General features: G+C 61.3%; 95 protein-coding genes and 1 pseudogene. 50 read left to right on the top strand and 46 right to left on the bottom strand.

The features are described 5' to 3' along the window. Positions 1 to 15 precede the first annotated feature (15 nt). Positions 16 to 1,092, top strand: a complete 1,077-nt coding sequence (locus AC1RRC_RS30440; protein ID WP_493059504.1) for a patatin-like phospholipase family protein — start codon at positions 16 to 18, stop codon at positions 1,090 to 1,092. A 9-nt stretch (positions 1,093 to 1,101) separates the two neighbouring features. Here the strand turns inward: AC1RRC_RS30440 and hemW are convergent, their stop codons facing one another. Both hemW and rdgB read right to left on the bottom strand, forming a co-directional pair. Next, positions 1,102 to 2,388, bottom strand: a complete 1,287-nt coding sequence (gene hemW / locus AC1RRC_RS30435) for a radical SAM family heme chaperone HemW (protein WP_493059503.1) — start codon at positions 2,386 to 2,388, stop codon at positions 1,102 to 1,104. Continuing rightward, entirely contained in the window at positions 2,385 to 2,969 is a 585-nt protein-coding gene (gene rdgB, locus AC1RRC_RS30430; RefSeq protein ID WP_493059502.1) for an RdgB/HAM1 family non-canonical purine NTP pyrophosphatase, read from the bottom strand. Before rdgB ends, hemW begins: the two co-directional genes overlap by 4 nt. 273 nt (positions 2,970 to 3,242) lie before the next feature. On the opposite strand from rdgB, the gene AC1RRC_RS30425 reads away from it, so the two are divergent. Further along, entirely contained in the window at positions 3,243 to 4,826 is a 1,584-nt protein-coding gene (locus AC1RRC_RS30425) for an alpha-amylase (protein ID WP_493059501.1), read from the top strand. Positions 4,827 to 4,968: 142 nt separating this feature from the next. Here the strand turns inward: AC1RRC_RS30425 and AC1RRC_RS30420 are convergent, their stop codons facing one another. Continuing rightward, entirely contained in the window at positions 4,969 to 5,982 is a 1,014-nt protein-coding gene (locus AC1RRC_RS30420) for an NADP-dependent oxidoreductase (RefSeq protein WP_493059500.1), read from the bottom strand. A 103-nt stretch (positions 5,983 to 6,085) separates the two neighbouring features. Here AC1RRC_RS30420 and AC1RRC_RS30415 point away from each other — a divergent pair, with 103 nt between their 5' ends. Then, positions 6,086 to 6,979, top strand: a complete 894-nt coding sequence (locus AC1RRC_RS30415; RefSeq protein ID WP_493059498.1) for a LysR family transcriptional regulator — start codon at positions 6,086 to 6,088, stop codon at positions 6,977 to 6,979. 154 nt (positions 6,980 to 7,133) lie between these two features. Here the strand turns inward: AC1RRC_RS30415 and rph are convergent, their stop codons facing one another. Genes rph through AC1RRC_RS30400 form a run of 3 tightly spaced genes read right to left on the bottom strand, consistent with a single transcriptional unit; the run spans position 7,134 to position 9,846 of the window. After that, the gene (gene rph / locus AC1RRC_RS30410) at positions 7,134 to 7,865 is read right to left on the bottom strand and encodes a ribonuclease PH (RefSeq protein ID WP_493059496.1); all 732 of its coding nucleotides are present in this window, start codon (positions 7,863 to 7,865) and stop codon (positions 7,134 to 7,136) included. Continuing rightward, positions 7,862 to 8,833, bottom strand: a complete 972-nt coding sequence (locus AC1RRC_RS30405) for a PP2C family protein-serine/threonine phosphatase (protein ID WP_493059495.1) — start codon at positions 8,831 to 8,833, stop codon at positions 7,862 to 7,864. Before AC1RRC_RS30405 ends, rph begins: the two co-directional genes overlap by 4 nt. A gap of 17 nt (positions 8,834 to 8,850) precedes the next feature. Further along, positions 8,851 to 9,846 (bottom strand): serine/threonine protein kinase, encoded by a 996-nt coding sequence (locus AC1RRC_RS30400; RefSeq protein ID WP_493059493.1) that lies wholly within the window; start codon positions 9,844 to 9,846, stop codon positions 8,851 to 8,853. A gap of 96 nt (positions 9,847 to 9,942) precedes the next feature. On the opposite strand from AC1RRC_RS30400, the gene AC1RRC_RS30395 reads away from it, so the two are divergent. The 3 genes from AC1RRC_RS30395 (at position 9,943) to AC1RRC_RS30385 (ending at position 12,835) form a co-directional block, all read left to right on the top strand. Beyond that, complete coding sequence (locus AC1RRC_RS30395) at positions 9,943 to 10,833, top strand: YicC/YloC family endoribonuclease (RefSeq protein WP_493059526.1); 891 nt, start codon at positions 9,943 to 9,945, stop codon at positions 10,831 to 10,833. Positions 10,834 to 10,921: 88 nt separating this feature from the next. Further along, positions 10,922 to 11,884: a tyrosine-type recombinase/integrase gene (locus tag AC1RRC_RS30390; RefSeq protein ID WP_493059492.1), complete on the top strand. Its 963-nt coding sequence runs from the start codon at positions 10,922 to 10,924 to the stop codon at positions 11,882 to 11,884. 9 nt (positions 11,885 to 11,893) lie between these two features. Continuing rightward, complete coding sequence (locus AC1RRC_RS30385; RefSeq protein ID WP_493059491.1) at positions 11,894 to 12,835, top strand: glycosyltransferase family 9 protein; 942 nt, start codon at positions 11,894 to 11,896, stop codon at positions 12,833 to 12,835. Here the strand turns inward: AC1RRC_RS30385 and AC1RRC_RS30380 are convergent. Next, positions 12,815 to 16,111 (bottom strand): ATP-binding protein, encoded by a 3,297-nt coding sequence (locus tag AC1RRC_RS30380; protein ID WP_493059490.1) that lies wholly within the window; start codon positions 16,109 to 16,111, stop codon positions 12,815 to 12,817. The genes AC1RRC_RS30385 and AC1RRC_RS30380 overlap by 21 nt on opposite strands. 361 nt (positions 16,112 to 16,472) lie before the next feature. On the opposite strand from AC1RRC_RS30380, the gene AC1RRC_RS30375 reads away from it, so the two are divergent. From AC1RRC_RS30375 to AC1RRC_RS30365, 3 genes and pseudogenes are all read left to right on the top strand, one after another. Continuing rightward, the gene (locus tag AC1RRC_RS30375) at positions 16,473 to 17,366 is read left to right on the top strand and encodes a hypothetical protein (protein WP_493059489.1); all 894 of its coding nucleotides are present in this window, start codon (positions 16,473 to 16,475) and stop codon (positions 17,364 to 17,366) included. Beyond that, the gene (locus tag AC1RRC_RS30370) at positions 17,360 to 18,157 is read left to right on the top strand and encodes a hypothetical protein (RefSeq protein WP_493059487.1); all 798 of its coding nucleotides are present in this window, start codon (positions 17,360 to 17,362) and stop codon (positions 18,155 to 18,157) included. Before AC1RRC_RS30375 ends, AC1RRC_RS30370 begins: the two co-directional genes overlap by 7 nt. Before the next feature lie 487 nt (positions 18,158 to 18,644). Beyond that, a pseudogene (locus AC1RRC_RS30365) lies at positions 18,645 to 19,958 on the top strand (NCS2 family permease); the annotation flags it as partial. Positions 19,959 to 20,061: 103 nt separating this feature from the next. On the opposite strand, the gene AC1RRC_RS30360 reads toward AC1RRC_RS30365, so the two are convergent. Then, entirely contained in the window at positions 20,062 to 20,958 is an 897-nt protein-coding gene (locus AC1RRC_RS30360) for an alpha/beta hydrolase family protein (protein ID WP_493059486.1), read from the bottom strand. Next, positions 20,955 to 21,557 (bottom strand): TetR/AcrR family transcriptional regulator, encoded by a 603-nt coding sequence (locus AC1RRC_RS30355; RefSeq protein WP_493059485.1) that lies wholly within the window; start codon positions 21,555 to 21,557, stop codon positions 20,955 to 20,957. The genes AC1RRC_RS30360 and AC1RRC_RS30355 overlap by 4 nt, the downstream gene beginning before the upstream one ends. A 159-nt stretch (positions 21,558 to 21,716) precedes the next feature. On the opposite strand from AC1RRC_RS30355, the gene gmk reads away from it, so the two are divergent. From gmk to AC1RRC_RS30340, 3 genes are all read left to right on the top strand, one after another. Continuing rightward, entirely contained in the window at positions 21,717 to 22,364 is a 648-nt protein-coding gene (gmk, locus tag AC1RRC_RS30350) for a guanylate kinase (RefSeq protein ID WP_493059484.1), read from the top strand. Positions 22,365 to 22,442: 78 nt separating this feature from the next. Continuing rightward, positions 22,443 to 22,646: a DNA-directed RNA polymerase subunit omega gene (gene rpoZ, locus AC1RRC_RS30345; protein WP_493059483.1), complete on the top strand. Its 204-nt coding sequence runs from the start codon at positions 22,443 to 22,445 to the stop codon at positions 22,644 to 22,646. 68 nt (positions 22,647 to 22,714) lie between these two features. Beyond that, the gene (locus tag AC1RRC_RS30340; protein ID WP_493059482.1) at positions 22,715 to 25,000 is read left to right on the top strand and encodes a RelA/SpoT family protein; all 2,286 of its coding nucleotides are present in this window, start codon (positions 22,715 to 22,717) and stop codon (positions 24,998 to 25,000) included. Between the two features lie 28 nt (positions 25,001 to 25,028). Here the strand turns inward: AC1RRC_RS30340 and AC1RRC_RS30335 are convergent, their stop codons facing one another. Beyond that, positions 25,029 to 25,829, bottom strand: a complete 801-nt coding sequence (locus AC1RRC_RS30335) for a hypothetical protein (RefSeq protein ID WP_493059481.1) — start codon at positions 25,827 to 25,829, stop codon at positions 25,029 to 25,031. Positions 25,830 to 25,926: 97 nt separating this feature from the next. Next, positions 25,927 to 26,490 (bottom strand): transcription elongation factor GreB, encoded by a 564-nt coding sequence (gene greB / locus AC1RRC_RS30330; RefSeq protein WP_493059480.1) that lies wholly within the window; start codon positions 26,488 to 26,490, stop codon positions 25,927 to 25,929. 37 nt (positions 26,491 to 26,527) lie between these two features. Here greB and AC1RRC_RS30325 point away from each other — a divergent pair, with 37 nt between their 5' ends. From AC1RRC_RS30325 to AC1RRC_RS30270, 12 genes are all read left to right on the top strand, one after another. Continuing rightward, complete coding sequence (locus AC1RRC_RS30325; RefSeq protein WP_493059479.1) at positions 26,528 to 27,124, top strand: hypothetical protein; 597 nt, start codon at positions 26,528 to 26,530, stop codon at positions 27,122 to 27,124. Between the two features lie 37 nt (positions 27,125 to 27,161). Continuing rightward, complete coding sequence (locus AC1RRC_RS30320; RefSeq protein ID WP_493059478.1) at positions 27,162 to 28,337, top strand: PAS domain-containing sensor histidine kinase; 1,176 nt, start codon at positions 27,162 to 27,164, stop codon at positions 28,335 to 28,337. A gap of 59 nt (positions 28,338 to 28,396) precedes the next feature. Beyond that, positions 28,397 to 29,044: a response regulator gene (locus AC1RRC_RS30315; RefSeq protein ID WP_493059477.1), complete on the top strand. Its 648-nt coding sequence runs from the start codon at positions 28,397 to 28,399 to the stop codon at positions 29,042 to 29,044. Between the two features lie 184 nt (positions 29,045 to 29,228). Beyond that, positions 29,229 to 30,821 carry a GGDEF domain-containing protein gene (locus AC1RRC_RS30310; protein WP_493059476.1) on the top strand — a complete coding sequence of 531 codons (1,593 nt, stop codon included), beginning with the start codon at positions 29,229 to 29,231 and terminating at the stop codon, positions 30,819 to 30,821. Positions 30,822 to 31,171: 350 nt separating this feature from the next. Further along, positions 31,172 to 32,683 carry a flagellin N-terminal helical domain-containing protein gene (locus AC1RRC_RS30305; protein WP_493059474.1) on the top strand — a complete coding sequence of 504 codons (1,512 nt, stop codon included), beginning with the start codon at positions 31,172 to 31,174 and terminating at the stop codon, positions 32,681 to 32,683. A gap of 87 nt (positions 32,684 to 32,770) precedes the next feature. Continuing rightward, on the top strand, positions 32,771 to 33,151 hold the full coding sequence (locus AC1RRC_RS30300; protein WP_493059473.1) for a flagellar protein FlaG: 381 nt from the start codon (positions 32,771 to 32,773) through the stop codon (positions 33,149 to 33,151). A 245-nt stretch (positions 33,152 to 33,396) separates the two neighbouring features. Beyond that, entirely contained in the window at positions 33,397 to 36,066 is a 2,670-nt protein-coding gene (gene fliD, locus AC1RRC_RS30295) for a flagellar filament capping protein FliD (protein ID WP_493059472.1), read from the top strand. A gap of 13 nt (positions 36,067 to 36,079) precedes the next feature. Continuing rightward, entirely contained in the window at positions 36,080 to 36,538 is a 459-nt protein-coding gene (gene fliS, locus AC1RRC_RS30290) for a flagellar export chaperone FliS (RefSeq protein ID WP_493059471.1), read from the top strand. 4 nt (positions 36,539 to 36,542) lie between these two features. Beyond that, a complete protein-coding gene (locus tag AC1RRC_RS30285) occupies positions 36,543 to 36,872 on the top strand; it encodes a flagellar protein FliT (protein ID WP_493059470.1) in 330 nt (109 codons plus the stop codon). A 57-nt stretch (positions 36,873 to 36,929) separates the two neighbouring features. Continuing rightward, on the top strand, positions 36,930 to 38,441 hold the full coding sequence (gene fliK / locus AC1RRC_RS30280; protein ID WP_493059469.1) for a flagellar hook-length control protein FliK: 1,512 nt from the start codon (positions 36,930 to 36,932) through the stop codon (positions 38,439 to 38,441). Next, positions 38,425 to 38,769 (top strand): EscU/YscU/HrcU family type III secretion system export apparatus switch protein, encoded by a 345-nt coding sequence (locus AC1RRC_RS30275; RefSeq protein WP_493059467.1) that lies wholly within the window; start codon positions 38,425 to 38,427, stop codon positions 38,767 to 38,769. The genes fliK and AC1RRC_RS30275 overlap by 17 nt, the downstream gene beginning before the upstream one ends. Beyond that, positions 38,766 to 39,521, top strand: a complete 756-nt coding sequence (locus AC1RRC_RS30270; RefSeq protein WP_493059466.1) for a flagellar brake protein — start codon at positions 38,766 to 38,768, stop codon at positions 39,519 to 39,521. Before AC1RRC_RS30275 ends, AC1RRC_RS30270 begins: the two co-directional genes overlap by 4 nt. Before the next feature lie 3 nt (positions 39,522 to 39,524). Here the strand turns inward: AC1RRC_RS30270 and fliE are convergent, their stop codons facing one another. Continuing rightward, the gene (gene fliE / locus AC1RRC_RS30265) at positions 39,525 to 39,872 is read right to left on the bottom strand and encodes a flagellar hook-basal body complex protein FliE (protein WP_154371909.1); all 348 of its coding nucleotides are present in this window, start codon (positions 39,870 to 39,872) and stop codon (positions 39,525 to 39,527) included. Between the two features lie 202 nt (positions 39,873 to 40,074). On the opposite strand from fliE, the gene fliF reads away from it, so the two are divergent. From fliF to fliN, 9 genes are all read left to right on the top strand, one after another. After that, on the top strand, positions 40,075 to 41,820 hold the full coding sequence (fliF, locus tag AC1RRC_RS30260) for a flagellar basal-body MS-ring/collar protein FliF (protein WP_493059465.1): 1,746 nt from the start codon (positions 40,075 to 40,077) through the stop codon (positions 41,818 to 41,820). Beyond that, positions 41,813 to 42,811 carry a flagellar motor switch protein FliG gene (gene fliG / locus AC1RRC_RS30255; RefSeq protein WP_493059464.1) on the top strand — a complete coding sequence of 333 codons (999 nt, stop codon included), beginning with the start codon at positions 41,813 to 41,815 and terminating at the stop codon, positions 42,809 to 42,811. Before fliF ends, fliG begins: the two co-directional genes overlap by 8 nt. 35 nt (positions 42,812 to 42,846) lie before the next feature. Beyond that, positions 42,847 to 43,596 carry a flagellar assembly protein FliH gene (locus tag AC1RRC_RS30250; protein ID WP_493059463.1) on the top strand — a complete coding sequence of 250 codons (750 nt, stop codon included), beginning with the start codon at positions 42,847 to 42,849 and terminating at the stop codon, positions 43,594 to 43,596. Between the two features lie 129 nt (positions 43,597 to 43,725). Further along, on the top strand, positions 43,726 to 45,126 hold the full coding sequence (gene fliI, locus AC1RRC_RS30245) for a flagellar protein export ATPase FliI (RefSeq protein WP_493059462.1): 1,401 nt from the start codon (positions 43,726 to 43,728) through the stop codon (positions 45,124 to 45,126). 32 nt (positions 45,127 to 45,158) lie between these two features. Further along, positions 45,159 to 45,599 carry a flagellar export protein FliJ gene (gene fliJ / locus AC1RRC_RS30240; protein WP_493059461.1) on the top strand — a complete coding sequence of 147 codons (441 nt, stop codon included), beginning with the start codon at positions 45,159 to 45,161 and terminating at the stop codon, positions 45,597 to 45,599. A 14-nt stretch (positions 45,600 to 45,613) separates the two neighbouring features. Continuing rightward, positions 45,614 to 47,347, top strand: coding sequence for a flagellar hook-length control protein FliK (locus AC1RRC_RS30235; RefSeq protein WP_493059459.1), 1,734 nt, complete (start codon positions 45,614 to 45,616; stop codon positions 47,345 to 47,347). A gap of 63 nt (positions 47,348 to 47,410) precedes the next feature. Further along, complete coding sequence (fliL, locus tag AC1RRC_RS30230) at positions 47,411 to 47,926, top strand: flagellar basal body-associated protein FliL (RefSeq protein WP_493059457.1); 516 nt, start codon at positions 47,411 to 47,413, stop codon at positions 47,924 to 47,926. Between the two features lie 33 nt (positions 47,927 to 47,959). Beyond that, a complete protein-coding gene (gene fliM, locus AC1RRC_RS30225) occupies positions 47,960 to 48,946 on the top strand; it encodes a flagellar motor switch protein FliM (protein ID WP_154371894.1) in 987 nt (328 codons plus the stop codon). 13 nt (positions 48,947 to 48,959) lie between these two features. Then, entirely contained in the window at positions 48,960 to 49,382 is a 423-nt protein-coding gene (fliN, locus tag AC1RRC_RS30220; protein ID WP_493059455.1) for a flagellar motor switch protein FliN, read from the top strand. 67 nt (positions 49,383 to 49,449) lie between these two features. Here the strand turns inward: fliN and AC1RRC_RS30215 are convergent, their stop codons facing one another. Continuing rightward, entirely contained in the window at positions 49,450 to 49,602 is a 153-nt protein-coding gene (locus tag AC1RRC_RS30215) for a hypothetical protein (protein ID WP_493059453.1), read from the bottom strand. A gap of 22 nt (positions 49,603 to 49,624) precedes the next feature. Between AC1RRC_RS30215 and fliO the strand changes: the two genes are divergently transcribed. The 5 genes from fliO (at position 49,625) to AC1RRC_RS30190 (ending at position 60,269) form a co-directional block, all read left to right on the top strand. After that, positions 49,625 to 50,068: a flagellar biosynthetic protein FliO gene (gene fliO / locus AC1RRC_RS30210; RefSeq protein WP_493059452.1), complete on the top strand. Its 444-nt coding sequence runs from the start codon at positions 49,625 to 49,627 to the stop codon at positions 50,066 to 50,068. Next, positions 50,068 to 50,835, top strand: coding sequence for a flagellar type III secretion system pore protein FliP (gene fliP / locus AC1RRC_RS30205; RefSeq protein ID WP_493059525.1), 768 nt, complete (start codon positions 50,068 to 50,070; stop codon positions 50,833 to 50,835). Before fliO ends, fliP begins: the two co-directional genes overlap by 1 nt. Positions 50,836 to 50,848: 13 nt before the next feature. Beyond that, a complete protein-coding gene (gene fliQ / locus AC1RRC_RS30200; protein WP_493059451.1) occupies positions 50,849 to 51,118 on the top strand; it encodes a flagellar biosynthesis protein FliQ in 270 nt (89 codons plus the stop codon). A gap of 36 nt (positions 51,119 to 51,154) precedes the next feature. After that, a complete protein-coding gene (gene fliR / locus AC1RRC_RS30195) occupies positions 51,155 to 51,994 on the top strand; it encodes a flagellar biosynthetic protein FliR (protein ID WP_493059449.1) in 840 nt (279 codons plus the stop codon). An 82-nt stretch (positions 51,995 to 52,076) separates the two neighbouring features. Beyond that, the gene (locus tag AC1RRC_RS30190) at positions 52,077 to 60,269 is read left to right on the top strand and encodes an SPM autocatalytic domain-containing protein (protein WP_493059448.1); all 8,193 of its coding nucleotides are present in this window, start codon (positions 52,077 to 52,079) and stop codon (positions 60,267 to 60,269) included. A 221-nt stretch (positions 60,270 to 60,490) separates the two neighbouring features. On the opposite strand, the gene flgL is transcribed toward AC1RRC_RS30190, so the two are convergent. The 11 genes from flgL to flgB form a co-directional block, all read right to left on the bottom strand. Continuing rightward, positions 60,491 to 61,750 (bottom strand): flagellar hook-associated protein FlgL, encoded by a 1,260-nt coding sequence (gene flgL / locus AC1RRC_RS30185; RefSeq protein ID WP_493059447.1) that lies wholly within the window; start codon positions 61,748 to 61,750, stop codon positions 60,491 to 60,493. A 13-nt stretch (positions 61,751 to 61,763) separates the two neighbouring features. Then, a complete protein-coding gene (gene flgK / locus AC1RRC_RS30180) occupies positions 61,764 to 63,731 on the bottom strand; it encodes a flagellar hook-associated protein FlgK (protein ID WP_493059446.1) in 1,968 nt (655 codons plus the stop codon). 115 nt (positions 63,732 to 63,846) lie between these two features. Continuing rightward, positions 63,847 to 64,782, bottom strand: coding sequence for a flagellar assembly peptidoglycan hydrolase FlgJ (gene flgJ / locus AC1RRC_RS30175; RefSeq protein ID WP_493059445.1), 936 nt, complete (start codon positions 64,780 to 64,782; stop codon positions 63,847 to 63,849). A gap of 7 nt (positions 64,783 to 64,789) precedes the next feature. Beyond that, positions 64,790 to 65,893 carry a flagellar basal body P-ring protein FlgI gene (locus AC1RRC_RS30170; RefSeq protein ID WP_493059444.1) on the bottom strand — a complete coding sequence of 368 codons (1,104 nt, stop codon included), beginning with the start codon at positions 65,891 to 65,893 and terminating at the stop codon, positions 64,790 to 64,792. A 2-nt stretch (positions 65,894 to 65,895) separates the two neighbouring features. Further along, positions 65,896 to 66,549, bottom strand: coding sequence for a flagellar basal body L-ring protein FlgH (locus tag AC1RRC_RS30165; protein ID WP_493059443.1), 654 nt, complete (start codon positions 66,547 to 66,549; stop codon positions 65,896 to 65,898). Positions 66,550 to 66,559: 10 nt separating this feature from the next. Continuing rightward, on the bottom strand, positions 66,560 to 67,342 hold the full coding sequence (gene flgG / locus AC1RRC_RS30160) for a flagellar basal-body rod protein FlgG (RefSeq protein ID WP_493059441.1): 783 nt from the start codon (positions 67,340 to 67,342) through the stop codon (positions 66,560 to 66,562). A 52-nt stretch (positions 67,343 to 67,394) separates the two neighbouring features. After that, positions 67,395 to 68,141 (bottom strand): flagellar basal-body rod protein FlgF, encoded by a 747-nt coding sequence (gene flgF, locus AC1RRC_RS30155; RefSeq protein WP_493059440.1) that lies wholly within the window; start codon positions 68,139 to 68,141, stop codon positions 67,395 to 67,397. 14 nt (positions 68,142 to 68,155) lie between these two features. Next, entirely contained in the window at positions 68,156 to 69,715 is a 1,560-nt protein-coding gene (locus tag AC1RRC_RS30150) for a flagellar hook protein FlgE (protein ID WP_493059438.1), read from the bottom strand. A 29-nt stretch (positions 69,716 to 69,744) separates the two neighbouring features. After that, positions 69,745 to 70,428: a flagellar hook assembly protein FlgD gene (locus tag AC1RRC_RS30145; protein ID WP_493059437.1), complete on the bottom strand. Its 684-nt coding sequence runs from the start codon at positions 70,426 to 70,428 to the stop codon at positions 69,745 to 69,747. A gap of 2 nt (positions 70,429 to 70,430) precedes the next feature. Continuing rightward, positions 70,431 to 70,838: a flagellar basal body rod protein FlgC gene (gene flgC / locus AC1RRC_RS30140; protein WP_493059436.1), complete on the bottom strand. Its 408-nt coding sequence runs from the start codon at positions 70,836 to 70,838 to the stop codon at positions 70,431 to 70,433. 2 nt (positions 70,839 to 70,840) lie between these two features. Then, on the bottom strand, positions 70,841 to 71,260 hold the full coding sequence (gene flgB / locus AC1RRC_RS30135; RefSeq protein WP_493059435.1) for a flagellar basal body rod protein FlgB: 420 nt from the start codon (positions 71,258 to 71,260) through the stop codon (positions 70,841 to 70,843). 337 nt (positions 71,261 to 71,597) lie between these two features. On the opposite strand from flgB, the gene flgA reads away from it, so the two are divergent. The 3 genes from flgA to AC1RRC_RS30120 all read left to right on the top strand — a co-directional run bounded on the left by flgA (position 71,598) and on the right by AC1RRC_RS30120 (position 73,114). Beyond that, positions 71,598 to 72,212, top strand: coding sequence for a flagellar basal body P-ring formation chaperone FlgA (flgA, locus tag AC1RRC_RS30130; RefSeq protein WP_493059434.1), 615 nt, complete (start codon positions 71,598 to 71,600; stop codon positions 72,210 to 72,212). Positions 72,213 to 72,328: 116 nt separating this feature from the next. Further along, the gene (flgM, locus tag AC1RRC_RS30125; protein WP_493059432.1) at positions 72,329 to 72,637 is read left to right on the top strand and encodes a flagellar biosynthesis anti-sigma factor FlgM; all 309 of its coding nucleotides are present in this window, start codon (positions 72,329 to 72,331) and stop codon (positions 72,635 to 72,637) included. Between the two features lie 9 nt (positions 72,638 to 72,646). After that, positions 72,647 to 73,114 (top strand): flagella synthesis protein FlgN, encoded by a 468-nt coding sequence (locus AC1RRC_RS30120; protein WP_493059431.1) that lies wholly within the window; start codon positions 72,647 to 72,649, stop codon positions 73,112 to 73,114. Positions 73,115 to 73,130: 16 nt separating this feature from the next. Here AC1RRC_RS30120 and AC1RRC_RS30115 read toward each other — a convergent pair whose 3' ends face one another. The 8 genes from AC1RRC_RS30115 to flhB form a co-directional block, all read right to left on the bottom strand. Next, positions 73,131 to 73,334, bottom strand: a complete 204-nt coding sequence (locus AC1RRC_RS30115; protein ID WP_493059430.1) for a hypothetical protein — start codon at positions 73,332 to 73,334, stop codon at positions 73,131 to 73,133. Positions 73,335 to 73,571: 237 nt separating this feature from the next. Beyond that, positions 73,572 to 74,354, bottom strand: a complete 783-nt coding sequence (motD, locus tag AC1RRC_RS30110) for a flagellar motor protein MotD (protein WP_493059429.1) — start codon at positions 74,352 to 74,354, stop codon at positions 73,572 to 73,574. A 1-nt stretch (position 74,355) separates the two neighbouring features. After that, positions 74,356 to 75,102: a flagellar motor protein gene (locus AC1RRC_RS30105; protein ID WP_493059427.1), complete on the bottom strand. Its 747-nt coding sequence runs from the start codon at positions 75,100 to 75,102 to the stop codon at positions 74,356 to 74,358. Then, entirely contained in the window at positions 75,084 to 75,815 is a 732-nt protein-coding gene (locus AC1RRC_RS30100; protein ID WP_493059426.1) for an RNA polymerase sigma factor FliA, read from the bottom strand. Before AC1RRC_RS30100 ends, AC1RRC_RS30105 begins: the two co-directional genes overlap by 19 nt. A gap of 18 nt (positions 75,816 to 75,833) precedes the next feature. Continuing rightward, the gene (locus AC1RRC_RS30095) at positions 75,834 to 76,655 is read right to left on the bottom strand and encodes a MinD/ParA family ATP-binding protein (RefSeq protein WP_493059424.1); all 822 of its coding nucleotides are present in this window, start codon (positions 76,653 to 76,655) and stop codon (positions 75,834 to 75,836) included. Between the two features lie 35 nt (positions 76,656 to 76,690). Continuing rightward, a complete protein-coding gene (gene flhF, locus AC1RRC_RS30090) occupies positions 76,691 to 78,154 on the bottom strand; it encodes a flagellar biosynthesis GTPase FlhF (protein ID WP_493059423.1) in 1,464 nt (487 codons plus the stop codon). A 132-nt stretch (positions 78,155 to 78,286) separates the two neighbouring features. Beyond that, the gene (flhA, locus tag AC1RRC_RS30085) at positions 78,287 to 80,434 is read right to left on the bottom strand and encodes a flagellar biosynthesis protein FlhA (RefSeq protein WP_493059422.1); all 2,148 of its coding nucleotides are present in this window, start codon (positions 80,432 to 80,434) and stop codon (positions 78,287 to 78,289) included. Between the two features lie 15 nt (positions 80,435 to 80,449). Further along, on the bottom strand, positions 80,450 to 81,601 hold the full coding sequence (gene flhB, locus AC1RRC_RS30080) for a flagellar biosynthesis protein FlhB (RefSeq protein ID WP_493059421.1): 1,152 nt from the start codon (positions 81,599 to 81,601) through the stop codon (positions 80,450 to 80,452). 547 nt (positions 81,602 to 82,148) lie between these two features. On the opposite strand from flhB, the gene AC1RRC_RS30075 reads away from it, so the two are divergent. From AC1RRC_RS30075 to AC1RRC_RS30050, 6 genes are all read left to right on the top strand, one after another. Beyond that, entirely contained in the window at positions 82,149 to 82,967 is an 819-nt protein-coding gene (locus tag AC1RRC_RS30075) for a hypothetical protein (RefSeq protein WP_493059419.1), read from the top strand. Positions 82,968 to 83,093: 126 nt separating this feature from the next. Beyond that, positions 83,094 to 84,215: a DUF4214 domain-containing protein gene (locus AC1RRC_RS30070; protein ID WP_493059418.1), complete on the top strand. Its 1,122-nt coding sequence runs from the start codon at positions 83,094 to 83,096 to the stop codon at positions 84,213 to 84,215. 185 nt (positions 84,216 to 84,400) lie between these two features. Continuing rightward, entirely contained in the window at positions 84,401 to 86,272 is a 1,872-nt protein-coding gene (locus tag AC1RRC_RS30065) for a glycosyltransferase family 2 protein (protein ID WP_493059417.1), read from the top strand. A gap of 2 nt (positions 86,273 to 86,274) precedes the next feature. Next, on the top strand, positions 86,275 to 88,707 hold the full coding sequence (locus AC1RRC_RS30060) for a glycosyltransferase family 2 protein (RefSeq protein WP_493059416.1): 2,433 nt from the start codon (positions 86,275 to 86,277) through the stop codon (positions 88,705 to 88,707). 9 nt (positions 88,708 to 88,716) lie between these two features. After that, complete coding sequence (locus tag AC1RRC_RS30055) at positions 88,717 to 89,346, top strand: class I SAM-dependent methyltransferase (protein ID WP_493059415.1); 630 nt, start codon at positions 88,717 to 88,719, stop codon at positions 89,344 to 89,346. Further along, a complete protein-coding gene (locus tag AC1RRC_RS30050; protein ID WP_493059414.1) occupies positions 89,343 to 90,542 on the top strand; it encodes a glycosyltransferase in 1,200 nt (399 codons plus the stop codon). Before AC1RRC_RS30055 ends, AC1RRC_RS30050 begins: the two co-directional genes overlap by 4 nt. A 66-nt stretch (positions 90,543 to 90,608) precedes the next feature. Here AC1RRC_RS30050 and AC1RRC_RS30045 read toward each other — a convergent pair whose 3' ends face one another. Together AC1RRC_RS30045 and AC1RRC_RS30040 are read right to left on the bottom strand one after the other, a co-directional pair. Beyond that, on the bottom strand, positions 90,609 to 91,289 hold the full coding sequence (locus AC1RRC_RS30045) for an acyltransferase (protein ID WP_493059413.1): 681 nt from the start codon (positions 91,287 to 91,289) through the stop codon (positions 90,609 to 90,611). Between the two features lie 38 nt (positions 91,290 to 91,327). Next, entirely contained in the window at positions 91,328 to 91,930 is a 603-nt protein-coding gene (locus tag AC1RRC_RS30040; protein WP_493059412.1) for a sulfotransferase, read from the bottom strand. Positions 91,931 to 92,303: 373 nt separating this feature from the next. On the opposite strand from AC1RRC_RS30040, the gene AC1RRC_RS30035 reads away from it, so the two are divergent. Genes AC1RRC_RS30035 through AC1RRC_RS30025 form a run of 3 tightly spaced genes read left to right on the top strand, consistent with a single transcriptional unit; the run spans position 92,304 to position 98,267 of the window. After that, positions 92,304 to 92,984, top strand: a complete 681-nt coding sequence (locus AC1RRC_RS30035; protein ID WP_493059411.1) for a glycosyltransferase — start codon at positions 92,304 to 92,306, stop codon at positions 92,982 to 92,984. 17 nt (positions 92,985 to 93,001) lie between these two features. After that, complete coding sequence (locus tag AC1RRC_RS30030) at positions 93,002 to 96,313, top strand: hypothetical protein (protein WP_493059410.1); 3,312 nt, start codon at positions 93,002 to 93,004, stop codon at positions 96,311 to 96,313. A gap of 1 nt (position 96,314) precedes the next feature. Then, positions 96,315 to 98,267 (top strand): hypothetical protein, encoded by a 1,953-nt coding sequence (locus tag AC1RRC_RS30025; RefSeq protein WP_493059409.1) that lies wholly within the window; start codon positions 96,315 to 96,317, stop codon positions 98,265 to 98,267. Between the two features lie 71 nt (positions 98,268 to 98,338). Here the strand turns inward: AC1RRC_RS30025 and AC1RRC_RS30020 are convergent, their stop codons facing one another. From AC1RRC_RS30020 to AC1RRC_RS29965, 12 genes are all read right to left on the bottom strand, one after another. After that, complete coding sequence (locus AC1RRC_RS30020) at positions 98,339 to 99,865, bottom strand: GSCFA domain-containing protein (protein WP_493059408.1); 1,527 nt, start codon at positions 99,863 to 99,865, stop codon at positions 98,339 to 98,341. A 247-nt stretch (positions 99,866 to 100,112) separates the two neighbouring features. Beyond that, entirely contained in the window at positions 100,113 to 101,702 is a 1,590-nt protein-coding gene (locus AC1RRC_RS30015) for a sulfotransferase family protein (RefSeq protein WP_493059407.1), read from the bottom strand. A 6-nt stretch (positions 101,703 to 101,708) separates the two neighbouring features. Continuing rightward, on the bottom strand, positions 101,709 to 102,671 hold the full coding sequence (locus tag AC1RRC_RS30010) for a KpsF/GutQ family sugar-phosphate isomerase (protein WP_493059406.1): 963 nt from the start codon (positions 102,669 to 102,671) through the stop codon (positions 101,709 to 101,711). Between the two features lie 181 nt (positions 102,672 to 102,852). Then, positions 102,853 to 103,695 carry a 3-deoxy-8-phosphooctulonate synthase gene (gene kdsA / locus AC1RRC_RS30005; RefSeq protein ID WP_493059404.1) on the bottom strand — a complete coding sequence of 281 codons (843 nt, stop codon included), beginning with the start codon at positions 103,693 to 103,695 and terminating at the stop codon, positions 102,853 to 102,855. A 20-nt stretch (positions 103,696 to 103,715) separates the two neighbouring features. Continuing rightward, a complete protein-coding gene (locus AC1RRC_RS30000) occupies positions 103,716 to 104,798 on the bottom strand; it encodes a GSCFA domain-containing protein (RefSeq protein WP_493059402.1) in 1,083 nt (360 codons plus the stop codon). After that, the gene (locus AC1RRC_RS29995; RefSeq protein WP_493059401.1) at positions 104,791 to 105,513 is read right to left on the bottom strand and encodes a hypothetical protein; all 723 of its coding nucleotides are present in this window, start codon (positions 105,511 to 105,513) and stop codon (positions 104,791 to 104,793) included. Before AC1RRC_RS29995 ends, AC1RRC_RS30000 begins: the two co-directional genes overlap by 8 nt. Before the next feature lie 3 nt (positions 105,514 to 105,516). Further along, entirely contained in the window at positions 105,517 to 106,659 is a 1,143-nt protein-coding gene (locus AC1RRC_RS29990; RefSeq protein WP_493059400.1) for an NAD-dependent epimerase/dehydratase family protein, read from the bottom strand. Positions 106,660 to 106,699: 40 nt separating this feature from the next. Continuing rightward, positions 106,700 to 110,041 (bottom strand): glycosyltransferase family protein, encoded by a 3,342-nt coding sequence (locus AC1RRC_RS29985; RefSeq protein ID WP_493059398.1) that lies wholly within the window; start codon positions 110,039 to 110,041, stop codon positions 106,700 to 106,702. Beyond that, positions 110,038 to 111,552, bottom strand: a complete 1,515-nt coding sequence (locus tag AC1RRC_RS29980) for a hypothetical protein (protein ID WP_493059396.1) — start codon at positions 111,550 to 111,552, stop codon at positions 110,038 to 110,040. Before AC1RRC_RS29980 ends, AC1RRC_RS29985 begins: the two co-directional genes overlap by 4 nt. Next, positions 111,549 to 114,377: a hypothetical protein gene (locus tag AC1RRC_RS29975; RefSeq protein WP_493059394.1), complete on the bottom strand. Its 2,829-nt coding sequence runs from the start codon at positions 114,375 to 114,377 to the stop codon at positions 111,549 to 111,551. Before AC1RRC_RS29975 ends, AC1RRC_RS29980 begins: the two co-directional genes overlap by 4 nt. Positions 114,378 to 114,414: 37 nt before the next feature. Then, the gene (locus AC1RRC_RS29970; protein ID WP_493059393.1) at positions 114,415 to 115,041 is read right to left on the bottom strand and encodes a hypothetical protein; all 627 of its coding nucleotides are present in this window, start codon (positions 115,039 to 115,041) and stop codon (positions 114,415 to 114,417) included. Positions 115,042 to 115,079: 38 nt separating this feature from the next. Then, positions 115,080 to 115,343, bottom strand: a 264-nt coding sequence (locus tag AC1RRC_RS29965; protein WP_493059392.1) for a sugar phosphate nucleotidyltransferase, incomplete at its 5' end; no start/stop codon positions are given.

Below are 115,343 nucleotides of genomic sequence, written 5' to 3'. Positions count from 1 at the left end.
GACACCCGACAAACCATGCAATCCCCCATCACCATCCGCGTCGGCGACCGTGCCCGCCAGCGTATCCAGCGCGAAGGATTCCAGGCGGCCGACGTCGCCATCGTGCCTGCCGCCGCGGGCGGCCCGAAAGGCTTGATCTTGAACGGGCTGGACCTGTGGATGGCCGGCGATTTCTTCAAGCAGGCCAGGCGCCCGCGCAAGCTGATCGGCGCCTCGATCGGCGCCTGGCGCATGGCGGCGGCGTCGTTTGCCGATCCGGTGGCCGCGCATAAACGGCTGGCCCACCTGTATGCGCACCAGCGCTATCCGGCCAAGGTCGATGCCGCTTATGTCAGCCGCACCTGCCGCACGCTGCTGGAAGAATTGCTCGATGGCCGTGGCGCGGAAATGCTGACCAATCCCGACTACCACTTATCCGTGATCACCGTGCGAGGCGCCGGTCCGCTGGCCAATGCGGCCGGTAACCGCCGGCGTGAAATGATGGGATTTATCCGCGCGGCTGTGGGCAACGCGATGTCGCGCAGCCGCCTGGCCACAGCCATGGAGCGCGTGATTTTCCATGACCAGCGCGACGATGCGGCCTGGCTGAAACAATCGTTCGATGCATTCGAGGGGCACTTTGTCGGCCTGTCGGAAGCCAACATGCACAGCGCACTGATGGCGTCCGGATCGATCCCGCTGGTGCTCGAAGCGGTGACCGGCATTCCCGGCGCGCCGCCCGGCGCCTACTGGGACGGCGGGCTGATCGACTATCACCTGCACTTGCCCTACCAGCGCGATCCCGGCCTGGTGCTGTATCCGCACTTTTCGGATTACATCGTGCCGGGCTGGCTCGACAAATCCATGCCATGGCGCCGCGCCCGCGATGCCGCGCTGGAAAACGTGGTGCTGGTCTCGCCCTCCCCCGCCTTCTTGTCGCGCCTGCCGAACGGCAAGCTGCCGGACCGTTCCGACTTCAAAGCCTACGGCCAAAACCACGACACCCGCATCCGCGACTGGCTTGCCGCCATCAGCGAAAGCGGGCGCATGGCCGAAGCGTTTGCACGGTGGGTGGAAAAGCCGGACTTGCGGGCAGTGAAAGGGTTTGCCTGACGGCGCCCGTCACTCGCCCAAAAACATTTCCTGCAAATCGTTGAGGAAGCGCTGCCCCATGTCGGTCGGCTTGATCAGCATGTGATCGCGCATCAGCAAGCCTTTGGCTTCGGCGGCGTTGAGCGCCTTGTCGATGGCATTGATTTGCAGGCCGGTGCGTTCCGGGAACAGTTGCGGCGGGAAGCCGTCGCGCAGGCGCAGGGAGTTGAGCATGAATTCAAAGCCCATTTCATCGCGGTCGATTTCCCGTTCCTCATGCACCGGATTGCCGGCCCTGACTTGCTCCATGTACGTCTTCGGCTGCTTGTAGCGCGCCTGGCGCAAGACGCGGTGCGGGAATGAAATCTTGGAGTGCGCGCCCGCGCCGATGCCGAGGTAATCGCCAAAGGTCCAGTAATTGAGGTTGTGGCGCGCCTGGCGGCCCGGCTGGGCATAGGCCGATACTTCGTAGTGACCATAGCCGTGCGAGGCCGTCAGTTCCGCGATCATGTCCTGCATGTCGGCACTGGCGTCGTCGTCCGGCAGCGCGGGCGGATACTTGGCGAAGACCGTGTTCGGCTCCATCGTCAGGTGGTACAGCGACAGGTGCGGCGGCTGGAAACTGAGCGCGGTTTCAATGTCGATGCGGGCTTGCTCCAGCGTTTGCGTTGGCAATGCGTACATCAGGTCGAGATTGAAGTTATCGAACGTGGCTTGCGCGATTTCCACCGCGCGCCTCGCCTCGCCGCCATCGTGGATGCGGCCCAGCGCCGCCAGGTGGGCGGCGTTGAAACTCTGGATGCCGATCGACAGGCGATTGATGCCGCTGGCGCGGTACGACTTGAATTTTTCCGCTTCGAACGTGCCGGGATTGGCTTCCATCGTGATTTCGATGTCCGCGTCCATCGGCAGCAAGGTGCGCACGTCCGACATCAGCCGGTCCAGCCCCGCTGCCGACATCAGGCTCGGCGTGCCGCCGCCGATGAAGATCGTGTGGATCTTGCGGCCCCAGATCAAGGGCAGCGCCATTTCCAGGTCCAGCCGCAATGCGGCCAGGTATTCCTCTTCCGGGAAGGCGCGGTCTTGCGCCTCATGCGAATTGAAATCGCAATACGGGCACTTGCGCACGCACCACGGGAAGTGGATGTACAGCGACAGCGGCGGCAGCGCCGTCAGGTTCAGCGCGCCAGGCTGCAGGTAATTGAGCGCGGCGCCTGCCGCCCCGGCATAGCCGCCTGCCGGCGCATCGACCGGCTTGGCACTGGCTTTTGACGTGGTGTTCGACGTCGCTGCGCCGACAACTTTAATTGGGATCATTGCAGTTTTTCCACCAGCACGCGCAGGGCCTGGCCGCGGTGCGACAGGCGGTTCTTTTCTTCCGGCGCCAGTTCCGCCACGCACTTGCCCAACGACGGGATATAGAAGTGCGGGTCGTAGCCGAAGCCGCCCTCCCCGCGCGCTTCCCCGATGATTTCACCGTGCCAGCGGCCATCGGCGATCACCGGCTGCGGGTCGTCCGCATGGCGCACGAACACCAGCACGCAGTAGTAATACGCGGACTTGTCCGCGTGCGCGGCCAGGTCGGCAATGACTTTGGCATTGTTGGCCGCATCCGATTTCGGCTCGCCCGCATAGCGCGCGGAAACCACGCCCGGCGCGCCCTTCAGCGCATTGACGCAGACGCCGGAATCATCGGCCAGCGCCGGCAAACCGGTCAGGCGCGCGGCGTGGCGCGCCTTGGTCAACGCGTTTTCCACGAAGGTCGCAAACGGTTCATCCGCTTCCGGCACATCGAATTCCCCCTGCGGGCGCACATCGAAGCCGACCGTCGCCAGCAATTCATTGAATTCCTTGAGCTTGCCTTTGTTGTTGGATGCGAGGACGAGGGTTTGGGTCATGACGGGTTCCGGCTGAAATTTCAAAGAGGGTATTGTACCGCGCCGCCACGTCCCGGCGTCCTCGCCATTGCCGCCGGGAATTGGGTATTGCGCGCCACAGTCAGACACAATTCAGTTTACTTTTTCAACAAATGTAATGAAACTACTTATTTATTGAACGAACAAAAGGAGACACAAGAGCTAACTACAGGAATTTTTGTAACCGCCATACAAACGTTGTGATGTAACAAAACTAAATCCATGTACAGCAACGACACAAGAACGGAGACACCGATGCAAAAAATCCAGCAATTCATTTTTGGCGCCGCCCTGGCGCTGGCCGCCGGCAGCGCCACCGCGCAAACCAACGGCACCATGCTGCAATACTTCGACTGGGATTCCAATGGCGACGGCCAGCACTGGAACCGCGTGAAAAACAATTCGGCCGCGTGGGCCAATCGCGGCATCACGGCGTATTGGCTGCCGCCCGCGTATAAAGGCAGCGGCGGCGTCAACGACGTCGGCTATGCCGTCTACGACTTGTTCGACCTGGGTGAATTCAATCAGAAAGGCGCGGTGCGCACGCGTTGGGGCACCAAGGCCGAATATATTGCGGCGATCGACGCGGCGCACGCGAACGGCATCCAGGTCTATGCCGACATCGTGCTGAACCACAAGATGGGCGCGGAAACCACGGAATGGGTCACCGGCGTGCGCGTCGACCAGAACAACCGCAACTCGGAATACGGCGGCGACGTCAGCCTGCAAACCTGGACCAGCTTTAACTTCCCCGGCCGCCTGCAAGGTGATGGCACCCTCAAGTACAACAACTTCCGCTGGACCTCGTACCACTTCGACGGCACCGATTATGCTCAAAACCTGGGCGCCGATGGCTGCACCAATTGCCGCATCTATAAATTCCGCGGCACCGGCAAAGGCTGGGATCCGGAAGTGGGCACCGAGTATGGCAACTACGATTACCTGATGGGCGCCGACGTCGATTTCCAGCACCCGGACGTGCGCCAGCACTTGAAGGACTGGGGCGTGTGGTACACCAATACCGCCAAGCTCGATGGCTTCCGCATCGACGCCGCCAAACACATCATGGCGTCTTACTTCCCCGAGTGGCTGATCCACGTGCGTAATGCGACCAGCAAACCCAACGCGTTTGCGGTGTCGGAATACTGGGACAGCGACATCAACCGCCTGAACAGCTATGTCAACTCGGCCAATACCAACGCCAATGCCAAACTGTCCGCCTTCGACGTGCCGCTGCATTCGAAGTTCCAGTCGGCGGGCAATGCCTGGGGCGGCTTCGACATGGGTTCGCTGCTGACCAATACCTTGGTCTCGTGGCAGCCGACCCGCGCCGCCACCTTCGTCGACAACCATGACACGCTCGACGGCCGTGGCCTGTCGTCAAAAGTACAGGACTGGTTCAAGCCGATGGCCTACGCCACCATCCTGTTGCGCGAAGCGGGCTATCCGACCGTGTTCCTGGGCGACTATGAAGGGGTGCCGGGCAAGGTGGCCAATCACTCGTGGATGCTGGACCAGCTGATGAAAGCCCGCAAATTCCACGCGTACGGCAAGCAAAACGATTACTTCGACCACTCCGATGTCGTCGGCTGGACCCGCGAGGGCAACGCGCAGCACTGGTATGGCGTGGCGGTGCTGATGAACGACAACCAGAACACCACCGGCACCAAGTGGATGTTTGTCGGCACCTCGCATGCGAACCAGTGCTTCACCGATGTCACCAACGCGGTGACGTCGCAAGTCTGCGCCAACGCCAGCGGCTGGGCCAACTTCCAGGCGCCGCCGGCGAAAGTCACGGTGTGGGTGCGCGCCGGGAAATATGGTTTGAACACCAACTAACGCAAGGCATTGCCGCCAGCTCACAATGCGTAGGGCGGTTCGCTTGCGAGCCGCCATGCTTGCGCCACGTTGACGCACGCAGGCGGCTTTGCAAAAGCCGCCCTACGGAGCGGTGCCAACACCAGCACCAGCAGTGAGGCCGTTACGCGACTTTCAGCACCAGCTTGCCGTTGTTATCGCCCGTGAACAGCTTGTTGAAGGTGTCGGGGAACGTTTCAATCCCCGTCACCACGTGTTCACGGGTTTTCAATTTACCGGCGGCGATCCAGCCGCCCATCGCGGTGATGGCTTCCATCGCACGCGGGTAGTAATCGGCCACCATCACGCCGCGCATGGTGGCGCGCTTGACCAGCAATTGCAGGTAATTGGCCGGGCCCTGCATCGCTTCCTTGTTGTTGTACTGGGAAATCGCACCGCACAGTACGATGCGGGCGCCATGGGCCAGGCGCATCAGCACCGCGTCGAGGATCGCGCCGCCGACGTTGTCAAAGAACACATCGACGCCATTGGGCGCCAGGGTTTTCAATGCCTGCGCCACATCGTCGCTCTTGTAATCGATGGCGGCGTCAAAACCCAGTTCTTCGGTCAGGTAGCGCACTTTATCGGCACCGCCGGCAATGCCGATCACCCGCGCACCGTTGATTTTCGCAATTTGCCCCACCAGCGCGCCCACCGCACCGGCCGCGCCGGAGACCACCACCGTGTCACCCGCTTTCGGCTGGCCCACGTCGAGCAGGCCGAAATATGCGGTCAGGCCCGGCATGCCCAGCGCGCTCAGGAACAGCGGCAGCGGCGCCAGCGACGGGTTGACCTTGGTCAGGCCCTGGCCGTTCGAATACGCATATTCCTGCACGCCCAGCAGCCCCGTGACGTAATCGCCCGCCGCAAAACCCGGGTGCTTCGAGGCGACGACCTTGCCGGCCGTGATGGCGCGCATCACGTCGCCCAGCGCCACCGGCGGCATATAGGATTCCTTGCTTTCATTCATCCAGCCGCGCATGGCCGGGTCCAGCGAAATGTATTGCACTTGCACCAGCACTTCACCGTCCTGCACGTCGCGCAGCGCTTCGGTGGCGAACTCGAAATCGGCGGCTTGCACGGCGCCTTGTGGACGGCGGATCAGGCGGAATTGGCGGTTGTTGGTGGCGGTGGTCATTTGGCACTCCTTCAGGAAGTAGTCGATGGAAGGCAGTGTACGCGGCACATCGTTGCCTGATAAGCTGGCAATATCGCACAATATTGTTGACCAAATTCGAACAATGCAAGCATTGAATCCCCAGCGGCTGGCCATCTTCGCCGCCATCATCCAGGCCGGCAGCATCAGCGCCTGCGCGCAGCGGCTCGGCTGCGGCAAATCCGTGGTGTCGCGCCAACTGGCGAAACTCGAAGAAGAGCTGGGGGCGCGCCTGATCCAGCGCTCCACGCGCCGCCTGGCGCTGACGGAAATCGGCGAACTGGTGTTGCGCGAAGCGCAGCGCATCGAACAGGCGCTGGCCAATGTCGAACAATTGAGCGGGCAATACCAGGATGAACCACGCGGTGTGCTGCGGGTGTCGTGTTCGATGGCGGGCCGCAAATTGCTGGTGCCGCAGCTGGCGGAATTCACGGCGCGCTATCCGCACGTGAAAGTGTCGCTGCAACTCGATGACCGCATGACGGATTTGATCGCGGAGCAAATCGATGTGGCGATCCGCACCTCCAGCCTGGTCGATTCCACCCTGGTGGCGCGCAAGCTGAGCGACAACCCGTCCGTCATCGTGGCGTCGCCCGCCTACCTGGCGCGGGCCGGCACGCCGCACACCGTCGAAGACTTGCAGCACCACGCGTGCCTGCTGTACGCGGTCGGCAGCCGCGTGTATGACGACTGGGCGTTCATGGGACCGGACGGGCCATACACTATGCGGGTCGACGGGCCGCTGCAAATGAATGACGGGGGTTCGCTGGTGACGGCGGCGGTGGGCGGCGCGGGCATCATCAAGGTGCCGGCGCCGCTGGTGCGGGACGAAGTGGCGGCGGGTTTGCTGGTGCCGCTGCTGCCGCAGGTGGCGCTGCCGCCGGGACCATCGAATTACGCCGTATATCCGGCGCGGGCGTTTTTAGCCCGCAAGACGGCGGCGTTTATTGCGTTTTTACAGGAAAAGATGGCGACGTGATCCCGTAGGGCGGTAAGCCGCAGGCTTGCCGCCATGCGCGTGGCGCGGCGCCGGTGAGCGCCGGCGGGGCGCATGCATGGCGGCTCGCCAGCGAACCGCCCTACGCACGCCAAGGCCCGGGCTCCGGCGTGCGCAGAGCCCCTATCCAGGCAGCTTATACAAGCTCCAGTGCTTGCTTCTGCAATTTGATCAGATCCGCAATCCCCGCCTGCGCCAGGTCCAGCAAGCGGTTCATGCGCTCACGGTCGAACGCCGCGCCTTCCGCCGTGCCCTGCACTTCAATGAAGCCGCCGGCATCGGTCATCACCACGTTCATGTCGGTATCGCAGCCGGAATCTTCGATGTAATCAAGGTCCAGCACCGGCATGTCCTGGTACACGCCGACGGAAATCGCCGCCACGAAATGCTTCACCGGCACGGCCGGCAGCGCGCCCTTCGCCACCAGTTTGGACAGCGCGTCATACGCCGCCACCATGGCGCCGGTGATCGATGCGGTGCGGGTGCCGCCATCGGCCTGAATCACGTCGCAGTCGAGTTTCAGGGTGCGCTCGCCCAGCGCATCGAGGTCAAACGCGGCACGCAGCGAGCGGCCGATCAGCCGCTGGATTTCCTGGGTACGGCCGCTTTGCTTGCCTTTCGCGGCTTCGCGGTCCATGCGGGTGTGCGTGGAACGCGGCAACATGCCGTATTCGGCGGTCATCCAGCCGCGTCCTTCGCCTTTCATAAAGCCGGGTACTTTTTCTTCAACGCTGGCAGTGCAAATCACTTTGGTGTCGCCGCATTCGATCAGCACGGAGCCTTCCGCATGTTTAGTGTAATTGCGGGTCAGGCGTACGGTGCGCAGCGCATCGACTGCGCGGCCGCTCGGGCGGGATTCAAATGTCATTGGGTCGGATCTCTCTTGGTTAATAATTGCGTGGATTTTTCGATGGCGCCGCGGATTTCCGCGATGGCCCGTTCGATTTCATCGTCGTCGAACACGTCGGCTTCGGCGCTCTCTTGCAGCGCAGCCTGCGCTTCGGCGCCCAGGATGGTGGAATTGACCTGGTCTTCGGCCAGCATCTCGGTGGAAATCATGGAAGCGCCGGGCATCGAGGGAATCCCGTCGGCCGCGGTGCTGCCCTGCCACATGATGGCCAGCGCGGTGGCATTATCGCTGGCCGGGCCGGCCGCCGCCACTGCCTGGCGCAGCATGTCCGGCACCGCGCGCACCACGGTTTGCGATTGCAGCCGCTGCGCCATGTCGTCATCGGCCAGCTCGTTCCACAGGCCATCGGAGCATAATAGCATCACGTCGCCCGGCAACAGGCTGGCGCGGCGCGAGATCTCGACCCTGGGCAGCGACGACGCTCCCAGGCAGTTATACAGCTTGTTGCGGTCCGGGTGGGTGGTGCGTTCGGACGGCAGCACCAGCCCTTTGGCAATCAGGTTTTCCACGTGCGAATGGTCACGCGTGCAGGCCAGCACCTGGCCGCCGCGCATCCAGTACAGGCGCGAATCGCCGCAGTGGGCCCAGGTCGCGATGTTATGCTGGATCAGGCACGCCACCACGGTGGTGCGCGGCGTATCCGGCAAGTTGTGCATGGCCTTGTAGCGGTGGATTTCCTGGTGCGCCGCCATGAACGACTCTTCCAGGAAGCGCTCGGGGATTTTTACGTACGGCGTGGCCTGCTGCTGGAACATGGCCGAGATGGTTTGCAAGGTAATGGTGGCGGCGACTTCGCCCCGCAGGTGGCCGCCCATGCCGTCGGCCAGCACCAGGAGCAGCGCGTCGCGGGTGAAACTGTAGCCCATGCGGTCCTGATTCACCTTGCGGCCGCCGATCTGGCTTTCCTGGTATACGGAAAATTGCATGGTTGCTCCTTCTTGCTTTACGGATGCAGCGTGGTTTGGGCTGCATCCTTCTTGCGGCTGAATCGATCGAACAAGCCCCGCACATGGCCCCCCAGCTTTTCCAGCGCGCCGGGTTCGGCCGGCGGCTGCGGCAACGGCATTTGCAGCACTTTCTGAATTTCCAGCAAGCTTTGCGGCCGCACCAGCGGATCAACCGCCAGCGCGCGCCGCACCAGTTCCACCAGTTCCGGGGTGTAATGGCCATCGAGCTTGGCAAAATGTTCCGCCATCTTGTCTTCCTTGCGGCGCTGGTCGGCGGGTTGCGGCGGCGAGCCCACCATGCAGGCAAACATGGCCGCGCCGATACTGTAAATATCGGTCCACGGTCCCAGTGATTCAGTCTTGCTGTACAGCTCTGGCGGCGCAAACCCCGGGGTGTACATCGGCGTCAGCATCGGCAAGTCATTGTTGACGGTTTGCCGCGCCGCGCCAAAGTCCAGCAGCATCGGCGTGCCATCGGTGCGCAGGTAGATATTGGCAGGTTTTAAATCCAGATGCAGCAATTTGCTGGCGTGCACTTCGCGCAAGCCCTTCACCACTTGCAGGAAGATCTGGCGGATGAACGGTTCACCGAGGCGGCTGCCTTTGGCGCGCTGGCGCTGGATCTGCTCTTGCAGCGAATGGCCCGATTCATAGGCCATCACCATGTAAACTGTCTCATTTGCGCGAAAGAAATTTAGCACCCTGACAACATTAGGGTGCGAAATCCGGGCCAGCGCGCGGCCCTCTTCAAAGAAGCATTTCAAGCCGATACGGAACACCGGCAGGTTGGTCTTCGCTATAACAGGCGTCAGTTCGCCCGGTTGGCGCAGCGCCAGCGCGCTGGGCAGGTACTCTTTGATGGCAACCGCGTTGCCTTCCCCGTCGTAGGCGAGGTAAACAATACTGAACCCGCCGGACGCAATTTTCTTTACAATGCGATATCCAGCAATTTCCAGCCCTTCCGGCAACGGGGCGTTGTTCTGTGCAGCCATAGGATTTCCTCGCCTCAACAACTGGATTGTGTGGAGAAATCGCAGTTTTTGTAAAGATTAAAAAAAGATCGGGGAGATCCATTGAGCATTTCCAGCATGACGGGCTACGCTGTCGCCACGAGCGAAAGTGCGGCCGGGACACTGACCATCGAAATCAAAAGCGTCAATTCGCGTTTTCTTGACCTGCAGTTTCGTATCAACGACGATTTGCGCGCCCTCGAACCCGATTTACGCTCTGCGATCATGGCCGCCATCACGCGCGGCAAAGTGGAACTGCGCCTGAGCTTTGGCCGCAAGGCTGCCGCGGCCGGCACCCAGGCACTGAACACCCAGTTGCTGCAAGAGTTATCCCGTTTGCAAGGCGAAGTGGCGGCGCACTTCCCACAAGCGCCGCAAATGACTGTGGCGGAATTGCTGCGCTGGCCCGGTGTGGTGGAAGAAGCGCAAATCGGCCAGGAAACCCTGCAAGCCGACGTGGCCGCGCTGACCCAGCGCACCCTGGCCGCTTTCGTCACCAGCCGCCAGCGCGAAGGCGCGGCGCTGGAAGCCATGCTGGTGTCGCGCATCGAGTCGATGGAAGCCATCGTCAAGCGCATCACGCCCCTGATCCCCCAGGTGGTGGCGCAATTCCAGCAAAAAGCCGTGGAACGCATGCAGGAAGCGCTGGGCATCGCGTGCCAGAGCTCCAACACCAGCCTGTCGCGCCAGGATGCGCTGGAACGCATCCGCCAGGAAGTGATCCTGTACGGTATCCGGATCGATGTGGCCGAAGAACTGGGCCGCCTGTCCGCGCACCTGTCGGAAACCCGCCACATCCTGAAAAAAGGCGGCCAGGTCGGCAAGCGCCTGGACTTCATGATGCAGGAACTCAATCGCGAAGCGAATACCCTGGGCGCCAAGGCGTCGGTCAAGGAATTGGCGGACGCGTCGATGGAATTGAAGCTGCTGATCGAGCAGATGCGCGAGCAAGTACAGAATTTGGAGTAAAGAGCCAATAATTGCCACGGATTGGGGGGGGCAGCCACATGGCCCCGACCGTCGTACCATTAGCGTCCATTACAACGCTGAGGGGACGATGATGAATCTGCTGGAAGCATGCGAAAGCTTTTTAACATTCTGTGAAAAAGAGAAAAAACTAAGCCCGCACACCATTCGTGCCTACCGCAGCGATCTTCATGGTTTCGCAAAGGTCACCGGCGCCGAGCACCATATACATGACTTTTCCGAAACCTGGATTGAAATAGCAGCCCAGCGCTGGCTGGGCGATCCAGATTTGAAGGCGGCAACCGTCAAGCGTCGCGTCGCCTGTATCAAATCCCTCACACGCTGGCTATTCCGGCGCAGACTGATTTCATTCAATCCGCTCGAACGGCTGGATCTCGCTATTAAATTACCCAAACGCCTGCCCAGAAACTTGCAAACCGGCGAGATACAGCAATTGTTGGTGACTAAGCCCGAAAGCATCGTGGCCAAGCTCCAAAAGACTACCCCGCTCATCCTTAATCGACAACAATGGGATGCCCTTACCGCACGTCTTGCAATCGAAGTCATGACCCTGACAGGCGTACGCGTTGGGGAACTGATTAAAATCCAACCACAGCACATCGACCACGCATTGCAACAAATTCGCATACTGGGCAAAGGCAATCGGGAACGCCAGGTGTCGTTTCCTGATCAGGTCACGACAAAGCGTCTCCTGGACTACCGCAATCACGTATGCGCACGCTTCGGCCAGGACAGTTACAAGACCTTGTTCATCAACAGCATGGGACGTACGGCCAACGAACAGTACATCCGCCGCATCATCAGACGATTTGCCTGTATGGCTCAACTGGAGCGCCGGATTACCCCGCACATGTTACGTCATACCGCCGCGACCCAGCTTTTGGAAGCCGGGGTTGACATCCGTTTCGTCCAGAAAATTCTCGGCCATGGCAGCATCACAACCACTGAAATCTACACTCATGTGGCAGACCATGCATTAAGGACGGAAGTTGCCCGCGCGAACATAAGAAAGAGGCTTGAGATGCATCGATAACTGGGAATTATGCGTACTCAACAGCTACAGGACCACCCTGCAGGAACAACTTTTGGCACCAAAAATCCATTTCAATTAATCTGTCATAAGTTCAGGGCCGACTTGGCTGTCCCCAACGTCACGGGTATTGGCGACGTCTTGATGTACACGCGATTGGTCGAAGAAGTGGCGATGCGCCATGGTCGTCCGATCAAGCTGCTGACTGGCCCGATCCAACCGGTTGATGGGGTCGGGACGGTCGATGATGAGGAACCGTTCCCCATCTGGCGGGGCAACCCCTTCGTCGAGAAGATATTTGATCTGGCAGAGCTGTCGCCCGAGAGCATGGCGTTGGTCAATGCCTCGCACGAACGTCATTGTCACTTCGGGCACATCATTTCCAACATCTGCGCTGAATATGGTGTCGTTCCCCGCGCGATCCGTCCCGCTCTCTTCCTGACGGAAGACGAATGCCGCAAGGCCTTGATGAAGCTCTCGGGCTTGCCACGCCCAGTGCTTTGCTTGCATCCTTATGGCACCAGCTCACCCAAGCCTGGCCATCCGTGGTATCGGGATGAATGGCATAACCTGCTGTCGGAGCTATCCACGGACGTTAGCGTAGTCGAAGTCGGCATGCATGGTCGGGAAGACAAAGGTTTGCCCACCAAACGTTTTCGAACTACATTGCGCGAGATGATGGCGCTGGTATGGGCTTCGGATATGTTTCTGGGATTCGATAGCAGCGTTGCCCATGTTGCTACTGCGTTTGGCAAGCCGGCCATGGTGCTGTGGGATCCGATCCGGAAATCCGAGATCGACACGGAGCCGGGAATGGGCCCGGCAGCGTTCGCCCGCTGGAGTTACCCGCAGAACAGAAACCTGATGCTGCTGGGTGAATCTCAAGGAGAAATCCGTCGCGTCGCATTCAATTGGGTTCGTAACGTGACCCAATCAATAGGCGCCCAATACTAGCTTGGTGCCTCGAACTTCCACAAGACGGTGCTCGCTCACCTCAGGACATGGGCGTACCAGCAGTTCTGCGGCATACCTTTGTGCGACGTCATCCACCCCAAGTAGGAAGGCAAACGCTGCAATGTTCCGCCGGATTTCTGCCGCCGGATCGCAAAATGCCGGCGGCGCACTTGGGCGCTCGATCGCCGACGGTTCAGGATGCAAAGTAGATGCCGCCTTTGCCGCAGTGTCAAACGTCTCTTCGATTAAGAAGACCGCACGAACGGTTTGCGCTTCGACCCTTTCAAACTCCTGTAAAAATTTAGCGAAGATATTGGCAGCGATTGCATCCTGATTCGATATCAAAGCGTGCAAGACCTGGTCATTCAGGATCGCCAGTTCGAATTGCTTCATATGATAGAGCTGCACCATGGTCGCCGTGCGTTCGATCCAGTGGGCCGCACTCCTCAGGTTACCGTCTCTTAGCAACAGGCTTCCTCGGAGGAGGCTTGCCCTTGCCAAAGGCTCTGCGAGGTGGTGTTCCTGGCATTTTCGCCAAAGGGCATCGAAACTTCCCAGTTCCAGAGCCTTTCCGAGATACATGCACTCGATCACATGGACAGCTAGTGCTGTTCCGAATTTCTCGGGCTCGCCATCCGCCATCGTGTACGCCAAGTGGCATAGATCCAGTGCTGTTCGGGGGGCCGATGCCGCGTAAAGCATGCCCAGTTCCGAACAAAGGACACTACCTTCATTCTCGCGCTGGCCGTCGCCGATATAGTTGGCTGTTAAGGCAGCGAGTCGATAGCCATACTCGGGAAGCCCGAAGCGCGCGCAAAACAATACCAGCCGATTCAAGATGGAGTTAAACGTTACGTGGTCCTGGCGTCGCTTAAGAACTGAGATGGTGTTCTCGATGAACGCATACGGTTCCATGAGCTCCAGATCCAGACCGATGGCACGGCGATAGGCGTCCGTGGCAATCGCTTCGCTCAGGGAAAAGTCGCCGTCAGGATTACGTTCAGCTTCCGTGGCTAACTGGATGTACCGGTCGCGCGCCACCAAAAGCGAGTCAGACACCCAGTTAGCCCAGGCCAACTCCTTCATCAATTGCAAGCGCTCATGGACATTAGGGCGACCCTGCAGCAGCGGCAGGAGAAGGTTGAGGAACGAAACGATATGTCGGTAGTCGTGTGCCTTGTGCGCCGCCACCAGGCCATTGCGCAGCTCCAGTTCGCACGACACGTCGTCTTTTAGCAAGGCAAAAATCTTTACCCGGATGGCTCGCACCTTGACTTCACCCGATGGCGCGCTATGCGCCAGGAGAACTTCGGCTACTTGGCGAGCACTACGCGCGAAGGATTTAGAAGCAGTGGCGACTGCTGCCACTGCTTCGCGCAGCAAGTCATGGCGGAACACGATCTGGCTGTCGGGCAGTACGGCGCCAATCCCGGCATCCTTCAATACCCTGTGGAGGCCTAGCAATTCAGTATCCGGCATTCCTAGCGCATCGCGGATCAGGGTCTGCCCGATTGCATTGTCTGCCGTTGCAACCAAGCCTAAGCTGATTGACCTGTGCTCCCAGTCTTCAGGAAATGCCTGCGCCAAACCAGCTCTGACACGCTCTTCGAGAATTAATTGCCGCCCCTCTGGGAGGGTGTCGGTGAGAATGCGCGCGGGCTCACTGATTTCGAAGCTCAGCGAGTTGGCGTCTCGCCTGATCAAGTCCAGGTTCTGTAAGCGATGCAAATAGCCATCGAGGAACAGTGGAAAACCACCCGTCCGGTTTAAGAGACAAGCAATCAACTCATCTGTGATGTGCACGAATGCCCGCTTGCACAAGCGGTAGAACTCATCACGTCCAAGCGGTGCAACGGACCTCTCTAGGAGCACCTTCCGGATATTCAGACGGATCTTCCGCAGCAATCCCTGCAATGCTGTATTGGCGCTGGCATCAGGCTGGCGAAATTCGAGTGCCAATCGGATGCCGCCCCAGCTCGAGTCATCCAAGGCTGAAATTAGCATCCAGATCTCGTCGGCAAGCTTTGGCGTTACTAACTGGCAATCACGCAACACGATCATGCGCGGTCCCATTCGGCTTGCGGCACGAACCAGCAATCGGAAATCGGTTTTCAGATTTCCGCCGCTTTCCTTTTGTAGCAACACAGCTTCGATCTTCTCGATCAGATCTTTGAACGCGCCTTTCTCGATCGATGGTGTGAGGCAGTTTCGGATGATGGAAGTCATCAGTTCATCGTCTGGATCCTCCGGGACGGTAACGCGCAAAATATCAAACCCCGCTTTTGCACGCAGTCCCTCGGCGACTTTTTCGATCAGATGTGTCTTGCCAACGCCGGCCTCTCCATCCACCAACACTAGGCGAACGTCGCCGGAAGGCCCCATCTTGGCGCTTAGATCGTCGATCTCATCGGTGCGCAGTTCCGGCAAAAAATCTGCAGTGCCGCTAACGTGCAAATGGACGATCGGGACGATGCGCTCGATTCGTTGCTCCACTACGCGTAGCGAAACTCGATAGTCCTCACTGGACGCAAGTTGCGACGTATCGATGAAATAATGGCCTTTGCCACCGCCCTCAGGCGCCGCGTGGCTCCAGCTCTTGTCCGGCAATCCCGAAAGGGATATTTGTGCTGAGTCGGCATCTATCGACTCCAACATGAGCGTTAGCAGCGTTCCGCAGCGGACATGCAACGACTGCTGGTGCGATTCAGACGACGCTATCTCAACTTCGGAGAACGCCGCACATTCGGACAGCCACCAATGAACTTCGTGCAACTCCGGGGTCACGAAGCCGGGGCCGGTGACGTTGCTCACCCCGTGCTCGGTGTCTTGTTCCTCATCGCCAAGAACCGTATTGGTTTGCCAATGGTGAAATTCAACTCCACAAAACAATCCAGTGGTGCTGCCATCAAAACTGAAGAGCCGAGTGGCGTATTTTCTGATTTGTGGCTGTAGCGGTGTACGGGAAACAACGTGAACGCTCATTGGCTGGTCCGACACCGCCACGACCATGATCTTCGCCACACTATCCAATTCCAGCGAGCGCTTGTAGTTCTTGCATTCGAAATAGTGGACTCGCTTGGATGCCGTCAGCCCCTTACCGGGGCGCTCGAGCACCACATAATCGACCTCGCCTCTCTCGTGGTTGCGAATCTCAAGCACTCGGGGATCGTCAAATACCCGGTCTACCAGACACGCAAAAACGCGCTCCTGATACTTCAATCCATCGCGATGGGTGAGGTCAATTGTTTGCTTTGGCGACTCGCTAGGTGCACGCATAATTCCCAGTTATCAATCAAAATTACCAAGATAGTGCATCACAAACACCTCAATTGCCAACCAACAGGAATTGATTGAAATTCTACTTCCCGTGGCACCGTGGCAGGCCACCTGATGATGGTGCACTCCGACAGCAGGCCTTCGATGCGTACTGAGAAGCTATTTTTAGTTGCTCATCAAGTTGCAATCACCCCTAACGATAACAAAACATTGCACGATAACATAACCAATGTTATCGTTCTTAAATTGCGTTACCAACACCGCTACCGTGTCCACTCTCGCCACCCCCGTTCAATGCTATCTACATGAAACTCTGGGTATCTCCATACCCGGATATCAGCCATGGGAACGTAGGAAAGAGTTGCCGTACTTCCTGCAAGATGCCTTCGATTTTTGGGAAGTGCCCCTACTTGGAGAAAGCATTGTGCTGGCAATGGATCGAAGCCCTGGCAAATCGTCTGTTGGGGAAATCAGGCTGCGATTGGACAAAGTGAATTCCATGGTCGGGCAACGTACAGTCTACGTGTCAGATGTCATTACATCTTACGAGCGCAAGCGATTAATTGAGCAAAAGGTCCCATTCATCGTTCCTGGCAACCAGCTCTATCTCCCCGATCTTGGCATCGACTTGCGTGAGTACTTCCGGCGGCGTCCCAGTACGACGCAATCCCAGCTCAGCCCATCGGCACAGGCCATGCTAATTAGCACCTTGTTGCGTCGCAATTGGGAAGCGGAGTGGCATCCATCCGAAACCGCCTCCGCGCTGGATTACACAACGATGACACTCTCGCGCGCCGTGCGGGAGTTAACGACAGCCGGGATTGCCACCATGCACAAGGCTGGGCGATCTCAATATTTGAAAATGGCATTTCCCCCCCAGGAGACCTGGGAGCGAATCAAACCCATGCTCCGCAGTCCGGTCCAACGCACAATCTGGCTACCTGACAGCGCAATCGACAAGCACCATATGCGGCTCGCAGGCCTGAGCGCGCTGGCACACCATTCAATGCTCGCGGCCCCCAAACAGCAGGTCTACGCGGTCAACCGCACAAAATGGCACTCGACCAACGCAAGTATGGAAAATCCCGGACCGATGACGGGCTACATCGAGTGCCAATTGTGGAATTACAGTCCCGCATTGCAGCCGGACAGCGGCATGGTAGACCCGTTGTCCCTCACCCTCAGCCTGCAGGACAGTGCCGATGAACGGGTTCAAAACGCGCTGGACGAACTAAGAGGAGAACTGCCATGGTGAAGGGCCTTGATATCTTTCGAGAGTGGTTCGCCGACTACGGCAATCAATATATTCTGATCGGCGGCACGGCCGCCAGCCTGGCGATGGAGGAAGCCGGACTGGATTTTCGCGCTACCAAGGATTTGGACATCGTCTTGCATGTGGAGGCGCTAACGCCGGCATTTGGCGAAACCTTCTGGAAGTTCATCCAGGCAGGAGGCTACGAAATTCGACAGGCCAGCGATACGCAAAAACCTGCCTTCTATCGCTTCCAGAAACCGGTAGATCCGAATTTTCCGGCCATGGTTGAACTATTCTCGCGCGCGCCGGATAGCCTTCGCCCCATAGGTGATGGGAATCTTACGCCAATCCCCTTCGACGAGGCAGTCTCCAGTCTCTCGGCCATTCTGCTGAACGACGCGTACTACGCTTTTATCATGACCGGCCGGCGTGATCTTGATGGTCTGCCTTGGGTCGGCGAAGATCGGCTGATTCCATTGAAAGCCGTCGCATGGCTGGAATTGAGTGAACGGAAAGAACAAGGCGAGCATGTGGACTCCAAGACCGTGCGCAAGCACGTCAATGATGTACTTCGACTCTCGCAATTGCTTGCAGCCACAACCCGCATACCACTAGCCGCCAGGATCGCAGATGACATGCGACGGTTCGTGGAGGTTGCATCAGCAGATACCACTCTCGATCCCAAGACTCTGGGACTCGGGAGCATAACCCTTGCGGAGCTGCTGAAGCGTCTTGTCCAGGCATATGAGCTTGACATGCCCAAAGATCCTGACCAAGGCGAACGTAACTAAGAAATTCGGGTAATATTTGCAACGCTCCGCCCGAGTCAGCCGCGTTTTTTTTCACCAACGCCGCCGGCCTTTAATGTTCCAGGCAGGCGCTAGTTTGACTACAGGCCGCCTTGCCCCCCCGCCGCCCTCCCCCTGTGGAAGCCTCCTTTCCTGCCTCTTGTCAGCGATACATACCCTGGTAGTAAATTGCTATCCATAAGATTTGACATATGGCAGCTATTTCCCGGGCGTAGTGCGTCGCCCCCTGTCTAAACCCTACTCTACCTATACCGACTGGGCACTCGCCCAAGAAGTCAGCAAGCCAAGGCAGGGTGCTGCGCAGTAATAAAACACCCCAAAATATATAACTCAGACACGTTTGGGGCGGCCGGGGTAAATGGCCGCATCAGCGGAGAATAGATAGGAGCAGCACAACATGAGCCAACCACAACTCCGGCCAGTCGTCAGCCAGGAGGCGCCGCCAGCGGCGCCAAAAGAAGTCAGCAAGATCGACGCCTACTTCCAGATTTCCGAGCGTGGCAGTACGCAACGCCGTGAAATCGTCGCCGGTATCACCACCTTCCTGGCCATGGTGTATTCCGTGTTCGTTGTACCAGGGATGCTGGGTAAAGCCGGTTTCGATGTCAGCGCCGTGTTTGTCGCGGTCTGCCTGACCGCCGCATTTGGTTCGCTGATCATGGGTTTCTGGGCCCGCCTGCCGATCGCGGTCGGTTGCGCCATCTCGCTGACCGCCTTCATGGCATTCGGCCTGGTGCTGGGTAAAGGCCTGTCGCCGAACGTGGCGCTGGGCGCGGTGGCCCTGATGGGTATCGTGTTCACGCTGATTTCCGTGACCGGCGTACGCTCGTGGATCCTGCAAAACTTGCCGCAAGGCGTGGCGCATGGCACCGGCGTGGGTATCGGCCTGTTCCTGCTGCTGATCGCCGCCAACAGCGTCGGCCTGGTGGTGAAAAACCCGCACGACGGCTTGCCTGTCGCACTGGGCGCCATCACGTCCTTCCCAGTCCTGATGAGCCTGGTTGGTCTGGCTGCCATCTTCGGCTTCGAAGCCCGCAAAGTTCCTGGCGGCATCCTGCTGGTCGTGGTGGCCCTGTCCGCCGCCGGCCTGGCATTTGACCCGTCCGTGAAATTCACCGGCGTGTTCGCCCTGCCTAGCCTGGGCGCCGACGGCAAATCGCTGATCGGTTCGATGGATATCCAGGGTGCGCTGTCGATGGCGGTGATCCCTTCGGTGCTGGCACTCGTGATGACCGCCGTGTTCGACGCCACCGGCACCATCCGCGCCGTGGCTGGCGAAGCTGGCCAGATCAATGAAAACGGCTACATCCACAATGGCGGCCGCGCACTGACCACCGACTCCGTGTCGTCGATCTTCTCGGCACTGGTGGGCGGCGCTCCTGCGGCAGCGTACATTGAATCGACCGTCGGCACCGCTGCCGGCGCCCGTACCGGCCTGGCGGCCGTGGTGGTTGGCGCCGCGTTCCTGGGCTTGATCTTCTTCTCGCCACTGGCCGGCCTGGTGCCAGCCTACGCCACCGCACCAGCACTGATGTACGTCGGCCTGCTGATGCTGGGCAGCGTGGCGCGCATGCACATGGATGACAAGATCGACGCCCTGTCGGGCCTGGTCTGCGCCGTGTTCATCCTGCTGACCTGTAACATTGTTACCGGCATCATGCTGGGCTTCTGCACCCTGGTGGTGGGCCGCGTGATTTCCGGCGAGTTCCGCAAACTGAACACCGGCACCGTGGCGATTGCTGCCGCGCTGGCGATCTTCTACGGCGGCGGCTGGGCGATCTAAGTCCCTGCTCATGAGGTGCCCGGCCTGAAGGCCCGGCACCCGTGACTGACATTAAAACCGGCAGCCGCAAGGCTTGCCGGTTTTTTTACGTTGACAGGTTTATTTACAATGCGGGGCGGCTCGACGGACGCTGCCCGCCCAATCCCTCGAACCACGCCAGCGCCGGCTCCCACAATGCCTGGGCATGGGGCCGGAAATAACCCATGTGGCCGATGGCGCCGATCCCCGAACGCTTGGGATCGATATCGATGCCGCTCCACGGCGCATTGCGGTAGCCGGTCATGAAGGCATTGCGCGAATCGGGCGGCGCCCACAGGTCATCGGCGGCGTTGACCGCCATGATCGGCGCCCGCACCTGGGCGAAGTCGCGCGCCACCTGCCCCATTTCCGGATCGTCAAAGAAGTAATGGGGGTAATGGCACCAGCGTTTCCATTGCGTATACACGCCCAGCGGCAAATCTTCTCCCATGCCAAGCTTTTTCCAGGCCAGGAATCCTTTCCAGCGCACCAGCAGCGGGCCTGCCACGTGCCACATGAATTTCACGCGGAGCCGCTCCAATGGCGGCATCCAGCCATGCCAGCCGGCGCCGGTGCCGAACACATACAGGCCGTCGACTTTCGCGTGGTTCGGCAACAGGCCGAACGCGTGGCCGCCAAACGAGTGGCCCACCATATAAATCGGCGCGGTCGACGGCAGCGCGCAAGCCGCCTCCACCACGGCCGCCAGGTCGAGCCGCGCCCAGTCCAGGAAACTCGCGCGGAAACCGCGCAGCTTGCCGGATTTCGATTGCGCGATGCCACGGTAATCAAAGGTCAGCACCGTGTAGCCACGGCTGGCGGCAAATTCCGCAAAACGGCGATAGAAACCTTGCGGCACGCCGGTGGCGCCCGCAACGATCAGGCGCGCCCGCTCCGGGCCGTGCGCCGGGTAGCGCAGCGCGGCCAGCGGATAGCCGTCGGCGGCGTGGATGGTCAGCGCCTGGGCTGCTGTGGTGTTCATGGTTGCTCCTTCGGTTTTAATAACAACAGCAAGGTTTCCGTGGCCTGCAGCATCGGCGCCACGTCATTGGCGACGCGCGCCTGCAGCAAGCCTCCTTCATAGGCGGCCACCATCAGCGCGGCCATGCCCTGGGCACGCACATCGTCGTGGCCGGCGCGTATCAGCGCCTGCGTGATCCGGCTGCGGATCGCATCGAAACCATGGGCCAGCGCGGTGCGCAACTCGACATCGGCGGCCGTGGATTCCAGCGCCACCGCCGCCAATGGACAGCCGATTTCAAAGCCACTGTCACCGAGGCCACCCACGGCGCGGTCTATCCAGGTGCGCAGCGCGTCGGCCGGATGGTCGTGGGTGGCGATCAATTTATCGAGCCAGTCGCACGACCAGGCCACGGTCGCTTCAATCGCAGCCACCGCCAGCGCGTTTTTACCGCCGGGGAAATGGTGGTAGAGCACGCCTTTCGGCGCCTGCGCCAGCGCGAGGATCTCGCTCAGCCCGGCGCCGTGCAGGCCACGGGTTTGCAGGGTGCGGATCATGGCGCCCACCAGGCGTTCGCGGGTGCCGGGCGGCGGGGATTTTTTATCGGTCACGGTGTTCATGACATCCATTCTATAGACCAGTCGGTCCAGTATCAAGAAAAACGTCGGAGGAAACACCACGGAACTTGCGCGAAAGTGGTGATCCAGAGCAAGCCTTGATAAAATACGCCTTTGGGCGATGGTACTTGTGCCCTGCCCACCAGTTACAGAAAGAGCAACATGAGCCTACCCCACGCATTTTCTGGCAGCCTGTTCATGGTGGCCGCGCCGTCCGGCGCCGGCAAATCCACGCTGGTCAACGCCTTGCTGGCGCAGGAACCGGCCATCAAGCTGTCGATCTCGACCACGACGCGCCAGCCCCGTCCGGGCGAAGAGCATGGCCGTGAATACTTCTTCACGACGCCGGAAGACTTCGTCGCGCGCGCACAGGCCGGCGAATTCCTCGAATGGGCCGAAGTGCACGGCAATTACTACGGCACTTCGCGCATCTTCGTCGAAGAGCAAATGAAGGCCGGCACCGACATCCTGCTGGAAATCGACTGGCAGGGCGCGCGCCAGGTCAAGAAGCAATTCCCGCTGGCGGCCGGCATCTTCATTTTGCCGCCGTCGATCCAGGCGCTGGAAGAGCGCCTGCACAAACGCGGCCAGGATGAACCGCACGTGATCACGCGGCGCCTGCTGGCGGCGGGCGGCGAAATCGCCCACGCGCCCGAGTTTGAGTATGTTATTATCAACCAAGACTTTCCCGTCGCCCTGGCCGAGTTGAATGCGATTGTCCGGGCAGCCCGCTGCAGGTTCTCGCAGCAAGCAGCACGCAACGTCTCGCTCTTCGCCCAGCTGGGCATCCACGCGGAACACGCGGAATAAACCGTACTGATATGTGGATACCTGGCCTGAAGGCCCGGCACCCATGTTTAAATAAGCACACCCGAATTGGAGTAACAGATGGCCCGTATCACCATTGAAGATTGCCTGAAAACCATCCCTAACCGTTTCCAGCTGACCCTGGCCGCGACCTATCGCGCCCGCCAACTGCTGCAAGGCCACACCCCGAAAGTAGACGCCAAGGATAAACCTACCGTTGTTGCACTGCGCGAGATCGCGGCCGGCAAAGTCGGCCTGGAAATGCTGAAAAAGGTTCCTATGTAAGCTGGGCGCCCTGCGCCCTTCACTTGCAGACGCGGTTCGAACGTTTACAACGTTGATTCTGGACCCGTATGAACCTGATTCCTGACGATGTAACAGGCAAGCCCGCCAGCCGGGCCAAGCGCCCGGCCAGCAACGAGCCGGGCGTTCCCGCTTCACCACCTTCCATATCGTCTCCCGTGCCTTCTTCGCCTCTGGCTACCCCCACCCTGACCGCGGGCGTTGCGTCCGTCACCCACCTGACTGAAAGACTGTCCGAATACCTGTCGGCAGCCGACCTGAAAAAGGTCAAGGAAGCGTACCGCTTCTCGGACGAGATGCATCTCGGCCAGGTCCGCAAGTCCGGTGAACCGTATATTTCCCATCCGATCGCCGTCGCGGAAATCTGCGCCGACTGGAAGCTCGATGCGCAAGCCATCATGGCGGCCCTGCTGCACGATGTGATGGAAGACCAGGACGTCAAGAAGGAAGAATTAATCGAACGCTTTGGCGCGCCGGTGGCGCACCTGGTCGATGGCTTGTCGAAGCTGGAGAAAATCGAATTCCAGAGCCAGATCGAAGCGCAGGCGGAAAATTTCCGCAAGATGCTGCTGGCGATGGCGTCCGATGTGCGCGTGATCCTGATCAAGCTGGCCGACCGCTTGCACAACATGCGTACCCTGGATGTGATGGCGCCCGCCAAGAAGCGCCGCATCGCGGGCGAAACCATGGAAGTGTATGTGCCAATCGCACACCGCCTGGGCCTGAACAATATCTACCGCGAATTGCAGGACTTGTCGTTTGCGCACCTGCACCCGCTACGCTACCACGTGCTGGCCAAGGCTGTGAAAGCGGCCCGGGGCAACCGCCGCGAAGTGGTCAAGAAAATCCTCGAAGCGGTGAAAAACACCTTGTCGGCCGCCAGCATCGAAGCCGAAGTGTATGGCCGCGAAAAGACCCTGTATGGCATCTATAAAAAGATGCGCAGCAAGCAGCTGAGTTTTTCACAGGTGCTGGACGTGTATGGCTTCCGTGTCGTGGTCGACAATTTCCAGAACTGTTACGTGGCGCTGGGCACCCTGCACTCGCTGTACAAGCCGATGCCGGGCAAGTTCAAGGATTACATCGCGATCCGCAAACTGAACGGCTACCAGTCGCTGCACACCACCCTGATCGGCCCGTATGGCACGCCGGTCGAATTCCAGATCCGCACCCAGGAAATGCACCGCACGGCGGAATCCGGCGTGGCCGCGCACTGGCTGTACAAAACCGGCGACACCAGCATGACGGATTTGCAGCAGCGCACCCACGCGTGGCTGCAATCGCTGCTCGACATCCAGCAGCAAACCGGCGATTCCGCGGAATTCCTGGAACACGTGAAGGTCGACCTGTTCCCGGATTCGGTCTATGTGTTCACGCCGAAGTCGAAAATCATTGCCCTGCCACGGGGCGCCACGCCGATCGATTTCGCCTACGCGATCCACACCGGCATCGGCGACCACACGGTGGGCGTCAATATCAATGGCGATGCCGTGCCGCTGCGCACCGAACTGCGCAACGGCGACATCATTGAAATCATCACGGACCCGCTATCACGCCCTAGCCCCGGCTGGCTCAGCTTTGTGCGCACCGGCAAAGCCCGTTCCGCGATCCGCCACCACCTGCGCACCATCAACCTGCCGGAATCGATCGCGCTGGGCAAGCAATTGCTGGCGCAGGCGCTGGCCGTGGCCAACATCGATCCGGAATTGCCGGAACCGCTGGCCGAACGCCTGCTCAATGAATCGTCGGCCAAGTCGCTCGATGAACTGTATGCCGACATCGGTATCGGCAAACGCATGGCGGCGCTGGTGGCGCGCCATATCTTCGGCCTGATCGGCGGCGAATCCGCCGCCATGCCGGTCGACCATAACAGCGCGGCGGAACTGGAACCGGTCACGATTTGCGGCAGCGAAGGCGTGTCGGTCCAGCTGGCGCAATGCTGCCTGCCGATCCCCGGCGACGGCATCATCGGCCAGCTGCGGCGCGACCAGGGGCTCTTGGTGCACACCACCGACTGTTCCATCGGCAAGCGCCAGCGCCAGAAAGAGCCGGACCGCTGGATTCCCGTGAAATGGGGCCATGACATCAACCGCCGTTTCGATTGCCGCATCAAGCTGCTGATTGAAAACGAAAAAGGCATCCTGGCGCGGGTGGCGGCGGAAATCGGCGAGTCCGACGCCAACATCACGTTTGTCGGCATGGATGAAGATGCCGAACACGTGCTGCACCAGTTGCGCTTCACGGTGCAGGTCAAGGACCGCGTGCACCTGGCGGGCTTGCTGCGCAACGTGCGCAAGGTGGTGGGCGTGAACCGGGTGCTGCGCGAACGCAGTTGAAGCGCCACCCGGGGCGATCCGGGTGCGGCTATTTGAGCGGGTCGTACCAGTAGGTTTTATTGTCCAGCGGCGTATGCGGCGGCAAGGTTGGATTGTCCATCCGGAACACACGGCGCTTACGCAAGCGGATCTGCTCGATCATGTTGTCATAAAAATCATGGAATATCCGGTCAAACCGGCCGTCCGCCAGTAGCGCGTGCAAACCATATTCCAGCCGCTCGGCCAGGCGCGCCTGGCCCGGCGCCACGAAAAAGTAGCGTGGCAGCGGCAGATGGATCACGAAGCTCTCCTCCAGCGCCAGGTGCGGGAACCCATGCATGTATTGCTCGCGCTCGTATAAAGCTTCTTCTATCCCGCGCGGGAAATGCGTGAAGCGGTCCGCCGCCAGCATACTGTGCAGGCCGGCGGTCGTATTACCCACGACGACATTGAAGCCGGCGCGCTGGAAGGCCGCCGCCGAACTCCACTGGCGCCCCGCACCCAGCGTCACGCTTTTCAGCTGTTCAATGGTGTGAATGGCGCTGAACTGCGCCTGGCGGCGGCCGTCGATCAGGGAAATACGGTAGCCCGCCAGTCCCTTGTCCACCGGGATGCGGACCGGCAGCAATTCGCGCTCCCATTCCTGCGACGTGATTTGCGCACTCAAATTCACCAGTTGGCCGCTGATCATTTCCCGCAACAGGCGGTCGCGCTCCATGCCCAGGGCCGCGGTGCGCAGCAAATACGGGCCGAAGCGCGCGCTGGAGGCATCCAGCGCCGCGGTCAGCAAGTGCAGGGTATAGCGGTCGCGCGTATCGATACGGCTGAAGTTATAGTCAAGCGTATACATATCCGGCGCCCGATAGTGGGGAACCGGTTCTTGCGCATGCGCTGGCCAGGGCGGCAGCGCCAATGCACACAGGCCGATGGCGAACCTGCGCCTGGCCTTACTCACCGGGTGCGGGATAGTTCACCTCCACGATATCCAGTTCTTCCACGCCAGTCGGCGTATGCAGCACGACCGTGTCGCCTTCGCGCGCCTTGGTCAGGGTGCGGGCAATCGGCGAAATCCAGCTGACCTTGCCCCTCAGGGGATCAAACTCATCGATCCCGACGATGGTGATCGTATATTCTTCGCCATCCTGTTTAGCATAGGTCACAGTGGCGCCAAAGAAAACCTGGTCGCTGCCATGATGGACGCTGGGGTCCACCACTTCCGCCAAGTCCAGGCGCTTGGTGAGGAACCGGATGCGGCGGTCGATTTCCCGCAACCGCTTCTTGCCATAGATATAGTCGCCGTTTTCCGAACGGTCGCCATTCGACGCGGCCCAGTGCACGACTTTCACCACTTCCGGCCGCTCATCATCGATCAGGTGCAGCAATTCCTGCCTGATGCGCTGGTAGCCGGCAGGCGTGATGTAGTTTTTTGAGCCCTTGGGAATCGGCGGAGCCCCTTGCAGGTCCTCGTCGTCCTCGTCGCTCTCGCTTTCTTTGACAAATGCCTTGTTCATAATCAATCTTTAAGGGTGTTTCCCGTATCATCAAACCATGAAGCGATTGTACACACTCAGGCGCCGCCTGCTGGCGCCCCTGGTCTACCTGGCAGCCCTGGTCTTGCTTCTGGAAGAGTGGTTGTGGGATCTGGGTGGACGCCTGATGGCGGCGCTGGGGCGGCTGGTGCCGCTGCCGCGCGTACGGGCGTGGATCTGTTCGCTGGGGCCGGCACCGGCGCTGTGCCTGTTTGTGTTGCCGGGGCTGGCGCTGTTTCCCGTAAAAATCCTGGCACTGTTCGCGATTGCCAAAGGGCACGCGCTGACCGGCATCACCACCATCGTGATCGCTAAAATCGCGGGCGCCGCACTGGTCGCCCGCATTTATGCCTTGACCCGGCCGGCCCTGATGCGCCTGGCCTGGTTTGCCTGGGGCCATGGCCGCTTCATCACCTTGCGCGACCACTGGATCGGCCGTTTGCGCGCCACCCGGGCCTGGCGGCAAGTGCAACACCTGGCCGCACATGCCCGCCAGTGGGGCCATGCCATGCGAAGGCGCTGGCATCCGGTGCGCCATGCGCGCCACGGCATGCGCTTGCTGCGCGTCTTGCGGCGCTATATTGCCCAATGGCGGGCGCGGCGCAAACAACCGTGAGTGGCGCGGATCCCGGCCCGGGCGCTACACTGCGCATATGAGCCAACCGCAGCCTCCCGCCCCGCAATCCGAGCCGCAGTCCGAGCCGCGTGCCGGGTCACAGCCCGAGTCACATGCCGCCCCCCATCGCGAGCCGCATCCCCACACCGCCGCCCTGCGCCAGGCGCAAGCCCGCTTCGACGCGATCGTGCGCAATACCCCGGGCCTGGTGTACCAGTTCATCCGCTACCACGATGGCCGGGTGGCTTTCCCCTACCTGTCCGATGGCTGCCAGGCGCTGTTGGGCATGACCGCGGCGGAATTACATGCGCAGCCGGAACACTTCGAAGCGCTGATCCTCGACGAAGACCGCAAGTCGTATGCCGACGCCATGCAAGCGTCCGCCGCCGCGCTGTCGGCCTGGAACTGGGAAGGCCGTATCTGGGTCGATGCCTGGCGCGACGTGAAATGGATCAACCTGCGCTGCACGCCGCACCCGTTGTCGGACGGCAATGGCGTGCAGTGGGAAGGCATCATGACCAACATCACGGAAAGCCGCCTGGAACAGCTGGAAGTGCGCAAAAGCCGCGCCCGGCTGGCGGAATTGACGGCCCACATTGAAACCGTCAAGGAACAGGAGCGCACCCGGATCGCCCGTGAAATCCACGACGACCTGGGCGGCAACCTGACCGCCATCAAAATGGCGCTGGCCATGCTGGCCAAGCGCTTGCCGCAAGACCCGGGATTGCTGGAAAAAGCGTCCTATGTCGATGCGCTGGTGGACCGCACCATCGACGCCGTGCACCGCATTTCACTGGACTTGCGCCCGTCCATCCTCGATTTCGGGCTGGTGGCGGCGCTCGAGTGGCAAGTGCGCGAGTTTGCCGACCAGACCGGGATCGAATGTGCGTTCGACTGCGCCGACAAGGAGATTGACGTGGCGCCGGACCGCGCCAGCGCGCTGTTCCGCATCTTGCAGGAAGCCCTGACCAATATCGCCAAACACGCCGGCGCGTCCCGCGTGGAGATCCACCTGTCTCGCACGCGCAGCTACCTGCACCTGAAAATCACCGACAACGGCCACGGCATCCGCCAGGCCGACCGCAGCAAGCCGCAATCGTTCGGCTTGCGCGGCATGGCGGAACGGGCCGCCGCGCTGGGCGGCACCCTGTCGCTGAGCCACGCGCATGGCGGCGGCACGGTCGTGGCCATCAAAATACGGCGTGCGACATAGTTCGCTGGCGGCCAGCCAGGACGGTACAATGAGCAAATTATTGATATTGCTGTAATGAAATGACTGACAAAGCCCTCATCAAGGTCTTCATCGCTGATGACCATGCCATCGTGCGCGAAGGCTTGAAACAAATCCTGGCCGATACCCGCGACATCGTGGTGGCCGGCGAAGCGGAAAACGGGCTTGACGCCATCCGGCTGTTCCGCCGCTCCGGTTGCCACGTGGTGTTGCTCGATATTTCCCTGCCGGACAAGAGCGGCATCGATGTCCTCAAACAAATCAAGAAAGAAAAACCCGACCTGGCGGTGCTGATGCTGTCGATGCACCGCGAAGACCAGTACGCGATCCGGTCGCTGAAAGCCGGCGCGGCCGGCTACCTGACCAAGCAAAGCGCGCCAAAAGAACTAGTGACTGCTATCCGGCAAGTCGCCGGAGGATTAAAATATGTCAGTCCTGCATTGGCGCAGGAATTGGCCAACCACCTGGGTGAAGACCACGAAGCGCCGGCCCACGAAACACTGTCCGACCGCGAATACCAGACCTTGACCATGATCGCTTCCGGCAAGACCGTGGGCGCGATCGCCAAGGAATTATCGCTGTCCGTGAAAACCGTCAGCGAATACCGGGCCCGCCTGCTGGCCAAGATGAAGTTGAAAAACAGTGCGGAACTGACGCATTACGCCATTAAAAACGGCTTGATCGAGTAAGCGGCATTGACATTGCTTAATTTCAACGGCTGCGCTGTCGCTTTGCCAAAACAGTGGGGCGGCAGACCGCCAGATGCCACAAAGTAACACTAGTTCCACCCGTTAATCGTGAATTTGATGGACTGGCCAGTGAACTATCATGCAAGCAGTCTGTTAACACTGATAACCAGAGGCCGTGCGTCACATGTCCAGCAAACCTACCCAACCTGCCGCAATGGAACAGAATCCGGCCGACATCGCCCGTGAAGCATTCCGCCGCCTGGCCTTACGCCGCATCTCGCCCACGCCGGAAGCTTACCGCGACATTTACTATGAAATCGCCGGCATCGCGCCACCGCCGCTGCAGGCGCCCACCGCCGCCCCGGAGCCGCGTCCCGACCCGGGTCCGGAGTTGATGCTGTACCAGTTTGCCAACCGCTTATCCGACCAGCCCGGCGACCTCGCTGAATTCGGCCGCCGCCTGAACCGCGCCGTCAAAGGCCGCGACTGGGACGGCTATGCGCGCACCTTGTCGCAACTGGCGGAGCGCCCGGCTCCCAAGAAGGGCATCGACCTGGCCGAGTTGCCGGACGGGGAACAGACCCGGCAATTGCGGGAAATGCTGGCCCGGACCCTGACGTTCGCCGTGGCTTCGCTGTTGAACAACAATCCGGAATTGGCGACGGAAGCCGAAGCGCTCGGCGCCGCCACCAAAGAAGCCCATTCGGATGCCGCACTGGCGGAGATCGGCACGCGCCTGAAGCAACTGTGCTACCAGATTGAATTGCGCAGCGGCGACAATGGCGAACAGCAGGAATTGTTGCTGCGCCTGTTCCGCCTGCTGCTGGAAAACGTCAGCGGCTTGCTGGACGACGATTCGTGGCTGCGCGGCCAGATCGACATGGTGCAGGAATTGATTTCCGGCCCGCTCGATGCGCGCAAGCTGGAAGACGCCACGCGCAGTCTCAAGGATGTGATTTACAAGCAGAGCCAGCTGAAACATGGCTTGTCGGACGTGAAACTCACCGTCAAGAACATGATGATGACGTTCATCGACCGCCTCGGCCAAGTGGCGACCTCGACCGGCGATTTCCATGAAAAAATCGGTGGCTATTCCGAGAAGATCCGCAATGCCGACAAGATCAGCGAGCTCAACGAGATCCTCGACGAAGTCTTGAAAGAAACCCGCATTGTCCAGACCGAAGCCCTGAAGGCGCGCGACAACATGGTGATGGCGCGCCAGGAAGTGCAGGATGCGGAAGCGCGCATCCATGCGCTGGAAGCTAAATTGCAGCATATGAGCGAGCTGGTGCGCGAAGACCAGTTGACGGGCAGCCTCAACCGGCGTGGCCTGGACGACGTCTTCGAGCGGGAAATGGCGCGCGCCGACCGGCGCGGCACGCCGCTGTGCATTGCCGTGCTGGACCTGGACGATTTCAAGCGCCTCAACGATACCTATGGCCACATTGCCGGCGACGGCGCGCTGAAGCACCTGGTCAAGATCGTCAAGGAAACCATCCGCTCGATGGACGTGGTGGCGCGCTTTGGCGGCGAGGAATTCCTGATTTTACTGCCGGAAACGTCGATCGAGGCGGCTTCGCAAACCATGACCCGCCTGCAACGGGAACTGACGCGCCACTTCTTCATGCATGACAATGAAAAAGTGTTGATCACGTTCTCGGCGGGCGTGGCGCTGCGCCGGCCGGACGAAGACCAGACCGAACTGGTCAAGCGGGCCGACAAGGCCATGTACCAGGCCAAGCAGACCGGCAAGAACCGCGTGGTGATTGCCGACTAGGCCGTCCCGCCCCCTCCGAAGGCCCGCCTCCGTGCGGGCCTTTTGCATTTTAAATAACAAAACAGGGCACTCCATAGGGCGGCGCCATGGCTTTAGACGGTTTTCTGAAGTTTTTTAGGGTGAAAAAATATTTATTTTGACCCTAAAGTTCACATTTTTTACGCCGCTTAAGCGTGCATCAGGGAGCGAGATTTAGGGCGGACAGCAAAAATTTAGCCTGTTTTTTCCCCTTAATTTTCCCATGGGGCAACCGTTACCCATTACAACAGCGGCTTGATCGTCTCGGAACAGCGAGGCGGGCCAAAGTGAAATGAGCACGCAGCCCAACAAGTAGTAAATGGAGAATCATCATGGCCCAGACCATCAACACCAACATTGCCTCCCTGAACTCGCAGCGCAACCTGAATTCGTCGCAATCCGCGTTGTCCACTTCCCTGCAACGCCTGTCGTCCGGTCTGCGTATTAACAGCGCAAAAGACGATGCCGCGGGTCTGGCAATTTCGGAACGTTTCACTTCGCAAGTTCGCGGCAATAACCAGGCAGCACGTAACGCCAACGACGGCATCTCCCTGGCGCAAACGGCTGAGGGTGGCCTGAGCACCGCCGGCGACCTGCTGCAGCGTATTCGTGAGCTGGCAGTTCAGTCCGCCAACGGCTCGAACTCGGCTTCCGACCGCAAATCGATCCAGAACGAGGTATCGGCACTGTCCTCCGAACTGAACCGCGTTGCCACGTCGACCCAGTTCAACGGCCAAAACGTGCTGGACGGCACCCTGACCAACACCCAGTTCCAGGTCGGCGCCAACTCGAACCAGACCATCAACATCGGCGTGCAATCGGCCAAAGCCACCGACATCGGCAACAACACCATCAAGCCGGTTGACGTTGCTACCTCGCAATCGCAAGCCGTGGCCACCGCCGCCAACAACGTGACCGCCGACGAAGAACTGACCATCAGTTCCGGCGCCGGCGTGACGTCGAAAGTGTTCGTGACCACCGGCGACAGCGCCAAGAAAGTTGCTGAAGCCGTCAACGCCAACACCGGTACCAGCGGTGTCAGCGCCCAGGCCAAGAGCGTGGCAACGATTTCCGGCATCAGCGACGGTACCGTGCAATTCGAACTGCGCGGCGCCAACTCGGTGGCCAACGACGCCAACTCGAGCGCCGTGACGATTTCCGCTTCGGTATCCGGCGGCGACCTGTCGGCCCTGGCCCAGGCAGTCAATGCCCAGACCGCGACCACCAATGTGACGGCGACCATCAAGATCGACCAGACCACGGGCGCCAAGGAACTGGAACTGGCTGACAACACCGGTAACGACATCAACTTCCATGAACTGGATGCCACCGCCAACACCGCACTGCAAGGCGCATCGATCCGCGGCGCCGACCTGGGCGCCGGTGCCGGCTCCGGTACCGCAGTGACCTGGGCGGCTGATGTCACCGTCGGTGGCCGCGTTGAGTTCTCGTCCGATTCGGGCTTCTCGATCACCAGCAGCGGTGCAGGCGCCGTGACCGGTGCCGTGACCGTGGGTTCGTCGCTGAGCTCGGTGTCCAACATCGACGTCAGCACCGTGGAAGGCGCCAACGACGCACTGCTGACCATCGATGCCGCCCTGAACTCGGTCAACAGCAACCGTGCATCGCTGGGTGCGATCCAGAACCGTTTCGCTTCGACGATCTCGAACCTGCAAACGACCACGGAAAACCTGTCGGCATCCCGCAGCCGTATCCAGGATACCGACTTCGCGGCGGAAACCGCGCTGCTGACCCGTGGCCAGATCCTGCAACAAGCTGGTACCGCGATCTTGGCGCAAGCGAACTCGCTGCCGAACGGCGTGCTGTCCCTGCTGCGTGGCTAATCCCACATGAGATGATGGCCCGCCATCATTGATAACAGGTTCCCCGGCTGATTTATTCCGCCGGGGATTTTTCGCAAAGGAAGCATCATGACTATCGACTCCATCAGTTCTTCTGGCGGCGCCCGCAGCGTCGACCGGACTGTGGCAGCGGCAGACACAGTCGCACTGGCCGGCACCGGCCGTGCGCCCGCGGCGACCACGCTGGAAACAGCGAACGCAGTCAAAGGTGCGGCGCCTGTGCCTACGCTGGACGAAGTCAACCAGGCAGTGTCGGAATTGAACAAGGCATCCCAGGCCAAGGCACAAGGCCTGGAATTTTCCGTCGACAACGATAGCAAGCGTACCGTTGTCAAAGTGGTCGACCAGACCACCAAGGAAGTGTTGCGCCAGATTCCGTCGCCGGAAGCGCTGGCGATCGCCAAATCGCTGGACAGTTCCAAAGGCATGCTGATCAAGCAAACCGCCTGATTCCCCACGGGGCGGCCGCTACGGCGCGCCGCCCCGCTCTTCCCCATGGCAGCATGGCGGCATGCGGTGTTGCGCCTGGCGCGCGCCGCCCCGTTCTTTTCCCGCACTTTTTCCGTACATTCAACGGACATTCCAATCTGCCGCTTTTTTAAGCGTATGATGAACTGAGCCGTAATTCCCCCTCTCAAGTCCTGTTTGAATGTGCCGATAATGACTTAACCTAATGCTTTCAACAGGAGTACAACGTGGGCATTTCCTCACCGGGTATCGGTTCCAATCTGGACGTCAATGCGATCATCAGCAAGCTGATGGCCGTTGAGGCTGCACCAGTCGCGACCCTGGACAAGAAATCAGCCAGCTACCTTGCCAAAGTCACGGCTTTCGGCACGGTATCGGGCGCGTTGAGCACGTTCCAGGGCTCCCTGTCCAGCCTGACATCGCTGTCGGGCTTCCAAACCCTGAGCAGCAACTCCAGCGACCCCAACATCCTGACCGGCTCGGCCACCAGCAAGGCCCAGCCTGGTACGTATAAAGTTGACATCACGCAAGTGGCCCAGGCGCAAACCCTGGCGTCCGGCGGCTACAAGTCCACCACGGCCGCGGTCGGCCTGGGTGCGAAGACCACCATCAATATCCAGCTCGGCACGGTGGCCGGCGGCAGTTTCGGCATGACCAGCACGGCGCTGGGCGCCGGGGTCGTCAATGGCGGCATCACGCCGGGCGCGCTGAGCCTGAACGGCACCGCGATCGCCACCGATGGCAGCACGCGCAGCGCCAAGCTGCTGGCGGACGCCATCAATGCCAAGAGCGGCACCACCAACGTCACCGCCAAAGCCGACACCACGCAAACCGCGGAAACCCTGTTTGGCAGCGGCGGCGCGACCACCTTTGGCGCCATCGACACCAGCGGCGGCGGCACCTATAAACTGTCGGTGGGCGGCGTCGACATCATCAGCCAGGCCACCGGCATCGCGTCCGGCGGCGTGGATGCGGCCGCGATTGACGCGGTACTGGCAGGCAACAACAGCGTGACGCAGGCGCTGACCAATGCCAACATCACGGTCTCGGGCACGGCGGCGGCGGGCACCCTGCGCTTCTCGAATACGGATGGCAACAATATCACGGTGACGGAAAGCGTCACCGGGGCAGTGGCCGGCGGCATCGGCAACAGCGGCACCGCCAACAGCGGCTACAGCGCCACCACCACCAGCACGGTGTCGCTGGTTTCGACCAACGGCACGCAAATCACGGTCGGCGGCAGCAATCCTTCCGTGGCGGGCCTGACGGCCGGCGTGGGCGGTGCTTACCAGGGCGCCACGTTTGCCCAGGATGGCACCCGTTCCAGCGGCAATATCGTCATCGACAGCACCAACAACACCTTGCAGGGCATCCGCGACGCCATCAACAAGGCCAATTTCGGCGTCACCGCCAGCATCGTCTCCGATGGCAGCACCGGCACGCCGCACCACCTGGTGTTGTCGTCGTCGGCCACCGGCGCCAATTCGAACATGAAAATCACCGTCAGCGGCAGCAACGGCGATCCCGCCGACTCGGCGGTCGAAAGCTTGCTGGCGTATGACCCTTCCGGCACGCAAAACCTGAGCCAGAAAACCGCCGCGCTCGACACGCTGGCCAATGTCAACGGCATTCCCGTCACCAGCCACAGCACCGGCATCAGCGGCGCGATCGAAGGCGTGACCATCAGCGCCGTGAAAACCGGCAGCGCCAACCTGGTGGTGGCCAAGGACACCGGTTCGCTGAACAGCGCGATCAATGGCTTCGTCAAAGCCTTTAACGAACTCAACGGGCAAATCAAGTCGGTCGCCAGCTACGATCCGGAAACCAAGCGCGGCGGCGACCTGCTGGGCGATTCCACGATCCAGACCTTGCAAGCGTCGCTGCGCCGCCAGATGACGCAATCCATCAGTGGCTTGCAGGGCAGCAAGCTGACCTCGCTGTCGCAGATTGGTATCGCGTTCCAGAAAGATGGCACGCTGACCCTGGATAATTCCAAGCTGCAAAAAGCCATCAGCACCAATTTCAACGATATCGCGGGCCTGTTTGCCGCGGTCGGCCGCAGCAGCGATGCGGACATCAGCTTTGTCTCGTCCAAGACCGCCACCAAGGCCGGCGATTACCGCATCGACATTACCCGCCTGGCGACCCAGGGCACCCTGACCAGCGCGGCCGCCATCCCGGCCTCGACCACGATTGCCGACGATACCGTGTGGAGCGTCAAGCTGAACAGTTCGACGTCGTCCGCCTCGGTCACCACGGCGTCCGTGAAAATCCCGGCTGGCACCTATACAGCCCAGGAACTGTCCACCGTGTTGCAGGCCGCCATCAATGGCGCCAGCAACTTCACGCAGGCAGGTTCGACCGTGTCAGCCACCATCAATGATGACGGCACGCTGAAGATCAATTCCACCAAATACGGTTCGGCCTCCAACCTGACCCTGACCAGCGATACCGGCACCTCGGTGGCCGCCATCTTCGGCGGTGCGGCCTCGACCGACGGCGTGGACGTGGCCGGCACCATCGGCGGCTTTTCCGCGTCCGGCGATGGCCAGATGCTGACCGGCGCCGCCGGCGCCCCGACCGAAGGCTTGAAACTCGAAGTCAAGGGCGACACCATCGGCAGCCGGGGCACCCTGGGCTTTTCGCAGGGGTATGCGTACCAGCTCGACATCCTGGCCAAGAGTTACCTGGGCGGGAGCGGCATCCTGACCGGCCGCACCAAGGGGCTGAACGACAACGTCAAGGATCTCGGCAAGCAAAAAGATGCGTTCAACGCCAAGCTGGTCGATATCGAAGCCCGTTACCGCAAGCAGTACACCGCGCTGGACACCGCGTTGTCCAGCATGAGCAAGACCGCCGCGTTCCTGACGCAGCAATTTGCATCACTGAATAAATAACAGGAGAAATAGTATGTTCGGATCAAGGCAAACTGGCGTCAATGCCTACGCAAAGGTGGGCATCGAGACCGGCGTTATCGCAGCCAGTCCACACAAGCTGATCGTCATGCTGTTTGACGGCGCGCTGGTTTCCATCAGCAATGCGCTGGTGAATATGCGCGCTGGCAATATTGGTGAAAAAGGCAAAGCCATCTCCAAAGCCATCATGATCATTGACAGCGGCTTGCGCGCGGCGCTCGACAAGAAGGTCGGCGGCGACATTGCCGAAGGCCTCGATGCGCTGTATGAATACATGAGCGGCCGCCTGTTGACCGCCAACTTGAAAAACGATCCCACCATCCTCGAAGAAGTCCAGCGCCTGCTGACGGAATTGCGCGATGCGTGGAACCAGATCGGCGATGCCCCGGCCGTGACGCCGCCACAGCCTTCCGTGGCCCCTTCGTCCCTGGCCAACAAATATGCGAGCGCCTGAATTCATGATGACCAACCACGACGTTTTGACGGTATACGCTGAAATGGCTGACTTGACGGAGCAGATGCTCGATGCCGCCACGCGCAGCGAATGGGACCAGCTGGTGGAACTGGAGCAGCGCTGCGCCGCACACGTGCGCACCTTGCAGTCGGAAGAAGGACAGCAGCCGCTGGTCGGTGAACAGCGCGAACGCAAAGTCGAACTGATCCGTAAAATGTTGACGGCGGACCGCAAGATCCGCGACATCACGATGCCGTGGATGGCCCAGCTGTCCGCCCTGATCAACAATACCGGCACGGAACGCCGCCTGGCCAACGCCTATGGCGGCGTCTGATAGCTTAGCCATGGGTGCCGGGCCTTCAGGCCGGGAACCCACATTATAGGAAGACCTATGCTGCCGCGCCTCGACGCCACCGGCGTCAAGCCGGCCGCTGCAGTCACCCCGCCGGCCGCCAGCCTGCCCGTCAGCGATGCGCGGCAAGCCATGCTGGCCCGTACGCTGGGCTCGATGGTGGGGCAATCGATGCAGGGCCAGGTGCTATCCAATTACCAGGATGGCAGTTCGCTGGTGCGGGTGGCGGGCGCTTCCGTCCGCATGATGCTGCCGCCCGGCATGCAAGTCGGCGCCGAGGTGCCGATGACCTTGTTGTCCGTCACCCCCCGCCCCACTTTCCAGATCGGCAATAACGCACAGCCGGTGCCGCTGTATTCGGACGCGGGTTTGCCGCAAGACGCGGGCGAGGCGGCACCATTGCCATCGCAAAGCACGGCCACGGCGGCGGGCCGCCAGCCGAATGCCGGCGCGGCGGGACTGCCATTGTCAGCCGGCGCCGATACCGCCGCCGATGCCGATGCGGCGCCGAACACGGCGCCCGGCGGCCAGGCCGCCAACGCCAATGCGGCCAATGCCGCCCATACCGGCGCCCATGCGGCCAACGCGGCGAATGTGGCCAATGCCGCAGCCAATGCCCAGGCGCAAGCCGCTGCCGGCAAAGCGGCGCAAGCGGCCGCCCAGTTCACCCAGACCCAGGCCACCGCGCAAGCGGGCGCCCAAGCCGGCGCACAGCCGGGCAATGCCGCGCCGGCCCAGCAAGCCCGGCCGCAAACGCTGGGCGCGATGTTGCTGAGCAAGGCGCCGCTGACCCCGTCCGACCAGTTGCCCAACCTGGGGCGCGACACACCGGCCCCGCGCCTGAGCGAAGGCGCGCGCAGCATCGCCAGCGCGCTGGCCAATGCCTATCACGCGCCCGGTACACCAGCCACCATTGCTGGCAAGACGCCACTGGTACAGGCCGGCGCGCCGGAGCCGCAGCAACTGGCGAAAAGCTTGCAGGATGCGCTGGGCGCCAGCGGCTTGTTTTATGAATCGCACGTGGCGGAATGGGCGGAAGGAAAGCGTCCACTGGCCGATTTACAGCGCGAACCGCAAATGCAGCGGCAGGAAGGCCAAACGGGCCGCCAGAGCGCCGAATCGCTGGCGCGCGCCGCCCAGCTGGCCCCGGACTTGTCAGCCGCGCAAATGATCAACCAGCAATTGCACGCGCATGAACAGCAGCGTGTGCAATGGAATGGCGAAGCGTGGCCCGGCCAGCCCATGCAATGGGAAGTGGAACGCGACGAACGCGATGAACGCGACGGACGCCAGGGCAAGGAAGAACGCGAAGCCGATACCGTCTGGCGCAGCGGGGTACGGTTCAGCCTGCCGATGCTGGGCAAGGTGGCGGCCTCCGTGACCCTGGTGGGGGAACAAGTGCATATCCAGTTGCAGGCCGGCAGCGATGGCAGCGCCGACACCATGCGCGCGTGGGCCGGCGAATTGCAGCGCGCGCTGGACGCGGCGGGTTCGCCGCTGGCGTCGCTGTCGATCGGCACGGAAGGAGCGTCGGATGGCAAAGCCGCCTGACTTGCGCCCCCTGCAAAGCGCGGTGGCGCTGGCCTACCGCAGTGGCGAACCGGCGCCCAAAGTCGTGGCCAAGGGGCGCGGCCTGGTGGCCGAACAAATCATCGCCGTGGCCAATGAACACGGCGTGCATATCCATGAATCGAAGGAATTGGTGTCGCTGCTGATGGATGTCGACCTCGACCGGCAGATTCCGCCGGTCCTGTATCGCATAATTGCGGAACTACTAGCGTGGCTTTATCATATTGAAACAGCGCAAAAGTCGGGCATGCCGCTTCCGCCGCCGCCTGACACCAGCTCTCCATTAACCGAAGAAGATAAGAACAGATGAACCGAATAGAAGCGGAACTGGAAAACTGGCACGACTTTGAAGTCGAATCGCGCAAGGAAATCATCGCCCTGCTGCGCAGCATCGGCGAAAAAAACCAGCTGATCCGCATGCTGGTCCATGGCGAGGCCGACGTGTGCGTCACATCCATCCTCGAGGTGGATGCGGACAATAACGCCGTGATCCTCGATTGTTCGATCAATCCGGACCAGAACCACCGCATCCTGGGCGCGCGCACCCTGTCGTATGAAACCACGCTCGATAAGATCCGCATCCTGTTTGCCAGCGAGCGGGTCGAGCAGTGCCGCTACCAGGGCAGCCCGGCGTTCAAGATCGCCCTGCCCTCCTCGCTGATCCGTTTGCAGCGCCGCGAGTATTACCGCATGAACACGCCGGTGACGAACCCGGTGCGCGCCGTGATTCCCCTGCCGGAAGACCTCGGTGGCGGCACCAGCAGTTTCCCGCTGGCCGACATCAGTTGCGGCGGCATTGCGATTTTGGATAACAAATTGCTGCTGGGCGACAGCATGGGCAGGAAATACGACGATTGCCGCATTGAATTGCCGGAAATCGGTACCGTGGTCACGAGTTTACAAATTCGCAACATGATTGATTTGACGTTGCTGAACAACAAATCCAATCGCCGCCTGGGCTGCCAGTTCCTCGACATGCAGCGCGGCGCGCTCAATTCCGTGCAGCGTTACATCACCAAGCTGGAGCGCGAGCGCAATGCGCGCATCGCGGGCCTCGGCTAAGCATCACACCTGCATGTTCATGATGTCGTGATATGCGGAAACGAGTTTGTTCCGCACCTGCACTGTGGCCTGGAAGTTCAGGCTGGCCTTTTGCATGGAAATCATGACATCGGACAGGCTGACCGAATCGTCCCCCATCTGAAAACGCTTGCCCAGGTCCGACGCCTGGTTCTGGCTCACCGCCACCGCATCCAGTGATTTCTTCAGCGCATCGGAAAACTCGACTTTCGCTGCCGGCGCTTCGGTCTTGATGGCAGGCGGCGTCGCCTGCGGGCGGGCCGCATGCGCTTTCAATTGCTCCATCATTGCCTGGATACGGCTGCTATCGATCCCGAGACCGCTGGTTTTCATTTTGACCTCATTTTGTTGCTGGTATGGAACAGCGCCACGTTAAAATAGCCGGCGGTTCCGTCAGTGCTGGCAGAATATCAGTCGCTGCGCCAGCTTCCTGCGCGGAGCAGCGCGGTAAACCTGCCCTTATTTCCAGGTTCAATCACGGCCCGGCTGCACCATAATGCGCAACAGCATCCATCCATCTCACTTTTGAATCGCCATGGCAGCAGCAGCCGAACAACTCGACCTTGATGACGCAGCGGACCCGGGCACGCCGCCGGAGAGCAAACCGCCGTTCCTGCAAACCCAGATGGGCAAATGGGTGGTGCGCGGCGCCGGTGCGGCCGCGCTGCTGGCCCTGATCGTCGCCCTGTGGCTGTGGAACCAGCCGCCGGCCTACGGTGTCCTGTTTTCCAATTTCACCGACCGCGACGGCGGCGCCATCACGGCCGCGCTGGACCAGATGCAGGTCAAGCACAAGTTTTCTGAAAACGGCCAGGCGATCCTGATCCCGACCGAGCAAGTGCATGACGTGCGCCTGAAGCTGGCGGCGCAAGGCTTGCCCAAGGGGGGCAACGTCGGCTTCGAGCTGATGGAAAACCAGAAACTGGGCGTGTCGCAATTCCACGAACAAGTCAATTACCAGCGCGCCCTCGAGGGCGAACTGGCGCGCTCGATCGAATCGCTGGCCACCGTGCAGGCGGCCCGTGTGCACCTGGCCATGCCCAAACCGTCGGTGTTCGTGCGCGAACAGCAAAAACCCACCGCGTCGGTGATCCTGACCCTGCATCCCAACCGCCAGCTCGATCCGGCCCAGGCATCGTCCATCGTGCACCTGGTGGCGTCGTCGGTGCCGGAATTGCTGCCGTCGAACGTCACCATCGTGGACGGCGCCGGCAACTTGCTGTCGAACCAGAACAAGGGTAATGAAGCGGGGCTGAATAAAAACCTGGACGCCAGCCAGCTGAAATACGTGCAGGAAGTCCAGAAACAAGTCATCAAGCAGGTGGAATCGATCATCTTGCCGATCGTCGGCGAGGGCAACGTGCGCGCCGAAGCCGTGGCGGATGTCGACTTTGCCGCTGTCGAACAGGCGGCGGAATCGTATAAACCCAACTCGCCGCCGGCCGCGTCGGCCATCCGCAGCCAGCAAAGCAGCGAAACCAATGGCAGCGGCAATGCCAATCCCAACGGTGTCCCCGGCGCCCTGTCGAACCAGCCGCCGGGCGCCGCCACCGCGCCGCTCACCACCACCCCGCCCGGTACGGCCGCCGCCCCCGGCACGCCGGCCGGCGCCCAGACTGGCGCGGCGAACAACCCGAACCACAAGGAATCGACCACCAATTACGAAGTCGACAAGACCGTGCGCTATGAACAAAAGGCCATGGCCGGCCTGAAGCGCATGACGGTGGGCGTGGTCATCAATTACCGCCGCTTTGTCGATACCAAGACCGGCAAGGTCACAATCAAGCCGTACACGGCGGCGGAAATGGAAAACATCCGCAACCTGGTGCGCGAAGCGATGGGCTTCAACCAGGAACGGGGCGACTCCCTCAGCGTGGCGAATGCGCCGTTTGACGGCGTCGACAAGCCGTTTGAACCGCCGGTGGTGCTCGACTGGTGGCGCGATCCGGCCAACCTGCCGCTGGCGAAAGAACTGGCGAAGTTCCTGATTACCGCGCTGATCCTGCTGTATATCCTGCTGCGGATCGTGCGTCCGATGATGCGTCCGGTCTTCAAGAAAATCGATGAAATCAACGAACCCGAGCCGGAACCGGTCGAGGAAGTCGTTGAAGAACCGGAAGGCCCGACAGAAGAAGAGCTCATGGAGCTGGAACTGGCTAAAATGGAAGAAAGTACGGCCCGTACTTACCGCGACAACCTGGCGCTGGCCAAGAAACTCGCCATGGAAGACCCCCGCATTGTTGCCAACGTGATCAAAGAATGGATAGGCGCAAATGACTGAGAATACCGGACTGCAAAAAGCCGCCATCCTGATGCTGGCGATGGGCGAATCGGAAGCGGCCGAAGTGATGAAATTCCTCGGCCCACGCGAAGTGCTGAAACTGGGCGCGGGCATGGCCACGATGAAAAACGTGCCGCACGAGCAAGTCATTTCCACTTTGGACGACTTCCGCGACCGCTGCGCCGCCGCCTCCACCGTCGGCCTGGATTCCGACGAATACATCCGCCAGGTGCTGACCAAGGCGCTGGGCGACGACAAGGCGTCGGTGCTGCTGTCGCGCATCCTGGGCGGCAAGGATGCGTCCGGCATTGAATCGCTGAAATGGATGGATTCCAACTCCGTGGCCGAACTGATCCGCAACGAACACCCGCAGATCATTGCCACCATCCTGGTCCACCTGGAGCGCGACCAGGCCTGCGAAATCCTCGGCCACTTCACCGACCGTCTGCGCAATGACGTGGTGCTGCGGATCGCCACCTTGGACGGCGTGCAGCCGGCCGCGTTGCGTGAATTGAACGACGTGCTGACCAAACTGTTGTCCGGTAATGAAAACATCAAGAAATCCACCCTGGGCGGTGTGCGTGCCGCGGCGGAGATTTTGAACTTCATGTCTGGCGAGCAAGAGCAGAACGTGATGGACAACATCAAGAACTACGACAACGACATGGCGCAAAAGATCATGGACGAGATGTTCGTGTTCGACAACCTGATCGATATCGACGACCGCGGCATCCAGCTGCTGTTGCGCGAAGTCCAGTCGGAAATGCTGATCATTGCCCTGAAAGGCGCGTCGCAAGAGTTGCGCGACAAGATCTTCAAGAACATGTCGGCCCGCGCATCGGAAATGATGCGCGAAGACCTGGATTCGAAAGGTCCGGTGCGCCTGTCGGAAGTGGAAACCCAGCAAAAACAAATCCTGCAAATCGTGCGCCGCCTGGCCGACGAAGGGCAGATCGTCCTCGGCGGCAAAGGCGAGGATTCCTTCATTTGATCCCGTTGACGCAGTCGAAAAGGCAGTTGTAGTAGATGGCTCACATACCGAAAGAACAGCAAACCGCGTACCAGCGCTGGGAAATGAAGTCGTTTGGCGACTTCCGTCCCAGCACGCTGGCGCGCATTGCCGCCGAAGAAGCCGCCGCCGCGCCGCCGCCACCACCGCAAGAACTCGAACCGCAATACGCGGAACACGGCGAATACGCCGAGCACGAACCGGTTCCGCAAGTGCATTACCCGAGCGAAGAAGAACTGGCCGCGATCCGCGAGGAAGCGCGCATCGAAGGGTATGGCGCCGGCTATGCGGCGGGCCATGCGGAAGGCCATGCCGATGCGATTGCATTGGGCAAGGAAGAAACCGACCAGAAATTATTGCCGCTGCGCGACCTGGCCGACAACTTCAGCGCTGCGCTGCAGGGCGCCGACACCATGATTGCCGCCGACGTGCTGGAACTGGCGCTGCAATTATCCAAAGCCATGCTCAAGCAGGCGCTGCAGGTGAAGCCCTCGCTGATCTTGCCGATCGTGCGCGAAGCCATTGAATACTTGCCATCACTACAACAGCCGGCGCTGCTGATGCTCAATCCCGACGACGCCGAAGTGGTGCGAGAAGGCATTGGTGAAGAACTGGAAAAAGGCGGCTGGCGCGTGATTGACGATCCGTCCGTCGAACGCGGCGGCTGCAAGGTCGATACCGCCAGTAACCAGATCGATGCGCAAACCTCGGCGCGCTGGGCGCGGCTGACCCATGCCCTGGGAAAAAACGTGGATTGGCTTGATTAATTACTGACATCAACTCCGTAGGGCGGTTTCCGCGTAGCGGAAGCCGCCATGCCCGCTCCGCCACAACGCATGCATGGCGGCTTCGCCTCCGGCGAAACCGCCCTACGGATACAAGGTCCCGGAAAACCTATGGCATTCGATCCTAGCAAGCACATCCAGCGCTGGAGCAGTTACCTCAACGATTGTTCCACCCTGGTGGATTTCGTCGAACCGATGCAAGTGTCGGGCCGGGTCACGCGGGTGGCCGGGCTCGTCATGGAAGCGGTCGGCTTGCGGCTGGCGGTGGGCGCGGCGTGCACGGTGCCGCTGCCGTCCGGCGGCAAAGTCGAAGCGGAAGTCGTGGGATTTGAAGGTGAGAAACTGTTTTTGATGCCGCAAAGCGATGTGGAAGGCATCGTGCCCGGTACCCGCGTGTTCCCGATCGAACAATCGATCCCCAAACCCGGCAGTGTCGCCCACCCGCGCCGCCGTCCCAGCGACCGCGCCCGCCATTTGCCGGTCGGCTATGAATTGCTGGGCCGCGTGCTCGATGGCGCCGGCCGCCCGCTCGATGGCGGCGGGCCGATCCACACCAGCGACAGCGCGCCCATCAATGTGCGCCCCGCCAACCCGCTGGGCCGGGCGCCGATCGTGGAAACCCTGGACGTGGGCGTGCGCTCGATCAACGCCATGCTGACCGTGGGCCGGGGTCAGCGCATGGGCCTGTTCGCAGGCTCCGGCGTCGGCAAATCCGTGTTGCTGGGCATGATGGCGCGCTATACCGAAGCCGACGTCATCGTGGTCGGACTGATTGGCGAACGGGGACGCGAAGTCAAGGAATTCATCGAACACATCCTGGGTCCGGAAGGCCTGGCGCGCTCGGTGGTGGTGGCGGCGCCGGCCGACACCCCGCCGCTGATGCGCATGCAGGGCGCCGCCTACTCCACCGCGATAGCCGAATATTTCCGCGACCAGGGCAAAAACGTGCTGCTGATCATGGATTCCCTGACCCGCTATGCCATGGCGCAACGGGAAATCGCGCTGGCCATCGGCGAACCGCCCGCCACCAAAGGATATCCGCCATCGGTGTTTGCCAAATTGCCGATCCTGGTGGAGCGGGCCGGCAATGGCGAAATGGGCGGCGGCTCGATCACCGCGTTTTATACCGTGCTGACCGAAGGCGACGACCAGCAAGATCCGATTGCCGACTCGGCCCGCGCGATCCTGGACGGCCACATCGTGCTGAACCGCCGCCTGGCCGAAGCCGGCCACTATCCGGCCATCGATATCGAACAGTCGATCAGCCGCGCCATGCATTCAATTACCTCGGCCGACCACCAGAACCGGGCCCGGCACTTGAAACAGTTGTACTCCCGCTATGAACGCAGCCGCGACTTGATTGCCGTGGGCGCCTACAGCCCCGGCAGCGACCCGGTGCTGGACCAGGCCATCAAATTGCATGACAAAATTGAAAACTTCCTGCAGCAGCAAATCACGGAACGGGTCAGCATGAGCGAGAGTTTAGGGCAATTATCGGTTCTGTTCGACTGATTGCACTGTCGGGCCCGCGCCTATAATGAACCATGGCTTCCCAATCCCAACTGCAAACCCTGATCGAACTGGCGCGCCGCGAAACCGATGATGCGGCCAAGCGCCTGGGCCAGGCATTGAAAGCCGTACAGGATGCCGAAGACAAACTGAACATGCTGATTGGCTACCGCGACGAATACAGCAAGCGCTTTGCCGCCACCCAGCAAACCGGCATCACCCCGATGGCTTACCGCAACTTCCAGGCATTCATGGGCAAGCTCGACGATGCGATCCGTGGCCAGGAAGAAGTGCTGAAACACACCCAGGCGCGCGGCGAAAAGGAAAAAAGCGTGTGGCAGGATGCCGAACGCAAGCGCATGTCGTATTCGACCCTGAACGACCGCGCATTGGCCGCCGCCCTGAAAGCTGAAAACAAGCGCGACCAGAAAGCCATGGATGAACACGCGGCCCGCCAGGCCTTCCATAAACGTTAATTGACGGCGCAACCATGCAGACTCCGCTGATCCCGAACATCACCGCCACCGGCGCCGGAACCACCGCGCCGGCCAGCCGCACTTCCACGGCCGGCGCGGATGGCTTGTTCTCGCAAACCCTGACGCGCCAGATCGATCAGCGCCAGGCCTATGGCAACCAGGCGGCGCAGTCAACCCAAATGGGGGCCCGGCCGCAGCAGGCACGCGCACCGCAGGCGCAAGCCGCCGCGGCGCGTCCGGCGCAGCCGCAAGCGAAGGCGCCGGCCCCGGCGCCGCATGCCCCGCAACAGGCACAACCGGCACAGCAGCCGGCCCACCAGCCGCCGGCAACCCAGCAGGCTGCCACGCAGGCGCAAGCCGGCCAGTCGGCGCAGGCAACCGACCACCCGCAAGCGCCAGCTGCCCCGGCCACCTCGCAGAACACCGGCGCCGGCGACACCAGCCAAACCACCGCACCGGCAGGCGACGGCGCCAGCGCGGAAGCGGCGCAAGCTGCCCAGGCGGCCGACAGCGCGGCAGCGGCAGCGATGGCGCAGGCAGCCGCGCCAGCCGACGCCATGGCCGCCATGCTGGCCATGCTGGCGGGCTACAACCAGCCGCAGCAAGCTGCCCCGGCCGCCGCTGCAGCCGATAGCCTGGCCGATACCGCAACCCTCGCCGCGCAATCCGGCAACGCGGCGGCACAAGGTGACTTGGCGGGTCTCGCGGATGCGGACGTGGCGGCGGCACAGGCCGTGGCAGTAGCTGCCGTTGCCGATGATGCCGCCACCGCTGTGGCAACCGGCACGGCATCCGATGCCGCCGCATTCGATGCCGCGCTGGGCACAGCGATGGCCATGGCGGGTTCCGCCAGCGGCGAGGCCACCCCGGCCGAGCCTGCCACGACGGCGTCCACGGCGGCACCAGGCGCCCTTCCCGTGTCGACCGTCAGCACCGGCCTGCCGCAGTCGGCCGTGGCGCTGCAGGACGCCACGGCGTCCGGCGCCGCTGCCGCGACGGCGGCCACCGAAGCAGTCCAGCCGCAGGAGGGCAAGGCGGACACCGCCACCGCACAAGATTTCAGCGCCACGCTGGCCGCCCACAAAGCGGCCGATACCACCGCCGATGCCGCCAGCGGCGCCGCGGCGAAAGTCCAGGCCGACCTGCGCCAGCCGGCCGGCGCCGAACGCGTGCAGGAAAGCCGCGCCCAAGCCGTCCGCGCGGTGGAAGCCAACACCGCCGCCAGCGCCCCCGCCCCGGTGGCACAGGCACAACTGGCCGCCAGCAAAGCTGCGGAAGCCGTCGCATCCAACCAGTTGCCGGCACGGGTCGGCACCACGGCCTGGGACCAGCAACTGGGCCAGAAAGTCGTCTGGATGGTGGCCGGCGGTGAGCAGAGCGCATCGCTGACCCTGAATCCACCGGACCTGGGTCCCATGCAAGTGGTGCTGAATATCTCGAACGACCAGGCCAGCGCCAGCTTCACCGCCGCCCAGCCGGAAGTCCGCCAGGCGCTGGAAGCCGCGCTGCCAAGGTTGCGTGAAATGATGAGCGAGGCCGGCATCCAGTTGGGCAGCGCCACCGTGTCGGCCGATACGGCCGGCCAGCAGCAAGCCTTCGAACAAGCGCGTGCGGCGCAGCAGGGTCCAGGCGGGCGCGGACGTGGACAAGGTGGCAATGGCGACGGCCAGGGTGAGGCAAATGGCGGCAACGACGCCACACCGGCGCCGCGCCGCCGGGTGCTGGGCGCAGTCGATACCTTCGCCTGATGCCTGCGCGTGCCATAATACCGACATTGATGGTTTGATTGATTTCAGCGGGCAAGGGTTATTTTGAAAGCGAATCCCAAAGCAAAGGCGGAGCCGAAAGTCGAGGCGGCCGCACCGGTCAACTCCAAGAAGAAGTTGATCATGATAGGCGGACTGGTTGCGGTGCTGGCAGCCGGCGGCGGCGGCGCCTGGGTCATGCTGAAAGGCGGCGGCGATCATGACGAAGCGCCCACCAAATCCAAGCAAAAGAGCGCCAAGCTGGGACCACCCACTTACGTGACCCTGGAACCGTTCACCGTCAACCTGCAACAGGAAAACGGCGAGCAATACCTGCAAGTGGCCTTTACCGTGCAGGTGGGCGGCCTGGAAGACTCGGACAATATCAAGAACAACATGGCCAAGGTGCGCAGCCGGGTCTTGTTGCTGTTGTCGAGCAAGCGCGCCTCGGAAATCAATACGCCGGAAGGCAAGCAGCAGCTGAGCCAGGAAATCCTGGAACAAATCAAGGAACCGTTCGACCGCCGGGGACCGGAACAAGACGTGGTGGAAGTGCTGTTTACTTCCTTCATCATCCAGTAATCACCTCAGTCATCAGATTCAGTACTCAACATCATGGCGGATAATTTTCTTTCCCAGGAAGAAGTTGACGCCCTTCTTAAGGGTGTCAACGGCGATCAGGACGACATCGCCACACCCGAAGAAGTCACCGGTGTCCGGACTTACAACCTTGCCACGCAAGAACGTATCGTCCGTGGCCGGATGCCGACGCTGGAAATCATCAATGAACGTTTTGCGCGTTTGTTGCGGGTGGGCCTGTTCAACTTCCTGCGCCGCAGCGCGGAAGTGTCGGTCGGTTCCGTGCGGGTCTCGAAATACAGCGAATTCATCCGTAACCTGGTGGTGCCGACCAACCTGAACCTGGTCCACATGAAGCCGCTGCGCGGCACCGCGCTGATGGTGTTTGACCCGGGACTGGTGTTCCTGCTGGTCGATAACCTGTTTGGCGGCGACGGCCGCTTCCACACCCGCGTCGAAGGCCGCGATTTCACCCAGACCGAGCAGCGCATTATCTTGCGCATCCTCGATATCGTGTTCGAGGCGTACACCAAGTCGTGGGAACCGGTGTACCCGGTCGAGTTCGAGTACATCCGTTCTGAAATGAATACGCAGTTTGCCAACATCGCCACGCCGAATGAAGTGGTGGTGGCGTCGACGTTCACGGTGGAACTGGGTTCGGTCTCCGGCCAGATCCACTTCTGCATGCCGTATTCGATGATCGAGCCGATCCGCGATGCGCTGACTTCGTCGCTGCAAGGCGAAGCGCTGGAAGTCGACAAGCGCTGGATCCGCCTGATGACGCAGCAAATCCAGATCGCCGAAGTCGAACTGGTGGCGCGCCTCGGCACCGCCAAGGTGTCCTTCGATGAAATCCTCAACATGCGGGTAGGCGACATCATCCCGCTGACCATTCCGGAAACCATCGAAGCCACGGTGGACGGTGTACCGGTGCTCGATTGCACTTACGGCGTGCTGAACGGACAATACGCGCTCAAGGTGGAGAAGCTGCTGGCGAATTCCGACAGCATGAATGCAAAATAAGGAGTTACTAAAAATGTCGGACAATCAAGACGATCAAGAAGGCCTCGACGACGATTGGGGCGCGGCGATCGCTGAACAGGCCAAGGCCGAAGCGGAAGCGCTGGCCAGCCAGCAGGCCGCGCAGGCTGCGGTGTTCAAGGATTTTTCCAAGCAGCCGTCGAAAACCGAAACCCACAACGATATCGACTTCATCCTCGATATCCCGGTGCAATTGACGGTGGAACTGGGCCGCACCAAGATCGCCATTAAAAACCTGCTGCAACTGGCGCAGGGCTCCGTGGTGGAACTCGACGGCCTGGCCGGCGAACCGATGGACGTGCTGGTCAATGGCTGCCTGATCGCCCAGGGTGAGGTGGTGGTGGTGAACGACAAGTTCGGTATCCGACTGACCGACATCATTACGCCATCCGAACGCATCCGAAAATTGAATAAATGACGCAAGTATCTGATTGCAGGCTTTCACGCAATGCTGGCTTGGCGGCTTCGCCTTGGACGAAACCGCCCTACGGAATCGCGACGCTGGTGTTGGCTGGTGTGCTGGCCTTGCCGGCAGTGCCGGTATTGGCCGCCCAGACCGCGTCTGGTGCGATTTCAGGCGCCAGCGCCGCCGCGCCGTCCGCCACCGACAACGCGGCGCCAGGCCCGGCGGTAGCCACTACGGCTGCGGCAGAGGCTCCTGTGGCCGCCGCGCCGGCCGCCACGCCGGAACAGCAGGCCGCCCTGGCCGGCGCGCGTCCCGCCGCGCCGATGCCGATGCCGGCGCCGCCCTCCGCCGGCGGCAGCCTGCTGCAAACCACGTTTTCGCTGCTGCTGGTGTTGGCCATCCTGGTTGGCCTGGCGTGGTTGTTGAAACGCTATGGCCCGAAGAGCATCACGGGCAGCGCCAATGTGAAACTGGTGGGCGCGTTAAGCGTCGGCGCCCGGGAACGTATCCTGGTGGTGGAAGTGGGCGAACAGTGGATCGTCGTGGGCGCGTCGCCGGGCCGCATGAATGCGCTGGCCACCATGCCGCGCCAGGAAGCGGAAATCGACCTGCCGTCCACGGCGCCCGGGCAAGCCCTGCCCAGCGCGAACTTCGCCGAATGGTTCAAGCAGACGATCGAAAAGCGTAATGGCAAATGATGGTAAATAAGAAGCACGGCCTCACGGCAACCACCGCGAAGTGCCTGCTGGCCGCCGCCCTGGCGGCGCTGCCGTTGCTGGCGGCCGCCGAGCCGACCATCCCGGCCTTCACCAGTTCCCCGGCCGGCGGCGGCGCGACCAATTATTCGCTGTCGCTGCAAACGCTGATCCTGATGACGGCGCTGACCTTCATCCCGGCCGTGTTGCTGATGATGACGGGTTTTACGCGCATCATTATTGTCCTCTCGCTGTTGCGCCAGGCCATGGGCACGCAGTCGGCGCCGCCCAACCAGGTGATGATCGGCATGGCGCTGTTCCTGACCTTGTTTGTCATGAGCCCGGTGCTCGACAAGATTTATGTGGACGCGTACCTGCCATTGCAAGATAACAAGATCACCATGCAGGAAGCGCTGGAACGGGGCGGCGCCCCGCTCAAAGCATTCATGCTGAAGCAGACGCGCCAGGCCGACCTGGCCCTGTTCGTCAAGCTGTCGCGCACGCCGGCGCTGCAGGGACCGGAAGACGTGCCGCTGAAAGTCCTGGTGCCGGCGTTTGTCACCAGTGAATTGAAAACCGCGTTCCAGATCGGCTTCGCCATCTTCATCCCCTTCCTGATCATCGACATGGTGGTGGCGTCGGTACTGATGTCGATGGGTATGATGATGATGTCGCCCGCCGTGATTTCCCTGCCCTTCAAGCTGATGCTGTTCGTGCTGGTCGATGGCTGGCAATTGCTGCTGGGATCCCTGGCGCAGAGTTTTTACTAGAGGGGGCCGCCGCATGACGCCGGAAAGCGTATTGACCATGGGCCGCCAGGCCATGGAAGTCACCCTGATGGTGGCCGCGCCCATGCTGCTGGTCGCGCTGGTGATCGGCCTGGTGATTTCGATATTCCAGGCCGCCACGCAAATCAATGAAGCCACCCTGTCCTTCATCCCGAAACTGGTCGGCATCTTCGTCGCGCTGGTGGTGGCGGGCCCGTGGATGTTGTCCGTCATGCTCGATTACATGCGGCAAGTGTTTACCGGCATCCCCGGCCTGGTCGGCTAACCTGTCCATGGCAGAAAAAAGTTTCCTGACAGCCTCATGATTACGCTGTCCAGTGCCGATATCAATACATGGATCGCATCGCTGCTGTGGCCGCTTGCGCGCATCCTGGGGCTGATTACCGCCGCTCCCGTGCTGGGCAACCGCAGTGTTCCTACTACGGTAAAAGTCTCGCTGGGCGTGTTGCTGGCCCTGGTGATCGCGCCCAATGTGCCCAAGCTGCCGGCCGCCGACCCGATGTCGTATGCCGGCTTGCTGATCCTGGTGCAGGAAATGCTGATTGGCGTGGCCATGGGATTTACGATGCGTATCGTGTTTTCCGCGATTGAAATGGCCGGTGAAATCAGCAGCCTGACCATGGGCCTGGGGTTCGCGTCGTTTTTTGACCCGAATACCCAGGGACGATCGTCGGCTATCAGCCAATTCCTTGCGCTAGTTGCTACAATGGCATTTATTTCTGTCAACGCACACCTGGTTTTGCTGTCGGCGCTCGCGGAAAGTTTCCAGACGCTGCCGGTGTCCGGCATTCCCATCAATGGCGGTGGCTTCAAGCGCGTTGCCGACTGGGGCGCCCGTATCTTTAGTGCAGGCCTGCAAATATCGCTGCCGATGGTGGCCGCCCTGCTGCTGGCCAACGTGGCGCTGGGCGTGTTGACGCGCGCGGCGCCGCAATTGAATTTGTTCGGGATCGGGTTCCCGATTACGCTGGGGATTGGTTTTATTGTGATTGCAACAACACTGCCTTACCTGGCCACGCCGCTGGAAAACCTGTTCATGCAAGGTGTGGAAAAAGTCCGGGAACTGCCGCGCACATGGGTTGCGCGGGAGCCACAGCCGGTGCCGGCGCTTAATCAAGCACGGCCGCCGGTCGCCCAGTAAATAAGCAGCACGTGCAATCAATTGATTTCCATGGAGAAAGTCCTGGTGTATCATGATTGAGCCGCCCAGGAGAAAATCACTCATGAGTTCCATCGTCCCAACTTTCTCAACTGATCAGATCGTCGCATTCACGACCGATCAGCTGATTTCCTTTACGACTGAGGAAATCAGTGACCTGACGACGGAACAAATGGTGGTCCTGACCACGGATCAGCTGCCGGCGTTTACCACGCAGCAAATCGCCGCCATGGAATCGGACGACCTGGCCGTGCTGACCACCGACCAGATGCCGGCGCTCACCACCCTGCAAGTGGGCGCCCTGAAAACCGCCCAGTTGCGCGCCCTCGGCACGGCCCAGCTGGCGGCCATGGAAACGGAAGACATCGCGGCGCTGCGCACGGCGCAATTCGCATCGCTGCAATCGCAGCAACTGGCCGGCCTGAGCACCGATGCCGTTTCGGCCCTGACGGTGACGCTGGTGGGCGCCATCACGTCGCTGCAAGTGATGGGCCTGACCAGCGACCAGCTGGCGGTCCTGAACAGTGCGCAAATCGGCGCCATCAGCCGCACCACGCTGGCCGCGCTCGACACCTTGCAGATCAGCACCCTGTCCACCGACGCCCTCGCTTCGCTCAGCAGCAGCCAGTTGGCCGCGCTGACTTCGCTGCAAGTGCCGGCGCTGACCACCGATCACATCGTCGCGCTGACCAGCAAGCAATTGAACAGTCTTTCGCCAACGTCGTTGGCGTTATTGTCGACCGAACAAATTGCCGCCATCGAGACCGATGACATTCCCGGCCTGACCACCGCGCAACTGTCCGGCCTGTCGGATGAACAGCTGGCGTCGATCAATACCGACCAGATCATTGCCCTGTCCACCGCGCAAGTGGCGGCGCTGCGCTCCAGTACCATTGCGAGCTTGACGACGGCCCAGATCGCTGCGATTGAAACGCGCGACATCGCCGCGCTGACGTCGCGCCAGGTGGTGGCGCTGACCAACGAACAACTGGCGGCGCTGACCACCGACCAGATGCTGGCGTTCGAATCGGTCGACTTGCGGTCGCTGACCAGCGTCCAGGTCGCAGCCCTGAGCACCGAGCAGCTGAATGCCCTGAACACGGTGGCCGTGCTGACGTCGGCGCAATTGCGCGGCTTGACCAGCGACCAGATCATTGCACTGGAAACCCAGGACGTGGCCGGCTTCAGCAGCAGCCAGCTCAATGCCCTGTCGGAAGAACAAGTCGCCAGCCTGACCAGCGACCAGATCATTGGTTTCTCGGCCAGCCAGTTCGCGTCCATGCCGACCGCCTTCCTGTCGCGCCTGAACACCACGCAAATCGGCCAGATTGAAACCATCGACATTGCCGCGCTGCGCACCAACCAGATCGCCAAGCTGGGTTCCGACCAGATTGCCGCGCTGACCACCGACCAGTTCTCCGCACTGAACAGCACGGCGATTTCCGCGTTTGCCACCAGCCAGGTGGCGGCACTGACCACCGAGCAGCTGGAAGCGCTGTCCACCCTGGCCGCCATGACCAGCCGCCAGGTCGGCGTACTGACCACCGACCAGATTGCCGGCCTGTCGACCCGCAACCTGGTGACCCTGACCAGCAGCCAGATTGGCGCGCTGTCGGATGAACAAGTACAGGCGCTCACCAGCGACCAGTTGATCGCGCTGACCACGCGCCAGTTCCAGGGCTTGAAATCGTCGGCCCTGGCGGCGCTGACCACCGACCAGATTCCGCTGATTGAAACCCAGGATATCGCCGCCCTGCTGACGACCCAGCTGGTCAAGCTGAGCGCGGAACAAATCGCGGCGCTGACCACCGACCAGGTGGCCGCCCTGTCCACCGCGGCCGAAGCCGCGCTGACCACCCTGCAGATCGGCGCCCTGTCCACGGCGCAGTTGGCGGCGCTGCCATCGCTGGCCGCGCTGACGTCGCGCCAGTTTGGCGCCATGACCAGCGACCAGATCGCCGCGCTCAGCACCGACAGTATCGCCACCCTGAAAACCAGCCAGGTGGCGGCGCTCAATGGCGAGCAATTGTCGGCCTTCACGTCCGACCAGTTGATCGCGCTGTCCGGCGCGCAAATGCGGGCCCTGTCCACCGCCGCGCTGGCAGGCCTGTCGTCCACCATGATGGCGGCCATCGAATCGACCGACCTGGCCGTGATGTCGTCGCGCCAGCTGGCCTCGCTAACCACCGACAAGATTGCCGCGCTGACCACCGACCAGTTGCCAGCCCTGGGCACATCGCTGATTGCCGGCCTGACGACCGACCAGGTGGCGGCGCTGACCACCGACCAGTTGAATGCGCTGTCCAGCCTGTCCGCGCTGACCACGCGCCAGATGGCGGTCCTGACCTCCGATGCGATTGCCGGGATCGATGTCGCCGACCTGGCCACGCTGAAAACGTCGCAAATCGCCGCGCTGCAATCGCAGCAGGCCGCCGCCCTGACCACCGACCAGGTCATTGCACTGACCAACGGACAAGCCCAGGCGCTTAATTCCGCCGCGCTGCAGGCGCTCAATTCCGACCAGTTGCAGGCGATAGAAATCAGCGACCTGATCGTCATGCGCTCGAGCCAGCTGAACAAGCTGTTGACCAGCCAGATCGCCGCCCTGACCACGCTGCAAGTGGCCAACCTGACCACGTCGCAGCTGGCCGGCTTGACCGCCGAACAAAAAGCCGCGATGACGACCGACCAGCTGGCCGCGCTGCAGTCGATTTCGTCATTCACCACGGCCGCCATTGCCGCGCTGACCACCGACCAGATCGCGTCGCTGTCCGACGCCACCCTGGCGACCCTGCGCACCAACCAGGTTGCCGCGCTGACCAGCCTGCAGTTGCAAGTGTTGAACAGCAACCAGATCATTGCGCTGACCACGCAGCAATACGCCGCGCTGACCACCCGGCAAATCACCGCGCTGACCACCGACCAGTTGCCGTTCGTCGAAGTGGCGGACCTGGTGGCGCTGCGCACGGCGCAACTGGCGGCCATGTCGACCGAACAGATCGAGTCGCTGACCGCCACCCAGTTCGGCAACCTGACCACGCAGGAAATCGCCGGCCTGACGACCCTGCAAATCGCGTCGCTGACGCAAGCCAAGCTCGATGCACTGTCATCGCTGGCGCCGCTGTCGAGCCGCCAGTTGGCGGCGCTGACCACCGACCAGATCGGTATCCTGGCGGTGGACAAGATCACTACGCTGAAGAGCAACCAGATTGCCGGCCTGACCAGCCTGCAAGTGGGCGCCCTGACCACCGAACATATCGCGACCTTCAATACCGCGCAAATCCGCAGCCTGTCGACCTCGACCCTGGCAGCCCTGAGCGCGGCGCAAGTGGCGGCGATCGAAGACGGCGATATCGCCATCATGCTGACGCGCCAGATCGCCTCGTTCACCACCGACCAGGTGGCGGCGCTGACCGTGACCCAGTTGGGCAACTTCACCACGCAGCAAATTGCCGCGCTGAGCTCGGACCAGTTGAATGTCATGACGGCGGACCAGATCGCCGCCCTGTCCACCCTGGGTTCGATCACCACCACGCAAATTGTCGGCATGACGGCCACGCAAATCCAGGCCATCACCCTGACCCAGATGGCGGCGCTGCGCTCGACCCAGCTGAACGCCTTCACCACGGACCAGATCGCGCTGCTGTCGGTTGACCAGGTTGCCGCGCTGACCACCTTGCAAGTCGCGGCGCTGCCGACCAGGCTGTTGAACGCGCTGACCGCCACCCAGGTGGCCGCGATTGAAAACGAAGACATTGCCGTCCTGACTTCGGGACAGATGGCGGGCCTGTCGAGCGCCTTTGCCCAAGCGCTGACCCAGACCCAGTTGGGCGACCTGACCACGCGTGAAATAGCCGCGATGGGTTCGGCCGCGCTGACCGTGCTGACGGCGGACCAGCTGGCGGCGCTCAGCACCTTGACCAGCCTGACCTCGTCGCAGGTCGCCATGCTGAGCAGCGACCAGATCCCGACGTTGCAAGACACCGACCTGGAATCGCTGTCGACACGCCAGGTCGCCGGCATCGGCTCGATGCAGATGATCGGCCTGACCACGGCGCAAATTGCGCTGCTGAGCAGCGCCCAGATCCGTGCGCTTGGCATCAAGGCGATTGAAACCATGACGGTGGACCAGGTCGCCGCGATCGATGTGGACGATATCCCGGCCCTCAGTTCGCGCCAGATTTCCAGCTTCGACACGGCGCAAATCACCGCCATGACCACCTTGCAGTTGCGCGCGATGACCAGCACCAGTATTGCCGCGCTGACACCGGAGCAACTGGCCGCGTTTTCCGATACGCAAATGGCGTCGCTGGGCCGCATTGCCGATTACACGACGAAAATGATCAGCGGTATGTCCACCTCGCGCATTGCCGCGATGACGGTGGAAGACCTGGTGCTGTTGAACACGCAACAAATTGCCGCGATTAACTCGCTGCAATCGGCCGCCATGACCACGGCCCAGGTTGCCGGACTGACCACCAAACAGTTTGCCGCGCTCAGCACCCGCGCCTTGGGCAATTTGACGGCCGCGCAAGTGGCGCAAATCGAAGTGGAAGACCTGGCGGCGCTGACCTCGGTGCAGATTCGCGTCTTGAATAGCATGCAACTGGCGGCGCTGACCCTGGACCAGGTCGCCAGCCTGTCCAGTGTCGCGGTACGCGCCATGTCGTCGGCACAGATTGCCGCCCTGAACACGGCGCAGCTGGGCTCGCTCAGCACCTTGGCCGGCCTGGCCAGCACGCAAATTGCCGCCCTGACGTCCAGCCAGCTGGCATCGATGAGCGGCGACCGCCTGGCCACGCTGACCTCGGTACAGCTGGCTGCATTGTCCACCGCGCAAATACAAATGCTGAACACGGCGCAAGTGGCGTCGCTGGAAAGCAAGCAATTCCAGGCGCTGTCGACGCGCGCGCTGGCGGCGCTGACCAGCACCCAGTTCGCCGCCATGGAAGAAGCCGACCTGGCCGCGCTGCGCTCCAACCAGGTTGGCGCGCTGACCACCGTGCAACTGTCGGTCCTGGCGGCCAACCAGCTGGCGTCGCTGTCGTCGGTCGGTATCGGACAACTGACCTCGGTCCAGGTGAGCGTGCTGAACACCGCGCAAATCGCCGGGCTGACTACGGCGCAAGCCCGCTCGCTGGCCAGCCGCGCCATTGCCGCGCTGACCACGGCGCAAATCGCCGCACTGGAAGCGGAAGACCTCGGCGCCTTCCGCACCACGCAAATCCGGGCGCTGACCACCGCGCAACTGGCTGTATTGAGCCAGGCCCAGCTGGAAGCGCTGGATTCGGCCCAACTGGGTGCGCTGTCCACCGCGCAAATGGCGGCGCTGTCGTCGGCCCAGTTCAATTTGCTGGACTCGCTGGTCTTCATGACGCCGGCGCAAGTGGCGGCCTTGCCGACCGAGCGGATTGCCACGCTCGACAACACCAAGCTGGAACAATTGCGCAGTGCGCAACTGGCCGCCATGACGACGCGCCAGGTGGCCGCCATGACCACCGCCCAACTGTCAGCGCTGAGCACGTCGCAATGGCGCGCCATCGATGAAGATGCCATCGCCGCGCTCAGCACCTTGCAGATTTCCCGTCTCGACGTGGACGACCTGGCGGCGTTGCTGACGAGCCAGATCGCCAAACTGCGCACCGACCAGATTTCCGCGCTGACCGTCGATGAGCTGGGCGCGCTGACTTCGCTCCAGCTGAGCGCGCTGACCACCGGGCAAATGTCGGCGCTGGGCACGGCCCACCTGGCTGCGCTGACCAGCCTGCAAGGCTTCACCACCAAGCAATTGTCCGGCCTGTCCAGCACGCAGCTGACATCGCTCGATGAAGCGCACCTGGGCACCTTGCGCACCGTGCAAATCGCCGGCTTGAACAGCCTGCAACTGTCGTGGCTGACCACGGCGCAAATCGGCATGCTGGGTACACAGCAAGTGCGCGCGCTGTCGTCGAAAGCCATCGATGGCCTGTCGACCCTGCAATTGCGCGCCATGACGGCCGACAACTTGCAAGCGCTGGCGACAGGCCAGTTCATCAGCCTGTCCACCGACCAGGTGCAGTCGCTGTCGACCGACCAGATGGGCTTACTGACCTCGGCGCAGTTGAGCGTGTTGACCACGGCGCAAATGCGCGCCCTGTCGAGCAGCCAGCTGAGCGCCTTGTCGAGCCTGTCCGGCTTTGGCCTGACGCAGCTGGGCGCGCTGTCCAGCGACCAGTTGAGCTCGATCGGCGAAAGCCAGCTGTCAACCATCCGCACGGCGCAATTTGCCGCCCTGTCGAGCCGCCAGCTGTCGTGGCTCAGCTCGGCGCAGATCACGATGCTGAACTCGGGCCAGATCCGCTCGCTGACGCCGGCGGCGCTCAATGGCTTGAGCACCGTGCAAATCGCGGCCATGGATGCGGAAGATTTGGCCGCCATGGCCACCGTGCAGGTGGCGGCGCTGCGCACGGACTTGATCAGCGGATTGACGAATGCCCAGGTTGCCGCATTGACGTCGGTGCAATTGGCCGCCATGAAAACATCGCAAGTCAGCGCGCTGGGTACCAGCCAGCTGGCCGCGCTGGAAACGCTGAGCAGCCTCACGACCACCCAGCTCAATGCGCTGACCACCTTGCAATTGACGTCGCTGGACCAGACCCACATGGACACGCTGCGCTCGGTGCAAATCGCCGGCCTGTCGTCGCGCCAGGTGGCCGCGCTGACGTCCACGCAAATCGCCAGCCTGACCACCCTGCAAGTGCGGGCGCTGTCCGCCTCGGCACTGGCCAATCTGTCGACCGCGCAAGTGGCGGCCATCGAGCTCGACGACGTTGCCGCGCTGTCGTCCACCCAGGTCGCGGCGCTCAAGTCGCAGCACATCGCGGCCATGAGCAACGACCAGTTGTCGGCGCTGGGCACGCGCACCATGTCCGGCATGAGCACGGCGCAAATTGCCGCCCTGTCCACGGTGCAATTGGGCGCGTTCAGCAGCCTGGCCGGCCTGACCGCGGTCCAGATTGCCGCGCTCAGCACCTTGCAGGCGTCGGTGCTCAATGCCGACCAGATCGATTCGCTGCGCACGCACCAGGCGGCGGCCCTCAGCACGCAATTCATTGCCGCGCTCAGCACGGCCCAGATTGCCATGCTGACCAGCGCCCAGCTCAATGCGCTGTCGGCGCGGGCGCTGGCCGCCCTGAACACGCTGCAACTCAACGCCATGGAAGTGGCCGACTTCCAGGTCTTGAAATCGACCCAGGTGGCGCTGCTGACCACCACCCAGATCGCTGCGATCGGCACCGACCGTATCGGCCTGCTGTCGACCTCGCAAATCCGGGCGCTGAAGGCGACGCAAGTCGCGGCGCTGACGACCGACCAGCTGGTCAACATGACGGTGGCGGAATTCGCCGGCTTCACGTCCACGCAAGTCAAAGCGTTTACCGCGGCGCAGCTAGAAGTGCTGACCACGGAACAAAAAGATGCGTCGCCGCTGGGCAGCCCGTTGCAGTTCGACCTCGATGGCGACGGCATCGAAACCCTGTCGATCGAGGACGGCGTACAGTTCGACCTGTTTGCCACCGGCCAGCCGGTCCAAACGGGTTGGGCCGGCAAAGGCGACGGTTTACTGGCACTGGACCGCAACCATGACGGCGTCATCAATGATGGCGGCGAATTGTTCGGCACCTCGACCACCCTGGCCAATGGCCAGCGCGCCCGCGACGGCTTTGCCGCCCTGGCCGAGCTGGACAGCAATGCCGATGGCGTGATCGACAGCAAGGATGCGGTCTATGGCGACTTGCGCATGTGGGTCGATGGCAATGCCGATGGCGTCAGCCAGGCCGGCGAACTGCGCGCGCTGGCCGATGCGGGTGTCGCCAGCATCGCCACCAGCGGCATCAAGGTCAGCGAGAAGGATGCCGGCAACTGGATCGGCCTGCGCAGCAGCTACGTCACCACCGAAGGCGTGCGGCAAGGCGTGGCCGACGTCTGGTATGCCACCAGCCGCAATGACGGCGCGGCGTCCCTGCGCGAGCAGGTCACCTCGCTGACGCAGGCGATGTCCGGCTTTGCCGCCGGCGCCTCCGGCGTGGCAGGCGGCCTGGCGTGGCACGATACGGCGCCTTCCGGTGCCGCCACCCTGGCGGCCGGCGCCGACCAGCTGGCGCGCGAATTGCGCAGCTATGCCGATCGCCACGCCGGCGCCGGCAACAGTGCCGCAGCCGAGCTGACCGACGAGCAGAAACGCAGAGAGCCGCCGCCAGGCATCCTGGCAGCGAAGTAACACACCAACGGGGCTGCGGCCCCGTTTTCCATGGCGATGTCCCCCCCTGGGGTCTGACCCCTAATGTGACAAAAGCGGACATATCTCTTCAAAAAATGTCCACTTTTGTCATAAATTGGGTCTGACCCCAGGGTGTGACATGGTGCGGTGGAAACGCCATGCAAAAACGCCCGGGCACCTTGTCGGTGCACCGGGCGTTGGAGGATCAGGCGGAGCGGAGATTAGCCGATGAAGTTGAACAGCGACAGACTGGTCAGCGTTTTATACGACTTTTGCGCCGCTTCCAGGCTGATTTGCTGTTGCGTGAAATTCGAAATCGCCGTGATGGTGTCGATATCCTGCAAGTCGGACAAGGTGGACGCGTACTGGATATTCAAGTCTTCACCCGCGCTGTCGAGGTAATCCATTTCCTTCAGCCGTGCGCCGACCGAGGCGCGCACCGACAGCACATTGTCGATCGAATTGTCGAGGTTGGAGTTGGCGATATTGAGCAGGTTGTTCAGCTTGGCCTGTCCCACTTCGCCCGTCGCATCCGAGCGCAAGGCATTGATCACGTCCTGCACCGTCTCGAACACGGATTTTTTCGCGCTCGGGTTGACGGTGAACTTGTCCAGGTCGGCGGGATTGCCATGAATCTCGAATTGCAGCCCGTCAAACGCAATGGTTTCACCGCTCTTGTACGGAATCGGATCGGGCGGGACGGGATTGGCCGGCACCGGCTGGTTCAACGTCATGTCCATCACCGTGTATGTGGTGACGGCGGGGATGCCGGGCGAGCCCGGCGTCACGCTGAAATTGATTTCATACTGGTGGTCGGTCACGGCATTGGCGTTGGTGACGGAGCCAGGGGAAATAATGCCGCTGCCGCCCCGCGTGACGTTGGCCGGGTCGGCCCCGGTCTGGAACGTGCCATTGCCGGTGACATTGTTTTCAAAAATCGACGAACCGGAATCGCTGATGGCCAGCGAGCGGGTCGAGCCCACTTGCAGAGCGCGTTCCCCCTGGTCGCCCTGGTAAATCGCGCCGGCCGACGTCTTGGCAAATGGCACGCTGTCCTTGTAGCCGGAAAACAGGTAGCCGCCGGTGCCATCGGCGGTATTGGCCACCCCCAGCAAGTCGGCCAGGCGGGCTTCCAGTTCCACCGCGATCATGGCACGGTCCTGGTTGGTCATCGAACCATTGCCGCCGTTCACGGACAGCGTTTTGATGTCTTGCAGCAGCGATGTGGTGGATGCCAGCGCGACTTCTTCCTGCGACAGCGAAGAACGGGCATTCTGGCGGTTGGTCACCAGCTGCGTATTGACTGATTGCGATTGCGTGATTTCCAGCGCCCGCGCGGTGGCAATCGGGTCGTCGGACGGCGCCAGGTTTTTGCGGCCGGTTGCCAGCTGTTGCTGGATCTTCGACATATTGGTTTGCAGCGACGACAGCTGGCTCTTGCCGTGGTCGAAAATCGTCTTGGTGCTGATGCGCATGATCATGTTTCAATACTCCTTAGCGGCCCAGCGAGACCAGCACGTCAAACAGCTGGCTGGCGATCTGCATCACCTTGCCCGCCGCCTGGTAAGCCTGCTGGTAGCGCAGCAATTCCGCCGCTTCCTCATCCAGGTTCACGCCCACCACGCTCTGGTACGCATTGGTGGCCTGCTCGGCGGCGGCGTCGGCCGCCAGCCCGCCGATCTGCACTTCGCGCGCCTTGTTGCCGATCGCATTGACCATGGCGGCATAGCCGCTCTGGAACGTGGCCTTGCCGTTATTTAAAACATTCTTGGTTTGCAAACCGGCCAGCAGTGCGCCGTTGCGGTTGTCCTTGGTGCCGCCCGCGTTCGGGGCGGTGACGGCAAACGTATCGTTGTTGCCGGGCGTGCCGGAAATCGCGACGCTGATGCCGCCAAAGGTGAACGTGTCGCCATCCGTATAGGGAATCGGCGTGGTGCCGGCCGCATAGGTGGTCGAGGCGCCGTTGACGCCTTTCACCACCACGTCCTGCGTGGCGGGGAAGCCGGTAAAACCGCCCCCCGCCTGGTCATACGCCAGAGTCACCGTGCCGTTCAGCGTATTGGCCGGATCAAGGAAATCCGCATCGACCACGCCGGCGCTGATCTTGCCATTGCCGGTGTTGGTCAACGGCGCATTGGTGGTGACCGGCGCCGCCAGCGCGATCTTGCCGACATCGGTCAGCGCCACGCTGATCGTCGACGCCGCATTCACGGTCGGCTTGATTTCAAAGTGGTCGCCTGTCGCCGGCGTGCCGGTAATCGTATATTCGACACCGTCGATCATTTGCGGTTCCGTTTGCGGGAACGGCGAAATCACGGTCGACTGGCCATCCGACTGGCGCTTCAGGTACAGGTTGGTGCCGTCGTAATTCAAGTCATAGGTGCTGGTGGTCAGCGCGCTGGCATCCTTGACGATACCGGTGACCGTCGCCGTGCTCAGCGGCGAGTTACGCTTGTCGATGCCGACACCGACTTCAATATCTTTAAAGAAATTACCGCCGATGGCGCCATTACGGTCTTGCCCCAACTGGTGCTGGGCATTGAAGGCGGCGGCGATCCCGGCGGCCACCTGCCCCAATTGCGCCTGGGCCTGGTCCAGCGATTCACCGCGGAATTTCAACAGCGCGCCCAAGGTGCCCCCACCCATCAGCGCACTGTCCGGCAAGCTGGATACTTTGTCGCCGGCCACATAACCGATCGACAACTTGTTCACGTCCGACAGCGAGGTCTGCGTGGCCAGCTGGTAACTGCGGTTACCGATCACCAGCGGCTGGCCGGTACCGATCGATACCGTCAACGTGTTGCTGGCGCCCTTTTCCACGTTGACCTTGACCATCTTGTTCAATTCGCGGATCAATTGGTCGCGCTGGTCCAGCAAGTCATTCGGCATGCGCGACGCATCGGCGGACAGGCCGGCGATATCGTTATTGAGCTGGGCAATCTTGCTGCCATACGAATTGATCTGGCCAACCGTCGTCGTGACTTCGGCATTGACGCCCTCGCCGATTTCCGTCAGGCGCTCGCTCATGCTGTGAAAACGGCCCGCCAGCGTATTGGCGGTCGACAGCAGCGCGCTGCGCGACGCATCGGTGGCGGGATTGGACGCGGCATCCTGCACGCCCTTGAAGAAATCCTGCAGCGCCGGTGACAGGCCGGAAGTGGAATCGGCCAGCAAATTATCGATCTGGCTGATCTGTGAAAAGTAACCATTTTGCTCAGCCTGCGTCGACTGGGCATTCATCAACGTTTTGTTGAGGAAATCATCATACTGGCGCACGATGGCCGTCACCGTGGTACCGGTGCCGAGGAAGAAACCACCGGTGGCTTCCGGCTGGGCATTGCCCTGCAACACCGTCTGGCGGCTGTAACCTTCGACGTTGGCGTTGGCGATGTTGTGCCCGGTCGTGGACAGACCGATCTGTGCCGCCATTAAACCCGTTTTACCGACGCTGAGGATACTCATGATGAAGTGTGCTTTTTTGCTGGATCTGTGTAGTCTACGGCAGGCTGCGCCAAAACTTGAAATTCCGGGCGGCTACAGTACCGCGCCCCGGGCAAGATTGCCATCCTGATACCGCTTAAACCAGTGACCGTTTGATAATACTGGTCAGCTTGGCGGCGTAATTCGGGTCGGTCGCATAACCGGCGCGCTGCAAGCCTTGCGCGAACTTGGTGGCATCGCCCGCGCTGGCCATGACTTTTTCATAGCGCGGGTTGTTGCTCAGCAGGCGCGCATAATCCTTGAAGCTGTCCGCATAGCTGTCATAGGCGCGGAATTTTTCAACCCGGCGCTGCGCCACGCCGTTGACATATTCCGTGGTGACCGCCTGCACGGTTTTGCCCTTCCATTCCGGACCGGCCTTGATGCCGAACAGGTTGTGGCTGTTGGTGCCGTCGCGTCCCTTGATTTCACGGCGGCCCCAGCCGCTTTCCAGCGCGGCCTGGCCCAGCATGAACTTGGCCGGAATGCCGGTAGATTTCGAGGCTTCATCGGCATGGCTGCCCAGCTTGTCCTGGAAAGCGCGCACGTGCGGCGACTGGTTGGCGCGGGCGGCTTCCTGCTGCGGCGTCAGGCTGGCGGCCGGCTGCGCGCCGCCCACCGCTTCCAGCGCCTTTTGCAAGCGCTGCGCCGCCAGCGCGGAGGTGCCGTCCAGTCCGGTCAACGCGCTGTCATCGCCCAGCTTCAGCGCCTGCGCATTCTGGGTCTGTGACAGTTGGCGCACCAGCACGTCGGCCAGTCCCATGCCCTTGTTGGCCAGGTTCTGGCTGGTTTGCTGGTCCAGCATGGCGGTAAACGTCTTGGTTTGCTGGTTGTCCATCATGCCGTCTTGCGGCGTGGCGTCGCGCATGCTTTTCATCACCATGTTCAGGAACATGGATTCAAACTGCTTGGCGGCGCCTTTCAGCGCTTCCGGCGAGCCTTCCCTGGCTTGCTGGCGCAATCCGCCCATGCCCTTGACGTCGGACGCCAGCGTCGCGGACAGATCGGTGGAGACGGGACTTTGACGGATCATGGCGGCCTCAGATGATTTCCAGTTCGGCGCGCAAGGCGCCCGCGCTCTTCATCGCCTGCAGGATGGCCAGCAAATCCTGGGGCGTGGCGCCAATCGCGTTCAAGGCCTTGACGACATCGGACAGCGACGCGCCGCCGTTCACCATCATGACCTTGCCGCTGTCTTTTTTGATATCGATCTGGCTGTTTTGCGTGACCACGGTCTGCCCCGCCGACAAGGCATTGGGCTGGCTCACTTGCGGGTCGGTGCTGACCGAGACCGACAGGTTGCCATGTGAAATCGCGCAAGTTTCCAGGGTCACGGCCTGGTTCATCACCACCGAACCAGTGCGCGCATTCATGATGACCTTGGCCGCCTGTTTGGCCGGGTTCACATCCAGCGCTTCCAGCGCCCCGATAAACGACACGCGCAAGTCCGACGACGACGGCGCCTGCACGCGGATCACGCGGCCATCGAGCGCGTAGGCGATACCGGCGCCGTACTTGTCGTTGATGGCTTCCACCACCCGGCTGACCGTCGCAAAATCGGTTTCCTTCAATTCCAGGCGGATCATATTGTTTTCGCCCACATTCGAGGCGACCGCGCGCTCCACCGTGGCACCGCCGGAAATCCGGCCCACCGACAAGTGATTGACCACCACCGAACTGCCGCCCGATTGCGCGCCGACACCGCCCACCAGGATATTGCCCTGCGCCATGCCATACACCTGGCCATCGGCGCCTTTTAACGGCGTCATCAGCAAGGTGCCGCCGCGCAAGCTTTTCGCGTTCCCCATTGACGACACGGTAATGTCCAGCAACTGGCCCGGTTGGGCAAACGGCGGCAGGGACGCGGTCACCATCACGGCCGCCACGTTTTTCAATTGCAGGCTGGCGGCGGACGGTAACGTGATGCCCATTTGCTGCAGCATCGACGCGATGGTTTGCACCGTGAACGGGGTTTGCGTGGTCTGGTCGCCGGTGCCATCGAGGCCGATCACCAGGCCGTAACCCATCAACTGGTTACTGCGCACGCCGGCGATATTGGCCAGGTCCTTAATGCGCTCGGCGTGGCTTGCCGGCGCCAGCGCCAGCAGCGCGGCCAGGAACAGGGTTTTGATAGCGTTCTTCATGGTCAGAATGGCAGCAGGCTGAGGAAGAAGCGCGACACCATGGAATTCATTTCCGCGCGGTCGATCTTGCTGTTGGTGCGGTATTCGACGCGGGCGTCGGCCACGGCGGTCGACACCACCGTGTTGCCGCTGGTGATGGCGTCCGGATTGATCATGCCGGAGAAGCGGATGAACTCGGTGCCCTTGTTCATGGCGATCTGTTTTTCGCCAGCGACAATCAGGTTCCCGTTCGGCAGTACTTCCACCACCGTCACGCCCATGTTGCCGGTGAAGGTGTTGCTGGCGCTCTGGTTGTCCGCGTCGGCAAACTTGCTGGAACCGGAGGTGGCCACGCTGGCGCCCAGGCTGGCCGCCAACGGGCCCGGCGTGGTGAACGCCAGGCTGCCGGATTTGCTGCCGGAGGTGGCGCCGGCTTTGACGGCCGCGGTTTTTTCCGTGATGACGATATTGATGACGTCGCCCACGTGGCGTGCGCGGCGGTCTTCGAAGTGCGGGCGGTACGCTTGCGGCTGGAAAATCGCGCCATTGCTGGCGGGCTGCATTTGCGCCATCGACAGCGGCCGCGCCGTGGTGGGCTGCTGCACGATGGACGTCGGCGTGGTGCCACAGGCGCTCAGCGCCAGCAGGCTCGCTACGGCAAACAAGACCTTGGTCATGGCAATCCCCTTACAGTTGCGACAGCTTGGCCAGCATCTGGTCGGACGTGGTGATGGCCTTGCTGTTGATCTCGTACGCGCGCTGGGTCTGGATCATGTTGACCATCTCTTCCACCACGTTGACGTTCGACGTTTCCACGTACCCTTGCAGGATCACGCCGGTGCCGTTGGTGCCGGGCGTATTGGCTTGCGCCGCGCCCGATGCGCCGGTCTCGACGTACAGGTTTTCGCCTTTGGATTCGAGGCCGGTCGGATTGATGAAGGTCGACAGCTGGATGCTGCCGATCTGCTGCGCGGCAGTCTGGCCCGGCAGGGTCACGGACACGGTGCCGTCGCGGCCGACCGTGATGCTTTGCGCATTGATGGGGACCGTGATGGCGGGCTGCAGCACGAAGCCGCTCGACGTCACCATCTGGCCATTGGCATCGCGCTGGAACGAGCCATCGCGCGTGTACGCCGTGGTCCCGTCGGGCAACAGCACATTGAAGAAGCCGTTACCGTTGACCATCAAGTCTTTATCGTTGCCGGTCGCCTGCGGATTGCCCTGGGTGAAGATCCGTTCGATCGCGACCGGGCGCACGCCGGTGCCAACCTGCATGCCGGAAGGCAGATTGGTTTGCTGCGATGATTGTGCGCCGGGCTGCCGTACGTTTTGGTACAGCAAGTCTTCGAACACGGCGCGGGATTTTTTGAAGCCGTTGGTGCTGACGTTGGCCAGGTTGTTGGCAACCGTGTCCATTTGCGTCTGCTGCGCTTCCATGCCGGTTTTGGCGATCCACAGCGAACGTATCATGATCTCTCTCCCTAATTGGCTTTACCACACAGCCATTATGGAGGGAGAGGTGTCAATTCAAAGCGATGATCTGGGTAGCTTTCGCCGCGTTATTCTCGGCATTCTTCAACAGGCTCATCTGCATTTCAAACGCGCGGCCCAGCTGGATCATGTTGACCATCGAGTCCACGGCGCTGACGTTGCTGCCTTCCAGCGCGCCGCTGACCAGGCTGACCCGGGCATCGAAATCGGCCGGCTGGCCGGAATTCTGGCGGAACAAGCCATCGGCGCCGCGCGCCAGCTCCTTCGTGTCGGGATTGACCAGCTTGATGCGGCCGAGGATATTGGCGGGCCCCGGCTGGGTCTGGCCGGTACTGATGACGCTGACGGTACCGTCGCCGGCAATGGCGATATCGGAGTCAGGCGGAATCGCGATCGGACCGCCCTCGCCCTGGATGGTCTGGCCGCTGGTGGTTTGCAGCAGCCCGTTTTCACTGACTTTGAAACTGCCATTGCGGGTATAGGCTTCCGAACCGTCGGACGCCTGCACCGCGATCCAGCCCTCGCCCCGCACCGCCACGTCGAGCGCGCGGCCGGTGGTCATGATGGGGCCCGCGCGGAAATCCGCGCCGACCGTGTTGTCGACCACGAAGGTCCGGGTCGGCAAGCCGCCATCCTGCTGCACCGGCACCGCGCGGAACGAATCGAGCTGGGCGCGGAAGCCCGTGGTGCTGACATTGGCCAGGTTGTTCGACACGGTCGCCTGCTGTTCCAGCAAGTGGCGCGCGCCGGTCATGGCGGTATAAATCAGCTTATCCATGGGCTACTCCTTTATTAACGCAGGTTCACGAGGGTTTGCAGCACCTGGTCTTGCGTCTTGATGGTTTGCGCATTGGCCTGGTAGACGCGCTGCGCCGTGATCATGTTGACCAGTTCCGCCGTCAAGTCCACGTTGGACGATTCCACCGACGACGAGCGCAGCGAACCCAGGGTGCCGGTACTTGGCGCGCCGATTTGCGGCGCACCGGAGGCCGAGCTTTCCACCCACGCATTGTTACCGAGCGGGGTCAAGCCATCAACACTGGTGAAGTTGGCCAGCACGATCTGGCCCAGCGGACGCGATTTACCGTTGCTGTATTGGCCCAGGATCACGCCATCGGCGCCAGCCGCGAAACGTTCCAGGTGACCGGACGAGTAGCCGTCTTGCGTGGACGCTTTTTCACTGGTGCTGATGCCGTATTGCGTGGTGCCGACGAAGTTGGTCTGGATCGTCAGCGGCTCGGTCGCCCCCGTGTCCGGGAAGATCGGCAGGGTGATGGTGAACGGCAGTGTGTTGAGCGGGTCGAGGTTGGTCATCGCCGTGGTGTTCAACGCGCCCTGTGCGTCGAAGATCAGGGTCGATACTTTGATGGCCGGCGCACTGACCGCATCGCCCAGCTTGCGCATGATTTCATCTGGATTAGTGCCGACGATAGCGCCAACGTCGGTCGGTGCGGTGAAGGCCGCCGTCAGTGTATCGATTTGCGTCTGGGTCGGGGTCACACCCAGCGTGTTGGGCAAGTCATTCAAGGCCGCCAGCATGGCATTGCCGGCGATACTGGAGAAGTTCAGGTTGGCGGTGGCGATATCCGCTGCAACACCGGTCTGCAATGCGGCCTGGTACGCCGCGCGCGCATCAATGACGTTCTGATCATTGTTGACCGAGGAGGCCACCAGGGCCGCCGAACGCTCGCGGCCATCACTGCCGGCGTACACGTCCCACGTATTGGCGGCGGTCTTCACATAATAGGTGGACAGCACGTGCGGATTACCCAGGCTGTCGAACACGTCCAGCACGGTCTGCTTGTTGTACGTCAGCGGGTCGAGCGCATCGAATGGCACCTTGGCCGGCACCAGGCTGCGCGAGTCCAGGTTCAACTCGAAGTTGGCCTTGGTGGTTGCCACCGGCACCAGGTCCGACGAATCGATCTTGATCGGATCCGGCGCCCCCTGCAGGATCACGCCATCCTTATTGGCCTGGTAGCCGGACAGGAAATTGCCCTGCGCATTCGTGACAAAACCATTCTTGTCCAGCAAGAACTGGCCGTTACGGCTGTACTGCACCGCGCCGGTCGGCGTGGTCAGGCGGAAGAAGCCGCCACCGTTGATGGAAATATCGAGCGGGTTATTGGTGGTTTCGATATTACCCTGGGTGAATTGCTGCGCCAGGCGCGAGACCGACACACCGATACCGGCATTGTTGCCCGACACGCCGTTCAGCGAATTCGCATACAGGTCGGCGAATTGCGCCTGCGACTGCTTGAACCCCACCGTGGCCGAGTTGGCGATGTTATTGCCGATAACGTCGAGCGTTTTTGCCGCGGCATTCAAGCCGGAAAGTCCTTGCTGGAACATGATATCCCCTGGTGGTGTGGGTTACAGAATTACAGAATTTGCTTGACGTCATCCATCGTCAGCTGCGCGCCCGAAGGCAGGTTCAGCTTGACGCCGGCCGAGCCGGTCGAGACGCTCTGGATCACATTGAAGGACAGCGACGTCGCATCCTTCAACACTTCGCCACCGCGCTTGGCGGTGATACTAAAGCTGTATTTGCCATCGGGCGCGGTGGCGCCATCGTCCATCTTGCCATCCCACGCCAGCGGCGCGGAACCGGCTTCGGACGCGCCCAGGCTGACGGTTTTCACCAGCTTGCCGGACGGGCTGAAGATTTGCACGTCGACGCTGTCGGCCGGCGTGGCCAGGTCGATGCCGTACAGGCCCTTGCCTTCGCTGACATTGATGGTCTTGCCGGCGGACAGGATGCCGTGGTTGATCAGGCTGGTCGCCTGCAGGCTTTCCGACGATTTATAGCTGGCTTTCAGCGATTCCAGCGTGTCGTTCAATTTGTTCACGCCGGTCACGGTGGACAGCTGCGCGAACTGGCTGGTGACAGCGGCGTTATCCAGCGGATTCATCGGGTCCTGGTTTTTCAGCTGCGTCACCAGGAGGGTCATGAATTTATCCTGCTCGGCCGAGACCGCGTCCTTCGACGTGGCCTTCTTGGGATTGACCGAATTCAGCAGGGCTTCGGATGGGCCCTGGGCAACGGCGGTGTTAGTCACGCTCATGATTATTGTCCGATCGTTAAAGTCTTCAGCAGCAGGGTCTTGGCCGCGTTCATGGTTTCCACGTTGGTCTGGTACGAGCGCGAGGCCGACAGCATGTTGACCATTTCATCGACCACGTTCACGTTGGGCATGGAAACGTAGCCCTTGTCATCGGCCATCGGATGCTTGGGGTCATACACTTGTTTCAACGGCGACGGATCTTCGATCACGCGCTGCACCTTGACGCTGGTGGCGGCGCCATTCACCTGCGACGGCTGCGCTTCAAACACCACCTGCTTGGCGCGGTACGCTTCGCCGCTGGCGCTGGTGGCGCTGTCCGCGTTGGCCAGGTTGGAGGCCACCACATTGAGCCGCTGCGCCTGCGCACTCATGGCCGAACCGGAAACATTGAAAATATTAAACAGCGACATGATTATTGACCTCCCTGGATCGCCGTCATCAAGCCCTTGATCTGCGAATTGATCAAGGTGATGGCGGCTTCATAACGCAACGCGTTGTCGGCAAACTGGTTGCGCTCCACATCCATATCCACGGTATTGCCATCGACCGCGCCTTGCACGGTGCCACGGTATTGCAGTGCGGTGCCGTCCGGCAGCAGCATGCCGGCCTGCGTCGGGGCCGGATAATGCTTGGCCGCCGTAGTCTTCAGCGGTTGCTGCGGGCCGTTGCGGTCGATCGCCCCTTTCAGCGCCGCGCTGAAATCAAAGTCGCGCGCCTTGTAGTTCGGCGTATCGGCATTCGCGATATTCGACGCCAGCACGGTCTGGCGCTGCGAGCGCAGGCTCAGTGCCGTCTCATTAAAGCGCAAGTGATCGTCCAGTTTCCCTAACATCGCGAATTCTCCTTCAGTGATGGGAGCCATCTTACGCAGGTGCGGTCCATGACGATCGAACGATAAGCCCGGGTTTTGGGGCCTTATTCCACGCTTGGGAATGGGAGGCGGACCGTATCATGGCAACATTCGAAGAGGCCACGCCATGTCAATATTCTCGTTACCACATTCCGTAGGGCGGTTTCCGCAACGCGGAAGCCGCCACGCATGCGCCACCACCAGCACTGGCAATACTGCTGTGCCAGCATGGCGGCTTTGCAAAAGCCGCCCTACGGTATTCGCCGCTCTCTTCCTGGCTTGCGCCACCGCCTTTGCCCAGCAACCCACACGCCAGGACTTGACCCAATTAAAACTCACGGTCGAACAATTCCTGCAAAGCCAGGTGGCCGGCATGGCGGGCCAGGTCAGCGTGGCGGTCGGCCCGATCGACCAGCGCATGGCGCTGGCGGCCTGCCCGCAACCGCAGGCATTCTTCATGCCGGGCGCGCGCGCGTGGGGCAAGACCACGGTGGGTGTACGGTGTGCGTCCCCGTCCGCATGGACGGTGTATATTCAAGCCAATGTCTCGGTGCAGGCGGATTACGTGGCCAGCGCGGTGCCGCTGGCGCAGGGCCAGCCGATCGAAGCGACGCAACTGGCGGTCATGCGCGGCGACTTGACCACCTTGCCGGCCGGTGTCGCCACCGACATGGCCCAGGTGATTGGCCGCAGCAGCAATGTGTCGCTGGCGGCTGGCACGCCGTTGCGGCTCGACACCCTGCGCAGCAAACCGGTGGTGCAATCGGGCCAGTTGGTGAAACTGGTGTCGGGCAATGCCAGCTTCCGGGTGTCATCGGAAGCGCGGGCGGTGGCCACGGCGGGCGAAGGACAGATGGTGGCGGTACGGACCGCCAGCGGGTCGCAAGTGACGGGCATTGCCCGCGCCGGAGGGCTGGTGGAAGTGGCATTCTGAAGTTGCCACAGGGTTATGAGAAAAATTGCTTTCCGGTAAGCTAAAGTTTCATCAAGTTGTGCCGTTAGAGACTCATACCCCGGAGTGTCACACTCCAACCAGATGAGGATGATGCTGTGAAAATTAACGACACACTTAAGGGCACGCCAGGTTTACCGTCGTCGTCCCCGGCGTCGGCAAATAATGCGCGCAGTGCGGAAAAAGCCGCGACCACACCGGTCGCGACCGACAGTGTCCGCCTGTCCTCGCAAGGCCAGGCCATGGCGGCCAGCGGCGCGGGTGGCAGCACCGGCGTGTTTGATACGCAAAAGGTCGACCGGATCAAGGAAGCCATTGCCAGTGGCAAGTTCCAGGTCAATTCAGAAAAAGTGGCGGATGGCTTGCTGGAAACAGTGAAAGATTTGCTGCACTCACGCAAACGTTAGGAAACTTCAATGCACACGGTATCACCGATGGACAGCCTGCGCGAAGAGCAGCGCGTCATCACTTCCCTGCTGGAAGTACTGAAACAGGAACAGCAATGCCTGATTTCAGCGGATATCGATGCATTAACCGCCCTCACCCCGGCCAAATCCGCTTTGGTCAATGACATGGCGGTATTGGCCAGCCAGCGCCACAGCGCGCTGGGCGCGGCAGGATTCAAACCCGAAGAAGCCGGCATGGAAGCCTGGCTGGCCGCCAGCGGTGATGCCGGCGCACAGCAATTCTGGCAGCAAGTGCTGCAACAGACCCGTGAAGCCAAAGAGCTGAACCGCATCAACGGTACGCTGATCAACAAACACTTGAATCACACCCAGGGCGCGCTGCAAGCGCTGCGCCCGCAAAGCCCTGCGCCGAACATGTACGGCCCGTCGGGGCAAACCACCAGCACGGCGACACGGCGCGGCTTCGTCGCCGGCTGATCCCTTCCCCCTGAATTTACTTGCCGGGCGCGCTGGCTGCGGCGCTTGCGGAAGCACTGGCATACGCCGTTGCCGAGGCACTCGCTTGCGCGCTGGCCGAAGCGCTGGCGCTGGCGCCCATCTTCACCCTGGCCGCCGTATCTTGCCCTTCGCCGCCGCATCCCGCCAATACCGCCACCACCGCCAACATCACCAGCGAACCCATTGCGCGCTTTTGCATCGTTTGCTTCCTTTCATGAATTTCAGTCAATAAAGATTTCCTAAAAGAATTTTATACGAGGGGAATTGTTAAATAACATCTCCTTCCATGCCATACGCAAAAGCAAATAAACAATGGGAATTGCAAATATTATTGAATTATATTCAATAATATTGACTTTTATCTATTGATAATTTTGAATGCACGGCGACGCATGCCACGTAACAGGCTTGCGCCATGCTTGCCACCAGGGGGGGATCAGCGCTCAGGCGTTGCGGGCGCCGTACTGGTCGAGACTTCAGTGGACGGATCGGGCATCCCGGACAGGATGGTCACCGCCACGCGGCGGTTGCGCGCGCGCCCCTCCGCTTCGCTGTTCGGCGCCAGCGGAATATTGTCGGCATGGCCGACGGCCGACATGCGCGGCGGCGGCACCCCGGCGTCGATAAACAGGCGCACCACGGCGCCGGCGCGGGCGGCCGACAATTCCCAGTTGGACGGGAAATTCGCATTACTGATCGGCACGTTATCGGTATGGCCCTCCACCTGCACCGCGTGGGGATCATTCATGAGGATTTTCGCCACTTCCGTCAGCGCTTCGCGCGAATCCGCCGTCAGTTTGGCCTGGCCCGGATCAAACAGCACCGAGGCATTGATTTCCACGCTGACACCACGGCTGTTTTGCGTGACCCGTACTTTGCCTTCCTTCACCAGCGGCGCCATGGTCGACAGCAGATCCTGCGCCAGCTTGGTCATTTGCTCTTTTTCCTTGCGCAGCAATTCCGTGCGGCGTTTCAGCGCCGGGTTCGGGATCGGCAAGTTCAGCACTTCGGTATTGACCGGCGTGGCGGAACCCTGGCCGCCGAAGGCATCGCCCAGCGCATCGGAAAACACTTTGTATTTGCCGATATTGACCGAGGAAATCGCGTACATGACGACAAAGAACGCGAACAGCAAGGTAATGAAATCCGAATAGGAAATCAGCCAGCGCTCGTGGTTTTCCGGTTCGTCATCAAATTTACGGCGGGCGCGGCGCTGCATATCAGTGGTCGCGCAGCAAGGTGGCGATGCGTTCGTCGATCACGCGGCTGTGGTCGCCGGTGGCAATGTCGTAAAACACGGCGGCCGCGATTTCCTGCTGGTGCACTTGCTGCGTGATGATGTTTTTCAGCTTGTTGGCGATCGGATAAAAGAACAGGTTGGCCAGCCCCACGCCATAAATCGTGGACACGAACGCAATCGCAATCCCCGGCCCCAGGCGGGACGGATCGGACAGGTTTTCCATCACCTGGATCAGGCCCAGCACGGCGCCCAGGATACCGATGGTCGGCGAATAGCCGGCGGCGGATTCCCAGATCCGCACCGCCTGGCGTTCGGAGGTTTCAAAGGCCGTGATTTCCGTGTCCAGCAACTGGCGCAGCTTGTCCGGATTGATGCCGTCGACGATCAGGCGCAGGCCCTTCGCATTGAACTTGTCCTTGGAAGACAGCATGTAGCGTTCCAGCGACAAATGGCCGTCGCGCTTGGCGGAATTGTTCCAGGCGGCGATCTCGCGCGCCAGCGAGGCGCGGCTGTCGGCCGGCGGCTTGATGATCCAGCGCAGCATGACCATGCCGCGGGAAAAAGTAGTGGCGCGGGTTTGCAGCAGGACGGCACCCAGGGTGCCGACCACGACAATGGCAAAAGCGGCCGGCTGCAACAGTGAACTGAGCTTGCCGCCTTCCATGCCCTGGCCGATCAGTACACCGGCCACCCCGAGAATAATGCCCGCTACGCTGGCCCAGTCCATGCCTGCTCCCGGAGCGATGCGCGCAGGCGCGCCACCGCTTGCGTATGCAACTGCGATACGCGTGATTCAGAAACGCCCATGACGGCGCCGATTTCCTTCAAGTTCAACTCTTCTTCGTAATACAGGCCCATCAGCATTTTTTCCCGTGGCGGCAAACCGTCGATGGCATCGATGACCGCCTGGCGGAAGTCGGTATCGAGCAGCGCGCGCAATGGATCGGCGTCGTCGTCCGAGCAATAGCGGTCGAGGAAACTGTCGTTGCCGTCGTCATCGCGGAAATCTTCGTAATAGACCAGTTGGTGGCCGCCGCCTTCGCCCAGCATTTCCTGGTAATCCGCCAGCGACAGCTTCAGCGATTTCGCGACTTCCGATTCGCTCGGCGGCCGGCCCAGCCGCTGCTGCAGCACCGCCATGGCATTTTCAATTTTGCGCATGTCTTGCCGCATCGAGCGCGGCAGCCAGTCGCTGTTGCGCAGCTCGTCGAGCATGGCGCCGCGTATGCGCATCACCGCATAGGTCTCAAACTGGGCGCCGTGGGTTTCTTCATAGCGGTTGATCGCATCGAGCAAGCCAATCATTCCGGCCTGCACGAGATCGTCCACTTCCACGCTGGGCGGCAGTTTCGCCTTCATATGATGGGCGAGACGCTTAACCAACGGCATGTGTTCCGTCAGCAGCGTATTTTTGTCCGCTTTCCCTTTGACCGTGTACATAAACTCTTTTAATTGTTATTACGCTGAATGGCTGCTGCTCCCCGTACGGAAGTTGTGCGCCCCGGCCAGCGCCAAACGCCCGGCCAGTTCACGGAACGCAACCGATGCCCCTGCCAGCGGAAATGCGTCAACCACCGCGCGCCCAAGGCGTGCGGCGCGCTGTAAATATTCGTCAGCCGGCACTGATCCCATCGACACCAGGTTGACCGCCAGGTAGCGACTCGCCGCTTGCGCCATATTATCGTAAACCACCCGGGCTTCGGCCTCTGATGCGCCGGTGACCAGGATACCGAATGGCCGGCGGCCCAATTCCATGTTCAGGCGCTTGATCATCGCATAAGCATTGGTGATCGAGGTGGCGCTGTTCGACACTTGCACCACGATCTCGGAACTGGCCATCACCGGCACGGGAAAGGCCGTACCGTCGAATTCCCCATCGACAATGACCATGCCGGTCTGCTTGGCCAGCACGTCAAACGCCTTGGCCAGGCGGCGTGTTTCATCCGGCCCGGTGCTGCGCACGCCGCGTGTCATCGATACCACACCGAAGCCTTGCGGCACCTGGTAAATCACCTGGTTCAAGCCGCATTGCTGGCGCGCCACGTCCAGCAGGCTGGCGCCATTGTCCACGCCCAGGCGCGAACCGACGCCATGCGCGCTGGCGCAGGCATCGACCAGCAGCACGTCATTGCCGGCGCGCGCCAGCGAGGCGCCCAGGTTGACCAGCATGGAACCTTTGTCATCCTGCGGCGTGGCCGACAGGAACGTCACGATGCGGGGCTGCGGCCCCGCCAGCATGCGGCGCAGGCCCTCCGCCTGGTCAAAATTAAAGCTGGTCATGGGCCACCTCCCGCTGCAATCGGTTCAATCCCGCGTTAGCCAAGGTGCACCTCGCGCATGCCGGCGGCGCCGGCCGCCATCAGCAGCGGCAAATCACTGTCTTGGAACTGGCTGGCGCCGGCGCCCTGTTTCAGGCGGAAGGCGCGCTCGACCAGCTGGGCCGGATCGGCCAGGTGCAAGTCTTCCGGCACGCGCTGGCCATTCGACACATAAAACATGTTGAGTTTCTGGCGGATCACCACGTCCAGCACATTGCCGATCGATGCCGCTTCATCGAGCTTGGTCATGATGCAGCCGGCCAGGCCGCTGCCCTGGTAGGCGCGCACCACTTCGTTCAGGGTTTCCTGGGTCGATGTCGCGTTCAGGCACAGCAGGCGTTTCACGGGCACATCGGAGCCTTGCAGCATGCCGATCTGTTCCGCCACCATGTGGTCGCGCTGGCTCATGCCGACCGTATCGATCAGCACGGTGTGCTTGTTGCGTAATTCTTTCAGTGCGATGCGCAGGTCGGCTTCATCTTTGACCGAGTGCACCATCACGCCGAGGATCTTGCCGTAGATGCGCAACTGTTCGTGCGCGCCGATACGATAGGCGTCGGTGGTGATCAGCGCCAGCTTTTCCGGGCCATGGCGCATCACGCAGCGGGCCGCCAGCTTGGCGGTGCTGGTGGTTTTGCCAACGCCGGTCGGGCCAACCAGCGCAAACACGCCGCCCTGCTCGATCAGCTGGTCTTCATTGGTGATGGCGGACAGGTTGCGGGTCAGGACGGTCTTAATCCAGCGCAGGCTGTCGGCGGCGTCGCGGCCGGCCGGCAGTTTTTCAATCAGGTAGCGCGCCAGGCTCGGAGAAAAGCCGGCCGCCAGCATTTCACGCAGCACGGCGGCTTTTTGCGGTTCGCGCTGCTGGGTCGAGCCCCAGGAGATTTCCGCCAGTTGTGTTTCCATCATGCCGCGCATGGCGCGCAGCTCATTCATCATCACGCTCATTTCCGCTGCCGCGTTGGCTTTGGCGCCGGCCACGGCGTCGGCCACCATGGCGGAGATACGGTCCATATCCAGCGATGGCGCCGGGGCGGCTGGCCTGGCGGGTGCGCTGTATTGTGGCTGCGCCGGCACCGGGCGCGGCGCCTGCTGCACTGGCGCCGCCGGGCGGGCGGCCGGACGCGGCATCGTTTCCGGCACCGATGGACGCATCGCGGCGGGACGCGCCGGCATCGCGGGGGCAAGAGGAGCGGCGGCGGCGCGCGCCTGGTACGAGTCAAAAGCGTCGAAGGCATCCATCGGCGCCTCCGGCAAATCCAGGTAAGGGGCAGGCTGCCCCATCGGCGAATCCATCGGAGGGGACGCCAGCGAAGCCGCATCGTCATTGGCCAGGGCGAGGATTTCCACTTCGCCATCGGTTGGACGGTTGGACAGGATCACGGCATCCGGACCCAGCGCTTCGCGCACCTTGCGCAGGGCTTCACGCGACGTTGGTGCAGTAAATTTTTTGACGTTCATGGCTTTTCCCCTGTTGGCGACAGGCCCTGCGTTCTCGATGCGCAGGGCTCACTTCGACACTTGCATTATTGGGGATGCAGCGGGGAAACAATCGAAGGAACAGGATGGGAAAAAGCCCCTATTTACCGATTTCTATTGCGTCCCCACCAAAGCCGTCACGCGAATCGTCTTCGACTCCGGGATTTCCGCATGCGACAGCACTTTCAATTGCGGCAACGCACGGCGCAGGAAGCGCGCCAGCAGCACGCGCAGCGGGCCCGGCACCAGCAGCACCGGCGTCAGGCCCAGCGCTTCCTGCTGCTGGGCGGCCTGGCCCGCCGACTGGGCAATGGTGTCGGCCAGGCCCGGCTCGATCCCGGCCCCGTCCGGCCCGCCCTGCGCCATAGCTTGCATCAGCAGGCGCTCGAGGCGGTTATCCAGGGTGATCACCGACAGTTCGCCGCCGGCAGGGAACAATTGCTGCACGATGGCGCGGCCCAGCGCAATTCGCACCAGCGCCGTCAATTCGTTCGGATCCTGCGTCATGGCCGTATGCTCGGCCAGGGTTTCGATAATCGAGCGCATGTCGCGGATGTGCACCCCTTCGGCCAGCAGGTTTTGCAGCACTTTTTGCAGGGCCGACAGCGACATCATCTTCGGCACCAGGTCTTCCACCAGCTTCGGCGATTCCTTCGACAAGTGGTCCAGCAGCGACTGCACTTCCGCACGGCCCAGCAGTTCGGACGCGTGCGTCGTGATCAGGTGGTTCAGGTGGGTGGCCACCACGGTGCCGGCGTCGACCACCGTGTAACCCATGGCTTGCGCCTGGTCGCGCAAGCCGGCATCGATCCAGATCGCCGGCAGGCCGAACGCCGGATCCTGGGTCACCAGGCCGGGCAAGGTGCCGCTGGCCATGCCGGGATTGATCGCCAGGTATTGGCCGTTGAACGCTTCGCCCGCGCCCACTTCAACGCCCTTGAGCGCAATGCGGTAGGCCGAGGGTTTCAATTCCAGGTTGTCGCGGATATGGACCGGCGGCGCCAGGAAGCCCACTTCCTGCGCAAACTTCTTGCGGATGCCCTTGATGCGCTTCAGCAGTTCGCCGCCCTGCGCCTTGTCCACCAGCGGAATCAGGCGGTAACCCACTTCCAGGCCCAGGGTATCGACCGGCAGCACGTCTTGCCAGGTCGCCTCTTCCGACTCCGGCGCCGGCGCGGCGGCGCCGCCAGCCTGCGCGGCTTCGGCCGCCGCTTCCGGGGTGCCGGGCACGGGTCCGGCGCCTGCCTTCCCTTTTTTCGACAACATGTAGCCGCCACCGATCAGCGCCGCCGCCAGCAGCAGGAACACCAGGTTCGGCATCCCGGGAATCAGGCCCATGCCGCCAATGATCGCGCCGGTGATGTACAGCACCTGCGGCTTGGCAAACAGCTGGCCCACCACCTGGGTGCCCACATCCTGCTCGCTGGCCACGCGCGACACCACGATACCGGCCGCGATGGAAATCACCAGCGAAGGAATCTGCGCCACCAGGCCGTCACCGATCGCCAGCAGGGTGTACAGCTTGGCGGCTTCGCCAAACGCCAGGTCGTGCTGGATCACGCCCACCAGCAAGCCGCCGACGACGTTGATGACGGTGACCAGGATGCCGGCCACCGCGTCGCCGCGCACGTACTTCGAGGCGCCGTCCATCGCGCCATAGAATTCCGCTTCCATCGACACTTCGCTGCGGCGCTTGCGGGCTTCGGCCTCGCCAATCAGGCCGGCATTCAAGTCGGCGTCAATCGCCATCTGCTTGCCCGGCATCGCGTCCAGGGCAAAACGCGCGCCCACCTCGGCGATACGGCCCGCACCTTTGGTCACCACCGTGAAGTTAATGATGGTCAGGATGATGAACACCACGATACCGACCGTGTAATTGCCGCCGATCAGGAAGTGGCCAAAAGCTTCGATCACCTTGCCAGCGGCCGCGCCACCGGTGTGGCCTTCGGTCAGCACCACGCGGGTCGAGGCCACGTTCAGCGACAGGCGCAGCATGGTCGATACCAGCAGCACGGCGGGAAAAGCCATGAAGTCCAGCGGCTTGACCGTATACAGGGCGGTCAGCAGCACGATGATGGACAGCGCGATATTAAAGCTGAAGAACAGGTCGAGGATGAACGCCGGCAGCGGCAGGATCATCATCACCAGCAGCATGATGATTAAGATCGGCGCCGCCAGGCTCTTGCTTTGTCCGCCCGGCAGGTTCAGACCGCTGACGCGGCTCGACAACCAGGGTGGCAGGTAGGCGTTCAGGCTCTTCATGATGATAATGCTCCGTTAATTCTTTTTCTGTGACGCGGGGTGGTGCGGATCCATGTCGTCCGGCACATCGAGCTTGGCCGGACGGTCCGGATAGCGCAGGCCCGGCTTGAACATGCGCAGCTGGTAAACATAGGCCAGCACTTCCGCCACGGCAGCATACAGGCGCTCGGGGATCTCGTCACCGATATCGCTGTGTTTAAACAACGCACGGGCCAGCGGTGGTGCTTCCAGGATCGTGACTTTGTGCTCTTTCGCCAGTTCGCGGATCTTGGCCGCCACCTCATCGGTGCCCTTGGCCACGACTTTCGGCGCGCCGCGCGAACCTTCCGCGTATTTCAGCGCCACCGCATAGTGGGTCGGGTTGGTCACCACCACGTCGGCGGTCGGCACATCGGCCATCATGCGGCGGCGCGCCATCTCGCGCTGCATCTGGCGGATCTTGCCCTTGATTTGCGGGTTGCCGTCCGATTCCTTGGATTCCTGGATCAGTTCCTGGCGCGTCATTTTCAGCTTGTTGGCGTAGTGCCACAGCTGGTATGGCGCATCGATGGCGGCGATAAAGCCCAGCGAGCCGACGATGAACAAGAAGCTCATGGCCAGCATTTCCACCAGGTGCACCATCCCCATGTTCGCCGGCTCCATGATCAGTTGCAGCACGGCTTCGCGCTGGCGCATCACCACCAGGTACGCGACGAAGCCCACCACGATGGTCTTGGCAATGGCTTTCACCAGCTCCACCAGGGCATTGGTGGACACCATGTTGGTCAGCCCGTTGATGGGATTGAGCTTCATGAAGTTCGGACCGATGGCCTTGCCGGAGAACAACCAGCCACCAACCAGCATCGGCGACACCAGCGCCACCATCATCACCGCCAGGCCCAGCGGCAGGCAGGCCAGCATCACGCGGCCAATGTCGATCCCGACGCGCGTCAGCAGCACGTCGGGGTTATAGATTTGCTCCGGGGTCAGGGCCAGGCCGGACACCATGGCGGAACTGAGGTCCCGCACCAGCCCGCCGCCAGTCATCCACAGGCCGGCGCCGGCGGTCATCAAGACAGTAAAGGTCGCGACTTCGCGCGACCGGGGAACATCGCCTTCCTCACGCGCCTGCTCGAGGCGCTTCTGTGACGCCGGTTCTGTCTTTTCGCTTTCGCTCTCTTCCGCCATGTCCCGCACCTTCGCTATCGATGGGCTCGATTATCACGCGCGCAACGACCAACCCATCGGCGGAACAAGGCGGAAAATCCAGGGCTTATTCTAGTTTCCCCGCCTCAAGTGATACGACATCTGATAATAAAAATGTGAATATTCACACTTTTGAAAATTAACCATTAATTACCGAAATAGTGACTGTATTTTATTTAGCAATTGCACAACCCCGGGATAGCATGCTACAGTGCAACATACGTGTAACGCTTAAATTTGCGTCCGTTTTGCTCTAGCGCATACAAAAGTGCTCTGAACGGAGGGCATTTCATGCCGCATTGCGCAATACGGGATTCTCGCTGTGGTTTTTACGTGAATAAATTGTAAGTTGTGATATTCATCACAGGAACATTTGCCACATTTCAATTAGCATAATTAGAATAGTTACCGTCCGTCTATAACAGATAAGCATTACTGCAAACACCGGCACATGGAAATAACGAACTCAGTCGTACTGTTACAACCAGGTATCTACATATTGCGGCACCCCAAAGGTGGACAGCCGCCGATGACTGTTTCCCGCGCGCCAGGCGATCCATTGCACAATGGCCGCATCGAAGCGATCTGGACGCCCGGCACCCTGGGCGCCACCCTGCGTGACGGCACCGACTGCATCGTGATGCACGTGCAGGATGCACCGGCGGAATTACTGGTCAGCGCCTTCGTTGCGCAAGCCGGCGCTGTGGCGCCAGCGCTGCGTATCGACAAAATCGGCCTGGATGAGCCGGGCCAGCCAGCAGTACCCGTTGCATCGGTGGCACTGGCAGCTCCGCTGGCAATGGCAGCACCGGCGGCGCCAGGCGCCGTGCCCGCTCCGCGCCCGGCGGACCAGCCTATCCGTATCAGCAACGAAGGCTTGTCGCTGATTGGCCATATTGAGCGTGTAGGCGATGCCGTGGCGTCGGAAGGCCAGTGCCTGGGCGACCCGGCCAGCGGCCTGCGGGTGGAAGGCTTCCAGGCCATGTGGCCGAGCCATCCGAAAGAAGTGGATTTAGCATACAGCGTGACCCTGGAAGGCCTGGGCGCCACCCAGACCGTCACCACCGGCCAGTTTTGTGGCAGCAAGGGTGAATCGCGCCGTGTGACGGAAGTGACCTTCACCCTGGTTGGCGCCAATGCGCACAAGTTTGAACTGGAAGGCGTCGCCTATTTCTCGGGCGGCTTCAGTGTCCCGATCACTTCGGGCCTGCCGGCCAGCGGTCCCAGTGGCCTGGAACACCTGACCGCGCTCAAGTTGGGCGTGGCCATTGCTCAACCGGGCAAACAGCAAGCGCTGAATCCGTGGGATCAATCGCCGCGCACCAAAGTTTTCAAGCGCAACAAATAATTTAGCCGTAGCAGTAAATCTTAAGTAACACCCGTGTGTGTAGGACTTACGTGGCCGGTTTCGTACTCCGCCCTATCGGAGTATGGCTGGCCGACCAACGTAGTTCCATTTCGAAAGGAGAAGTAAATGTACGAATCATCAGCCTCTACGGTTACCAATACGCTGCAGAACAGCAGCAATCCTGCCTTTGACGATCAAACCGTCATTAATGAAATCATCACCCTGACCACGACCACCTCCGGCGGTACGACTGACACCTCTGTCACGATCTCGGAAGTGACCGTGACCCCGGGCACCACCCCAACCGTGCCGGCAGGTACGGAAGTGGTGCTGCTGACCGTGAACCAGCCAGCAGGCTCGACCGCACCAGTGGTGCTGACGGCCGCCGCAACCAAGAACGTGCCAGTAGTGGTGATCCAGGGCAATGCCAACATCGACCTGACGCTGAACGATGGCACCACCCAAGGCGCTGGCGTGGAAACCACGTCCGCAGGTGCAACTGTTCCTGCCACCGGCGCGCAACGCGTTGTTGTGGCTGGTTCGGGCGAAACCAAAGTCACCATCGCTGACGCGAAAAACACCAAGCTGACGCTGGGCACCGGCAACAGCACCGTGGTGACCGGCCAAGGCGTCGACACCGTGGTCGCAAGCCTGGGCAACAGCACCATCACCGGCGGCGCAAGCGACTACACCGTGGTGAAACTGGCGGATGCGGCGTCGAGCTACACCGTGACGGCAAGCAATGGCCACGCCATCGTGAAAAACAACGTCACTGGCATCACCACCGACATCACGAAGATCCAGTACGTGGAAGTTGGCGGCAGCGACGCCCTGGTATTCGCGAAGAGCGCAACCGAAGCGTCGATCGCGACCCTGTTCGAAGTAGCCTTCGGCCGCAATGCTGACGCATCCGGCCTGGATTACTACTACGACCTGGCGAAAGACGGCGCAACCCTGAGCCAGATCGCCAACGCCCTGGTAAGCTCCGGCGAGTTCGCTCCACGCAACCTGCTGGACGACACCGCGTTCGTCAACAGCCTGTACGTGAACACCTTCGGCCGTAACGGCGAAGCTGGCGGTATGGCTTACTGGCTGGATGCGATGCACAACCACGGCATCGCGCGCGCGGACGTCATCCGTTCGTTCGCAGAGATCCACACGCTGAACCTGCTGGGCGGTGCTGGTCCGCAAGCTGGCCACGAAGCGACCCTGGTCGGCAACGTCACGATCGTTTCGGGCATCATCTAAGCAATTTTTTTATGATGCACCCACAAGGGGGGATTCCCCCCTTTTTCTTGTCTTGCTCCCCTCGACTGCGCGCCGATGCACTACTGTCACGCGCAGTCGAGGCATTCAAAGCCGGCCACCATGCCGATGCGCTGATTGCCGTGGAATACCTGTGCAGGCTCTATCCCGAGCAGCACATTCCGGCAATGCTGCGTGCCAAAATTCTTGAAACTTCCCGTCCCGAACTGAGCACCAAAGCCTGGTACCACGCATGGAAAGGCGTGCCTGACCTGCCAGTGCTGCAGGATGCGATGCTGCGCTGCTGGCTTGCCGCCGGCGCCGCGGACAGCGTACGCACCCTGGGTGCGGCCTTCCTGCCCGCGCGCTGCCGCACCGGATCGCATGCGCCATTGCTGGCCATGCTGCACGAAGCCGGCCTTGCGACCGTGGGCGCCTGCTGGAAAGCCGGCGATACGACGGACGCCATCGAGGGCATGCTGTTCGCCCCGGCAGGCGGACCTGCCACGATACCTGTGCTGCTGTCGGACGAAACTTCCCAATATCAGCTGAACGTGCCGGCTAATGGCCAGCGCTTCCGCATTAACTGCCCGCATCCGGGCGTCTGGTCGCTGGCATTCGATAGCGGCGCCGGCCCCCAGTTGTTGCAGGGATCGCCGCTGGTGTTCAGCGCGGCGCCATCGCCCGCCACGGAACCACCGGCCGCACCGGCACAAGATCCTGCCGCAGCGGAAACCGAACGCCCGGTTGATATCGTTATCCCGGTCTATGGCGATGACGCCCGCACCCGCGCCTGTATCGCGAGTGTGGTCAACAGCCTGCGGCATAATCATTCATCCGCGCGTGTGGTCGTGGTGGACGACGCCAGTCCCGAGCCGGCCCTGTCGGCCTGGCTCGATGCGCAAGCCGCGGCCGGCCATATCGTCCTGCTGCGCAATCCGCGCAACCTGGGATTTATCGAAACCTGCAACCGCGCCATGCGCCTGCAACCGGCGAACGACGTCATGCTGCTCAATGCCGATACGCTGGTGCATGGCGACTGGCTGGACCGCCTGCGCGCGACGCTGTACAGCGCACCGGACATCGCCACCGCCACGCCGTGGTCGAACAACGGCGAAATCACCAGCTTCCCGACTATCGCCATGGCGGCGCGCGGCCCGCTGCCGGACCAGCTGGCGCGGCTGGACCAAACTGCCGCCGCGCTGCGCAACAGCGGCGTTAACGGCGACATGGAATTGCCAACCTGCTGCGGCTTTGCCATGCTGATCCGCCGTACCGTGCTGGACCAGGTCGGTCTGCTGGATGGCGTGCACCTGGTGCGCGGCTATGGCGAAGAAGTCGACTGGTGCCTGCGCGCCGCCGCCGCCGGTTATCGCCACTTGCTGGCGACCGGCGTGTTTGTGGCGCATACGGGCACCGTCTCGTTCCGTTTTGAAAAGACACTGCGCGTGCGCGAGAATCGCAACGTGCTGTCGGCCCGCTATCCAACCTATCACACGCTGTATGCGCGCTTCCTGATGGAAGACCCATTGGAACAGGCACGCGATGCACTGCGCAGCGCACTGGAACAACAGCAATGCGACTGGCTGGCGGCAGCCATACAGTTGCAGGAAGGTGCGCTGGAAGTCGCCCGCCCCGTTCCCGCAGCGCTGCCGTCGTCCTGCGTGCGCATTGGCGTCTGGCAACACCGCCAGCGTCACCCGCATGCCCACAAGGTCCTGGAACTGGCGCGCCAGATCGCAAGCCGCCCGGACATCAACGTGCGTCTGCTGATCATTGGCGAAGCCAGCGAACCGTTGTGGCATACCGGCGTCGTCGACGTTCTGCCATCGGGGCTGTGGGATGAAACCGCATTCCTGACCGATGCCGCCATGGCCGGCCTGGCCGGCTGCGCCGCGTTGCTGGCTCAACACGATTTAATCACGCCATTGCAGGTGCCGCGCGTGGAACTGGACGATGGGTTCATGCCCGATGTATGGTTGAACAATTGGCTGGCGCAGCATAACGCGCCTGCCATCCGTACCCGCAAGCCTAAGCTGAAAGAGACCGTAGCAGTATGAAAATGGAAACACTCCCTGCCCCGCGCAAACCCCGCGCAAAGGCAGTGAAGGCGGCGCCGAAATTGCCCAAGCTGTCCGCCAAGCGCTGGACCGGCGCGCTGGAAGGGATGCACCGGGGCCTGGTATACGGCTGGGCCCTGGATATCGAACAACCTGGGCAACGGGTCATCCTGGAAGTCTTGCGCGATGGTGACGCGGTCGGCACGGTGACGGCCGACGTCGCACGCGGCGATTTGACGGACGCGTTCGCCGGCGCCGTCCCGAAAGGTACACACACCGACGTCTGCCACGGTTTTATTGCCGACCTCGGCATTATCAAGCCTGGCCAGGAAGGCATCGTCACGGTACGGGTGGCCAATACCGGCGTCCTGCTGCCCGGCCATATCGAGCTCTCCTCGTCCGGCAAGCCGCCGGTTGCCGCGCGCAGCGCCGCCTTCAGCGATGGCGCACTGCGGCTGCATGGCTGGGCCATCGACAACCGCGACGAACGGCGTAAAGTCACGGTGCGCGCCTACCTGGACGACCAATTGCTGGCGGAAACCGTGGCCAACATCACGCACCCGGCCACGCGCGCCTACGAAGTCAATGACCACGGCTTTATTCTCGACCTGCCGATCCGGCTCGGCGATGGCCGCAGCCATACCGTGCGCGTGGTCGACGACCGCGGCAATCCATTGAATGGCAGCCCGCTGACGGTCTGCTGCTATGCGCAGGGCGTCAAGGCGCTGTTGCCGGACGATGGCAGTGTCCTGGGCACGGCCATCGATGGCTACGAACGCGTGCTGCCGCGCAGCCTGGCGATGCACCATTACCGCGACTGGAGCGCGCAATTCGAAACTCCGGACAGCGTGCCGCCGCTGCCTGCGCAACTGGCCGCATTGAAAGTCGGCATCCTGGTGATTGGCGGCCAGCACAACGACCGCGATGCCTGTACGCGCACCCTGGCAAGCCTGCAGCAGCAAAGCCACCCACTGGTGCACATCTTTGCACTGGAAGAAGGTGCGGCCGATCAACAACGGGTGCTGCACGCCATGGTGCAGGCCGCCCTGCTGGCCCGCTGCGACATCGTCGCCTGCGTGCGCAACGGCGACCTGTTGCCGCCGCATGCCGTGACAGCCGCCCTGCATGGCTTCGCCGACGCCGCCACGCAGATCGTGTACACCGATAGCGAACGCGCCGGACAGCCATGGTTCAAGCCTGCCTGGAATGCCGAATATGCGCTGGCCAGCGACTATCCGCTGGATTTGCTGTTCGCACGCGCCTCCGCCGTTGCCGCGCTACCGCCTGAAGCCCGCGCCCATTCCGCATCGCTGGGCTGGTCGTTACTCGCGGCGCAATGGGAAAACGCGCAGCACAGCATCGTGCATATCCCCCGTGTGCTGCTGCAAAGCGGCACGCCGCTGTCCGCACAGGAACAGCAGCAACGCTACAGCGCCGCCGTTGCCGCGCTTGGCATTGTCGAAGCAAAGGCCACACTGCCGGTCCTGGCTGGCCCGGCCGATGCCGGCTTCATTCCACGCCGGGTGGCACGCCCGCTGGGCAAGCGCGACAAGCAGCGCAAAGTCAGCCTGATCATTCCGACCCGCGACCGCGTGGAATTACTGGAACGCTGCATCAGCACGATCCAGCAGCACACCGCATGGGAAAACCTGGAAATCATCGTCATCGACAACGATTCCGCGCTGCCAAAGACTAAAACTTATTTCCGCAAGATCGCCAAACAAGGCGTGCGCATCCTGCCGTCCCCCGGCCCATTCAATTTTGCCACCTTGAACAACGCGGCCGTGGAAGCCGCCACCGGTGAAATCATTGGACTGATCAACAATGACATCGAAGCCATGCACGATGGCTGGCTCGATGAAATCGTCAGCCACTTGCTGCAGCCCGGCGTCGGCGCGGTCGGCGCGAAACTGCTGTGGCCCAATGGCATGGTGCAGCATGGCGGCGTACTGATGGGCGTGGGCAACGTGGCCGGCCACTACGGCAACCGCCTGGCAAACGGCGACTGGGGCGACCATGGCCGCAACCAGCTGATCCAGCAAGTCAGCGGTGTGACCGCCGCCTGCCTGTTCCTGCGCAAGAGCGATTATTTGGCGGTCGGCGGCATGGATGGCGTGGCGTTCCCGGTGGCGTTCAATGACGTGGACCTGTGCCTGAAATTGCGCGCTGCCGGCAAAACCATTATCTGGACACCGCATGCAACCATGCTGCATGCGGAATCGGCCAGCCGGGGACATGAAGACACGCCGCAAAAGCGCGACCGCTCGCTGCGCGAGATCGACCAGTTCCGCAAGCGATGGGGCGAGGTGGTTTTGCATGACCCGGCTTACCACCCGAGTCTGAACCTGGATGCGCACAGCCACGCGTTCGGCGGGTTGGCGCTGCCGCCACGCCGCCGCAACCCACGTTTTTGCCAATTGCCCGTGCCGGCCTGAGATATGAATATGAACCAACCTCCGGCCCATGGCGCCCCGGCCATTCGCCAGCGCCAATTACTGCATGTCGGCTGCGGCCTGGCGCGCCCTGAGCGGCTGCCCGCTTTTTTCCGCACGCACCAATGGCGCGAAATCCGCTTTGATATCGATGCGGCCGTCCAGCCTGACATTATCGGCAGCATTACCGACCTGGCAGGCGTGGCGGATGGCAGCATCGATGCGATCTGGTCATCACATAATTTGGAACACCTGAACGGATTCGAAGTCCCCGCCGCACTGGCGGCGTTCCATCGCGTCCTGACGCCCGATGGCTTCGCACTGATCACGGTGCCGGACCTGCAATCGATCGCACAGCATGTCGCCAGTGGCGAACTTGATACGCCGCTGTACCAGTCCGCGGCAGGTCCGATTTCCGCGCTGGACATGATCTTCGGCCACCAGGCCTCGATCCTGCATGGCAACGACTATATGGCCCACCGGACCGGCTTCACTTCGTCCACGCTGGGACAGGCGTTGGCTGACGCCGGCTTCGAAGAAGTGCGCGTGCATGAAGGCAGCCAATGGGACCTGTGGGCCATTGCCACCATGCCGCACACGTCGCCACAGGTATTCCAGCATCTGGCGGAGGTTGTCCGGTGAATGTTTTATTTATTCACCAGAATTTCCCGGGCCAGTTTACCCATCTGGCGGCCGACCTGGCCAACGACCAGCGCCACCGTGTCGTTGCCCTGACCATCAACCGCCTGCCGGTCCCAGCCGGCGTCGAAGTACGGCCCTATACCCTGATTCGCACGCCCGGCAAGGATACCCATTTCCTCTTGTCCGACCAGGAGAAACAGGTGCTGTGCGGCGAAGCCTGTGCCGCCGCCGCGCTGCAATTGAAACGCGACGGTTTTGAGCCGGACATCATCGTTGCCCACTCCGGCTGGGGCGAGGCGCTGTTCATCAAGGATGTTTTCCCCAGGGCCAGGCTGGTTATATATTGCGAATATTATTATGCCGCCGAAGGCCAGGACGTCGGCTTTGATCCGGCCGAGCCGCCACTGAGTTTCAGCCAGCGCTGCCGGCTCCGTTTAAAAAACGCCGCCAGCCTGCTCAGCCTCGAAGCCGCCGACGCCGCCATCTCGCCCACTGCGTGGCAGCGCAGCACGTATCCGGCATGGGCGCAGGAAAAAATCTCGGTCATCCACGAAGGCATCGACCTGCAACGGCTGCGCTTCAATCCCGCCGCCCGCCTGCAATTGAACCGCGAAGGCGGCGCCATTGCCGAATTCCGTCCGGGCCACCAGGTCTTCAGTTATGTGGCGCGCGGCCTGGAACCGGTGCGCGGATTCAATGTGTTCATGCGCGCATTGCCGGAAGTCTTACGCCGCTGTCCGTATGCGCATGCCATCGTCGTCGGCAACGACGCCATCAGCTATGGAATGGGTGCCCCGGGCGGGCGCAGCTGGCGGGAGCATATGCTGGACGAAGTCGGCGCCGGCCTGGATATGGGCCGTGTGCATTTCGTCGGCAATGTTACTTACGAGAGTTATCTCAACCTGCTCAACATCAGCCGCGTGCACAGCTATTGGACCACTCCGTTCGTACTGTCATGGTCCCTGCTGGAGGCCGCCGCGACGGGCATGCCGGTGCTGGCATCGGCAACGCCTCCGGTGATGGAGTTTGCGGACCGGCTTGGTATCCGCACGCTGGACTTCTTTGATCACGGCGGGTTTGCCGAGGCGATCGTTGGCAAACTGACCGCTCCTGAACGCCCCCGCCTTGCTCCCCATATTCCCGAGCTGGATGTGGCGCAATGTGTGCGGCAGCAAAAGGCCCTGCTGGGCATGTGAAACAATTCTTGGCCTGGCCGGCGCGCCGTACAAACTCGGCGCGCCTTGCACGGGTTGCCGTTTCGATTAAGATTCGTGAACTTGGCGTGCGGCGCGAAACGATTGTTCGTATGGACTGCCTGGCTGAAGTTTACTGGAGTTGGCAACCCATTCAACATTCTCTTTGGCAACGCGAGCGGGGTTCCCGGCGATGACGGCATTCTCGACAGTAAATCTTTTCGTCAGAACACTTCTGGCGCCCACGATGCACCCATCCCCGATCGTAACCGCCTTATTGATGTAAGCGCCTTCGCCTACCCAGACCCGGTTTCCGATATAAATCCCATCGGAAACATCCAGGTACTCCCCGCTTATCTGGTCGAATATCAGGTGCGGGTATTCCCCTGCGCGGATCACGATATTGTTCGAGAACATGCAATCGCTACCGATTTCCACCATGTTGCCGGAATTGGGCAGCAAGATCCTGCTCTTGCTGGCAATGGAAAAATTCTTTCCGATCATTAAAGATGATCGGGAAGATTCATGTTTGGTATTTCCCATCTCAACCCGCAAACCGTTCAAGGTAGAATTTGCCTCGATACGAACGACGTTGAAATCACCATTAATTTGAATATGAACGTGATTTTCCCGGGAACCAGCAGCAATCACGATCTTGTTGCCTTCGCCCTTGATCCAGCCTGACAATCCGACATTCTCGCCAACGTCAACGACGCTACCGGTGCCTTTATCGGAAAACTCGTGCTTCATTTACCCTCTCACCGTTGGTACTTCGCCAGACAAATAGTTTAAACATGCCCCGAAGTATTGAGATAACGGGTCTTGCCTTCATCCATCACCAACTTGGCTTTCTCGATCGTTGCCTCATCTGCTGGAAGGCCAATAAATTCACACAACTCTTGCAAAACCCTGTCGCGATCTTTGAGCAGCTTTTCGAATGAAATCAGGTGAACCGGACGCCTGCCCTTGATGCTTTCGTAAAAACGAACCAGCTTCATCTGGCGCGCCACCGCACTGGCCAACGCTTCATCCCGGTCTTCACCGATGGAAATGTTATTCCTGATAGCCGTTGCCAATGGGTCCCTGAAGATGATTATATATGCCCAATCGGGATCCAACACCTTTTCAAGCTTCTCCCCTTCCTGGCTGAACAGCTTGGGGTCCTTGAAGGCTACCAGCGGGTGGAATTTACTGCGGCCCACCAACGCCTCATTCAACTCATCGACTTTTCCGTCGGAGAGGAGTGCCCGGAGGTCTTTATCTTCCCCTGTTGGAGAAATAGCGCCGTGGCCAAGGTAGTAATCCAAACCCTTTGCAATTGACGCGATTGCCGAGGTGCCACTCCTGCCCAGACCTGTTATTAATATCTTTGAATGCAGAGGCTTATCCATAAACTTTCAATTATTTTCATGCAATGCAAGCCACTCGGGGGCGTTGCAAATAATTCTACTAAGCGATACATCTTATCACACAATACACATGTGGCGCTCCTTCCCCAAAGGGCTCCGGACAGGTGTGGGGTGCCGACTTCTTCATGGACAGCGCCCTTGTCGCCTGCCACTTGCTTTGATACGCTCAATCTCCGGGCAGGACCAACGTCTGATTTCCAGGGAGTGTAGACCTTGCGGAAACACTTGCTTTTCCCACAAAAAAACGGCGAGAATACTGCCTGCACTTAACTTGCCGCACTACCCCTGCCAGCAAGTGCAACGCTTGCTATTTTAGATTTAACGCTCTATTCACCTTCCACGTCAGGAAAGACCAATGATTCGCGTATTTATTGGCTACGATTCCCAATTACCTGCCCTGTTCCACGTTTTTTCCCACAGCATCCACCAGCGTGCATCGCAGCCTGTATCCATCACCCCGCTCATGCTATCGCAACTGGGCGGCCTGATGACACGCGAACGCAATCCGCTGCAGTCCACCGAGTTTTCGTTTTCGCGCTTCCTGACGCCGTATCTGTCCAACTACGAAGGCTGGTCGATTTTCGCCGATAACGACGTCCTTGCGCGTGAGGATGTGGCCAAGCTGTGGGCCCTGCGCGACGACCGCTACGCTGTCATGGTGGTCAAGCACGAGCAACCGGAAAAGGAACGCACGAAGTTCCTGAATATGCCGCAGACGCCTTACCAGAAGAAAAACTGGTCGGCGGTCATGATGTTCAACAATGCCAAATGCCGTGCGCTGACGCCAGAGTACGTGAACACCGCCAGCGGGCTGGAACTGCACCAGTTCAAGTGGCTGGAAGGCGACCACCTGATCGGCGGGTTGCCACAGGAATGGAATCACCTGGTGGACTACAACGAACCGAACCCCAACGCCACTTTCGTCCACTACACGGGCGGCGGTCCCTACTTCAAGGAATTTTCCAACTGCGAATTTGCCGAAGAATGGTTCGCCGAACGAGAAGATATGCTGCGCGTCGCGCAACGTGAAGGCTGAACTTTATCCCGCATCGCATGAAAACAATTTGCATCACCGGCCTGCTTCCCTACTATAACGATGCGGTCCTGGACATCCTGGTCCTGGGCGGCGTCAAGCCCGCGGCACAAAGCACGCGCGACCAGACGCTTGACATGCGCGCATGGCATGAGCGGCTCACGCATAACCTGGGCGCCCTGCCTGCTCCCGGGTACGAACCAGGCCGCCTGTGGGAGCAACTGGCAGGCGATGTCTTCATGGCCAACCTGCATGTCCCGATGTGGGGATGGGCCGACCGCGCCAGCCTCGGCCTGCTCGATTTCTGGCGCGGTTTCGACGCCGGCGTGCATTTCCTCCTGCTTCACATTCCAGCCGAACAGTGGCTGGCGGACCGGCTGGTCGATGGCGCCACCGACCCGGCGCCACTGCTGGCCCAATGGGAAAGCGCCACCCGGGAAATGCTGCGTTTCCACCTCCGCAACCAGGACCGCAGTTGCATCATTGACGCGACGCTGGCCGTGCAATCGCCGCAGCGCCTGCTGGAAGCATGCCGCGACAGATGGAACCTGCCCCTGGAGTCACAGTCGGTCTTTACGCCTGCCGCACCGGAGCGGGGAATCCTGCCGGCCTACCTGGCACGCCAGATTACTGCGGCAGCCGGAGAACTGACGGATGTGCAGCACGAGATCGATGCCACCTGTATCGACCTCGGTTCGGCGCACGCTCCGGCGGCCATCGGCTATGCCGATGCCCTGGCGGAGTATCGTCAGCATGCGGCCTTCGCTCAGCAATTATTGGCCCGTGCCGAAGAGTTGCGCCAGACCAAGCTCAGCTTGGTGGCTGAATCACAGCGCGCCGCCCGGCTGGACGCGGAAAACGGACAGTTGCTGTTCCAGCTGCAGGCGGTTCAGGAAGAACTGCAGGAAGCAATCCGGTCACATGACACGCAGCGTACGCTGCACCAGGAACAGTCCGCGGAGAGCCAGCGCCAGCTTGAGGCTCAAATGAGCGGTGCGGCGGAAGCCCTGGCAGCGCACGAGGCGGCCATGGCGTCGGCCCAAAAGAAGCATGCGGCGGAACACGCCCGCCTGAAGCGGGAAATGGCAGTCCAGGCAGCCAAGCTGGCCGACAACACGGACCTTCTCCAGCAACAAGAGCGGTTAAGTGCCGACAACAAAAAGTTAAACTCGGAACTGGAACGGCTGCGCAAGCAGTCCGGGGAACAGGATCGATTGGTACGTGAACAGAAGATGGTGCGCGCCGAACTCGAACGCGACAATGCCCATTTGCTGCTGCAATTCACCACCGTCCAGGAAGATCTGGAGCTGGCATTGCAGGCACGCCAGCAAGATGCCCGCAACCTGGCGACCGCCAGCGCCGATGCAATTCGGCTGGCACAGGAGCTGGAGGCATCCACTGCGCGCCTGAAACACTTGCAACAGCGCGCCGAACGCATGGAACAGCGTCTTCCCGGCTATATCGATTACCAGTCCCTGGCATTGCTGCCGATCGGGCACGATGGGCGCGGCTTGGCCCATTGCCGCGTGGCCGGACTTGAATGCGGCGGCGAAAGCCGCGATGCGGCGTTCACGTTGTTGCTGGAAAATAGCACGGTCGGCTTCGCGTTCGAGCAGGCAAGCCATGCATTGACACGTTGGCCGCACGCAGCCGAAGGGCGCGATGTCGTCGACATTATTCCAACCGGCCATGCGGCCGACACCGTACTGCGCGCCACCACGTTGAAGCAGTTGTCGACCAGCGACTGGCTGCTGACCCAGCAGTTGATACGCGCGCTCACCTTTGCGCTCACCCAGCCTGGCAATTTGCCTGAAGGGATCGCCGCGAGTGCTGACGAGATCAGCCAGGGATTGGACCAACTGCACCACGTATTGGGTCAATTACCCCTGATTTTGCGTTTTGACGGCGCAGAGCTGGTGCGGGCCTATGTCAGCGATGACTACGAACACCTGGAAATCCGGCTGAGCGGCCTCATGCTGGGCTCGCTTCGCTGCGAGGAATTTGTTTTCCGCCTGGCATGTGCCAATGTGCCGGGAACGCCGTTTGGCAGCCATCCGCGCCTTGAATTCCCGAGCAGCAAGAGCACCAGTCTGTTCGAGCAATGGTTCGAAGAGTCGAGCAATATCCATGGTCCCAAGCTGGAACTGCGCTTTGCCGCGCCGGACCAGATGGACCTCGAAGTGTGGCAAAAGATCAGTACCGCCGACCAGGCGCTGATCAATGCCTTGTGCGATCAACTGGAAGACATCGTCGGTATGGTGAGCACAGACGCCACCGCCCAATTGCCGCGTGAATGGAATCATTGGTCGGCAATTGCCGCGGGCATGCGCCGCACACTGGCGCTGCGTTCCGCCCACAATGCACCGGGCAGCCCTGAATTGCCAGGTCACGGCGATGCGGACCATGCTTCCCTGACATTAACGCCGCTGCAGCACGACGGGCAGGGCCTGGTCCATTGCCGCCTGGCCGGGTTTGAGGAGGTCGGCAGCGGCCGCGACGTGAATTTCACGCTGTTACTGGAAAATGGCACGGCCGGCTTCGCGTTCGAGCAGGCAAGCCATGCATTGACACGCTGGCCGCAAGCCGCCAGCGGACGTGGCGTCGTCGATATTATTCCGACCCGACACCCTACCGACAGCGTGCTGCGCGCCACCACATTGAAGCAACTGTCGGCCAGCGACTGGCACTTAACCCAGCAGTTGATCCTCTTCCTCAGCGATACGCTGGACGAGCCGGATTGCTGGCCCGACGGAATGGCCGCGAGTGCGGGCGATATCACCAAGGGATTGGCCCAGCTGCACCATGTGCTGGGTCAGTTGCCGCCGATTCTGCGCTTTGACAGCGCCGAACTGGTCCGCGCGTATGCCAACGATGACTATGAACACCTGGAAGTCCGGCTGCGCGGCGTCTTGCTGGGCGGGCGCCACTGTGATGAGTTTGTTTTCCGCCTGGCGTGCGCGAAAGTCCAGGGCATGCCGTTTGGCAGTCATCCGCGCCTTGAGTTCCCCCGCAGTGAGGGCATCAGCCTGTTCGAACGCTGGTTTGAAGAGTCGAACAATATCCATGGCCCCAAGCTTGAACTGCGCTTTGCCGCGCCGGATCTGATGGACCTCGACATCTGGCAGAAAATCAGTCCGGCCGACCAGATATTGATCGTGGCCTTATGCGACCAGCTGGAAGACATCGTCGGCATGGCCGGCGCGGGCACCACTGCTCAATTGCCCCGCGAATGGGCCCATTGGTCGGCGCTCGCCGCAGGCATCCGCCGCACACTGGCGCTGCGCTCCGTGCGCAAAGCCTCCGGTGCGGCGGCAATCCACACGCATTCATAAGATGAACAAACCTGTATCCCCTCTCGAAGCGGCCATGCTGGCCCTGCGCGCAGTCTGTCCTCCCACAGGCGTCATCCATATTGGCGCCGGACACGGTCGTGGCGCCGTTCATGCATGGCGAAATTGGGACATTGAAAGCGCCGTGCTGGTGGAAGCCGAGGGCGCCCGTTTTGGCTGGGCGCACGAACTGGCCGGCCAGTTAAACGGATGGCACGCCATCGAAGCCATCGTCGCCGGTGCCGAAGGCGACGTCACGTACTATACGGCCACCAATCCGGATGAAGATGGCCTGATCCAGCCGGAGTCGCTCTCCCAACTGTGGCCCAACCTTCGCAGCGTCCACAACGAAAAAAAGGCGGCCTTGACGCTGGATTCGCTGGTGACGCCGCTGCCGGATGCCGCGCGCCTCAACTGGGTGATTATCGACTGCTACGGCGCCGGGCAAATCCTCGATAGCGCCAAGACCGTGCTGGCTCGTGCCGATGTGGTCGTGTTGCGGTCGCTTCTGGATACCGCCAACGGCGCACTTGCTGCGTCCGGTTACGCACAGCAGTCCGACCAGATCGGTGCCGCAGGGCTGGAGGCGCTGCCATTCTTTGAATCGACACACCCGTTTTCGGGACACGCCATCTTTGTACGCCAGGTCCCCCTTGCGGTCCAGGCACGGCAGAACAAGTTGGCAGAGGGTGGGCGGACTGCCCGTGAAAAGACCGACATCCTGTCGGCCCGCATGGCGGAACTGGAGACCACGCAAAGGCTGGCGATGGGCAACTTGAACCAGCAACTCACTGCCCTCCAGGCTGAAAAACATGCCCTGGCTGAAGAACGGGACAATCTGCTGCTGGCTGCGGGGAAACGCAAAAAGGAGCTGGGACAGCTCAATGAACGCAATGCAAGTCTCGATGGCGCCTTGTCGTCCAGCCAGGCAAAGCTGGCGCAATGCGAACAAGCCCACAAGGCCACGCAAGCCAGGCTGGCAGAGAGTGAACAATCGCAAAAAACCACCCATGCCAGCCTGCAAGATGTCAAGAACAGCCTCGGGACAAGCAACGCCGCCCTTGCAACGGCAAACGGCGAGCTGCAAGTCCTGCGCGGCAAGCTGGCCGACTCCGGCGCGCAACTGACGCAGGCGCTGGCAGCCATGGCCGACGCGGAGCGGCTCCGCGACGTGCAGGCAGCCGACATCGAGGCGCTGAAAACGGAAATGGGACGCCGTAGCATGGCCACCGCGAAACAGGCCGCCAAACTTGATGCTTTGTCGGAGCAGCACGCGGCACTGCAGGCGGCCATGGAGGGCGCGGCGGCGGCACACCGGCAGGACATCGATGCCGCGCGCGCCAGCCTCGACGAACAGTGCCTGCAACTTGAACAAAGCGCCCAGGCCATCTCCTCGCTCAGGGAAGAACACGAAGCGCTGATGCAGGTTGCATCCAAACGCAAGGCCAGGGTCAGCGAACTTGAACAGGCCAAGCAAGACTTGACGGACAAAATGACACAGCAAGCGCAACAGTGCTCGGCCCTGGAGCAAGAGCTGCAGACTCAGCTGGAGCGGGTGGCGCAAAGCGAACAGGCCGCCCAAGATTTGACGGACAAGCTGACATTGCAAGCGCAACAGCACTCGGCACTGGAGCAAGATCTGCAGGGCCAACTGGCGCGGGCAGCCCAGAGCGAACAGGCCAGGACAACGCTGGCGCGCGAGCTGGAGGAATTGCGCCCGGCACTCCAGGCACGGCAAGAACAGGCTGACCGCCTGACGCGCCAGCTCAGCGAATGCAAGGCGCGGTCCGAGCAGGTGGAGGCGGAGTGTTCCCGCAAACTGGCCCGCATGACGGAACTGGAAAGCGAAAACCAGCGCGCACGTCATCAGCACAGCCTGCTTCAGGACGAGTTGATCAAAGGGGAAGCCCAGATCGAGCTGATCAAAGATCTGCTGTTGCGCGATGCCGGGCTATAAGTTGCAAGCCGTCAGCTGAACCTCGGAGTTCAGCATCGTTGCCCATTACGCAACGAACTGAACTTCTTAGTTCAAGCCACAGCCTGCGCAGCGAGCGCCCCATATTTTTCGACCATCGCCAACGATTCCTGGTGAACAGGGTCAATCTTCAGGGCGCTATGCACATGTTGCAATCCTTCCTCTATCTTTCCCATCCGAATCAACTGCGCCCCCAGGCGCCAATGATGATTTAGCTCTGCGGGGTTAAGACGGCAAGCCTCCCGGAACATTGCCAGCGCCTTTTCGTGCATCTTCAAGCGGGCGTAGCCCAGCGCCAAACTGTAAGTTACCCCAGGATGCTCGGGAGACATTCCCTTCGCGCGTTCGAGTTGCACGATCGCTTCCCCGGTCAGCCGCGCGCCCAACATCACCCGCCCAAGGCGGAATCTGGCATCGAACTCCTCTTCCGGACTCATCGTGTCGCCGAAGCGAAACAACATACTGGACAGCGCGTTCACTGCGACGTCATAGTCTTTCTCGCCCATGGCAAACGCGCTCCGTACCTTCAGAACCTTCTTCGTACTGACAGCCGTCCGCGTCGCTGCAATCGCCACCTCCGGCGCTGACGCTGACGCAGGCAAAGTTTTCTCCGCCAAGCCGGGCACATAGGCCGCAACCACCATCGCCATGATGGCGGCGACGGCCGGTCGCGTCACATGGATATTATCCTGTTCGTAAGCGATTTTTCGATCGGATAATGTAGCGAGTTCGTAACTCGGGAAATAGTCTACGTTGGCATGGTGTGATGCGAACGCTTCAGCGGCGGCACGCTGCACAGACTTGCTGTAGGTATTTGCGATGAGCGCATCCTTACCCGAAAAAGTCGCTTTGAACGGCACGGGCGAAACCGTAATGAGCATCTTGAAATCAGGATGGCCATGCTCCTTGAGCATGGCATGAATACGTTCCAATGAAGCAACAATGTCATCGTAGGCCAGGACATCCATTCGAAAGCGATCCGGCTCGAGGTTGATTGCCTCCTGCGTGGGCTTGCCATTCAAGTATAACCCGGTCTTAATGTCAAACCAGGCCTCGGCCAATCCCAGGGTGATAATAATGATTCGGCATTCGGGCACCCTTTTCATTAAATCAGTCACCATCGCCCGACGCTCGATTACACGTTCCAAACTGGCGCTTTTAAGATTAGTAACCATCTGCGCATCATGCCAGTTCCCCTCTTCAGCTTTCAGGTAAAAATCTTCAGGCGCGTGGTTGGGTGGGGAAAACGCCCATCGCAACTCGCTCTCCATGGAATGCACACTGAATTTGCTTAGAATATCGTTGGCTGTCGCTGTTACGCGCTCTTCTTGTGGAATATTGATAGTCAGCGCAGGAATTTCAAATCCCAGTTCATGCATATATTTCTCAATCTCGCGCGCAAAACAGGAGCCGATGGTAAATATTTTGTCGCTTTTCGAGAAGGTAAAACTGGGCTTCACAGCTATTTTGGCCAAGCCATCAAGCCGCACACCGGAAGCGCGGCCGTCAGGCCAACGGGAAGTCCGGTCGGAACGAAGATTCTTGGCAGCTTCGTCGGAAGTAAAACTATGAATAGGCATGAGTTAGCTCCTGAAATTGAAACGAATAGACCGTCGCTGATTATAGCTATGAAGGTTGCCATTTTTGACAGACAGATACTGCCACCCGCGTGCGCCGGACAAAGTTTTATCATCTTGACACGAAAACGAGGGTGCTATGGGATTGGCTTTTCCAGAAAACGAAACAGCCCCGGCTGCGCACGCATCCGCTCCGGTGTCCACGACCGGCAAGGCGTCTGGACGGCCGCCGCCGCGAGCGAAAAATAGCCTATAAACTATCGGCCTGGCCCGCCAGCAGGAGTTCTTTGAGCAATGCCAGTTGCGCTTCTCCGCGCTTGATGTCTTGCCCCAAGTGTTCGGCATGTGTTTGGTATTCCTGCTCGCGCCGCCGGAACTCGCCCAGCACATGTTGCAAGGACTGCGCCCCGCTGCCCTGGGGAAGGTTGATGGCAGCAGCCGTAGCCGTGCGCTTGACTTCACCCCGCATCTGATCCAGCTCTTTGCGCAGGCGCGCCATTTGCGCCATCAGCGATTTGCTGCAAACGCGCTGGTCTTCCACCTCCACTTCGACAACCAGCGTCGCGGGCGGGACCGGAGTATCCGGAAGCGCAATATCGAGGTAGGGGGTGTTGTCCAGCAACAGCCATGCGCTGCTCCCTGCCTCTGCCAAAAACGGGACCTCGTAGGCGCCCTTGGAGACCGCGCTCACTTCGCTGGTGCTGAGTTTCCATTCATGCAGAATCTCATCGCTGACGCTCCTTAAGCTGCAACCGTAGACGCGCAGCAGGCCGGGACGGTTAATCGGCTTGATCCGCAAATGGCTGCTGGCGCCATGTTTCGGCAGGGTGAGTGTCAGCGTGTGGCGGCCTGGCGAATGCGTCCAGGTGCATTTCGAAGAAGCTGAGGATTCCACGCCGGCGTCACCGGGCTGACACCACGACAGGGTCGTCTGTACGCGCGGCACGCTTTGGCGGTGCGCCAGTTCGGCAAACGGATATTGCACCTCATCGCGTGTCAGGTTTTGCAGCATGCCCGCCCAGGGAGCTACCTGAAGACAATAAGCCTCGAACCCGCCCCGCAGGCGGTCCGCTTCGTCGCAGTCCACTGCCGCCAGCGCTTGGTGGGCCGCGGAGGCCATCCGCCAAAGTTCGCCGCACACCGCCAAATCAGACAGGTCAGCTTGCGACGAACGGTTCAACTCAGGTGTCACGAAGTCCGCCGCACGGGCGTCCCAACTGGAGCGCGATGCCGCGAAGCCAAGCGACAAGGCGGCATCCAGTTTTTCAAGTTCCTTGCGCCAGTCTTGCATCAGGTCTTCATAAGCCACCGTACAGCGCGTTTCGCCGCGCGTATGCCATTCCGCGTGCAGGCTGTAGTCGATATACAGCATCAGGCACTTCAGGTAGGGAAACCCCTTCATGGCGCGCTGCGAATAGGCGACCGCACCAGGATCGCGCAGGCAAACCACGTATTTGGCCGTGATCCCCGCTTCCGCAAAGACTTCTTTCCACAATGGCAGCGTTTTACTCAGGCGCGGGTCCTTTAGCAGCGGCGGCGCCACCCCGGCGTCAAGTCCTTGCAGGAAAGCGGCCAGATCGGCTTTCATGGCCGCCGCCGCCGGCAGTTCCCACCAGCGTTCCGGCAATGGCTCCATGGCATCCCATGCCGACCCGACACTCTCCAGTATCTGGTTGTTCAGCTCGACCAGGCGCCGGCTCTCGAAAAAACCCTTCGGGTTCGCCTCATTGGCGGGCAACAGGTCGTCACCCAAGGCCGGCCCAAACGCGCTGATCAATCCGGTCATGGCCGAGGTGCCGGAACGGTGCATGCCAAGCACGATGATGCAGCTGCCGCCCATCGTGCCTCAGTCTTCCACGTCGAAGATTTGCAGGACGCCGACCGGCTCACGGCGTTCATCGACCACGACCAGCACGCGCTTCTTGCGCTCGCGCATGGTCTTTTCCGCTTCCGCCAGATTGTCATCCACACCGATCACATAAGGATTGGCGGTCATGATATCGGCTGCGGTCAGGGCCAGCGGGTTGTCATGCTTTTCGAATGCCTTGCGCAAGTCGCCGTCGGTCACAATGCCCAGCATCTGCCCCCGGTCAAGCACCAGCGCCACCCCAAGCTTGGCGCGCGTGATCAAGCCCACCACTTCACGCATTGACGCGCTTGGCGAACAGACTGGCAAGTCCTTCTGCATGACATCGCCGACCCGGGTCAACAGCCGCCGGCCCAGGCTGCCGCCAGGGTGGAAGCGGGCAAAATCTTCTGGCTGGAAATTCTTCAGCGTCGACAACGCAACCGCCAGGGCATCCCCCATGACCAGGGTCGCCGTGGTGGAACTGGTCGGCGCCAGGTTGTTATTGCACGCTTCGCGCGGGACCGAGACGTCCAGCACGGCGTGGGCGTTGCGCGCCAGCGTGGATTCCAGCCGCCCGGTCATCGCGATGATGCGGTTGCCCTGATGCTTGAGGAAAGGCAGCAAACGCACCAGTTCCTCGGTTTCGCCGCTATTGGAAATCATCAGCGCAACGTCGTCGGCATGGATCATGCCGAGGTCGCCATGGAAAGCTTCGGCAGGATGCACGGAAAACGAAGCGGTGCCGGTCGATGCCAGAGTGGCGGCGATCTTGCGTCCGATGATACCGGACTTGCCCATCCCGACCACCACCAGCCGGCCGGATGATGCGCGTACCAGATCGATTGCCTTCAGGAATCCGCCATCGAGCCGCTCGCGCATCTTGAGCAGCCCATCCACTTCGACGGCGATCACCTCGCGCGCCAGGTCCAGTACATCGGTTTCAATCTTCATTTCAATCATGATTCACTCTGAGGAATACCCAGGCCGTCCAACGCCGAATGCCCGGCAGGAATAGGAGGCCGCCGGCGCGGACAGAGCGCCGCCAATCCGTAGGCCCGGGTCCCGTAATTTAAGAGGCGGGTTACCTGTGCTGCGGCCAGGTGATGGGAATTTGCATGCGATAAGCAGGTGCAAGTCCGCCTTATGCAATGAGCAGTGGCTCGAAGGACTTGACCAGGTCATCCAGGCGCTTGATCTGGGTCAGGAATGGTTCGAGCTGTTCCAGCGGCAATGCGCTGGGGCCATCGCACAGCGCGGCATCCGGATTCGGATGGGCTTCAAGGAACAACCCTGCCAGGCCAACCGCCATGCCGGCCCGGGCCAGGTCGACCACCTGCTGTCGCCTGCCGCCGGAAGCCGCACCACCTGGATCACGCTGCTGCAAGGCGTGCGTGACGTCGAAGATCAGCGGCAAATTGCCGCTCGCCTTTTTCATGACGCCGAAGCCCAGCATGTCGACCACCAGGTTATCGTAGCCAAACGCGGTGCCACGGTCGCACAGGATGATGCGATCGTTGCCCGCTTCGCGGAACTTCTCGACCACGTGGGTCAGCTGGGACGGGCTCAAGAATTGCGGCTTCTTGATATTGATCACGCGTCCAGTGCGGGCAAGCGCCACCACCAGATCCGTCTGCCGGGCCAGGAAGGCGGGTAACTGAAGCACATCGATCACCTCGCCCACCGGCTGGGCCTGCCAAGGCTCATGCACGTCCGTGATCACGGGTACGCCGAATTCCGCTTTCACTTTCTGGAAAATGCGCAGCCCCTCTTCCAGCCCTGGCCCGCGATACGAATGGATCGATGAACGGTTGGCCTTATCGAAGCTGGCCTTGAAGACATAGGGAATGTCGAGTTTGGCGCAGACACGGGTATAGGCTTCGCAGGCACGCAGCGCCAGGTCTTCCGATTCGAGCACGTTGACACCGCCAAACAGGACGAAAGGCAACTCGTTGCCGACTTGTATTTTTTCAGTAATGGAAATCACAATCAATCTTCTATAAATGACTAGCCGCGATCCAGGGCCGATTCGTCGCACTCGACTTCGACCAGGGCCTGGGCCGTTCGATTCAATACCTCTTCCTCGGCTTCCACCTTGGCCGGTGGCGGCACGATGACGGCGGCACCGCCGGTGGCATGCTTGAGGAACAGCCGCATGACATGACCTACGCCGTCTTCCAGGACGCCGCGCAGGTCGTCGGCAAAATAGGCCCCGCGAGCATAGCTGCCGGTAATAATCTCGTAAGACGGGAAGTAATGCACATGGTCATACTCCCGTTCCAGCATGCCGGCGGCAACCCGCAGTACCGACTTCGAATAGGTCGTCGCGGACAGCACGTGGTCTTCTGGTTCGGCGGTAGCCATCAATGGCACCGGCGACACGGTCAGGATAATTTGCGCCGCCGGGTTGACACGCCTTAACCCTGCGATAAAGGCATGCATGTCTTCCAGAACCTGGTTCACGTCCTGGTTCAGGAACGCATATTTTTCCGCGTCGAAGGTTCCACCTTCCACCCCCGGGCACAGGGGAAAGGCCGCGCCATCTTCACGCGACACCCAGCATTCGGTCAGCCCCAGGGTGAAAACAAAAACGTCGAGCGTCTCAAACATCCGCCGGACACTGCGCAGGTGCTGCTCCCGGTCCGCTTCCATTTCGGCGACGGACGCATAGCCTCCGGTCTGGACCGTGGGCCGGAACGGATCCAGGACACGCCCATCCGCCTCGACCCAAGCCGGCTCCACCGGGCAAAACTCACCATATGCGCGCCGGAACAGCTGGATCAGTTGCCGCGCGGTGTAAATATTGCCATAGCGTGCCGAGAAGGTGCCATAGTGATGCTTGTTCTTCACCGACTGCGGCAGCAGGGGATGGCCTTCTTCGGCAATGTAGTAGGTGAAGCCGGACTGCCTGAGGTGCCGTGCAATATGCTGGGCAAAGCAACTGCCCGCAGTTGCGACGCGCGAATGCTCGCCGATACGCAGGTTGAAGCGGCCCACCGGATCGACTTCGGCCGGGGCCGGCGCGGCAACCGAGCGCTTCCAGAATGCTTTGGCTGGCAAGGCCTTATAAGGATGTAGCTGTTTATCCAATTTCTTCTCCCTCGATCAACGCCCCGCGTAACTGTTCGAGCACCAGCGCCCCATAGGCCTGGTTGGCATGCGTTGCATCGGAAGCATAATATTCATGCTTAAGAAATCCATGCTCATCCACGGCCAGTGGATGAACCGGAAGCAGGCCCACATCCCAGCCTTTGCAAGCCCGCTGCACGGCCTGCATTTCCAGTTGCCACAACGCCAGGCGCAGCTCCGCAGGATTCAAATCGTACTCACCCACAAGCTTGTCACGATAACGCATGATGCGCGACTTGATATATTCGTTATCACCCTTCGGCGGTGGTGTCATGAGGTGAATGACCTGTGCACGTGACAAACTACGCAATTCCGCAATACGTTTGTTCTTCTGGCTGACCGCCTCAAACATATCTTCCATGACAGCACGCGGGATCAGTTCGCCTTCGCATCCCAGCGCACCGTCGGCGCCATGCACGGTAAATTGCCGCTCATGGCGTAACAGGCCCACGACATTATGGCGCGTACCTAACAGCGATATGGCCATCAGGTCGGTCGGCTCCAGAGTGCTGGCGATGGTCTTGGCATCCTCGAAATCGAGGTCGCCCTGCACCTTGCCATCCTTTTCCGTACGCATCCAATGAACATCGATTTTCACGTCGTCGCGGGACGCCGTTGTAGCCGCGCCCAGGATCGCCCGCGTATGTGAGTCGCCAAAGATAAATATGCGGCGCATGGCTTACTTTCCCATCAAGCCGCGCGCCTTCAGTTCGGCGTTGGCTTTGTCGAGTTTATCCTCCGGCAGCGGCTGCGCGCCGACCCAGGCGGCAAAGCGGCGCATGCCTTCCGCCAGCGATACCTTCGGCTGGTAGCCGAGCTTTTCCTGCAGGCGCCGGGTGTCGGCGCAGTTATGGCGGATATCGCCGAGGCGGTATTCGCCGGTGGTCACCAACTGGCGCGGCTTATCAAACGCATCACTCAGATGGCCTGCAATCGTGGCCACGGTGGTCATCTCGCCCATCCCCACATTGATGGCCAACCCCAGCGGCGCAGCGTGTTCCGCGGCTGCCGCGAATGCATTGGCAACGTCTTCAACATGGACAAAGTCGCGGGTTTCCAGCCCATCCTCGAAAATCGGCAGGTGCTGGCCGCGCCGCACCCGGGTGGAAAAGATCGACAGGATGCCGGTGTAGGGATTGTTCAGCGACTGGCCCTCGCCATACACATTCTGCAAGCGCAGGATCACATGGTCGAGGCCGAGGGAATTGCAGGCGATCCGCACCAGGTCTTCCTGGGCGTATTTGGTGGCGGCGTAGACCGATGCCGGCTTGGGCGGATCGTCCTCGCGCGTGGGCACCGGCTGGAGATTGCCGCCACAGTCCGGGCAGGCATGCTCCCAGCATTTATCGGCCAGTTGCGCCGGCCCGCGGGTCTCGGGATGGCGGCGCGGCGCTGCCGCGCACTGCGGGCAAACGTAAGCGCCTTCGCCATAGATCGAACGGCTGGACGCCAGGACGATCTTGCGTACGGTCCGGGCAGGATCATTGGCCAGCACGTCCAGCAGCACCGCCGTGCCACCGACGTTGACATCGTTGTAGCGGGCAATCTCATACATCGACTGACCAGTTCCCGTCTCGGCCGCAAGGTGGACCACCACGTCGACGTCGCTCAACGCCTTGCGCATGAGCACAGCGTCGGTGACGGAGCCACGCAGGAACTCCACCCCTGTCTGGTTCAGCCAATCCAGCCCGGCGGGCAGATGGCCGTGGATCTGCGGTGACAAAGTATCGAGCACGCGCACAGTATGGCCGCGGGCGAGCAGCGTCGGCGTCAAATGGGAACCGATAAAGCCGGCTCCACCGGTGATCAAAATCCTGCTCACATTTTCCTCGCAAAAATATTTCAATAAAAACAGCTCAACACTATAACAGGGTGGCGCACTTGGCAGCAATCCGCATGCGCCGGGCGAGCCCAAACATGTCGCGCACCTGCTCGCGCAGGCGCAACAGCGAATACTCGCTCTCCAATTTCTGCTGGGCCCGTTGCACCTGGCGGAAGCGCGCCTCCGGGTCGGACACCAGCTGGTCGAGCGCCGCGAACCATTCCTCCTCATTCCCCGCCAACAGGCCGGCGCCATCGGCGCAGCAGCCATCGTACACCGTGCCCCGGCTGGCCACCACGGCGGCCCCTACCGAGCTGTACTCCACCCATTTCGTATTTGCCTTCATGACATTGAAATGGATGCTGGTCAGCGGGCAAATACCGATGTCCCAGTGGTATTCGGCGAAACTTTGCAGGAACTGCTGATAATTGTCGATTTTGGGTGCATGACGGATGCGTTCGCCAAATTCGACGAACTCGGGCGGCGCCGAAATCGAGCCGAAGAACTCAAACACGACGTCCGGGTGCTTGCGCAGGATGCGTACGACAGCCGCCACCACTTCGCGCAAGTTGTGCACATGGTCCGCGCTCGCCATATACCCGATCTTGCGTACCGGGCGCAGGACCACGGGATTGATGATCTCGCCGGAACAATAGATCGCGCCTTGCTGTACCGGCGCCTTCAGCGCCAGCGTATCCAGGTGGGCCTTCAATTTTTGCGTCGACGCGTAGACCAAGTCGGTTTCGTTAAGCAGTTTGCGCACGGTACCCAGGCGAGCCTCATCGTTGTGGTAACTGTGCTTGTCAGCGCCGATAACCTTCGGTATCCCCAGCAAATCATCGTCGATATGGTAAATCGACGGGGCACCGTGACTGCGCGCCAACTGCAGCATCAAGTCCGAGAACGGTGCACTATAGCGGCAGAACACGACGACCGTCGGCTGGAAAACGGCAAACTTGTGCCGGATCCACGGTTCGACCGCATCGTACCCCTCCAGCCGCCATACATTTGTCTTGATGTGCTCGTCCGAAATAAACTCCATGCTCACATCACCTGCCTCAACGAGGTCGGCAAGCGGTTTGACAAAGCTGAGCTGCAAAGTCGGCACATAGGCGTTCGAAATGAACAACACCCGTTCATGCGCATTCCGGCGCTGGGGCGGCCATGGCTGCAAGGCCTGCGCCGGAGCGATGGCGTTGGCGCGCGCCTGTGCCAGCATTGACCAAACCTGTGCCCGCAACTTAGTGAGGCTATATTGGCTCAGCAGCTTTTGCTGCGCTCGCATCACCATGGCATGGCGTGCGGCGGGATCGACAGTCAACTGCTCAAGCGCCGCCAGCCATTCTTCGTTCGTGCCGGGTAACAGGCCGCATCCATCCGCACAACATTCCTCGTACACCGTGTCCCTGCTGGCCACCACTGCGGCACCCACGGCGGTATATTCAATCCACTTCGTATTGGCCTTGAGCAGGTTGAATGGCAGGTCCGCCAACGGACAGATGGCGATATCCCATTCAAAGCCGGCAAAAGTTTCCAGGAAGGTGCCATAGTCTTCGATCTTCGGGGCATGCGACACCCGCTCGCCAAATTCAACCAGCTCGGCAGGAATTGGGATCGTACCGAACAGTTCGAACCGTACTTCAGGGTGGCGGCGCAGATATTCAGTCACCGCTGGCAAGATCGACGCCAGGTCGTACTCATGTCCGATACCCATGTAACCCAGCTTGCGCACTTTGCGCTGGCGTGGCGCCACCAGCGGGGCCGCCGCGCAATAAATCTCGCCCGGCCTGACCGCCGCACGCACTTCCAGTGAATTCAGGCGCTGTGCGAGCGCCTTGGTCGAACAGTAGACCAGATCGACATGGTCGAGCAGGTACCTGACCGACTCCAATTTCCTAGGAGTGTTATGCGATGCCCATTTGGCGGCGCCGATTTCCTTGGGGATGTTGAGCAGGTCGTCGTCAATGTGATACAAGACCGGTACGCCATGCTGGCCAAGGTGCTCGCGCACTGCGCGCGAATGCGGGCCAGCCCAGCGGCAGAACACCACCACGCTCGGATCGAAGATTTCGATACGTTGCAGCAGCCATTCCAGCGCGGCCGGACCGGCCGCCGCTTCGCCCTTGAACTCCGCATTGAGTTGTGTTTCCGAGATCACGTCAACTGTGATGGCGCGTCCGGCAATATCGCTGGCAAGCGGCTTGAGGAAGCTCAGTTGCAGGGTTGGAATGAAACCCGGTGCAATGATCTGGATGCGCACGTCGGCAACGGACCGCCGGTCGAGTGCTGGCGGCTGAACAGGCGGCGTCAGCGACAGGATGCGCGCATAGGCGCGGTAAACTGTTTCAGTATCGGTCTGCAATAGCTGGCGTTCGAGGAAAGCCCTCTGTTGCCGCACATAGCGTTGCGGATGAGCAATGGCATCCTCTGCAAATGCACACCAATCTTTGACACTGGAAATCCGCGTCAAGCCTTCATAATTCCCAAGGTCCATGATGCTGCCGGGATCGTGCCACACCGCAGTGGGAATGCCAGCCAGCACCATATCGATCAGGATCGATGACGGCGCCGAAATGCCGAAAGCAAACTCCGACAGGTCAAGCTTGTAGATCGGCCCATTACAAAGCTGCACGTTGGACGGCAGCGGTACGTCATTCTTGACCGTGTATTGCCCACCGGGGTGGGGCCGCAGTGCAACCGTCTGGCCGCGCTCGGCCATTGCCGAGCAAAACTTCTGGAAGGTATCCAGGAAATCGAGCTTGAAGTCGCCGGCCACGTTGAGCCGCGGCGAATGCATGTTTTCACACACCAGTCCGGTCGACGAACGGCGCCCCCGCTCATCCGGCCCCGGCATCTGCAGCACCGCGGTCGGTCCCGTCACCTGCAGCTTGTGGCGCTGTGATGGCGCCATCGACACCAGGCGCTCCGCACTTGCCCAGCCGCAGACGATATCGGCGGCAAACGTGATCGACGTGCCATGGGCCGTGTCCTGATCCCGGCTTTGGAGGAAACCGACGCATTCGAATCCATGCTGCAGCGTCACTTTCAGGAACCGCGACGGTGCGGCCCGGAACAGATCATGGACTTGCTGGTGGGCTTTCAGGTGCGATTCGCTGGCGGCAACCATGACCCCGGCGCTGGCCGGCAAATGCGCAACACCGTCGAAAGTGGTGTCGAAGTCACGCACCTCGGCACGTGTATCGCTGGCGATGTTGGCGAGTTCCTGCTGCCAGACCCCGGTCCGGTCGCGCTTGCGGAATGCGTCGGTCACCAGGAACATGGTGGGGCGGTGCAGGTCACGCGCAGCCATATACGCGAGGGGCCGCAGAATATTTACATCCTGCAGCAGGTTGATCACAAGGATGACATGCGCATTCTTCATGCCGCAACCTCGCTCACCTGCGGCGCCGGCACATGCCACGGCGTCCGTTTCGACTGTTCGGAGAAGATGCATTCCATGCCAGGGAACATCGTCGTCATCGCCTGCACGATGGCGCCGCCGATGACAGGGTAGGCAGCGGCATCCGCCGCCGGACAATTCAGCTGCAACAAGCCTTTGACCGGCGCTTCCTGCACATTTAACTGCGAAACAGACAACATTTTATATTCGGTAGTAAGGAGGTTTTTCCCGGGCTGCAGCAAGGCCGCGACAGCAGGAGCCATCAGCGGCACTTTCTTCGTGCTCACCATGGCCAGCAAGCCTGCGTCAGACATTTCGAAGCGCACGTCGAAGTTCAGCTCCAACGGGCAGAACGGCGTCGCCACGGAAAGCGCGGCACGTTTTTGTGCAAACTTATGGATGTCGCCCGTCGTTTCACGGCCATGGATCACCGCATACAAGCTGCTGTCCCCATGCTGCGAGCCATTCTGAAGCTGCGCCAGGAACTGCGCCAGGCCAGCCGCTTCGTTCACCACACTGGCGATTTGCTGCATATGCTGACGCAATTGTTCCACTGTTTCAGCGCGCAACAGCAGACGCTCTTTGGACAGATCGGCGAGGAAGCTGCGCGCATCGCGATAGATAAATGCCCCGAATGGCGCATATAACGGATAGCCCGCCGACAGCACCTGAGTACCGGCGCTGAGGGCGGTGACCGCGCGGTTCAGACTTTTGACCCGGCTGAACTGCTGGGCGTTAACCGGCAAGAAGGCAAGGACGCTGCAGGCCAGCAGTTGCTGCTCCGCCTCTTCACTCCACTCTTCCACCGTATAGGGCAAACCGAGGCCGCGCAGTTGCTCCAACCGGTCGGCCGTCAGCGCGCGCCGGTTGGTCAGCACGGTCAGGTGGATCTCGATGCCCAATCCGGTCAGCCGCGCCACCTCGGCGCCGAAAGCGCTCAGGTCCGCCAGACCAACCGGAAAGTTGGGATTGTCGCCCATGCCAAACCAGGCCACGTCGAGGCGGCGCGCGGCGCGCACCGCAGCCTGCTTCTGGTTCAGCGCCGCCGCCATCGCTGAGAAATCATCGCTCGGCGCCGGGTCGTTCATCAGGTGGACCGGTAGTCCAGGCGCGTACTGCAACGCGATGCTGCGCATCCCCTCGGTTGAACACAGCACGAAGCTGCAGTTCCGTAACAAGGCGCGCAACCAGTAACGCAAACGCGTAAAGCGGCTGTCATCGGTCTGGCTGAAATAGTCGTCGAACAAGTCGACGCCCACCAGCTTGCCGGCCCGGCGTAATTGCGCCGCCAGCAGCAGCGCGCGCGCATCATAGCACTTGCTGATCAGGTAGCAGTCGTGGTCCGCGCGGGTGTTCACCAGGAAGTCGGTGATCGGCACCAGTTCCAGCGAGTGGCCACAGGCCAGTAACTCGGCAGTGATACGTTCATAGCGGATCCGTACGCCGGCCTGCGCCTTTTGCTGTTCGGATGGAAGGACAACGCAAATTTTCATGCTGGCAATAAATGGAGGTGGAGGCCAAAGTTAGCGGGGCAACCGATCGGGCCGGGCGTATGCGCCGGCAACGTGCCGAATGCTTCAGCGGTCAGGCCGGTTGCCTGAAGGTGCAACATCTGGCGTCCAGACAAGTACGCGGACCAAGCGCGGACAACTTCCTCCAGTGCCCCAGGTGCTACACGCTGTGGCACACAGCGCCGCAATTGCTCCTCCGTCATCACAATGAATGCGGAGCCATTGCAAGCTACCGGCAACAATGCACGCGGGAACAGGCCATGCAGATTCACTTGGGCCAGCACCGGTTCCATGCCAGCCTGGCTTTGTCCAATCAGGCCGCAGGACTGGACCGAGTAAGCCGCATTAGGTTTCGGATCGGCGCGCACGATCAACGGACAGCCGACGCTTGCCACTTTGGGATGCGAAAGCAGATGAGCAAACACCGCCAGGGTGCGCGGATCGTGCAGTACCGTGGCCTGCCCCATCATGACGACGAGGCCGCCCGCCGGCTCCGAACTCTCGCCAAGCACACGCACCACTGCGGCGCTTTCCGCTTCGCCCGGCGCACATTCGCGCAGCACACCGATGTCAGGGAAAATTTCCAACAACACGCGCTGCAGCGCTTGCGTATCGGCGCCGGCCTGAGGTAACAGGTAGACCGATATCAAGGCAACACCGGACTGATGGCGCAGCGATTCCAGCGATGCCCTGAGTACAGCTTCCGAAGGCCAGGCGGCGCTCAAGCAAACCGTGACCTTGGGAGACTGCGCTGGCGCCTGGTATCCAAACGGCATAGGTCCGTCCAGTGCAAACGGATAGACCAGTTCGGGCTGCTGCGCCGTCCCGGCACCGGCAAACATGATGACCGCTGCGCCCGTTCCCTCCTGTGGCGCTTCGCCTGATTTCTTGTCCACCAAAATCGTCGGATGGCGGACGCCCCCCTCCATTTGCAGCGCGCGTTCTGGGGCAAGTGCAAATTCGGGCACACTGACACGGTAACGCGGCGCCCCCTGGCTGGCTGCCGCCAGCAGGTATTCGCCACGGCGGAATGGCAGGGGGCGGCCAGCCACGCGGCAACCTGACAAGGCCCCCAGCGTGGGTACAGCGCTTGCGGGCGCCAGCAACTGCACGCCTGCGCGCTCGCGCGCAATCTGGAGGGCATAGCGCTTCGCATCGCCCACCATATGGGGTGCACGGCAAGACTGCGTCCAGAATACCTTGTTACCCTGTTCTTTTTCCGGAAGGCGCCACAGCTTCACCTTCAGACCGAACACCATCCACAACCACTCCTTCAGGTCGGTACTGAAGATCCGTTCCGTACCGATGGCGCCGTTGACGTCCACCAAGTACTCGCCGAGCGCGAAAGCGTCCGCTGCGCTGTTTGCCTGCTGCCACTCGCCCAAGTATTGTTGCGCTAAAACTGCCGCCGCTCCCATCGCGTCACCACCAAGGGTGGCGGCCTCAACCGCATGCAGGCCTTGCGGGAACAAGGACGGGAATGGCAGCAATGCCTGATCGAGCAGTTGGCCTTTCACATCCGACACCAGCAGCAAGACCGGCAGGTAGGGGTTGAGCAATGCAATGTCCAGCGCTGCTTCGCCGCCCACGCCAAGCAGGGACTCCGCCGCCATCACGAGCTGCCCATTCATGCCTTGATCGTACTGGTAAGCACGCAGCACACACGGCTCATTCACCGAGTGCGTGTCGAAGTGAACGCGCAGCAAGCGCGCATTGGCGTACCACGCGCGCTGCAGTTGCAGACCGCTATCGCCGAAACGGTGTGGCGCTCCTGCCGTCACATCCAGCGGCATATCTGCCGCCATGGGCTGCACACCGGCCGCATCGCGTTGCGACAGGCCGTGCGCGGCCGGCATCCCGTTGAGGGCCGCAAACTGCCTGAAGCCCGCCAGCAGCCGAAGCGGCAATGTGACCGTAACACCGTCGGCGGCCCCCTCGACGCCCACCGGGATCCCTCCGAATTCAACCAGGGATGCAGCGGGAAGATGCGGCCAGTCCCGCGCAGCCAGGAAGACCGATTCACGCTGAGCAGGAGCACGCCGCATTGAAAACGGCATCCAGCCTCCGCCGCAAGCCGTTGGCTTCGCCTGTCCTGGCACATCGCGGTGGGGACGCTTGACCTCATGCAGGAAAGCCATCAGCAGCGGACTATTGAGCCGTGCGACAACATTTCTCGCTGCCCTGCACAATCCTTTTACGCTAGGCTCCCCGGCAGCGTCAAACATGGCGGCCATGCCGTCCACATGCTGGTCCCAGGCGACGCCACGCAATTTTTCAATGCTGGCCAGGCGTGTCCCGGTCCGGGCGCTTTCGCAGTCATCCGCGCAGGTCACGCGCGCATTCCATATCTGCTTGTACAGCACGCCGAACACGAAATTCATCAGGGTCGGCCGCGCCAACTCGACTTGCGCGTAGCGCTTACCCGCGACGAACGTGATGGCTTGCATCAGCCAGTCCGGCCCATCGATCGCCTGCAGCAGGTGAATATGATCACTGGTGAGTTTCGACTCCGCGTGGCCCACGCGGGTGAACAACACGGACCCGATGAGTTCAACATCAGCCGATTTGGGGCTGGAGGCAAGTCCTGCCAAGTCTTCCGGGTTGATCCGGCCAAGGCAACGCGCACTGGATTGCGCCGGCATGGCGGCCATACGCTGCTGCGCCCATTGCATATTAAATGCCAGCGTCTTGCCCAATTCAGGCGTTTCCAGCAAAGCGCTGACAAACAGCGGGATCGCTTCTACATATTGCCCCTCTCGCAGGGCTCGATTGCCGGAAGCAAGGGCACTCTTATTTTCAATTAACACGCTAAACCGCCATCTGCATTTGTTGTATTTGGCCAGCTCACCGCATTGCGGTCAGCTTTTCTTCTTCCGCCCGTGGAGCAGGCAGGCCGATCTGCCTGTACTGCTCATTGATTCTCGCCTGACTCATCAGCCGAAGGTCTGCCCCCGGCGTGCCCAACGCCACGGCGCTGCGCAGATGCTCGAGGGCACGCGGCGCCATCCCGGCGGATGCGGCCGCACGGCCCAGACTGTTATGGACGCCGGCAGCAAGCACCTGCGCCACCAGTTTGCGGCTGCAGCCCCAGGACATGGCCAGGCGTATGCGCTGCCTGGCTTCCTCTTGCGCTCCCATCTGGCTGTGCCCTGCGGCACTCAGCAAGGCGAGCTTGGCGCGCTCGGGATGGAATTTAACGACGTCGATATCCAGGCTTGCCAGGCTTGGCCAATCGCCGAATTGCCACTGCGTCCGCGCGCGCTCGAACAAATGCTCGTCATACGGCATCTCGAGTGGTGCGGCCAGCGGGCTGTTGATGCCAGTGTCACTGGCGTCACTGGCGTCACTGGCGTCATTGACGTCATTGACGTCATTGACGTCCGGTGCGGGAGCGGGAGCGGCGACTTGCGCGTCGTCGCTGCGGCCAGGCTGGAGCTGGCCGCGAAAGAAGGCGAGTAATCTGCGTAGCATATCGGAAAGTATAGCATTGAGCCTTGTCAAAACAGCACTTACCTGATGATCTTGTCGGCCAGGATCTGCATCAGGTATTGACCATAACCATTTTTCTTTAACGGTTCCGCAAGCCGGGACAGGTGTTCGGCGCTGATATAGCCTTTACGATAGGCAATCTCTTCCGGGCATGCGACTTTCAATCCCTGGCGCTTTTCAATAGTCGCGATGAATTGCGACGCATCGAGCAGGGATTCATGGGTGCCGGTATCGAGCCACGCCATGCCACGCCCCATCAATTCCACCTTTAACTGGTCTTGCTG

It is taken from the genome of Pseudoduganella sp. GW821-FHT12E03, assembly GCF_058807115.1.
Note: the sequence above shows the minus strand (reverse complement) of the source record. Positions and strands in the feature narration are given on the sequence as shown.

Bases quoted from the DNA above. Each gene is read 5' to 3' on its own strand.
- AC1RRC_RS30440 (WP_493059504.1), top strand. From the start codon at position 16: ATGCAATCCCCCATCACCATCCGCGTCGGCGACCGTGCCCGCCAGCGT.
- hemW (WP_493059503.1), bottom strand. From the start codon at position 2,388: ATGATCCCAATTAAAGTTGTCGGCGCAGCGACGTCGAACACCACGTCA.
- rdgB (WP_493059502.1), bottom strand. From the start codon at position 2,969: ATGACCCAAACCCTCGTCCTCGCATCCAACAACAAAGGCAAGCTCAAG.
- AC1RRC_RS30425 (WP_493059501.1), top strand. From the start codon at position 3,243: ATGCAAAAAATCCAGCAATTCATTTTTGGCGCCGCCCTGGCGCTGGCC.
- AC1RRC_RS30420 (WP_493059500.1), bottom strand. From the start codon at position 5,982: ATGACCACCGCCACCAACAACCGCCAATTCCGCCTGATCCGCCGTCCA.
- AC1RRC_RS30415 (WP_493059498.1), top strand. From the start codon at position 6,086: ATGCAAGCATTGAATCCCCAGCGGCTGGCCATCTTCGCCGCCATCATC.
- rph (WP_493059496.1), bottom strand. From the start codon at position 7,865: ATGACATTTGAATCCCGCCCGAGCGGCCGCGCAGTCGATGCGCTGCGC.
- AC1RRC_RS30405 (WP_493059495.1), bottom strand. From the start codon at position 8,833: ATGCAATTTTCCGTATACCAGGAAAGCCAGATCGGCGGCCGCAAGGTG.
- AC1RRC_RS30400 (WP_493059493.1), bottom strand. From the start codon at position 9,846: ATGGCTGCACAGAACAACGCCCCGTTGCCGGAAGGGCTGGAAATTGCT.
- AC1RRC_RS30395 (WP_493059526.1), top strand. From the start codon at position 9,943: ATGACGGGCTACGCTGTCGCCACGAGCGAAAGTGCGGCCGGGACACTG.
- AC1RRC_RS30390 (WP_493059492.1), top strand. From the start codon at position 10,922: ATGATGAATCTGCTGGAAGCATGCGAAAGCTTTTTAACATTCTGTGAA.
- AC1RRC_RS30385 (WP_493059491.1), top strand. From the start codon at position 11,894: ATGCGTACTCAACAGCTACAGGACCACCCTGCAGGAACAACTTTTGGC.
- AC1RRC_RS30380 (WP_493059490.1), bottom strand. From the start codon at position 16,111: ATGCGTGCACCTAGCGAGTCGCCAAAGCAAACAATTGACCTCACCCAT.
- AC1RRC_RS30370 (WP_493059487.1), top strand. From the start codon at position 17,360: ATGGTGAAGGGCCTTGATATCTTTCGAGAGTGGTTCGCCGACTACGGC.
- AC1RRC_RS30360 (WP_493059486.1), bottom strand. From the start codon at position 20,958: ATGAACACCACAGCAGCCCAGGCGCTGACCATCCACGCCGCCGACGGC.
- AC1RRC_RS30355 (WP_493059485.1), bottom strand. From the start codon at position 21,557: ATGAACACCGTGACCGATAAAAAATCCCCGCCGCCCGGCACCCGCGAA.
- gmk (WP_493059484.1), top strand. From the start codon at position 21,717: ATGAGCCTACCCCACGCATTTTCTGGCAGCCTGTTCATGGTGGCCGCG.
- rpoZ (WP_493059483.1), top strand. From the start codon at position 22,443: ATGGCCCGTATCACCATTGAAGATTGCCTGAAAACCATCCCTAACCGT.
- AC1RRC_RS30340 (WP_493059482.1), top strand. From the start codon at position 22,715: ATGAACCTGATTCCTGACGATGTAACAGGCAAGCCCGCCAGCCGGGCC.
- AC1RRC_RS30335 (WP_493059481.1), bottom strand. From the start codon at position 25,829: ATGTATACGCTTGACTATAACTTCAGCCGTATCGATACGCGCGACCGC.
- greB (WP_493059480.1), bottom strand. From the start codon at position 26,490: ATGAACAAGGCATTTGTCAAAGAAAGCGAGAGCGACGAGGACGACGAG.
- AC1RRC_RS30325 (WP_493059479.1), top strand. From the start codon at position 26,528: ATGAAGCGATTGTACACACTCAGGCGCCGCCTGCTGGCGCCCCTGGTC.
- AC1RRC_RS30320 (WP_493059478.1), top strand. From the start codon at position 27,162: ATGAGCCAACCGCAGCCTCCCGCCCCGCAATCCGAGCCGCAGTCCGAG.
- AC1RRC_RS30315 (WP_493059477.1), top strand. From the start codon at position 28,397: ATGACTGACAAAGCCCTCATCAAGGTCTTCATCGCTGATGACCATGCC.
- AC1RRC_RS30310 (WP_493059476.1), top strand. From the start codon at position 29,229: ATGTCCAGCAAACCTACCCAACCTGCCGCAATGGAACAGAATCCGGCC.
- AC1RRC_RS30305 (WP_493059474.1), top strand. From the start codon at position 31,172: ATGGCCCAGACCATCAACACCAACATTGCCTCCCTGAACTCGCAGCGC.
- AC1RRC_RS30300 (WP_493059473.1), top strand. From the start codon at position 32,771: ATGACTATCGACTCCATCAGTTCTTCTGGCGGCGCCCGCAGCGTCGAC.
- fliS (WP_493059471.1), top strand. From the start codon at position 36,080: ATGTTCGGATCAAGGCAAACTGGCGTCAATGCCTACGCAAAGGTGGGC.
- AC1RRC_RS30285 (WP_493059470.1), top strand. From the start codon at position 36,543: ATGATGACCAACCACGACGTTTTGACGGTATACGCTGAAATGGCTGAC.
- fliK (WP_493059469.1), top strand. From the start codon at position 36,930: ATGCTGCCGCGCCTCGACGCCACCGGCGTCAAGCCGGCCGCTGCAGTC.
- AC1RRC_RS30275 (WP_493059467.1), top strand. From the start codon at position 38,425: ATGGCAAAGCCGCCTGACTTGCGCCCCCTGCAAAGCGCGGTGGCGCTG.
- AC1RRC_RS30270 (WP_493059466.1), top strand. From the start codon at position 38,766: ATGAACCGAATAGAAGCGGAACTGGAAAACTGGCACGACTTTGAAGTC.
- fliE (WP_154371909.1), bottom strand. From the start codon at position 39,872: ATGAAAACCAGCGGTCTCGGGATCGATAGCAGCCGTATCCAGGCAATG.
- fliF (WP_493059465.1), top strand. From the start codon at position 40,075: ATGGCAGCAGCAGCCGAACAACTCGACCTTGATGACGCAGCGGACCCG.
- fliG (WP_493059464.1), top strand. From the start codon at position 41,813: ATGACTGAGAATACCGGACTGCAAAAAGCCGCCATCCTGATGCTGGCG.
- AC1RRC_RS30250 (WP_493059463.1), top strand. From the start codon at position 42,847: ATGGCTCACATACCGAAAGAACAGCAAACCGCGTACCAGCGCTGGGAA.
- fliI (WP_493059462.1), top strand. From the start codon at position 43,726: ATGGCATTCGATCCTAGCAAGCACATCCAGCGCTGGAGCAGTTACCTC.
- fliJ (WP_493059461.1), top strand. From the start codon at position 45,159: ATGGCTTCCCAATCCCAACTGCAAACCCTGATCGAACTGGCGCGCCGC.
- AC1RRC_RS30235 (WP_493059459.1), top strand. From the start codon at position 45,614: ATGCAGACTCCGCTGATCCCGAACATCACCGCCACCGGCGCCGGAACC.
- fliM (WP_154371894.1), top strand. From the start codon at position 47,960: ATGGCGGATAATTTTCTTTCCCAGGAAGAAGTTGACGCCCTTCTTAAG.
- fliN (WP_493059455.1), top strand. From the start codon at position 48,960: ATGTCGGACAATCAAGACGATCAAGAAGGCCTCGACGACGATTGGGGC.
- fliP (WP_493059525.1), top strand. From the start codon at position 50,068: ATGGTAAATAAGAAGCACGGCCTCACGGCAACCACCGCGAAGTGCCTG.
- fliQ (WP_493059451.1), top strand. From the start codon at position 50,849: ATGACGCCGGAAAGCGTATTGACCATGGGCCGCCAGGCCATGGAAGTC.
- fliR (WP_493059449.1), top strand. From the start codon at position 51,155: ATGATTACGCTGTCCAGTGCCGATATCAATACATGGATCGCATCGCTG.
- AC1RRC_RS30190 (WP_493059448.1), top strand. From the start codon at position 52,077: ATGAGTTCCATCGTCCCAACTTTCTCAACTGATCAGATCGTCGCATTC.
- flgL (WP_493059447.1), bottom strand. From the start codon at position 61,750: ATGATCATGCGCATCAGCACCAAGACGATTTTCGACCACGGCAAGAGC.
- flgK (WP_493059446.1), bottom strand. From the start codon at position 63,731: ATGAGTATCCTCAGCGTCGGTAAAACGGGTTTAATGGCGGCACAGATC.
- flgJ (WP_493059445.1), bottom strand. From the start codon at position 64,782: ATGATCCGTCAAAGTCCCGTCTCCACCGATCTGTCCGCGACGCTGGCG.
- AC1RRC_RS30170 (WP_493059444.1), bottom strand. From the start codon at position 65,893: ATGAAGAACGCTATCAAAACCCTGTTCCTGGCCGCGCTGCTGGCGCTG.
- AC1RRC_RS30165 (WP_493059443.1), bottom strand. From the start codon at position 66,549: ATGACCAAGGTCTTGTTTGCCGTAGCGAGCCTGCTGGCGCTGAGCGCC.
- flgG (WP_493059441.1), bottom strand. From the start codon at position 67,342: ATGATACGTTCGCTGTGGATCGCCAAAACCGGCATGGAAGCGCAGCAG.
- flgF (WP_493059440.1), bottom strand. From the start codon at position 68,141: ATGGATAAGCTGATTTATACCGCCATGACCGGCGCGCGCCACTTGCTG.
- AC1RRC_RS30150 (WP_493059438.1), bottom strand. From the start codon at position 69,715: ATGTTCCAGCAAGGACTTTCCGGCTTGAATGCCGCGGCAAAAACGCTC.
- AC1RRC_RS30145 (WP_493059437.1), bottom strand. From the start codon at position 70,428: ATGAGCGTGACTAACACCGCCGTTGCCCAGGGCCCATCCGAAGCCCTG.
- flgC (WP_493059436.1), bottom strand. From the start codon at position 70,838: ATGTCGCTGTTTAATATTTTCAATGTTTCCGGTTCGGCCATGAGTGCG.
- flgB (WP_493059435.1), bottom strand. From the start codon at position 71,260: ATGTTAGGGAAACTGGACGATCACTTGCGCTTTAATGAGACGGCACTG.
- AC1RRC_RS30120 (WP_493059431.1), top strand. From the start codon at position 72,647: ATGCACACGGTATCACCGATGGACAGCCTGCGCGAAGAGCAGCGCGTC.
- AC1RRC_RS30115 (WP_493059430.1), bottom strand. From the start codon at position 73,334: ATGCAAAAGCGCGCAATGGGTTCGCTGGTGATGTTGGCGGTGGTGGCG.
- motD (WP_493059429.1), bottom strand. From the start codon at position 74,354: ATGCAGCGCCGCGCCCGCCGTAAATTTGATGACGAACCGGAAAACCAC.
- AC1RRC_RS30105 (WP_493059427.1), bottom strand. From the start codon at position 75,102: ATGGACTGGGCCAGCGTAGCGGGCATTATTCTCGGGGTGGCCGGTGTA.
- AC1RRC_RS30100 (WP_493059426.1), bottom strand. From the start codon at position 75,815: ATGTACACGGTCAAAGGGAAAGCGGACAAAAATACGCTGCTGACGGAA.
- AC1RRC_RS30095 (WP_493059424.1), bottom strand. From the start codon at position 76,655: ATGACCAGCTTTAATTTTGACCAGGCGGAGGGCCTGCGCCGCATGCTG.
- flhF (WP_493059423.1), bottom strand. From the start codon at position 78,154: ATGAACGTCAAAAAATTTACTGCACCAACGTCGCGTGAAGCCCTGCGC.
- flhA (WP_493059422.1), bottom strand. From the start codon at position 80,434: ATGAAGAGCCTGAACGCCTACCTGCCACCCTGGTTGTCGAGCCGCGTC.
- flhB (WP_493059421.1), bottom strand. From the start codon at position 81,601: ATGGCGGAAGAGAGCGAAAGCGAAAAGACAGAACCGGCGTCACAGAAG.
- AC1RRC_RS30075 (WP_493059419.1), top strand. From the start codon at position 82,149: ATGACTGTTTCCCGCGCGCCAGGCGATCCATTGCACAATGGCCGCATC.
- AC1RRC_RS30070 (WP_493059418.1), top strand. From the start codon at position 83,094: ATGTACGAATCATCAGCCTCTACGGTTACCAATACGCTGCAGAACAGC.
- AC1RRC_RS30065 (WP_493059417.1), top strand. From the start codon at position 84,401: ATGCTGCGTGCCAAAATTCTTGAAACTTCCCGTCCCGAACTGAGCACC.
- AC1RRC_RS30060 (WP_493059416.1), top strand. From the start codon at position 86,275: ATGGAAACACTCCCTGCCCCGCGCAAACCCCGCGCAAAGGCAGTGAAG.
- AC1RRC_RS30055 (WP_493059415.1), top strand. From the start codon at position 88,717: ATGAACCAACCTCCGGCCCATGGCGCCCCGGCCATTCGCCAGCGCCAA.
- AC1RRC_RS30045 (WP_493059413.1), bottom strand. From the start codon at position 91,289: ATGAAGCACGAGTTTTCCGATAAAGGCACCGGTAGCGTCGTTGACGTT.
- AC1RRC_RS30040 (WP_493059412.1), bottom strand. From the start codon at position 91,930: ATGGATAAGCCTCTGCATTCAAAGATATTAATAACAGGTCTGGGCAGG.
- AC1RRC_RS30035 (WP_493059411.1), top strand. From the start codon at position 92,304: ATGATTCGCGTATTTATTGGCTACGATTCCCAATTACCTGCCCTGTTC.
- AC1RRC_RS30030 (WP_493059410.1), top strand. From the start codon at position 93,002: ATGAAAACAATTTGCATCACCGGCCTGCTTCCCTACTATAACGATGCG.
- AC1RRC_RS30025 (WP_493059409.1), top strand. From the start codon at position 96,315: ATGAACAAACCTGTATCCCCTCTCGAAGCGGCCATGCTGGCCCTGCGC.
- AC1RRC_RS30020 (WP_493059408.1), bottom strand. From the start codon at position 99,865: ATGCCTATTCATAGTTTTACTTCCGACGAAGCTGCCAAGAATCTTCGT.
- AC1RRC_RS30015 (WP_493059407.1), bottom strand. From the start codon at position 101,702: ATGGGCGGCAGCTGCATCATCGTGCTTGGCATGCACCGTTCCGGCACC.
- AC1RRC_RS30010 (WP_493059406.1), bottom strand. From the start codon at position 102,671: ATGATTGAAATGAAGATTGAAACCGATGTACTGGACCTGGCGCGCGAG.
- AC1RRC_RS29995 (WP_493059401.1), bottom strand. From the start codon at position 105,513: ATGCGCCGCATATTTATCTTTGGCGACTCACATACGCGGGCGATCCTG.
- AC1RRC_RS29985 (WP_493059398.1), bottom strand. From the start codon at position 110,041: ATGAAGAATGCGCATGTCATCCTTGTGATCAACCTGCTGCAGGATGTA.
- AC1RRC_RS29980 (WP_493059396.1), bottom strand. From the start codon at position 111,552: ATGAAAATTTGCGTTGTCCTTCCATCCGAACAGCAAAAGGCGCAGGCC.
- AC1RRC_RS29970 (WP_493059393.1), bottom strand. From the start codon at position 115,041: ATGCTACGCAGATTACTCGCCTTCTTTCGCGGCCAGCTCCAGCCTGGC.